This is a genomic window from Niallia yueguangensis (genome assembly GCF_052663115.1).
In genome coordinates, this window is record NZ_JBQTCX010000014.1 from 1 (window position 1) to 113,249 (window position 113,249).

The 113,249-nt window shown below is 36.0% G+C and carries 100 protein-coding genes, 5 pseudogenes and 5 riboswitches; of the genes and pseudogenes, 29 read left to right on the forward strand and 76 right to left on the reverse strand.

What is annotated here, in order from left to right:
* The 10 genes from ACTYA4_RS13700 to ACTYA4_RS13745 all read right to left on the reverse strand — a co-directional run.
* A partial coding sequence (locus tag ACTYA4_RS13700; RefSeq protein WP_443482460.1) for a BMP family ABC transporter substrate-binding protein occupies nucleotides 1-207 on the reverse strand: 207 nt, incomplete at its 3' end.
* Nucleotides 208-280: 73 nt separating this feature from the next.
* Complete coding sequence (locus ACTYA4_RS13705) at nucleotides 281-529, reverse strand: ferredoxin (protein ID WP_443482461.1); 249 nt, start codon at nucleotides 527-529, stop codon at nucleotides 281-283.
* A 521-nt stretch (nucleotides 530-1,050) separates the two neighbouring features.
* Nucleotides 1,051-1,674: a YitT family protein gene (locus ACTYA4_RS13710; RefSeq protein ID WP_445505687.1), complete on the reverse strand. Its 624-nt coding sequence runs from the start codon at nucleotides 1,672-1,674 to the stop codon at nucleotides 1,051-1,053.
* Nucleotides 1,675-1,916: 242 nt separating this feature from the next.
* Nucleotides 1,917-2,363 (reverse strand): Lrp/AsnC family transcriptional regulator, encoded by a 447-nt coding sequence (locus ACTYA4_RS13715; RefSeq protein ID WP_443482463.1) that lies wholly within the window; start codon nucleotides 2,361-2,363, stop codon nucleotides 1,917-1,919.
* Between the two features lie 133 nt (nucleotides 2,364-2,496).
* Nucleotides 2,497-4,092 (reverse strand): ATP-binding protein, encoded by a 1,596-nt coding sequence (locus ACTYA4_RS13720; protein ID WP_445505688.1) that lies wholly within the window; start codon nucleotides 4,090-4,092, stop codon nucleotides 2,497-2,499.
* Nucleotides 4,093-4,336: 244 nt separating this feature from the next.
* Complete coding sequence (locus ACTYA4_RS13725; RefSeq protein ID WP_443482465.1) at nucleotides 4,337-5,653, reverse strand: aminotransferase family protein; 1,317 nt, start codon at nucleotides 5,651-5,653, stop codon at nucleotides 4,337-4,339.
* A gap of 1 nt (nucleotide 5,654) precedes the next feature.
* Nucleotides 5,655-7,250, reverse strand: coding sequence for an amidohydrolase (locus ACTYA4_RS13730; RefSeq protein WP_443482466.1), 1,596 nt, complete (start codon nucleotides 7,248-7,250; stop codon nucleotides 5,655-5,657).
* Nucleotides 7,251-7,793: 543 nt separating this feature from the next.
* Nucleotides 7,794-9,242, reverse strand: coding sequence for an MDR family MFS transporter (locus tag ACTYA4_RS13735; RefSeq protein ID WP_443482467.1), 1,449 nt, complete (start codon nucleotides 9,240-9,242; stop codon nucleotides 7,794-7,796).
* A gap of 316 nt (nucleotides 9,243-9,558) precedes the next feature.
* Nucleotides 9,559-9,957: a winged helix-turn-helix transcriptional regulator gene (locus tag ACTYA4_RS13740; protein ID WP_443482552.1), complete on the reverse strand. Its 399-nt coding sequence runs from the start codon at nucleotides 9,955-9,957 to the stop codon at nucleotides 9,559-9,561.
* A gap of 118 nt (nucleotides 9,958-10,075) precedes the next feature.
* Nucleotides 10,076-10,771, reverse strand: coding sequence for an NAD(P)H-dependent oxidoreductase (locus ACTYA4_RS13745; protein ID WP_443482468.1), 696 nt, complete (start codon nucleotides 10,769-10,771; stop codon nucleotides 10,076-10,078).
* A 392-nt stretch (nucleotides 10,772-11,163) separates the two neighbouring features.
* Here ACTYA4_RS13745 and ACTYA4_RS13750 point away from each other — a divergent pair, with 392 nt between their 5' ends.
* Nucleotides 11,164-13,152: a methyl-accepting chemotaxis protein gene (locus ACTYA4_RS13750; RefSeq protein ID WP_443482469.1), complete on the forward strand. Its 1,989-nt coding sequence runs from the start codon at nucleotides 11,164-11,166 to the stop codon at nucleotides 13,150-13,152.
* 591 nt (nucleotides 13,153-13,743) lie between these two features.
* Here ACTYA4_RS13750 and ACTYA4_RS13755 read toward each other — a convergent pair.
* From ACTYA4_RS13755 to ACTYA4_RS13770, 4 genes are all read right to left on the reverse strand, one after another.
* Nucleotides 13,744-15,180, reverse strand: coding sequence for a sensor histidine kinase (locus ACTYA4_RS13755; protein WP_443482470.1), 1,437 nt, complete (start codon nucleotides 15,178-15,180; stop codon nucleotides 13,744-13,746).
* 12 nt (nucleotides 15,181-15,192) lie between these two features.
* Nucleotides 15,193-16,395, reverse strand: coding sequence for a beta-ketoacyl-[acyl-carrier-protein] synthase family protein (locus ACTYA4_RS13760; RefSeq protein ID WP_445505689.1), 1,203 nt, complete (start codon nucleotides 16,393-16,395; stop codon nucleotides 15,193-15,195).
* Nucleotides 16,396-16,585: 190 nt separating this feature from the next.
* A complete protein-coding gene (locus ACTYA4_RS13765) occupies nucleotides 16,586-19,774 on the reverse strand; it encodes an SNF2 helicase associated domain-containing protein (protein WP_445505690.1) in 3,189 nt (1,062 codons plus the stop codon).
* 548 nt (nucleotides 19,775-20,322) lie between these two features.
* Nucleotides 20,323-21,273 (reverse strand): TRM11 family SAM-dependent methyltransferase, encoded by a 951-nt coding sequence (locus ACTYA4_RS13770; protein WP_443482473.1) that lies wholly within the window; start codon nucleotides 21,271-21,273, stop codon nucleotides 20,323-20,325.
* Nucleotides 21,274-21,508: 235 nt separating this feature from the next.
* Between ACTYA4_RS13770 and ACTYA4_RS13775 the strand changes: the two genes are divergently transcribed.
* A complete protein-coding gene (locus tag ACTYA4_RS13775) occupies nucleotides 21,509-22,051 on the forward strand; it encodes a biotin transporter BioY (protein ID WP_443482474.1) in 543 nt (180 codons plus the stop codon).
* Between the two features lie 287 nt (nucleotides 22,052-22,338).
* On the opposite strand, the gene ACTYA4_RS13780 is transcribed toward ACTYA4_RS13775, so the two are convergent.
* Nucleotides 22,339-23,241, reverse strand: a complete 903-nt coding sequence (locus ACTYA4_RS13780) for a CPBP family intramembrane glutamic endopeptidase (RefSeq protein ID WP_443482475.1) — start codon at nucleotides 23,239-23,241, stop codon at nucleotides 22,339-22,341.
* A 165-nt stretch (nucleotides 23,242-23,406) separates the two neighbouring features.
* Here ACTYA4_RS13780 and ACTYA4_RS13785 point away from each other — a divergent pair, with 165 nt between their 5' ends.
* Entirely contained in the window at nucleotides 23,407-23,853 is a 447-nt protein-coding gene (locus tag ACTYA4_RS13785; RefSeq protein WP_443482476.1) for an aminoacyl-tRNA deacylase, read from the forward strand.
* Between the two features lie 517 nt (nucleotides 23,854-24,370).
* On the opposite strand, the gene ACTYA4_RS13790 is transcribed toward ACTYA4_RS13785, so the two are convergent.
* The 4 genes from ACTYA4_RS13790 to ACTYA4_RS13805 all read right to left on the reverse strand — a co-directional run bounded on the left by ACTYA4_RS13790 (nucleotide 24,371) and on the right by ACTYA4_RS13805 (nucleotide 28,665).
* Complete coding sequence (locus tag ACTYA4_RS13790; RefSeq protein ID WP_443482477.1) at nucleotides 24,371-25,306, reverse strand: metal ABC transporter substrate-binding protein; 936 nt, start codon at nucleotides 25,304-25,306, stop codon at nucleotides 24,371-24,373.
* Between the two features lie 30 nt (nucleotides 25,307-25,336).
* On the reverse strand, nucleotides 25,337-26,200 hold the full coding sequence (locus ACTYA4_RS13795) for an iron chelate uptake ABC transporter family permease subunit (protein WP_443482478.1): 864 nt from the start codon (nucleotides 26,198-26,200) through the stop codon (nucleotides 25,337-25,339).
* 15 nt (nucleotides 26,201-26,215) lie between these two features.
* The gene (locus ACTYA4_RS13800; protein WP_443482479.1) at nucleotides 26,216-26,986 is read right to left on the reverse strand and encodes a metal ABC transporter ATP-binding protein; all 771 of its coding nucleotides are present in this window, start codon (nucleotides 26,984-26,986) and stop codon (nucleotides 26,216-26,218) included.
* Nucleotides 26,987-27,711: 725 nt separating this feature from the next.
* The gene (locus ACTYA4_RS13805; protein ID WP_443482480.1) at nucleotides 27,712-28,665 is read right to left on the reverse strand and encodes an aldolase catalytic domain-containing protein; all 954 of its coding nucleotides are present in this window, start codon (nucleotides 28,663-28,665) and stop codon (nucleotides 27,712-27,714) included.
* 371 nt (nucleotides 28,666-29,036) lie between these two features.
* Between ACTYA4_RS13805 and ACTYA4_RS13810 the strand changes: the two genes are divergently transcribed.
* A complete protein-coding gene (locus ACTYA4_RS13810) occupies nucleotides 29,037-29,756 on the forward strand; it encodes a metallophosphoesterase family protein (protein WP_443482481.1) in 720 nt (239 codons plus the stop codon).
* 98 nt (nucleotides 29,757-29,854) lie between these two features.
* Here the strand turns inward: ACTYA4_RS13810 and ACTYA4_RS13815 are convergent, their stop codons facing one another.
* The 11 genes and pseudogenes from ACTYA4_RS13815 to ACTYA4_RS13865 all read right to left on the reverse strand — a co-directional run bounded on the left by ACTYA4_RS13815 (nucleotide 29,855) and on the right by ACTYA4_RS13865 (nucleotide 40,668).
* On the reverse strand, nucleotides 29,855-30,490 hold the full coding sequence (locus tag ACTYA4_RS13815; RefSeq protein WP_443482482.1) for an HAD hydrolase-like protein: 636 nt from the start codon (nucleotides 30,488-30,490) through the stop codon (nucleotides 29,855-29,857).
* Nucleotides 30,491-30,896: 406 nt separating this feature from the next.
* Entirely contained in the window at nucleotides 30,897-31,907 is a 1,011-nt protein-coding gene (locus ACTYA4_RS13820) for an LLM class flavin-dependent oxidoreductase (RefSeq protein ID WP_445505699.1), read from the reverse strand.
* Entirely contained in the window at nucleotides 31,907-32,209 is a 303-nt protein-coding gene (locus ACTYA4_RS13825; RefSeq protein WP_443482483.1) for a DUF3219 family protein, read from the reverse strand. The genes ACTYA4_RS13820 and ACTYA4_RS13825 overlap by 1 nt, the downstream gene beginning before the upstream one ends.
* Nucleotides 32,210-32,298: 89 nt before the next feature.
* Nucleotides 32,299-33,606 (reverse strand): DPP IV N-terminal domain-containing protein, encoded by a 1,308-nt coding sequence (locus ACTYA4_RS13830; RefSeq protein WP_443482484.1) that lies wholly within the window; start codon nucleotides 33,604-33,606, stop codon nucleotides 32,299-32,301.
* 426 nt (nucleotides 33,607-34,032) lie between these two features.
* Entirely contained in the window at nucleotides 34,033-34,524 is a 492-nt protein-coding gene (locus ACTYA4_RS13835; protein ID WP_445505691.1) for a DoxX family protein, read from the reverse strand.
* Nucleotides 34,525-34,746: 222 nt separating this feature from the next.
* The gene (locus ACTYA4_RS13840) at nucleotides 34,747-35,223 is read right to left on the reverse strand and encodes a MarR family winged helix-turn-helix transcriptional regulator (RefSeq protein ID WP_443482486.1); all 477 of its coding nucleotides are present in this window, start codon (nucleotides 35,221-35,223) and stop codon (nucleotides 34,747-34,749) included.
* A gap of 932 nt (nucleotides 35,224-36,155) precedes the next feature.
* The gene (locus ACTYA4_RS13845; RefSeq protein WP_443482554.1) at nucleotides 36,156-37,076 is read right to left on the reverse strand and encodes an LCP family glycopolymer transferase; all 921 of its coding nucleotides are present in this window, start codon (nucleotides 37,074-37,076) and stop codon (nucleotides 36,156-36,158) included.
* Between the two features lie 41 nt (nucleotides 37,077-37,117).
* Nucleotides 37,118-38,506 carry a DUF4179 domain-containing protein gene (locus ACTYA4_RS13850; protein ID WP_443482487.1) on the reverse strand — a complete coding sequence of 463 codons (1,389 nt, stop codon included), beginning with the start codon at nucleotides 38,504-38,506 and terminating at the stop codon, nucleotides 37,118-37,120.
* 14 nt (nucleotides 38,507-38,520) lie between these two features.
* Nucleotides 38,521-39,063, reverse strand: coding sequence for a sigma-70 family RNA polymerase sigma factor (locus ACTYA4_RS13855; RefSeq protein WP_443482488.1), 543 nt, complete (start codon nucleotides 39,061-39,063; stop codon nucleotides 38,521-38,523).
* Nucleotides 39,064-39,325: 262 nt separating this feature from the next.
* Nucleotides 39,326-40,333, reverse strand: a pseudogene (locus ACTYA4_RS13860) (HAAS signaling domain-containing protein).
* Nucleotides 40,330-40,668 (reverse strand): PadR family transcriptional regulator, encoded by a 339-nt coding sequence (locus ACTYA4_RS13865; RefSeq protein WP_443482489.1) that lies wholly within the window; start codon nucleotides 40,666-40,668, stop codon nucleotides 40,330-40,332. Before ACTYA4_RS13865 ends, ACTYA4_RS13860 begins: the two are co-directional and overlap by 4 nt.
* A 148-nt stretch (nucleotides 40,669-40,816) precedes the next feature.
* On the opposite strand from ACTYA4_RS13865, the gene ACTYA4_RS13870 reads away from it, so the two are divergent.
* The 3 genes from ACTYA4_RS13870 to ACTYA4_RS13880 all read left to right on the forward strand — a co-directional run bounded on the left by ACTYA4_RS13870 (nucleotide 40,817) and on the right by ACTYA4_RS13880 (nucleotide 42,879).
* Nucleotides 40,817-41,719, forward strand: coding sequence for a helix-turn-helix transcriptional regulator (locus ACTYA4_RS13870; RefSeq protein ID WP_443482490.1), 903 nt, complete (start codon nucleotides 40,817-40,819; stop codon nucleotides 41,717-41,719).
* 64 nt (nucleotides 41,720-41,783) lie between these two features.
* Nucleotides 41,784-42,263, forward strand: coding sequence for a GyrI-like domain-containing protein (locus ACTYA4_RS13875; RefSeq protein WP_443482491.1), 480 nt, complete (start codon nucleotides 41,784-41,786; stop codon nucleotides 42,261-42,263).
* On the forward strand, nucleotides 42,256-42,879 hold the full coding sequence (locus ACTYA4_RS13880) for a GyrI-like domain-containing protein (RefSeq protein ID WP_443482492.1): 624 nt from the start codon (nucleotides 42,256-42,258) through the stop codon (nucleotides 42,877-42,879). Before ACTYA4_RS13875 ends, ACTYA4_RS13880 begins: the two co-directional genes overlap by 8 nt.
* Nucleotides 42,880-43,069: 190 nt before the next feature.
* On the opposite strand, the gene ACTYA4_RS13885 is transcribed toward ACTYA4_RS13880, so the two are convergent.
* Entirely contained in the window at nucleotides 43,070-43,492 is a 423-nt protein-coding gene (locus ACTYA4_RS13885) for a DUF1801 domain-containing protein (RefSeq protein WP_443482493.1), read from the reverse strand.
* A 279-nt stretch (nucleotides 43,493-43,771) separates the two neighbouring features.
* On the opposite strand from ACTYA4_RS13885, the gene ACTYA4_RS13890 reads away from it, so the two are divergent.
* On the forward strand, nucleotides 43,772-44,422 hold the full coding sequence (locus tag ACTYA4_RS13890) for a Pr6Pr family membrane protein (RefSeq protein WP_443482494.1): 651 nt from the start codon (nucleotides 43,772-43,774) through the stop codon (nucleotides 44,420-44,422).
* 53 nt (nucleotides 44,423-44,475) lie between these two features.
* Nucleotides 44,476-44,688, forward strand: coding sequence for a hypothetical protein (locus ACTYA4_RS13895; RefSeq protein ID WP_443482495.1), 213 nt, complete (start codon nucleotides 44,476-44,478; stop codon nucleotides 44,686-44,688).
* A gap of 151 nt (nucleotides 44,689-44,839) precedes the next feature.
* Here ACTYA4_RS13895 and ACTYA4_RS13900 read toward each other — a convergent pair whose 3' ends face one another.
* The 9 genes and pseudogenes from ACTYA4_RS13900 to ACTYA4_RS13940 form a co-directional block, all read right to left on the reverse strand.
* Nucleotides 44,840-45,574, reverse strand: coding sequence for a hypothetical protein (locus tag ACTYA4_RS13900; RefSeq protein ID WP_443482496.1), 735 nt, complete (start codon nucleotides 45,572-45,574; stop codon nucleotides 44,840-44,842).
* Nucleotides 45,575-45,778, reverse strand: coding sequence for a hypothetical protein (locus ACTYA4_RS13905; RefSeq protein ID WP_443482497.1), 204 nt, complete (start codon nucleotides 45,776-45,778; stop codon nucleotides 45,575-45,577).
* A gap of 189 nt (nucleotides 45,779-45,967) precedes the next feature.
* Entirely contained in the window at nucleotides 45,968-48,217 is a 2,250-nt protein-coding gene (locus tag ACTYA4_RS13910) for an MMPL family transporter (protein WP_443482498.1), read from the reverse strand.
* Between the two features lie 63 nt (nucleotides 48,218-48,280).
* Nucleotides 48,281-48,874, reverse strand: coding sequence for a TetR/AcrR family transcriptional regulator (locus ACTYA4_RS13915; RefSeq protein ID WP_443482499.1), 594 nt, complete (start codon nucleotides 48,872-48,874; stop codon nucleotides 48,281-48,283).
* A 107-nt stretch (nucleotides 48,875-48,981) separates the two neighbouring features.
* Entirely contained in the window at nucleotides 48,982-49,176 is a 195-nt protein-coding gene (locus ACTYA4_RS13920) for a hypothetical protein (RefSeq protein WP_443482500.1), read from the reverse strand.
* 233 nt (nucleotides 49,177-49,409) lie between these two features.
* Nucleotides 49,410-49,541: a hypothetical protein gene (locus ACTYA4_RS13925; RefSeq protein ID WP_443482559.1), complete on the reverse strand. Its 132-nt coding sequence runs from the start codon at nucleotides 49,539-49,541 to the stop codon at nucleotides 49,410-49,412.
* Nucleotides 49,518-49,935: pseudogene (locus ACTYA4_RS13930) on the reverse strand (orotidine 5'-phosphate decarboxylase / HUMPS family protein); the annotation flags it as partial. The pseudogene ACTYA4_RS13930 and the gene ACTYA4_RS13925, both read right to left, overlap by 24 nt.
* Nucleotides 49,936-50,054: 119 nt before the next feature.
* Entirely contained in the window at nucleotides 50,055-50,423 is a 369-nt protein-coding gene (hxlR, locus tag ACTYA4_RS13935) for a transcriptional activator HxlR (RefSeq protein ID WP_443482501.1), read from the reverse strand.
* A gap of 216 nt (nucleotides 50,424-50,639) precedes the next feature.
* On the reverse strand, nucleotides 50,640-51,527 hold the full coding sequence (locus ACTYA4_RS13940) for a glycine betaine ABC transporter substrate-binding protein (protein ID WP_443482502.1): 888 nt from the start codon (nucleotides 51,525-51,527) through the stop codon (nucleotides 50,640-50,642).
* Nucleotides 51,528-51,945: 418 nt separating this feature from the next.
* Here ACTYA4_RS13940 and betB point away from each other — a divergent pair, with 418 nt between their 5' ends.
* Nucleotides 51,946-53,436, forward strand: coding sequence for a betaine-aldehyde dehydrogenase (gene betB, locus ACTYA4_RS13945; RefSeq protein WP_443482503.1), 1,491 nt, complete (start codon nucleotides 51,946-51,948; stop codon nucleotides 53,434-53,436).
* A gap of 32 nt (nucleotides 53,437-53,468) precedes the next feature.
* Nucleotides 53,469-54,671, forward strand: a complete 1,203-nt coding sequence (gbsB, locus tag ACTYA4_RS13950; protein WP_443482504.1) for a choline dehydrogenase — start codon at nucleotides 53,469-53,471, stop codon at nucleotides 54,669-54,671.
* Between the two features lie 158 nt (nucleotides 54,672-54,829).
* On the opposite strand, the gene cudC is transcribed toward gbsB, so the two are convergent.
* The 6 genes from cudC to glyA all read right to left on the reverse strand — a co-directional run bounded on the left by cudC (nucleotide 54,830) and on the right by glyA (nucleotide 59,751).
* Nucleotides 54,830-55,390 (reverse strand): choline uptake/conversion transcriptional regulator CudC, encoded by a 561-nt coding sequence (cudC, locus tag ACTYA4_RS13955; protein WP_443482505.1) that lies wholly within the window; start codon nucleotides 55,388-55,390, stop codon nucleotides 54,830-54,832.
* 225 nt (nucleotides 55,391-55,615) lie between these two features.
* Nucleotides 55,616-56,047: a EutQ-related cupin domain-containing protein gene (locus ACTYA4_RS13960; RefSeq protein ID WP_443482555.1), complete on the reverse strand. Its 432-nt coding sequence runs from the start codon at nucleotides 56,045-56,047 to the stop codon at nucleotides 55,616-55,618.
* A gap of 45 nt (nucleotides 56,048-56,092) precedes the next feature.
* Nucleotides 56,093-57,112: an NAD(P)/FAD-dependent oxidoreductase gene (locus ACTYA4_RS13965; RefSeq protein ID WP_443482506.1), complete on the reverse strand. Its 1,020-nt coding sequence runs from the start codon at nucleotides 57,110-57,112 to the stop codon at nucleotides 56,093-56,095.
* Nucleotides 57,113-57,526: 414 nt separating this feature from the next.
* Nucleotides 57,527-57,832, reverse strand: a complete 306-nt coding sequence (locus ACTYA4_RS13970) for an iron-sulfur cluster biosynthesis family protein (RefSeq protein WP_443482507.1) — start codon at nucleotides 57,830-57,832, stop codon at nucleotides 57,527-57,529.
* A gap of 141 nt (nucleotides 57,833-57,973) precedes the next feature.
* Nucleotides 57,974-58,369 (reverse strand): glycine cleavage system protein GcvH, encoded by a 396-nt coding sequence (gcvH, locus tag ACTYA4_RS13975; protein ID WP_443482508.1) that lies wholly within the window; start codon nucleotides 58,367-58,369, stop codon nucleotides 57,974-57,976.
* A 131-nt stretch (nucleotides 58,370-58,500) separates the two neighbouring features.
* Nucleotides 58,501-59,751, reverse strand: a complete 1,251-nt coding sequence (gene glyA, locus ACTYA4_RS13980) for a serine hydroxymethyltransferase (RefSeq protein ID WP_443482509.1) — start codon at nucleotides 59,749-59,751, stop codon at nucleotides 58,501-58,503.
* Nucleotides 59,752-59,913: 162 nt separating this feature from the next.
* Nucleotides 59,914-59,997: riboswitch (glycine riboswitch) on the reverse strand.
* Between the two features lie 3 nt (nucleotides 59,998-60,000).
* Nucleotides 60,001-60,106: riboswitch (glycine riboswitch) on the reverse strand.
* A gap of 295 nt (nucleotides 60,107-60,401) precedes the next feature.
* On the opposite strand from glyA, the gene zwf reads away from it, so the two are divergent.
* The 5 genes from zwf to ACTYA4_RS14005 all read left to right on the forward strand — a co-directional run bounded on the left by zwf (nucleotide 60,402) and on the right by ACTYA4_RS14005 (nucleotide 65,362).
* Nucleotides 60,402-61,889, forward strand: a complete 1,488-nt coding sequence (gene zwf, locus ACTYA4_RS13985) for a glucose-6-phosphate dehydrogenase (protein WP_443482556.1) — start codon at nucleotides 60,402-60,404, stop codon at nucleotides 61,887-61,889.
* Nucleotides 61,890-62,005: 116 nt separating this feature from the next.
* Nucleotides 62,006-62,899, forward strand: coding sequence for a phosphogluconate dehydrogenase (NAD(+)-dependent, decarboxylating) (gene gnd, locus ACTYA4_RS13990; RefSeq protein WP_443482510.1), 894 nt, complete (start codon nucleotides 62,006-62,008; stop codon nucleotides 62,897-62,899).
* 191 nt (nucleotides 62,900-63,090) lie between these two features.
* On the forward strand, nucleotides 63,091-63,969 hold the full coding sequence (locus ACTYA4_RS13995) for a carbon-nitrogen hydrolase family protein (protein ID WP_443482511.1): 879 nt from the start codon (nucleotides 63,091-63,093) through the stop codon (nucleotides 63,967-63,969).
* A gap of 26 nt (nucleotides 63,970-63,995) precedes the next feature.
* Nucleotides 63,996-64,664: a GNAT family N-acetyltransferase gene (locus ACTYA4_RS14000; protein WP_443482512.1), complete on the forward strand. Its 669-nt coding sequence runs from the start codon at nucleotides 63,996-63,998 to the stop codon at nucleotides 64,662-64,664.
* 26 nt (nucleotides 64,665-64,690) lie between these two features.
* Nucleotides 64,691-65,362: a GNAT family N-acetyltransferase gene (locus tag ACTYA4_RS14005; RefSeq protein ID WP_443482513.1), complete on the forward strand. Its 672-nt coding sequence runs from the start codon at nucleotides 64,691-64,693 to the stop codon at nucleotides 65,360-65,362.
* 63 nt (nucleotides 65,363-65,425) lie between these two features.
* Here ACTYA4_RS14005 and ACTYA4_RS14010 read toward each other — a convergent pair whose 3' ends face one another.
* The 4 genes from ACTYA4_RS14010 to ACTYA4_RS14025 form a co-directional block, all read right to left on the reverse strand.
* Complete coding sequence (locus ACTYA4_RS14010) at nucleotides 65,426-65,575, reverse strand: hypothetical protein (protein WP_443482514.1); 150 nt, start codon at nucleotides 65,573-65,575, stop codon at nucleotides 65,426-65,428.
* A 38-nt stretch (nucleotides 65,576-65,613) separates the two neighbouring features.
* Entirely contained in the window at nucleotides 65,614-66,492 is an 879-nt protein-coding gene (gene lipA, locus ACTYA4_RS14015) for a lipoyl synthase (protein ID WP_443482515.1), read from the reverse strand.
* 238 nt (nucleotides 66,493-66,730) lie between these two features.
* A complete protein-coding gene (gcvH, locus tag ACTYA4_RS14020; protein WP_443482516.1) occupies nucleotides 66,731-67,126 on the reverse strand; it encodes a glycine cleavage system protein GcvH in 396 nt (131 codons plus the stop codon).
* 62 nt (nucleotides 67,127-67,188) lie between these two features.
* Nucleotides 67,189-67,359 carry a hypothetical protein gene (locus ACTYA4_RS14025; RefSeq protein WP_443482517.1) on the reverse strand — a complete coding sequence of 57 codons (171 nt, stop codon included), beginning with the start codon at nucleotides 67,357-67,359 and terminating at the stop codon, nucleotides 67,189-67,191.
* Nucleotides 67,360-67,624: 265 nt separating this feature from the next.
* Nucleotides 67,625-67,726: riboswitch (glycine riboswitch) on the reverse strand.
* 865 nt (nucleotides 67,727-68,591) lie between these two features.
* Here ACTYA4_RS14025 and ACTYA4_RS14030 point away from each other — a divergent pair.
* Nucleotides 68,592-70,202: an APC family permease gene (locus ACTYA4_RS14030; protein ID WP_443482518.1), complete on the forward strand. Its 1,611-nt coding sequence runs from the start codon at nucleotides 68,592-68,594 to the stop codon at nucleotides 70,200-70,202.
* A 217-nt stretch (nucleotides 70,203-70,419) separates the two neighbouring features.
* On the opposite strand, the pseudogene ACTYA4_RS14035 reads toward ACTYA4_RS14030, so the two are convergent.
* The 11 genes and pseudogenes from ACTYA4_RS14035 to solA all read right to left on the reverse strand — a co-directional run.
* Nucleotides 70,420-70,740, reverse strand: a pseudogene (locus ACTYA4_RS14035) (BCCT family transporter); the annotation flags it as partial.
* 329 nt (nucleotides 70,741-71,069) lie between these two features.
* A complete protein-coding gene (locus ACTYA4_RS14040) occupies nucleotides 71,070-72,569 on the reverse strand; it encodes a BCCT family transporter (RefSeq protein ID WP_443482519.1) in 1,500 nt (499 codons plus the stop codon).
* Between the two features lie 117 nt (nucleotides 72,570-72,686).
* A pseudogene (locus ACTYA4_RS14045) lies at nucleotides 72,687-72,818 on the reverse strand (winged helix-turn-helix transcriptional regulator); the annotation flags it as partial.
* A gap of 59 nt (nucleotides 72,819-72,877) precedes the next feature.
* Nucleotides 72,878-73,756, reverse strand: coding sequence for an L-serine ammonia-lyase, iron-sulfur-dependent, subunit alpha (gene sdaAA / locus ACTYA4_RS14050; protein ID WP_443482520.1), 879 nt, complete (start codon nucleotides 73,754-73,756; stop codon nucleotides 72,878-72,880).
* Nucleotides 73,756-74,271, reverse strand: a complete 516-nt coding sequence (locus ACTYA4_RS14055) for a serine dehydratase beta chain (RefSeq protein ID WP_443482521.1) — start codon at nucleotides 74,269-74,271, stop codon at nucleotides 73,756-73,758. Before ACTYA4_RS14055 ends, sdaAA begins: the two co-directional genes overlap by 1 nt.
* 366 nt (nucleotides 74,272-74,637) lie before the next feature.
* A riboswitch (glycine riboswitch) is annotated at nucleotides 74,638-74,741 on the reverse strand.
* Between the two features lie 83 nt (nucleotides 74,742-74,824).
* A complete protein-coding gene (locus tag ACTYA4_RS14060; protein ID WP_445505692.1) occupies nucleotides 74,825-75,709 on the reverse strand; it encodes a glycine betaine ABC transporter substrate-binding protein in 885 nt (294 codons plus the stop codon).
* A gap of 23 nt (nucleotides 75,710-75,732) precedes the next feature.
* A complete protein-coding gene (locus ACTYA4_RS14065) occupies nucleotides 75,733-76,599 on the reverse strand; it encodes an ABC transporter permease (protein ID WP_443482523.1) in 867 nt (288 codons plus the stop codon).
* Entirely contained in the window at nucleotides 76,596-77,849 is a 1,254-nt protein-coding gene (locus ACTYA4_RS14070) for a quaternary amine ABC transporter ATP-binding protein (RefSeq protein WP_443482524.1), read from the reverse strand. The genes ACTYA4_RS14065 and ACTYA4_RS14070 overlap by 4 nt, the downstream gene beginning before the upstream one ends.
* Nucleotides 77,850-78,493: 644 nt before the next feature.
* Nucleotides 78,494-79,639, reverse strand: coding sequence for an aromatic ring-hydroxylating oxygenase subunit alpha (locus tag ACTYA4_RS14075; RefSeq protein WP_443482525.1), 1,146 nt, complete (start codon nucleotides 79,637-79,639; stop codon nucleotides 78,494-78,496).
* A 45-nt stretch (nucleotides 79,640-79,684) separates the two neighbouring features.
* Complete coding sequence (locus ACTYA4_RS14080; protein WP_443482526.1) at nucleotides 79,685-82,111, reverse strand: FAD-dependent oxidoreductase; 2,427 nt, start codon at nucleotides 82,109-82,111, stop codon at nucleotides 79,685-79,687.
* Between the two features lie 80 nt (nucleotides 82,112-82,191).
* On the reverse strand, nucleotides 82,192-83,361 hold the full coding sequence (gene solA, locus ACTYA4_RS14085; protein WP_443482527.1) for an N-methyl-L-tryptophan oxidase: 1,170 nt from the start codon (nucleotides 83,359-83,361) through the stop codon (nucleotides 82,192-82,194).
* A 633-nt stretch (nucleotides 83,362-83,994) separates the two neighbouring features.
* Here solA and ACTYA4_RS14090 point away from each other — a divergent pair.
* A complete protein-coding gene (locus ACTYA4_RS14090) occupies nucleotides 83,995-84,912 on the forward strand; it encodes a LysR family transcriptional regulator (protein ID WP_443482528.1) in 918 nt (305 codons plus the stop codon).
* A 318-nt stretch (nucleotides 84,913-85,230) separates the two neighbouring features.
* Here ACTYA4_RS14090 and ACTYA4_RS14095 read toward each other — a convergent pair whose 3' ends face one another.
* A complete protein-coding gene (locus tag ACTYA4_RS14095; protein WP_445505693.1) occupies nucleotides 85,231-86,565 on the reverse strand; it encodes an aminotransferase-like domain-containing protein in 1,335 nt (444 codons plus the stop codon).
* A 270-nt stretch (nucleotides 86,566-86,835) separates the two neighbouring features.
* Between ACTYA4_RS14095 and ACTYA4_RS14100 the strand changes: the two genes are divergently transcribed.
* Nucleotides 86,836-87,678: a DMT family transporter gene (locus ACTYA4_RS14100; protein ID WP_445505694.1), complete on the forward strand. Its 843-nt coding sequence runs from the start codon at nucleotides 86,836-86,838 to the stop codon at nucleotides 87,676-87,678.
* A gap of 194 nt (nucleotides 87,679-87,872) precedes the next feature.
* On the opposite strand, the gene ACTYA4_RS14105 is transcribed toward ACTYA4_RS14100, so the two are convergent.
* Nucleotides 87,873-88,079, reverse strand: coding sequence for a TOBE domain-containing protein (locus ACTYA4_RS14105; protein WP_443482531.1), 207 nt, complete (start codon nucleotides 88,077-88,079; stop codon nucleotides 87,873-87,875).
* Nucleotides 88,080-88,647: 568 nt separating this feature from the next.
* Here ACTYA4_RS14105 and ACTYA4_RS14110 point away from each other — a divergent pair.
* On the forward strand, nucleotides 88,648-89,574 hold the full coding sequence (locus ACTYA4_RS14110; protein ID WP_445505695.1) for a cation diffusion facilitator family transporter: 927 nt from the start codon (nucleotides 88,648-88,650) through the stop codon (nucleotides 89,572-89,574).
* A 158-nt stretch (nucleotides 89,575-89,732) separates the two neighbouring features.
* On the opposite strand, the gene ACTYA4_RS14115 is transcribed toward ACTYA4_RS14110, so the two are convergent.
* The 4 genes and pseudogenes from ACTYA4_RS14115 to ACTYA4_RS14130 all read right to left on the reverse strand — a co-directional run bounded on the left by ACTYA4_RS14115 (nucleotide 89,733) and on the right by ACTYA4_RS14130 (nucleotide 93,230).
* Nucleotides 89,733-90,746 carry a 5-oxoprolinase subunit C family protein gene (locus ACTYA4_RS14115; protein ID WP_443482532.1) on the reverse strand — a complete coding sequence of 338 codons (1,014 nt, stop codon included), beginning with the start codon at nucleotides 90,744-90,746 and terminating at the stop codon, nucleotides 89,733-89,735.
* Entirely contained in the window at nucleotides 90,743-91,498 is a 756-nt protein-coding gene (gene pxpB / locus ACTYA4_RS14120; protein WP_443482533.1) for a 5-oxoprolinase subunit PxpB, read from the reverse strand. Before pxpB ends, ACTYA4_RS14115 begins: the two co-directional genes overlap by 4 nt.
* Nucleotides 91,499-91,625: 127 nt before the next feature.
* A complete protein-coding gene (pxpA, locus tag ACTYA4_RS14125; protein ID WP_445505696.1) occupies nucleotides 91,626-92,384 on the reverse strand; it encodes a 5-oxoprolinase subunit PpxA in 759 nt (252 codons plus the stop codon).
* 183 nt (nucleotides 92,385-92,567) lie between these two features.
* Nucleotides 92,568-93,230: pseudogene (locus ACTYA4_RS14130) on the reverse strand (DNA alkylation repair protein).
* A gap of 160 nt (nucleotides 93,231-93,390) precedes the next feature.
* Between ACTYA4_RS14130 and ACTYA4_RS14135 the strand changes: the two are divergent.
* Nucleotides 93,391-93,957, forward strand: a complete 567-nt coding sequence (locus tag ACTYA4_RS14135; protein ID WP_443482536.1) for a TetR/AcrR family transcriptional regulator — start codon at nucleotides 93,391-93,393, stop codon at nucleotides 93,955-93,957.
* Between the two features lie 213 nt (nucleotides 93,958-94,170).
* On the opposite strand, the gene ACTYA4_RS14140 is transcribed toward ACTYA4_RS14135, so the two are convergent.
* Nucleotides 94,171-95,337, reverse strand: coding sequence for an RNA-guided endonuclease InsQ/TnpB family protein (locus ACTYA4_RS14140; protein ID WP_445505697.1), 1,167 nt, complete (start codon nucleotides 95,335-95,337; stop codon nucleotides 94,171-94,173).
* A 344-nt stretch (nucleotides 95,338-95,681) separates the two neighbouring features.
* Here ACTYA4_RS14140 and ACTYA4_RS14145 point away from each other — a divergent pair, with 344 nt between their 5' ends.
* Nucleotides 95,682-96,329, forward strand: coding sequence for a peroxiredoxin-like family protein (locus ACTYA4_RS14145; protein ID WP_443482538.1), 648 nt, complete (start codon nucleotides 95,682-95,684; stop codon nucleotides 96,327-96,329).
* Nucleotides 96,330-96,400: 71 nt separating this feature from the next.
* Here ACTYA4_RS14145 and ACTYA4_RS14150 read toward each other — a convergent pair whose 3' ends face one another.
* On the reverse strand, nucleotides 96,401-97,237 hold the full coding sequence (locus tag ACTYA4_RS14150; protein ID WP_443482539.1) for a helix-turn-helix transcriptional regulator: 837 nt from the start codon (nucleotides 97,235-97,237) through the stop codon (nucleotides 96,401-96,403).
* A 184-nt stretch (nucleotides 97,238-97,421) separates the two neighbouring features.
* Here ACTYA4_RS14150 and ACTYA4_RS14155 point away from each other — a divergent pair, with 184 nt between their 5' ends.
* Together ACTYA4_RS14155 and ACTYA4_RS14160 are read left to right on the forward strand one after the other, a co-directional pair.
* Nucleotides 97,422-98,621 carry an MFS transporter gene (locus tag ACTYA4_RS14155; protein WP_443482540.1) on the forward strand — a complete coding sequence of 400 codons (1,200 nt, stop codon included), beginning with the start codon at nucleotides 97,422-97,424 and terminating at the stop codon, nucleotides 98,619-98,621.
* A complete protein-coding gene (locus ACTYA4_RS14160; protein WP_443482541.1) occupies nucleotides 98,618-99,022 on the forward strand; it encodes a carboxymuconolactone decarboxylase family protein in 405 nt (134 codons plus the stop codon). Before ACTYA4_RS14155 ends, ACTYA4_RS14160 begins: the two co-directional genes overlap by 4 nt.
* Nucleotides 99,023-99,188: 166 nt before the next feature.
* Here the strand turns inward: ACTYA4_RS14160 and ACTYA4_RS14165 are convergent, their stop codons facing one another.
* Nucleotides 99,189-100,139, reverse strand: a complete 951-nt coding sequence (locus ACTYA4_RS14165; protein WP_443482542.1) for a VanW family protein — start codon at nucleotides 100,137-100,139, stop codon at nucleotides 99,189-99,191.
* 479 nt (nucleotides 100,140-100,618) lie between these two features.
* Here ACTYA4_RS14165 and aimA point away from each other — a divergent pair, with 479 nt between their 5' ends.
* The 5 genes from aimA to ACTYA4_RS14190 all read left to right on the forward strand — a co-directional run bounded on the left by aimA (nucleotide 100,619) and on the right by ACTYA4_RS14190 (nucleotide 106,469).
* Nucleotides 100,619-102,226, forward strand: a complete 1,608-nt coding sequence (aimA, locus tag ACTYA4_RS14170) for a glutamate/serine transporter AimA (protein ID WP_443482543.1) — start codon at nucleotides 100,619-100,621, stop codon at nucleotides 102,224-102,226.
* A 321-nt stretch (nucleotides 102,227-102,547) separates the two neighbouring features.
* On the forward strand, nucleotides 102,548-103,942 hold the full coding sequence (locus ACTYA4_RS14175) for a circularly permuted type 2 ATP-grasp protein (RefSeq protein WP_443482557.1): 1,395 nt from the start codon (nucleotides 102,548-102,550) through the stop codon (nucleotides 103,940-103,942).
* Between the two features lie 68 nt (nucleotides 103,943-104,010).
* Nucleotides 104,011-104,982 carry an alpha-E domain-containing protein gene (locus ACTYA4_RS14180; RefSeq protein ID WP_443482544.1) on the forward strand — a complete coding sequence of 324 codons (972 nt, stop codon included), beginning with the start codon at nucleotides 104,011-104,013 and terminating at the stop codon, nucleotides 104,980-104,982.
* Between the two features lie 17 nt (nucleotides 104,983-104,999).
* Entirely contained in the window at nucleotides 105,000-105,848 is an 849-nt protein-coding gene (locus tag ACTYA4_RS14185; RefSeq protein WP_443482545.1) for a transglutaminase family protein, read from the forward strand.
* 123 nt (nucleotides 105,849-105,971) lie between these two features.
* Nucleotides 105,972-106,079, forward strand: a riboswitch (SAM riboswitch).
* A gap of 72 nt (nucleotides 106,080-106,151) precedes the next feature.
* Nucleotides 106,152-106,469 carry a hypothetical protein gene (locus tag ACTYA4_RS14190; protein WP_443482546.1) on the forward strand — a complete coding sequence of 106 codons (318 nt, stop codon included), beginning with the start codon at nucleotides 106,152-106,154 and terminating at the stop codon, nucleotides 106,467-106,469.
* Between the two features lie 178 nt (nucleotides 106,470-106,647).
* On the opposite strand, the gene ACTYA4_RS14195 is transcribed toward ACTYA4_RS14190, so the two are convergent.
* From ACTYA4_RS14195 to nikA, 6 genes are all read right to left on the reverse strand, one after another.
* On the reverse strand, nucleotides 106,648-106,842 hold the full coding sequence (locus ACTYA4_RS14195; protein ID WP_445505698.1) for a hypothetical protein: 195 nt from the start codon (nucleotides 106,840-106,842) through the stop codon (nucleotides 106,648-106,650).
* 540 nt (nucleotides 106,843-107,382) lie between these two features.
* Nucleotides 107,383-108,189 carry a nickel import ATP-binding protein NikE gene (nikE, locus tag ACTYA4_RS14200; protein ID WP_443482548.1) on the reverse strand — a complete coding sequence of 269 codons (807 nt, stop codon included), beginning with the start codon at nucleotides 108,187-108,189 and terminating at the stop codon, nucleotides 107,383-107,385.
* Nucleotides 108,190-108,212: 23 nt separating this feature from the next.
* Nucleotides 108,213-109,040 (reverse strand): nickel import ATP-binding protein NikD, encoded by an 828-nt coding sequence (gene nikD, locus ACTYA4_RS14205; protein ID WP_443482549.1) that lies wholly within the window; start codon nucleotides 109,038-109,040, stop codon nucleotides 108,213-108,215.
* Nucleotides 109,021-109,887: a nickel ABC transporter permease subunit NikC gene (nikC, locus tag ACTYA4_RS14210; protein ID WP_443482558.1), complete on the reverse strand. Its 867-nt coding sequence runs from the start codon at nucleotides 109,885-109,887 to the stop codon at nucleotides 109,021-109,023. Before nikC ends, nikD begins: the two co-directional genes overlap by 20 nt.
* Nucleotides 109,887-110,831, reverse strand: a complete 945-nt coding sequence (nikB, locus tag ACTYA4_RS14215) for a nickel ABC transporter permease subunit NikB (RefSeq protein WP_443482550.1) — start codon at nucleotides 110,829-110,831, stop codon at nucleotides 109,887-109,889. The genes nikC and nikB overlap by 1 nt, the downstream gene beginning before the upstream one ends.
* A gap of 414 nt (nucleotides 110,832-111,245) precedes the next feature.
* Complete coding sequence (gene nikA, locus ACTYA4_RS14220; protein ID WP_443482551.1) at nucleotides 111,246-112,859, reverse strand: nickel ABC transporter substrate-binding protein; 1,614 nt, start codon at nucleotides 112,857-112,859, stop codon at nucleotides 111,246-111,248.
* Between the last annotated feature and the right edge of the window lie 390 nt (nucleotides 112,860-113,249).

The window sequence follows — 113,249 nt, forward strand, 5'->3', positions numbered from 1 at the left end:
GTTTTCTTTACCAAATGCCTGCAGCCCTTCCCATGCAGATTGGTTAAAAGATTTATCATCTATGCCACCAAGATCTGTAACCATAGCAGCTTTAAATGCATCTTTATTAGATGAACCTTCATTATTATCTTTTTTACCACAAGCCCCTAAAACAGTCCCAGCAGCTAGTACTAGAGACAACACTAAACCTAATTTACGCTTTTTCAAGATTTGTACCCCCTAATATTATTGTTATAGCAATTCATTACAAGTTTTGATTTTGACTTTTTACCAAATGAAATTATTCATATTTTGATGCATCCCCATCAAAGGATTCCTCCGCAACTTTAATGGAATCTGTCGGGCATCCTTCTTGAGCATCGATTAAGTCATCATAAAAATCTTCTGAAATTTCCACAGTACCAGTATTGTTATCATTAAATGCTTCGGCTAATCCTTCGTCATCATAGTCGAATAAATCTGGAGCAGCTGCTCCGCATGCACCACAAGCGATGCAAGTATCTTTATCAACTATCGTGTATGTACTCATTTTCATTCACCCCCTTATTTAATAGTCCTTTCCTAATAAAAAAGAGCCATGAAAATAGAAGAATTGAAATTCAAACTCCTATTTCCACGGCTCTTCCTTTCTGTAAACAGAAATTAAGCATCCATCGTTTATTTATAATTAGTTGCAGATAAAAACGATTAACGAGTTTTCTACAATCATTATTAATCCGTTATTACATTTTCAAAACAAATTACAGTACAAGTGGTTCCTTATTTCAGATTCATAATTAACTCACCTTATATCGTTACTTTTATACTACTTGGATAGGAGAAACTAGTCTACTATTATGTTAGATTTCCTAACACACTTTTTTTAGAATTATTAGAATATTAAACTTATTTCACCCTCGATGCATTTGTTTTTTTATAACCTAGAAGCTATGAAAACTAATAACTGAAAAAAGAAAAGAAGTACACTTACTGGATCATGTACTTCGCAAAAATTCCCTTTATAATGTTTTCTAGCCTGCCTATTTTATAATCTAAAAAATTGCTTTTTATTTAATTTGCGATCACTTTTGATTTTACCTTATACATCTCTTTATCTTGTTCAGATTGAATACTGTTTGCAATTTTCTTTTTATAAAAACTGATGATGCTTGATGTAAAGAAAATAGAAAGAATGGATAACATTCCTTTCAAAGCTCCAATGAAATAAATGCCGGAAAGGACAACTAGACAATCAAACACAAAATTTACTTTTCCGGGATTCCAATTACATTTCTTTTGTAAAAATAACGCAAGAATATTTAAACCTCCAAGAGATGCTTTATTTAAAAAGAGAATGGACAATCCAAATCCGTTTATTATTCCACCAATAATAGCACCTGCTAATGGATTCATGTTAAAAGCAGGAATAAATTGATCAACGCTTGTCAGCATCGAAACAATAGTAACTGCCAAAATGGTTGATACAGTAAATTTCCACCCCATTTGAATAAAAGAAAAAATATAAAATGGAATATTTATTATAAAAAACAACAATGTAAACGGAAGATTGAAAATATAAGAAAAACTTAATGAAAGTCCTACTGTTCCACCGGTAACTAGATGGGAATGCCTTAAGATAAGCACACCTATACTTAAAATCAAACAACCTAGCAGTATATTTATTATCTTTTTCATCATGAATGCCCCTTATCTATTATTTCGTCATTTCTGATCACTAATAATAGAATAGAATATATTCCGCTCATAATGCATAATATAATGTACATATTTTCTTCATATTATATACGTTATGTACAAAAATAGAACAAACAATATACGTTATGAATTTTACAGTTTCTCTTCAGGTTGCCCCCTTCTCCACAGAAAAAGCGAGCCTAATCATAGACTCGCTTTTTTAACGATTTACATGCTTCTCATTAAGATTTCTTATCTAATGGCTTGATATTTCTATATTTGACAGCTGAGTGCAGTACAATGGAAGTATTAACATTTCCGAATGGAATCAGTCTGTCAACAAGTAATTGAATTCCTTCCATTCCACCTACTGCAGCTTTTAAAAAATGCGAAACATAGCCTGTCATTCGATGGCATTCTAAAATATCTTCATCGTCCTTTATAAACTGTTCAAATTTTTGTGGCGACGTTTTTAGTTCACTTATTTGAATAAACAACAACGTATCTCTGCCTACTTCTTTCGGAGCAATAATTGCACTAAATCGTTCAATAACGCCCTTTTCTTGCAGACGAGACAGTCTTTCATAAATACTTGGGCGACTTAAAGACAAGTGCTTCGATAAGTCGCTAATAGTCATACGTCCATCTTCTTGAAGCAATTTTATTAGCTGCTGATCTATCGTATCCATAAACAGCTCCTTTCCAATTGCATTTATTTTTCTATATTCATATAGAGTTTGTCCAAAAAGTTAAGGAATCCTAGCTGTCGATTTTCTTCAAGACTTCCACGCCTCAACCTTTTCCTCTCTCATTTCCCTCCTTTTACAATGCTTTTTTCGGGATAATGATTTCTACCGTTGTCCCTTTGTTTAGTTCACTTTGAATTTGCAGCTTTCCTTTATGATGTTCTATTATTTTTTTTATGACCATATAACCAAGACCAGTGCCAGTATCCTTTGTTGTATAAAAAGGGGAACCTAGTTTTTCAATCTGGGATTGCTCCATTCCCCATCCATTATCCTGAATTTGAATAATCGCAGTATTTTCTTGTATACACGTACGAACAGAAATTATCCCACCAAAAGGGATAGCTTCCATACTGTTTTTAAACAAATTCATAAACACTTGCTTTAATTGATTTCCATCACAATAGATGATGATTGCTTCTTGTCCAAAATCTTTTTCGATGACAATATTATTCATATTGGCACTTGCCTGAAACAACGAGATAGTCTCGTCTAAAATTTGCTGTAAATCCTTATACTCATAATTTAAAACATGCGGCTTAGACAAAATAAGAAATTCCCCCACAATAAAATTAATACGGTCTAATTCCGACATAATTAAATGGAAGTGGGATTTGTCCTTAAATTCTTTTTCCAAGTATTGAATAAATCCACGGATTGTCGTAAGTGGATTGCGTATTTCATGGGCAACACTTGCCGCCATTTGACCAACGGCTGACAGCTTCTCTGAATTTAATAAAAGCTGCTCCGTCCGCTTACGCTCGGTAAAATCTCTAAATTGAGCAAATGCTCCGACCAATGTGCCATTCTCCTCAAATATAGGAAAACAATCTAACAGAAAAATAAGCTTTTGTCCATCTTCTTTACGAATGTAGGAAATTTCAATATCCGTAAAGGGGCGTTTATTCGATAAAACATCTTGAAGGTATTCTCCAAAATAGTCTAAACGATTAATATTCGCTCCGATAACATGTTCCTTTTTTATCTTTGTCACTAGCTCTGCATATGGGTTAAAGCCGATTAGCTTGCCATCCTGGTCAGATATCAATATTCCATTTCTCGTTGTATCCATGATCATTTGATTTAATCGATTTAATTGGTGGTTCTGCCTAATTAATGCAATCTCTCTTTCTATTGTTTGATTAACCGTAGAAAGAAGGGTAAGCATTAATGGATTTGCGTTTTTTTTGTCCGTCATAATCGCAATGGTTCCAAGTACCTTATCCGCGTTTCGATCCATAATCGGAACACTATAACAGGCGGTAGAATGGAGATGCTGATGAAAATGCTGTTCCCCAATTATTTCGATTTCTTTTTTATATTTTAACGTTAACGATATCGCATCTATTCCACAATCTTTTTCTGTAAAACGAACGCCTTCTACAACGCCGAGATGGGCAGCCGCAGCTTTGCTTCGTTCATCCCCTTGCATTTTTAATAAATATCCTTCTGCATCACAAACACTTGCAACAATAGAAATATCTTTTAATGATAATAAAAATTTATCTAAAAAATAAATAACAACCTCTAATATATCTGCGTATTGTACATGTTTTTGATGTAATGCATCTTTACTTAATTTTTCCAAAAACAGTGTAAAATCTGTTGGTATTAATCCACTTTGATGGCATGCTTTTTTTAATTCTTCAAAATTTATTCCAACACCGTTCATATCCATATACTCCACAATATTTTTATCCTTTAATTGATTAACAAAAAACATTATTCCCCTGATTTTTCTATAATATTGATATATTATAACATAGAAAAATCAGTATTAATTATGAAAGAACAATTAATCTCAGACTTGCTGCCCGTCAAGGTCCAAACATCAGAACATAGACTAATAGGAGGCATATCTATGTTAGATAGCGTAGATCCCCTCTATACAATAGAAAAAAACGGTAATCTGCTTATTAATCAGCGATTACCGTTTTAATTGATTCTTTTAGAATTTTTATGATTTTTTCTATTTCTGCCTTACTAATAATTAAAGGCGGTGCTAAAACAATCGTGTCACTATCATTATAAGTAACACTTCGACATATCAGGCCATTTTTTGCTGCTTCAGCAACCACTTTAGGTGCTATTTTTTCGGAGAAACGCCGCTTTTCTTTTGCATCGGCATATAGTTCAAATCCACCTAATAATCCAATTGCCCGGCTGTCGCCAACATACTCAAGTTCTTCTTCTAGTTGTTTAAACCCTTTCATTAACTCTAACCCCATAAAGTAACTATTTTCCACCAATTTTTCCGTTTCTATTATATGTAAATTTGTATTTGCAATATGGCAAGCAACAGGATGGCCACTGTAAGTAAATCCATGAAATAATGTTCCCGTCGATTTTTCCTTATATACTTGAAAAATCGCTTCTGAGATCAATACACCGCCAAGTGGAAAATATCCGCTCGTTATCCCTTTTGCAAACGTTAATACATCTGGAACAACATCCCAATTTTCCATCCCAAACATTTTCCCAGTTCTCCCAAACCCTGTTATCACTTCATCTGCAATAAATAAAATATCATATTCATCACAAACAGAACGGACTCCTCTTAAATAGTCATCCGTTGGAATAAACATACCGCCAGCTCCCATTACAGGTTCTGCAATAAACGCTGCGATATTTTCCGGCCCTTCTTCCTCTATTACCTTTTTTAATGCCTCCACTGAATCGGAATCTACATGAAGAAAATCTGGTGCAAGAGAATTTGTAACATGATGAAATTCAGGGATTCCTGTTGCACTAGTCGCTCCTGTAGCAACCCCATGATACGCTTTTTGTCTTGATATAATTTTCTTGCGCTGAGGTTTTCCTTGCAATATCCAATAATAGCGAACTAATTTAAATGCAGAGTCATTTGCTTCTGAACCACCTGACGTAAAAAAAACGGTATTTAGATCCCCTGGTGCTAGATTAGCAAGCTTTTCGGCTAGAAGAATGGCAGGCTCATGGCTAAAGGTCGAAAAGGCGGAACTAAAACTTAATTTATTGATTTGCTCCATTGCAGCCATTCCCAGTTCTGTTCTGCCATATCCAATCGCCACATTCCAAAGGGAGGACATTCCTTCTATATATTCCTTCCCATCTGTATCTTTTACATAGATTCCTTTTCCTTCTTCAAAAATAATCGCAGGTCCTTGGTCTTGTTGCTGCTTCACAGAAGAGGTTGGATGAAGAAAATGTTTTTTATCGAGTGCTACTAGCTGTTCCTTATTAAATCTTGTCATTCTATTCCCTCCTCGCACTATAACGAATTTTCCCGCCAATAATCGTCATCTCGATACAAGTATTTTTTATTTCATTAGGATTATATGCCATAAAATCAGAAGGTAATACCGTCATATCTGCTAATTTTCCGATTTCTAGCGACCCTTTGTTTTCTTCATCGAAGGAAGCTCTGGCAGCATAAATAGTATACATTTTTAACGCTTCTTTTAAACTAACGCTGTTTTCTTGAATAAAATCATTTCCATTAGCCGTTTTGCGACAAATAGCAGCGTATATTCCAAGCATTGGTGAACAAGGAGTAATCGGAAAATCGGAGCTTCCAGCTGGAAGTAGTCCATCGTCCATCATTTCCCTCGTTGCAAATACATTTTTCACCAAAGAAGGATGTAAATTTTCTTTGTAAACATCTCCTGCTTGATAAACCAACGCAGGTTGTGGAACTGGAATAACCTCTAGTTCCTTCATTTTCATTCGCAATCCTTTATTTGTCACCATTGCATGCTCAATCCGATGGCGATGGTCTTTGCGAAAGAATTTTTTTAATGTTTTTTCATATGCATTTATAACTTGTTGTACAGCTCGATCGCCAATGGCGTGTATGGCAATCTGATATCCTTTTTGATGGGCTAGCATCACTTTATCTTCTAATTCTTTATCCGTATACATCAGCATTCCTTCTTGATCGGATGAATGATTATATGGAATAGAAACGGCTGCTGTTTTTCCACTGATGGTTCCATCAGCAAACATTTTAACTGGACCAATTTTCAAATAACTATTGCCTGATAAAGGAGACAACCTCATGTCCACTGCTTCCTGAAAAAACTTTTCCAGTATCATCGCATATACGCGAACAGGAAGATTATTTTCTTCCATCATTTCCTGCAGCACATGATATTCTTCCAATGAATCGGAAAAAAAGCCAAGACCCGCTTCATGTACACTTGTAATACCATAAGAAAGATTATGTTCCATTACAAGCTCAATTGCTTTCTTCATTTGTTTTTTTGTATAGGGAGGCATTACTTTTTTAGCAAGATTAATCGCTTCTTCTTTTAATACGCCTGTTGCGTCGCCATTTTGATTTCGTACAATCTCTCCATTTTTCACTATTGTAGCTGCTGTAATCTTCGCAAGCTGTAATACTTTTTTATTCACAACGGCCGTGTGGGCACAATATCTTGTAATAAAAACTGGATTGTTAATGCCCTGAAAGTCGAAAGCATTCGGCTCTCTTCCCTCTTTTAAGTTTGCTTCATCATAACCCCATCCGATAATCCATTCGTCTGATCCTGCCTCCCTTGCTCTTTGGCTAATTACTTTAACCATCTCTTTAATAGAAGATTGATTACAATGAACATACAGTAAATTAAATCCACTAATAAACAAATGCTGATGCGCATCAATAAACCCTGGGACAACGACTTTCCCACCTAAATTAACAACTTCTGTATATGAACCTGCCCATTTTGTTATTTCTTCATTGGAACTTAAAGCAATAATTCGCTCCTTTTTTACTGCGATAGCTTCATATTGATTGTTGTGTTCATCCATTGACATTATTTGACCATTATAAAAGATAGTATCTGCAATCATATTTTTCTCCTTTTTCATCAGAGACTTATCGATATCAATATACTGTCTATTATACACAATTATCATTATTTTCTAAATTTTCAGCACTCTACATTTTAAAAAAGGCACTGTTAAATTTCAGTGTTGATTTATAATGGTCAGGAAATTCACTCGCTTTCCGCGAACGTGCGATAAGCTTCGGAAAAACCCTTTTAACAGAGCTTATTTTCAGAGTAAACACCCATGCAATAAAATTTGCATCATGGCGCATGGAAAGAAGCAGCCTCCACATTTATAGCGCAGAGCAGCGTGAATACACGAAGACTCCTGCGGGAAAGCGAGACAGACGAGACCCTGCAGGAGCGTAGCGACGAAGCGGCTCGGCGCTCGCCCGTGGAAAGCGTAGTGTATTCACGCTGCGGAACTTCTTTTCAGAGTAGCCTATTAAGAAATGCGCAGGCGCCGGAGCTAGACACTAAACTAGGTTCGAAATTTTATATTTTCTTATCATTTAAAAAAAGCAGAACCTTCTCCTTAATAGAAGAAAGTTCTGCTTTTATCTGTTTAATTAGACTGAACTTCACTTTTCTGTTCATTAACTTCAGCTGCTATCGCTTTTTTAATAAAGAGTGCAAGAATAAAAGCAATAATGCTTATGCTTAACGCAAACCAATACGCATGATGCACACCGTATGTCATCGCATCATGTAGAACGTTTTCCGTCGGCTGACCGTTATATTCTTGTACATATTGCTTGCTTTTTCCTGTTAAAATACTTACAAAGATAGAAACACCAAGTGCACCAGAAATAGGCTGCAACGTATTCGCAATCGCTGTTCCATGTGGATATAAATGTGGCGGCAGCTCATTTAAAGCATTTGTTTGTGACGGCATCATTATCGCTGAAATAGAGAACATCAGCAATATATAGACAATGATAAATGCCCAGATAGGAACGGACTCATTAATATTACTATAAAAAATCATGACACCGACTAATACAAATGCACCAGGAATAATTAATTTTCTTGGTCCAAATTTATCAAACAGCATCCCCATCACCGGTGACAAAAGCCCATTCAGCAATGCACCAGGCAAAAGAATCAAACCAGCAAGCCTTGCCGTATATCCAAGAGGCCCTTGGAGATACATTGGCATCACAATTTCAGAAGCAAACATTGCCATAATAACAATGACAAACACGATAACACCAAATGCATAATTTTTATATTTAAATACGCGGACATCTAATAAAGGCTCGTCCAGCTTTAATTGGCGCAGTACAAAGAAAACAAGGCTTATTGCACCAACAAAAATATAAGTTAAAATTTCTGCAGACAGCAACCCATTAGCCGTTTCACCGGCACTGCTGAATCCATACACTAAACCACCTATTCCAATTGTAGAAAGGAATATAGATAAAATATCCACTTTTGGTTTCGTAATTTCCCCAACATTTTGCAAATATTTTAACGCAAATAAAATAGAAAATAACACAAAAGGAATAACAGCAAGGAACAGCCAGCGCCAACCTAAACTATCTACAATTACTCCTGATAATGTCGGACCAATCGCAGGTGCAAACATAATAACTAAACCAAACATCCCCATAATTTTTCCGCGAACTTCAGGTGGGTACAACAATAACAAAGCATTCATAATAACTGGTATTAAAAGGCCTGTTCCAACTGCTTGAATCATTCTGCCAGTTAAAAGCATTGGGAAATTCACCGCACAGCCAGCTATAATGGTTCCAATTAAAAAAATCGTCATAATACCAATAAACATGCGTCTAGTTGTAAACGACTGAATCAATAACGCAGAGATCGGCATTAAAACACCCATCACCAGCATAAAACCAGTTGCCAACCACTGAATGGTTGGAGCATCTACTTTAAATACATTCATTAACTCCGTAAGGGCGATATTAAGTAGTGTTTCATTCAAAATAGCAAAAAACGCACCAATCATAAACGTGATTAAAATTGCTTTCGAATTAATCTTGGATTCCATTCTTATCCTCCAAAAGGTAATTTATTTTCTATCCCTTTCGCTAAATAAACTGCTCTCCATTTATTTACATGAAAGTTCATTCGAATATTTGCTATTTTACCAAACAAGAGTTCTCATTTCAATTCAACTAACGAAAAAAGAACATAATTTTTACAAACATAAGGGAAAAAGTATGTATTATTAGAAAAAAGATAAAAACATAACTATTGCTTATTCTTTTTCTCGAAAAAAAAACTCCAATTTTTGAAAAGATTTACCTTCTCAAAAACCCGAGCTTTTCTTCAGAAACGATCTTTCACATATGTTTTTTCCTGCTTTAGTTACCCGATGAATCAGAAATTTGTTTCTCCTCAACTATATTTTGCTGTTGAAGGAGGAGATTCCGATATTCTTCTCCCCAATCTTTCATTAGCAAAATGATGGGTACAATACTTTTACCAAAATCGGTTAATGAATATTCAACTTTAGGTGGTACTTGATGATATACTTCCCTATGAATAATTCCATCCTTTTCTAATTCTCTAAGCTGCAATGTTAACATACGCTGTGTAATATTGGGGCATATACGTCGAAGCTCATTAAATCTTTTCTCCCCATTAATGAGATGATAAAGAATGACCCCTTTCCATTTACCGCCAATAACGCTTAATGTCAATTCCACAGGACATCCTTCAATCGTCGTACAAGTGCCATGAATTTCTTTACCGTCTTTCATCAAAGCAAGCGGCCTCCTATCTATCCTTTTCTTTTTACTTTATATTATTATGTTAAGAATAGAAATTTTCTAGAGGCTTTTCAACAAAATGAAAGTATATTTTATTAAACGTTATTTTCTACTCTATCCACTGAATCACTTGTTCTTTTGATTGTCTTGTTTTATCTCGAGGTTCTTTTACTCGGAAACCAAATGCAACCATACAGGATATGCCAAACTGTTCCGTATTTATTACTCCTTCTTCAGCTAAAATCTGTTCAACTTTATCTTTATCAAACCCTTCAATTGGACAAGAGTCTATGCCGATTTGTGCTGCGGCAGTCATCATATTGCCTAGTGCAATATAAGTTTGTCTGCATCCCCATTCAAACATTGCTCGTTCATTGCTTAGCAGATCAAAATCTTCTTCTAAAAACTTATGATACAAACTGCCTTTTCCTTTTACGACCTCTTCTGGCAGCTGTTGAATAGATCTCATCATATTCATGATATGCTCTGAGTCAGCTACCATTTCTTTCGGTGTTCTTGATAAAATAATGACAAAATGGCTAGATGTTGGCAATTGCTTTTGCCCTCCCCAAGTTACCGGTAATAACTTTTCTCTTAATTGCTCATTTTGCACGACAACAAACTTCCATGGCTCAAATCCAAAAGAGCTTGGCGACAATCTGCCAGTTTCTAAAATAAAGTCAAAATCCTCTTTGCTAATCTTTTTTTCTGGATCAAATTCTTTTGTAGCGTGTCTGTATTCGTATGCTTGCAATACCTCTTCTTTTTTAGTAGTCGTTAGTACACTTTCATTTTTTGTAGTCATTAAAATACAACTCCTTTTATTTAGGTTAGTTGAAAAACAACTTAATCAAAGTATAATTCATGGACAACAAACTTGTAAGTACGCACATTCTTTATAGGTAGTATCGTTTTTTATACTATGAACTTATATTAACTACATACTAAACTGCTATTCTCATCTTTTTTATTATTTGTGCATTGTTTATCAAGCATTCATTACACACTTCAATCATTAGCAACTATATAAAGATAATAAATAAATAAATAAATAAATAAATATAAAAGGATTTAACTTTATTTCATAAAAGAACTTCACTTTTTAAAAAATTTGTCGAAAATAATAATAAATACAATTTATTATTGCTATTTTAGAATAACCATAAATTTTACAGCAATAAAAAAGGGGATATGTTAATGGAAAAATCAAAAAAAAAGAAGTTCACTTTCAACTTAAGCACTAAACTGTATATTACGTTTGCTCTCATCCTTCTTATTCCAACCATTACGGTTGGGCTTCTATCCTATGATAGCGCAAAAAAAGAATTGGGTGATAATTTACTAAAAACGGCAGAAGAGAACGTAAACTTATTAAATTCCAATATTAATACTACGATTTCACCTAAAATTCATGATATTCAATATTTCGCCGAACAAATTACGGCAGAATCTTTAAAGGATGGCAAATCTTCTTCCCAAGTTGTGACAAGTTTCAAACAGTATATTAATCTTCATCCCGAAATTCAATCGATTTATATTGGCACACCAAAGGGAGAAACAATTATGTATCCGATTTCGGATATGCCTGATGGCTACGATCCAAGACAACGCCCTTGGTATCAAGATGCCATGCAAAAAAAAGGAGAAGTTGTCGTAACAAGCCCTTACGTGGATGCAGGAACGGAAGAAATGGTGGTTACGATTACAAAAGTATTAAATGATGGGGCCGGAGTAATTGCAGTCGATATTAATATTAAAAATCTTAAAAAGACAGCAGAAGAAGTAAACATCGGAAAAAGCGGCTATGCTGTTTTACTCGATTCGCAGCAAAACTATATTGTAAGTCCAAGTGAAAAAGCTGGCACTAAAGCAAAAGAAGATTTCTTTCAAAAGCTTTATGCAGAAAAATCTGGTGAACTTTATTACGATTACAAAGGATCAGAAAAAATCATGTACTTTTCCACCAATGAACAAACTGGTTGGAAGATTGCAGGTACATTGTTAATTTCTGAAATTGCTGATGACTCAAAACCTATTTTGAAGACTACATTAATCGTTATTGCTGTTGCTATTATTATTAGTGCATGTATTATTATGTGGATTGTACACTCTATCGTATCAAGATTAAAAGCTTTACAACAAAAAGCACAAACGGTTAGTAAGGGTGATTTAACAGAAACGATTGAAATCAAACGACATGATGAAATCGGCAACTTGGCACAAGCCTTTCAAGAGATGCAAGAAAGCTTGAGACATACATTACAAACAATCGAAGACCATGCCCTGCAAGTAAGCTCTTCTGCTGAAGAACTAAATGCAAGCTCTTCACAGACAAGTGAAGCAACAGAACAAGTGGCAGCTGCCATACAAGACGTTGCAAGCAGTGCGGAAAAACAAACAATGGAAATTGATAAAAATAATGCTTCCATAGAAAAAATTTCAAAGGGAAGCTCATATATTTCAGACAGTACTTTAGAAGTTGCTGAATTAACAAAAGATACAACAAAAATGGCGGAAGAGGGCGAAAAAGCTGTCTTAGAAACAGTTGATCAGATGAGTTTGATTCACAATTCTGTAATAGAGTCGAATGATATGATCCGTTCTTTATCAGACCGTTCGAAAGAAATTGGTTCCATATTGGGTGTTATCACTAGCATCTCCGAACAAACGAATCTATTGGCTCTTAATGCAGCCATTGAAGCGGCTAGAGCTGGAGAAGCAGGCAAAGGATTTGCTATTGTAGCTGATGAAGTGAGAAAATTAGCAGAGCAGTCCCAACTGTCCGCTAAAAAAATAGCAGAATTAATTCAAGCCATTCAAAAAGATACAGAAAACACTGTACAAAAAATGTCTACAGTAGTAGATAACGTAAAAGATGGCTTAATAGTTTCAGAAGATGCGATAAAAAAATTCACGGAAATATTATCTAGCATGCAAGAAATCACGCCTAAAATAGAAACTGTATCAAGCACCATTCAGCAAATGGCTGGCGGCATTCAAGAAGTAGAAGCAACTTCATTTACAATATCGGATATTGCCAAAAACAATGCAGCAGCATCAGAAGAAGTGGCAGCATCAACAGAAGAGCAGCTTGCAACAATGGAAGAAATATCCTCTTCAGCAAGCACTCTTTCTTCTATGGCTGAGGAATTAAATGACTTATTAGCAAAATTTAGATTTAAATAATCTGCCATTCTATTTAAAAATCTACGGAAATTTTGAACTGCACCCTAATTGTTAGACACAACTAACAATTAGCGGTGTAGTTTTTTTAAGGCTGTTTTCGTATAGATTGTTGCTTTTAAACTCGCAGCCCGAATACAATTCGTCCGTTTAGCGAGCGTCGAGCCTCCTCACTCGTACCTCGAGGCCACTGAAAAAGTGAATGCTATAAAATATAGGTAGTGACAATCCAAGCAACGCAGAGCAGAGGTTTTCGTTCGGTTTGCCGAGGCTTACCACACGCTTTCCGCGGGGCGAGCGCCGAGCCGCTTCGTCGCTACGCTCCTGCAGGGTCTCGCCTGTCTCGCTAATCCCGCAGGAGTCGTGCGGACGCCTCTCCTAACCAAAATGATGGTCGTTTTCAAACTCTCTATACCATTTTTACCCTAATAAATTTGAATGAGCCATTCTATAATAGAAATATAGAATGGCTCTGACGTTTAGGAACAAAAACTAAACCAAAGAAATTTTCATACATGCACTACAATAGCCTTTACATACATATTTTGGGTTATAAACAATTTAATTTTGTTAGGTATGGCAAACTATTATATCTTATATTTTGAAGTCACTAAATATAAATTGTGGTAAAATAATTAGGAGGTTTGTTCCATTTGAACTACTATCTACTACCTTTATATCTCCACGATGTTCAAACATAATTTTTTTTACAAATGGTAAGCCTAAACCAAATCCTTCTTTTTTATCGGTAATAAATGGATCAAAAATAGTTTCCCAGTTTTCTATAGGTATCCCTTTTCCCGTATCGATAATGTTTAAAAGAATCATGTCAGCTTCAACATTTGTAGAAATCGTTATTTTTCTTAAACCTCTATCTTTCGGAATTGCTTCCACACTATTTTTGATTAGATTAATCAACACTTGCTTTAAATAAGTCTGATTTACATAAGCTTTTAAAGTTTTATATTTTCTAACAAAAGATACTTCTACTGAATTTTCTTTTGTTAATTCTTTCGTTAGTTTAATGGCATCATCTATTATTTCATTTAAATCAACCATTTTGTAGTCAATTGAATTATTTTTTATATACTTCATATAATTTTGTATTAATTCATCAATTTGTTGTGTTGCAGTATGAATCATTGAATTCATTCTATAACCCTGTTTAGGTAATGCCTCTAATTCACTCAACAATTTTGAATAACCATTTATAACGACTAGTGAATTTTTCACTTCATGAACTAAACTAGCTGTTAAATTCCCTGTATAATCTAATTTTTTTTGACGCTCAATCAAACGATTATAATTTACTGTCATCATCGTATTTATTCTCAGAAAAGAAAAAATAATGATAACAGAAAATATAATTACTCCTAAACTACTATATAGCGCCCCTGTTCCGGGAGTAAAATTAAGCGACCCGAATACAATTAATAAAAAAGAGCATAAGAAAAAAGTACTTAAAAAATCCTTATAGTAATTATTTTGAAGATTTTTAGCAATGATATAGGAAAAAGCTAACAACATAACAAAACCAACGATATGAATAAAATACAAAAAGTGAAGTGGTCCGTATTGCGGGAAATAATAATACGTATTAGTTTGTAGAATCTCTAAATCTTTTAATCCCCTTACCCCGAGTTCGGTCATATTTAGAATATAAATGATTGTGCTCCAAATAAACAACAACACTAACACTTTCTTATTAAACATAAATAATAGAAACCGATTAAAAAAAGTATTTTTAAGATTAACTGCATGCTTCGTTAAAGAAATATATGCGACATAAAAAACCAAAGGCACCAAAAATGTTGGTCCAGCTCTAAAAATCCTAAAAACCCATAATATAAGCGATTCTGAAAAAATACCTTTTAAATATAAAACGGCAATATCCAACTGCCATAAACTAATGGCAAGCATATAAAATAATAAAGGAATTGCCAATTTTGAACCTTTATACAATTTTAATACAGAAACCGCTAATACTGTTGGAATAATTCCTATAATAGCGGTTAAAAACGAAATGATCAAAATTTCCACCTACTAGTATTGATAACTTTTTACATAACAGCATGCATTATTGCCCCCAAGACCATGATTCGTTACTGCTACTTCATTAACCTCTTGATAAATAGTTTTCGTAATAATATTCATCTCTTCAAAACCATCTTTTTTCGTGCGAATGGTTGGAGGTATAAACCCACAGTTAATACTTATCAGGGAGGATATGACTTGCAATACCCCGCAAGCACCATAAGGATTTCCAATCATGCTCTTAATGGACGTATAAGGGACCTTGTGATTATATAAAACCTTGGAAGCATACTCTTCAATTCTATCGTTTATATTTATTCCCAACGCCTGACTGTTTATATAATCGGGGTTTCTGTCTTTGCTAACTTCTTTAAGAGCCCGAACCATTTGTTCACCAGTTTCATCTATGGAATAAATATAAGCTCCATCATTATACGATACAACATTCTCTATTTCACCTAGTATATCAACATTTCTTTTTAATGCATCTGCTTCTCTTTCTAGAATAATAATTCCAGAGCCCTCAGCTATTGCAAATCCACTGCTTTGTTGACTAAATGGGACAGCCCCTACATCTAAATCCTGATTTATCGATATGGACTTGGTCTTAGCAAATCCATAGGTACCAATTTTACTAATAAGGCTATCCGAACCCCCAACTACAGCTATATCAATACTGCCGCTTTTTAGATACATCATCGCATCCTGTATAGCCTCTAAACTAGAGGTGCATCCAGTGGTTATTGTTTTGGTTATTCCTTTTATGCCTAAGTAGTGAGCGATAGCAGAAGTAATACTATGATAATTAGCAAAGTGAGAAAAAATAATAGGTACTTTTCTAAGATTATCTTGATTAATATTCATTAAAGATTCCTGGTATACCTTTTCACCAATTGCTCCCACTGATACACCTAAAAAAATTCCAACCTTTTTATCGGATAAATTAGATAGTTTAGCATGTTTTATTGCTTCCATTCCAGCCATCATACCAAGAAGAGTAACCCTTGGTAATCTTTTGAATTTTTTATTAGACTCAAATTCCTCTAATCCTTCTTTTATCTGCCCAATAATAGTAGTTTCTCTATTGGGTAAAAGAGTTGATACAGATTCTAAACAACAGACTCCAATTTTTAAATTAGATATAAATTCTGCAGCGTTATTTGTACGCGGGGCTTTTACTCCATAACCGGTTACAACTATTTTATCTTTCAATATTTTCACCCTTTTATATTTAATTTAAAGTTCCTTTAAATAATTATACAAAAGGCAGTATGATTGTCATAGATATATATATCTAGAAAACACTAAATATTTTCATTTACTAACCATTTATTTTATGCTCCCAAGAATGCAACAAAATTCTCTGTTTCTTCATGTATCCAACTAATCAAAAAACGGGAAGTTAATCGATCCCTAATAAATCTTTTACATCCGCTTCTGTTAAGGTAGATAGCAGCTGCTCTTCTGAATCGATGATTTCGTTAATAAGATGCCTTTTTTTCTCTTGCAGTTCATTTATTTTTTCTTCGATTGTGCCTCTAGCAACTAATTTAATTACTTGTACAGTATTTTTTTGTCCGATCCGGTGGGCACGATCGGCAGCTTGTTCTTCCACTGCTGGATTCCACCATGAATCATACAAAATAACCGTATCTGCAGTCATTAAGTTTAAACCAGTACCTCCAGCTTTTAAGGAAATAAGGAAAAAATCACATTCCCCTATATTAAAGCGACGGCATAATTCCACCCGTTCTTCTGAAGGAGTCCGCCCATCTAAATAAAAGAATCGCACTTCCCTTATTGCTAGCTCTCTTCCAATCAACTCAAGCATTTTCGTAAATTGGGAAAAAATCAATACCCTTCTTTTCGATTGTTTCGCTTCTTCTACCATGGTCATTAACTGTTCAAATTTTGCAGAGCTGCCTTGATAACCGTCCACAAACAGTCGCGGATGACAACATATTTGCCGCAATCTTGTTAATCCTGCCAAAATTCTAATCTTATTTTTCCGTAATGTATCCTTGTCAAGATGCTTTAATGTATCATGACGCAGTTTTGCCAAATACGCTCCATATAATTTTTTCTGTTCAAGAAGCATATCCGTTGATTCCTGCCATTCGATTTTTTCTGGAAGCTCCGTGAGGACATCTTCCTTTAGACGACGGAGCATAAATGGACGAATTCGTTTTGCAATATTTTTTCTTGTTAAATGGCTGTACTCTTTTAACCCTGAAAAAAGGGAAGGAAAAACAACGTGAAAAATAGACCAAAGCTCTTCTGAAGCATTCTCCACAGGTGTCCCCGTTAAAGCAAATCGGTAATCTGCCTTGATTTTTTTTACTGTTTTTGCTGTCTGAGTGAACGGATTTTTAAAATATTGCGCTTCATCAAAAATAACCGAATGAAAGTTTTGTTTTTCAAACCAAGTGCTGTCTTTTCGTAATAATGGATAGGAAGTAATCACTACATCTATTTCCCTTAAATCCTTCTGTAGCTTCATCCGTTCGGTTTTATTGCCGTCCATCACAACTACTTGTGTTTCAGGAGCAAATTTCATCCATTCATTCAACCAGTTATATGTCAATGATGATGGGCAAACAATTAATGCTGGAAGATTTTCTCTCCTAATCGTCTTAAGCTCTGATAAAATAAATGCAATGCTCTGCAATGTTTTCCCAAGTCCCATATCATCCGCAAGAATGCCGCCAAATCCGTAATAAGCCAATGTCTTCATCCAGTTAAATCCTATTTTTTGATAGTCCTTAAGGATAGGTTCTATATTTTTTGGCACATCAAAGTTCATACTGCCTGGCTTCTGCAAAATTGCTGCAAATTCGCGGAAAGACTCCGTTTTCTCCAACAAATGATTCTCTTCCAAAAACGCAGCAAGTGGAAAACTTTGATGGATGGATAAATCTACACCATTGATAAGATCCTCTTGCTGAATTTGCGGCGATTGCAAAAATCGCTGTATCTCTTCCATTTCTCTTGTTTCCAAGGAGAGAAGTGATCCATTTCTTAAACGGTAGTATTTTCGTTTTTCTTCCAGTGCAGTTAAAATATCCCGTATCTCTTTTTCTGGGAAATCCATATTAAATTTAAACTCGAGCCAATTGGTCCGCTCTTTTTTTATGCTTACCTTAATCATCGGTTTGGCATTTTCCCGAAAAATTCTGTTTCTGACTGCAGTTGTAGCATACACTTGAACTATTTTTTTTAGTGTGGGAAGAGTGTGATATAAAAAAGCATATTCTAAACCTTCATTTTGCAAGATATAGCCGCTGTCTGTTTTGGAAAAAGAGCTGTTCTCCATTAATTTGAGGATTTCCATTTCTTTTTCAACATCCCGCAATAAAAATCCATTTTCCAAAACCTCTTTCTTTTCCAATGGATTCAATACAATATGGCCATAGTGAAATTCTAATGCAGCAAGCAAACGGTTGTTTACCCGGTCCAAATATAATTTAGCAATCAGCTGATCTGTTTGAAACTGCTTCGCTGCTGCACTGCCTACCTCCACAGCTCCCAACTTTTTTAAACCTGGAGCTACTTTTTCTAGAAAAAAATCAACCTGTTTTTTTTCAAATGGTATACTATTTGTTCCAGCTTTGTAGAGCATTTCTTGTAAATGTACAAGCCTCTGACAATCTTGATTTTCGAGCTGCGTTAATTTTCCCTCTGTAAAGACAGATTGGTAAGCAGGCAAAATGATTATTTTATGAAACCCAGATATGTTTAGCCGATAGTTTTTCCCTGCTGTTTCAACAAACTCAAATGTCAATGGAAGCCGCTCAATTGATACATGGAAACCAGCATAGCGGCATCCGCCATACTCTACCGTTACATTTGGGAGATTTTTAAGGGAAGGAACAAGTCGATCAAAAGAGGATGGCGGCAAAAGAAAGATTTCACTGCTTATCCCTTCAATCTCTTTCATTTTATCTATAAACAACTTTTCATCCTCTCTCATAGAAACAAGCTGTCCAATAACGGCATCTATTTCTGCTGGAAAGCAATGAAGCTGCTGATCAAATGTAAAACCTGGGGAAAGTTTGTACGGCTTTCCTTCTTTTATATGGCTTAAAAAAGAAGAAATATTCATCACTTTCGTTGATCCAATCTTTATGTCTATTCCAAGCAGCTGCGGCTCCTTTTCTTTACCAATCAATCGGCAAGTAAAATCCACCTCAAGTACTTCTCTGTTTTCAAAATGGCTTTGATGACCGCTTGAACGTATAGGTTTTTCATCAAATAATTGCAATAATCCTTCTGTTAATGGATGCTGATGTATAATTGGAACGGTGCCATTTCGTTCATGTTCCAGCACAGCAAGCAGTACTGCGGCAATATGCTGACATTCCCGATCAAAAGAAGCTAATTTTGGACAGCTGCATTCCGATTGCATCCCTCCATCACCATCCGTTTTAATTGTGATATAAAAATCATCGCCTCCTTTTACGATTGCTTTACAACCGTTTGCTTGATATTCCGTAAATTCGACTTTATTATTTTGATAAAAAGAATCCCCTCTTTTGAAGGAGACGGTGCCACATAATTCTTTAATGATTTTTTGATTTAGCTTTATGTTCAAAAACGGTTCTCCTCCTGTAGAAATTCTATTTCTATTTGAAAAGCTCTGTTAAACTTGCCTGTTGATTTCCACTGCAGGCATTCGCTTTCCGCGGGCGGTCCGGGAGCCTCCTCGGCGCTGTGCGGAGGCCACTGAAAAAGTGAATGCTATAATATATAGGTAGTGACAATCCAAGCAACGCAGAGGTTTTCGTTCGGTTTTCCGAGGCTTACCACACGCTTTCCACGGGGCGAGCGCCGAGCCTCCTCGTCGCCTTGCTCCTGTGGGGTCTCGCCTGTCTCGCTAATCCCGCAGGAGTCGTGCGGACGCCTCTCCTAACCAACATGATGGTCGTTTCCAAACTATCTATTCCATTTTTATCCTAATAAATTTAAGTGTTTCACCTATAATTATATCTAATAAAACACTTTTTCAGTGCCGTCGCTGTGCGCCTGTGGGGTCTCCCTTTGACTCGCTTTTCCCGCAGGAGTCTCACGCCTTCCGCTCCAATCAACAAAGTTTTAAAATCAACAATTAGCTTTAACACAGCCATTTGAAAAAAACAATGTTTACTCACAAACCAACACTTGTCTGATAAAATTTCCTTTTTTTGCAACTGCACGATCCTTAATTATAAATCCTGCTTCTTTTATAAAAAAATCGATCTCTTCTACCGTAATAATAACGGCTTTGTCTGCAAAACGGCGGGCGTATTGCAGCATTTCCAATTTCGTTTCAGAAGGCAAAACAGAACAAAGATTATATGGCATATCGATTATAGCAACATCATAATGAGTTTCTATATCCCGTATATCCATTAACCTTACTTCGCCTTCTAGTCCAAAAAAAGCGATATTTTCCCGTGCTCCTCCCGTTACAAGAGGGTTTCTGTCACTGCCGACAATGTCTATCCCCATCGATAATGCTTCTATTAAAACAGTTCCAATTCCGCAGCAAGGGTCAATCACTTTTTTTCCTTTTGGATTCGGGACAGCAATATTCACTACCGCTCTTGCCACACGTGTGCTAAGAGCAGTTGAATATTGTTGTGGTTTTGATTGATGCTTCAGCCAAATCGACTCGCTTTTATGATAATTTCCAAATACCAAGCCATCCTTTACAGGCATCACTGCAAACAAATGTTCAGGGTCTACTAAATTGACCGTTCCTTTTATCTCCATTCCTATCATTCTTGCCATTTCTCGTCTTTTTTCAAACGGAAATTCCCCTCGAAAATCAGGATTTTCGATAAAAATAACTTTAAAGGTAGTATCTTTAATGTGCAAGTCCCTGACCTGACATATTATTTCCTCCACACTTTTTCCTTTATATAAAAGATCTATTCTGTCTTTTATAAATGGACTGCGACTTGGATCTATCCGCAACGGACTTTCTATTAACAAGGTTTCACTATCAACATGGAACAATGACCGCATTTCCAATCTGCATAATGATATTTCATCCTCATGACACGCATATGTATATAAATAATTTAATGGTCGTTCATTATGATCGATCAATCTTTTCCCGCCTAACATGCTGTTTATTTTCTTATTATAATGGAAAAAATCAAGAATTGTTTAGTTTATTGATTTTTTACTACCTTCTATCTGTGGATTTAAAGAAAGAATTTAATACAACTTATTTCGTTAAAATTATTTTTTATACCAAAAAAATTTTTACTTAACATAATACTAATTATATGTTAACCTTTCATATGTAATAGTTTACATTTTAAAAGTGAGGTAAAAAATAATGAAATTAAAAAATTTAATATTATGCAGCTTTTTTGCTGCGATAACAGCCATTTTAGCTCAAATGGAAATTCCATTGCCGTATGTTCCGATTAGCGGTCAAACATTAGCAGTTGGATTAACAGCTACTATCCTTGGAAGCAGATACGGAGCAATCTCCATGATTTGCTACTTATTGCTAGGAGCCATTGGATTACCTGTATTCGCAGGAGCAAGCGCTGGGTTTGGCGTATTAATTGGGCCCACTGGCGGATATATCTTTGCCTTTATTATTTCTGCATTTGTTACAGGTTATATTTTAGAAAAAACAACGTATTCGATTCCAATGGCCTTTGCTGCTAATACAATTGGCATGATCATTACATTAATTCTAGGAACCATTCAATTAAAGTTTGTACTTGATATGAGCTGGAGTGCTGCACTAGATGCTGGAGCTTATCCTTTTATTGTGGTTGGCTTAATTAAAGCATTTTTAGCGAGCTGGATCGGCATTATCGTACGAAATCGACTAGTTCATGCAAACCTTTTACAAAAAATATCTTAATAGGGTAAGAGTGAATTATTCGTGAGTAGAAAAAGAGTATAGTCAGAGAATGAAGACCCATAGAAGGCTGCTGCCACTATGGGTCTTCATTCTTTTTTATGGAAAAGGGGCCGGAGCTACGCCAATTTTAATAGAACAATACGAGTGATGGTGCTCCATAGTTTGTTTTTTATCCTTATGATGGATGAAGTAGCTCCGCTCACGCCACCTTTATTAGGTTTGCATCTGCCTTTCCCTTGTTAGATGGCGGAGACGAAGGACGAGACTTCATAGGAGTTTTATATCGCTTAACTGCGTTCTTTATTTACTTTTTTCCTGCTTAATAAATAAAAAACAATAAAAATAACAATGGACCAGATTAGAGAAATGCCCGGAGAGTCATTAACAGTTTTAAATAAGCTTGGAATATCTCCTGCTACCGAATCATCAGTAGTTAAAAACCAAAAAAGGAACATATTATTGGCAGCATGTGCCCCAATGGATAGTTCCAAGCTGCCTGTTTTAACAGAAATATAGGTTAATGCAAATCCTGTTACAATATAATCCAAACCTACGAAAACAAATGATTTACCCATTTCTGGATTAGCAAAATGCATGGATCCAAAAATAAGTCCAATAATAAGAGAAAGTAGAATCGGCTGTTTTAATCTTTTTCCTATCCACTGCAGAAGCATTCCTCTAAAGAACAATTCTTCTGACGTTGTTTGGATTGGCACCAAAATTAAAACAATTAAAAATAAAATGATATATTCTTTCACATGTACATTATTCCAGCTATACTCAGATGAATTAAATAGAAAATCAATAAGTGTCGTGAGTATCAGCAATCCGCCAAATACAGCAAATCCCCACAATACTCTACCCCAATGGATTGTTTTATTGGGCGTAATAAGTGTTATGAAACGTCTTTTATGTATAAAACGAACCCCTATCCAAATGCCAATCACCCATAAAATATTGACTATATGTGTTAACAATAAATTAAGATTGGGGTTAATACCAACAGGCATTGCTGTATCAAAATCAATATACGTACTTTCATCACCATCGAAGTAAACCATTATTGCTTCAATTACACCGTATATTATCGAACCAACAAACATAAATGCAATGGCTATAAGAACGGAACTTAAATAACGCTTCCAACTGTTTTTCCCCTCTGTAACATTCAAATAACTTTTTATCGTCATCCTCTCCTTTTGTCCTTCAGACTTTTTCTTTAATAGTATACCTTGGCATAATAAGGAAATCTATATATTTCTAATCAGCTTTAAATAAGGCAATTTTGCAACAAGTAAATGAAAAAGCGCAATGAAAACAACGAATTTAGTAAAATGAATAAGGAGGTGTTTCTAATGGAAAAATTACAGATGATATTATCGAAAAGCAATTATAAGTATGAATTGATCCACCATGAAAAACCGATCCGTTCAGCAAAGGATGGCTCCAGCTATTTCGGTATTCGCATCGGCCAAACAGCTCCATCATTAATACTTAAAACCGATAGAGGATATTTTTATCTCGTTGTTTCTGGTGAACGAAAAAAGGTTTGTTTCGAAAAAATAGCGGAATTAATAAACTGCTACAAAGTAAACTTAGCTTCACCTGATGAAGTTGAAAAAATGACCGGATTCCATGTAGGAAGTGTGGCAATGATTGGCATTGACTTGCCTTGCATCGTTGACAAACAGCTTTTCCAATATGATTTTATTTACGGAGGCACTGGTGAACCAACGACGACATTAAAAATAGAACCACATGCATTACACGAATTGAATGATGTTGTAGCCTTATATGAATGATATGGTTCCTTCTAATCGTTTGAAATATATTGCTTTAACTTTTTTCACCATTAATTAACAGATGATGATAGACCTTAAAATACAAAGGCTGTTTTCTAAAAGTTTGTTGTTTTTGAATAAAACAATAAACATGGTTAAACACTGAGCAGCCTGAATACACGTAGACTCCTGCTTAGAAAAGCGAGAAAGACGAGACCCCACAGGAGCATAGCGACGGCACTGAAAAAGTGTTTTATTAGATAATTTGTAGGTGAAACACTTAAATTTATTAGGGTAAAAATGGTATAGAGAGTTTGAAAACGACCATCATTTTGGTTAGGAGAGGCGTCCGCACGACTCCTGTGGGATTAGCGAGACAGGCGAGACCCTGCAGGAGCGTAGCGACGAAGCGGCTCGGCGCTCGCCCCGCGGAAAGCGAAGTGTATGCAGGCTGAGGGTTAAATAACAATAATCTATACAAAAAGAGCCAATACAAAAAACGAGCACTCTTATTTTTTGAGATACTCGTTTTGTTCTATTATTCTGCTAAGCCCTTATGAATAGTATCTAGGTTCCATTTCACCATCTTAAGATAACTATCTCCTTCAGAACCTGGTTTTCCGATAGAATCAGTGAAAACTTTTCCTTTAATCTCAACACCTGAATCTTGAGAAACCATTTCCATACTTCTTGGATCAACACTTGATTCAACAAATAATGCAGGTATATGACCTTCTCTTATAATGTCGACAATTCGTTTTACTTGTGCACTTGTTCCTTGACTTTCTGTATTGATTTCCCAAATGTATTCTGCTTTTAATCCGTAAGCAGCAGAGAAATATTTAAATGCACCTTCACTCGTTACCAATACACGTCGTTCCTCTGGAATATCAGCAAACTTTGCTTTCGCTTCATTGTGCAAGTCACTTAATGTTTTAATATATTCAGCAGCATTTTTTTCATAATCTTCTTTATGTTTTGGATCTTTTTTAATTAAAGCATCGCGTACATTTTCCGCATATTTAATACCATTATTTAAATCAAGCCATGCATGCGGATCCTGTTCTGATTCTTTCCCTTTTGACGTTAAATATTTTGGAGCAACCCCTTTGCTAATACAAAAAACTTCCTCATCTTCTTTATCTTTTTTACCTGCAGTCTCTAACATTTTGTTAAACCAGCCATTTGCTGTCTCTAAATTCAAACCATTATAAAAAATCATATCTGCATCTGTACTTGCACGAATATCTCCTGGCAGTGGATCATATTCATGTGGGTCTTTACCTACTGGTACAATGGAGTGAATAGATACATGCTCCCCACCGACATTTTTTATGATGTCAGCAAGTATAGAATAAGTAGCCACTATCTTCACTTTACCATCTGATTCACCATTATCACTAGATTTACCACAGCCAGCAACGCCGAATATAATTAATATGGACATTAACCCAATTATAAAAATTTTCTTCATTAAAGTAGCTCCCTCTTATTTATTCTTATCTTATATTTCACGTGAACGAACACGTTGTTTATATGATCTAATTTTATTCCATAAAATGCCTTGCTTTGGTGAAAATATAAAAGCGATTAAAAAGAATATCGTTGAAACAACAACAATAGATGCTCCTGATGCTAAATTATAGATATAACTATAATAAAGGCCAATTACCGAAGCCAGTGTTCCAAAAGTCACAGCCAACCAAATCATCACTGAAAGTCTATTCGTTAATAAATACGCCGTTGATGCAGGTGTAATTAACATAGCAACTACAAGTACAATCCCAACTGTTTGTAAGGATGCAACAGTCACAAGTGTTAGCAATGTCATTAGCAAATAATGAATTACTTTATTTGGAAGACCATACGCAGCTGACATAGTAGGATCAAATGAACTAACTAATAATTCTTTAAAAAATACAAATACGACTATTAAAATAAATAATCCGATAAAAAAAGTAATCCACATATCGGATGTACGAACAGCTAGCACATTTCCAAATAAAATATGGTAAAGGTCACTTGAACTTTTTAACATCGTAATTAATATAATTCCTAGTGCAAAAAATGTACTAAACATAATACCAATCGCTGCATCATTTTTAATGCGGCTATTCTGACTTACATATCCAATGCCAAGCGCCGCTATTAACCCACTGACTGCGGCACCAAAAAAGAAATTAAAACCAAAAATATAAGAAATTGCAACTCCCGGCAAAACAGCGTGAGAAATCGCATCCCCCATTAATGACATCCCTCTTAAAATAATAAAGCTTCCAATTACACCGCAAATAACACCAACCATTACAGAAGTCAACAATGCTTTCTGTAAAAATCCATAATTCATTACCGCCTGAATAAAATCCATTTTTCCTCCTCCTTTCTATACATGTTCAGCATTTGCAGAATGTTGAACAGAATGATCTTGCAAAAATGATTGAAATTGAAAATCTGCTTCATATGCTCGAATAATATGTTGTCTTGTAAACACTTCACGAACAGGGCCTACTTTAATAACGGTTTTATTTAACAAAATAAGGTCATCAAAATATTTCTCTACTTTACTTAAGTCATGATGAACTACCACTACCGTTTTGCCTTCTGCTTTTAATTCCTTTAATATTTGGACAATAACTTCCTCACTAGCCATATCAATTCCGACAAAAGGTTCATCTAAAAGAAAAAGTTCAGATTTTTGAGCAAGTGCTCTCGCCATGAAAACACGCTGCTGCTGTCCTCCAGATAACTCTCCGATTTGCCTTTTTGCGAAACCTTCCATCCCCACTCTTTGCAAACATTTATATGCCCATGCTATTTCTCGTTTACCTGGGCGACGAAAAAGACCGAGTGTCGGATATGTTCCTAACACTACTGTATCTAATACAGTAATTGGAAATGTCCAATCAATATTGCTTCGTTGCGGTACATAAGCAATTCTTTTTTTATTTTTCTTTACTGGTTCATTGAAAATTTCAACCTTTCCTCCATCTTTCGGTGTTAATTCCAGTAATGCTTTGATAAAAGTTGATTTTCCTGCACCATTTGGACCTACCACACCAATTAATCTTCCACTTTCTAAATCAACATTCACTTGATATAAAGCAGGATTCCCATTATATGAAACGGCTAAATCTTTCACTGAAATAATTTTCATAATATCCTCCCTTGCGTTAGGACAAATTATTTAAACCGATAAAAATATGTTTACCTAATGCAACTTTTAATAAAATTCTAACAGATAGTTATTCTCATGTACAGAATTTTTGTGTATTTTTAAAATGTTTTTTATAGGAAAATAATATTATTATAAATTAGCTGTTGATATATAGCTTCTTTTATTAAAGCTACCCTGAAAAGTAGTTCCGCAGCGTGAATACACTACGCTTTCCGCGGGCGAGCGCCGAGCCGCTTCGTCGCTACGCTCCTGCAGGGTCTCGTCTGTCTCGCTTTCCCGCAGGAGTCTTCGTGTATTCACGCTGCTCTGCGCTATAAATGTGGAGACTGCTTCTTTCCATGCGCCATGGTGCAAATTTTCTTGCATGGGTGTCTACCCTGAAAATAAGCTCTGTTAAAAGGGGTTTTCTGAAGCTTATCGCTCGATTTCCGCGGAAGGCAAGTGGATTCCCTGACTATTCATAAATCAACAATAGAATTTAACAGAGCCTTTAATAAAAAAACTGCTGAAACCAAATTGATTTCAGCAGTTTTTTTATTTATCACTTCCTATTTACACTAAGCGGGAGTTTCTTTTAGGTAGAGTTCGGTCATTTGCATCCCAATTTTTGTTACTATTCTCCTTGATTCAGTATTCATATTATTTTTCATCATACAAAAAATGAGGAATACTACAAAGAGTACTCCTCACTTATTTTTATCTTCTTATTTTACAGTCGTTTCTACTGTTGTTAATTGGTCATAAAATGCCTTGTAACGATCTTTATTTTCACCATTTCTTAACGCCATAGCCGAACGTGGATGTTCGTTTAATTGACCAGTGATCGTATACGGGATAATATAGCCCCATTCCACTTCTTTTCGCAGTGGAATCATTAAGTTTTCAATAGCTTCATATATCGGTTTAACATTATACTGAGGATCCTTTAAATAACCTAATAGTAGCTCAGTTGGACAATTTCCTGCTGCTCGTCCCATTCCAAAAACAGAACTATCAAGATATTGAACACCGTTTTCGATGGCAGTCAATGTATTCGAAAAAGCAAGCTGCATGTTATTGTGTGCATGAATGCCGAATTTTTTATTTGGGCATTGTCGGCTGAATTTATCCGCTAAATAAGCGATATCTCTTGGATATAAGCTACCATATGAATCAACGATATAAGCAACATCGACGCTGCTCTCATTTAGTTTAATAAGTGCTTCTGATAAATCATGCTCCATCGCATTTGAAACAGCCATAATATTGACAGCTGTTTCATAGCCTCGGCCTTTAAAGATATTATTTAAGTCAATCGCTTTATCAACATCTTTTAAATAACAAGCTATACGAATCATATCAAGATGACTTTCTTCACAAGGCAATATATCATTTTCATCCACTCTACCAATATCAACAAGAGCAGAAAGCTTTGTATGCTGTTTATTTGGAATGACTTCTTTTAAAAAGTTTTCATCGAGAAAACGCCATGGGCCAACCCCTTCTGTTGATACAAGGTTTGGTGAATTTTTATAGCCAATTTCCATAAAATCCACACCAGCAGCGTTTAAATATTTATATAAATCACGGACAAAATCAACGCTAAAGTCCCAATTATTAACAAGTCCACCATCACGAATCGTGCAGTCAATTACTTGACTTTTTTTTGAATTAAACATATAAACCTCCAGAAAAGCAAGATAGATTTATTCTACCCTATTTCATTTTTTATTTAAACTAAAATTTAAAGAAACATTGGAATTTATTCAATAATTTCTTTGATTAATGTGTTTAAAATAAATTAAGGAGAGAAGATTCCCACTTCTAGTTATCAACTATGTGGTACACGACTGCAATGATAGGTTGCATTACTAGAGAATATCTTAGTTAACTTCTTCCAAAAGAAATGATAATATTAGAGTATGTTTATATGTTCAAAAAGGGAACAAATTAGAAGTAAGCCAACTGAGAAATTAAAGGCTTTAGTTTGATGACTTTTTGAACATCCTCAATGATGTCAAAAGTTTATTTAAAAGGAGCTTTGGTTGCCATGAAAATTGCGTTCATTTCAGACATACATGGAAATGCAGTTGCACTTGAATCCGTACTAGAAGATATAAATAAGAAAAATGTTGATAATATTTATGTCCTTGGCGATCTTTGTTATCGAGGACCAGAGCCTAGACGTTCCCTTGATTTAGTTCGCAGCTTAAATACAAGTATTATTAAGGGAAATGCCGATGAATGGGTTATACGAGGCGTTCAAAAAGGGGAGGTTCCTGATAAAGTATTGGAATTAATGAATCTTGAACGAGAATGGATAGTCTCCAAATTACAGCAAAGTGATATTGACTACTTGGAAAGCTTGCCTACTGAACTCCATTTTGAAGCAGAAGGCGCATCTATTCATGCTTTTCATGCAACACCAACTAGTCTATTTGATGTCGTTCTTCCAAATACGGATGATACAGTTATCCAAGAAACATTAATGTCGAGGACAGATTCTGAAGTCTACATATATGCGCATATACATAAACCGTATATTAGATATATTAACGGTAAAATAATCATGAATATTGGCAGTGTTGGGCTGCCTTTTGATGGATTAACAAAAGCTTCATATGGCTTAGTTGAAATCAAAGAAGGAAGTATCAGCACCTCGATTGAACGTGTTGATTTTGATCAAGAAAAAGTGATTCACCAATATACAGAAGCGAACTATCCGAATGCAGAAATGATGATAAATGTTATAAAAAATGCTCGAATATAGGCCATTGAATATGTTTGGAATCACAATTATATTAAAACGATAGATAAAGAGGATGAGTTAAAATCCAAAAAAGATCTTGATCTCATCCTTTTTATGCATTATGAAGGAGTATACCCAATAATCTCCGCTATTTCATCAGGCTTATTAACGGAATAATCAGGATTCTCTACATGAGCAATTTCAGCAGCATCATAGCCCCAACCTACCCAAATAACTTTCACCCCTACCTTTTTGCAGGCGACAATATCACGGCATTCATCCCCAACATAAATCACTTCCGATGGTTGAAGCCCATGAGATTTTAAAAACTTGCTGATTATTTTATCCTTTCCGAAAATACGGCTTGAACATAATACTTCTTTAATACTGTTCAATTTATTGTTCACTAAAAATTCACGAATATTTTTTTCTGCATTTGAAGAAATAATTGCTGCTTGATAGCCCGACTCTTCTAAATTTATCAGCAATTCTTTCATTCCATCAAACAACTTAATCTCTGTGATTGATTCTCTATACAATTTTAAAAGCTCAGGCATAAATACAGGCAGTTTATACATAGGAAACTGAACTAATTTGCTTCTTTCTTTTATCGAAAGCCTTCTTATCATCTCATAGTCTTCGATTTTTAGCTTCTTGTATTTATATTTCTCTGAAAGTTGATTCCATGCATGTAAAAAAGCCAATTTAGAATCGGCAATTGTTCCATCAAAATCAAAAATAATATATTTTATCACGTTTATCTCCTTTTTCACTCTGCATTTTAAAAATAATTCCCGTTTTTAACTAGGCTGTTTTCGTATAGATTGTTGCTTTTAAACGCGCAGCCTGCATACACTTCGTCCGTTTAGCGAGCGTCGAGCCTCCTCGTCGCATACGCTCCTGCGGGGTCTCGTCTTTCTCGCATTCCCACAGATGTCTACGTGTATGCAGGCTGCTAAGAAACGCTTTTCCATATGATATATATATGTAAAAAACAACAAACTTTGAGAAAACAGCCTTTATCTATTAGAAAATAATATAAGAGTTTCCTCCATTTGTAAATAAAAGAACTCTAGTAAGGAACAGTGCTTCTGTTTTTAGGGAAACGAAAGAAAGTAAAGTATTTCTGACTATTTGTTAGGCCCCTGCAGATAGGACCTCTTATGTATCATCTTTCATTAACCTTTCTTTTGCAATCAATTGATAGGACTGAATTCGGTCTTCTGGATCATGAGTAATGGTTACAATCATAATCTCATCTGCATGATATATTGCTTTTAAGTGACGCAGTTTCTCGTTTACTTCTTTTGGATTGCCTATGATCATTTTTTGTTTCATTTTTTCGATTCTTTCTTTTTCTTGATTGTTTCGCATATATTCGATTGCTTCTTCTCTGGAAGGAACACCTTTTTCTCCTTTTCCCTCTCCTCTTTGTAAGGACCAGACAAGGGAACTGAAAGCAATTTCTTCTGCTTTTTCCATTGTTTCTGCACAAACAGCGGAAACTGTTAAGATAACTTGTGGCATATCCCCATGTTTTTTTGGTATAAATGCATCTCTATACTGTTGAATAATTTCAGCACCATCTTTATCACTCATAAATTGCCCGAATGCGTAGGCAATCCCTTTTTGTCCGGCAAGCAGCGCACTTTTTTTGCTTGTGCCTAGAAACCATGGCATTGGCGGGGCTTTCGGTAAAGGGGAAGCTGTCACCTTTGCAAACATATGGTCAGATGGAAAATCATTTTCTAAAAAACGCAGCAAATCTTCTACTAAATTTGGCAGTGCCCATACTTGCTGCAAAAAATTGTCTGTTAACGCATTGGTTGCTTCTGCTGATCCACCAGGAGCTCTTCCAATCCCAATGTCTATGCGGCCAGGAAACAAGGTAGACAAAATATTATATGTTTCAGCTACTTTATATGGGCGATAATATGGCAGCAAAACCGCCCCTGCGCCGATACGAATCTTTTCCGTATTTGCTCCAATATAACTCAACATCACTTCTGGAGCTGAACATGCAAGTCCAGGTAAATTATGATGCTCGGCAATCCAATAGCGAGTATAACCAAATGATTCTCCAGCTTGTGCTAATCTCATCGATTGCTGAAGAGCCTCTTCTGCTGTTTGATTGGAGGAAATAGGTGATTGATCCAATATGCTTAGCTTCATCACGATTGTCTTCCTTCTTCATGTTTCATTTCACGAATACTTAATGAAAATTCACCAACTTTTCCTTTTTTATACAAATTAGTTATAGACGTAGAATATTGATGAATCGCCCCCCGAAATACGAGGTCTTTTTCAGGAACAGAAACATGAAACATTCCTTTATACAGCAGTGTCGTTATATCATGATAGTCCTCACTTGTTACAGAAAAAACAACAGAAATTTGATGTAATCCATTTATTTTTTCTTCCTGATAACTGTTTACATCAATTGATGTATGATCTAAAACGATTGCTTTTACCATATTCAGTTCCTCCTTTTTTATTAATTATACAATTAAAAAAGGCGCTTCCTATATAGAAAGCACCTCTCTTATATTACAAAAATATTAAACTACTTTTTTCTTTTCCCAAAAAATCTCAAAGCAAAAGCATAAATAAACACAATCAGTGTACAGCCTAATAATGATGCTGAGATCATGGCAACCGCAATTCCGTACCAAGGATCGATGAGTACGGTCACAACGAAACTAGCGATAAAGGCTGTAACGCTTAGACAAAAGCTGATGATAACAGGTAAATAGCTTTTTTTGCTCTGTATATATTGATAAGTGGACCATAATCCTACTAAAACAGTATACAAAATAGCTATCGTTATGCCATTAACAAGTTGATTTACCATTTGAATCAATCGGTGGCTATCATTAGGCTTTGCTATATCGAAGGAAATGGTTTGTAATTTTTTCGTTCCTAAATCCACCGTAATGAAATCAAATTTAGACGGTTCGTTTGGCCAATTCGTATTTTTCAAAATAGCTGCTTTATTCGTTTTATGAAAAAATCGAGGGGATGCGACTGATGCTTTCAAGTTTGTCAGCCTTTGTGTTTCCCCATTTCTCGTATCCATTAAAAACAGTTCATACTCAAAGAGAGATTTGTTTTCTGATTCTTTCGAAACTGCTGTATAAAGCATATTTTCGCCATTCGTAGATAATTGAGGAGAGTAGCTGTCCTTTGGCAAATGTTTCGTTAGTATAGATTCCTTCGCTTTTCCTTCTTCTAATGAATAGGAATAGAATTTTTCTTTTCCGTCAAAAGAGCTAAAATATATTTCTTTGCCATCTAATGATACCGAAAGAGAATTCATGCTGAAGTAATCTGCATTTGTTAATTGTTTTTCGTCTTCTCCATTTGTGTCAATAGAATATAACTCATAGCCCTCTTTCGTTTCTTCTTCTGATTTTTTAAATTCATCAGCAGGCATTGCTATATAATAAATCGTGTCATCAGCAGGAGAATAAGTCGCTTCGGAAACATGCATTTTGTTCGATACTAGTTTCGTAGGATTGCTTCCATCACTATTTATCGTATAAAGGGAATTAATTCCGTCTGCATCTTTTGATAAAAATACTATTTTTGTGCTATCATGGGAAAATCTTGGGTTATGATGCCTTTCTGTTTCCCCTTCTGTTAATTGCTTTACGTTTGTACCATCTGCATTTGCTAAATAAATTGCTTCTTTCCCATCCTTATAATAAGAAAACACATATGTTGCATCATCTGCAGAAATATCAAAACTATCTCCTAATCCAGTAAAATACTGATATGGATCATCGTCACGCAAAAAACTATACACAATGGATGTGATAAGAAAAATGGAGATGATTGCTATTGTCCAAAGTAGAAATTTCTTTTTTTTCAAATTTCCAGTCCCCCTTTCACAGTTGGTTCTTTTTATGTACTTACTACATCATTTCCTTTTATACACGGTAACCCAATTCTTATTTCGAAATAAATTTTCACCATTAGGGAAAATTTACTCTTATCGATATAATATAACTTCTTCCTTTAATCGTCAATTTTTCACAAAAAAAAGAATTGTTTTTTTCTCTCAAACCTCTTTTATATCGCTGGTTGAAATTTAAACTTAACTAGTGCCAATACAGTAGGTTCTAATTCTTTTACTGCCTCAAGAGAAACGATTGAAGTAAGATTTTTCCCAAAATATTCTAGCTACTTGTTTCCAACTCTTGTTTCTTCAAAAGCTGCAGCAATGGCAATAAAGTCTTTTAATTTTAATTCTTTAACACATCAAACACCGTTCGAAAATGGAACGGTGTTAAAAAAGTTATTTGATTTTCCTGTCCTGTGCTGTCGGTGGTTGCTGACTAGACCGACGACGCATGTCGGATGCAAGGACTGCAATGGTCGCTGTCAGGAATACAAGCTGCATTATGGTGCGAGGGACCAGAGCATCTGCAGGATTGGTTGTGAGACCTTCGAGTGCTATATAGATATTGGCTGGGAACATCACAATAAGCAGGACAGTGAGCCCGCCTGCTGCCCAAAGGACTGTCGGCCGCCACAGCAATCCAACAGCGCCGGCCAGTTCCAGTATACCAGTGATGGTCACAATTAAGCCAGGGTATGGCAGTGCTGGTGGGACCATGCTGATAAGATCTTCCCGCATCCAGACGAAATGAACCACCCCGGTCAGCACGAACATTGCTGCTAGTCCGCCCCGAAGTGCGACCGGCCATGACCGTAGACGGCTTACCCCTGCGGCTCCTGCTCCGAGAATCGCCAGTGTGACAACGACAAGTACAATAAGTGGTTCCATTGTATTTCCTCCTATAATTCGTAATTTTTACATTTCAAAGTTAAATCCAGAAGTATCACGAGTTGTAAATTCTTTAAACCCGCAGTTCACTGGACCTAAATTGTTTAGATACTCTACTCTTTCAGCTAGACTTCTGTATTCTGATTCTTATTCAATCAATGTCCATCAAAGCGTATAGATACTATACACTTTTTTCAAAAAAAATTCCCTGTGGGGCTTCGGTTATATTTGACTCAATTTTTCTTCTATTTTCACTAAAAAGTCTTTTGCAAAGGCTACCTTTTCAGCAGGAACATCCTGTAAAATTTCGACGACCATTTTCTTAAATTTTTTATGATGCTCCAAATGATGAGCATAGGCAACTTCACCTTTAGTCGTTAATTTCAGAATAATCCTCGACTGATTGCGAATATCCCTCTCTTTTATGATCAGCCCCTTCTGCTCAAGTTTTTTAAGTACTTGGGATACCGCTCCCTTGGTCACCCCACAATACTCAGCTAGTGCTGTAATATGGACACCTTCATGTTCCTTTATTTCTTTAAGTGTATAAATCTCCGAATGATATAAAGGTTCACCCACTCCATAGTCCTTATTTTTCCGATCTACTTTAGAGAACGTATTAATCAAATCCAAAAGGACATCACTAATCTTCTCTTTAGAAATTTCATCTTTATTCATCATATAAAAAGTGTAAAGCATCTATACACTTTTGTCAATCAATTCCTATCCCATCAGAAATCATGGCAAGTTTTGCAAATTCCTTATACACAAGAAGAAGTCTATGAAAAACTCTATTTTATTCATAAACCAAAAATTCAGGATAATAAAAATGATAATTGTAACAAGTGCAAAGCCAATAATTCACCAAATAGAACGCTTCTGCAATACAAGAATTCATGAATAATGTCAGAACACTAATTATTCGATTCTTTATGTAACTATGTTTTATGTAATTTAATCTCTATTACTCTGATACAGCGTTAAGTGTTATAAGTTTAAAGTACCACTTTCGCCATCTTGCACTTGTCGAACTTTTATCACAAGAAACTACAACCTTCGGATTATACAGGCACCTAATTAAATAATTAATTTTTGTAAAACATCCTTGACACCAAAAGGCTTCAAATTTTCACATGGGGATCAGATAAAAAGGTACAGAAAGATAAAATGGGAAAAAAGATTACTACTGCAAGCGCTAAAACAAGCTACTATATATTAACGAGCAGCTTATTCCTACTTTGGATAGTAGATAAAATAATTTTTGTTAGAAAAAATGAATTTGGAAATGTGTCTTTATTTGCAGCTTTATGCCTCTCCTTAATTATTTTTCCTATCGTTCAATTTTTTTCAGCAAAACAGTACAGATAATGGCATTAAAGAGAGCAGCACAAATAAAATGCTGCTCTCTTATTATATATGGAAAAAATCAAACTAATTCCTGCACTGCAGATGTAATGTCTTTTGCTGTTAATTTATAGTATGCTTTTAGATATGTTGAACAGGATATATCCAAGTTTTAGTTTCTTCACAATATTCTAGCGATTTCATTAAGATTCCTATCTTCAATTGTTTTAAACACCTGGGAACAGGGAACCTTCTTAGTTAACGAGCATTTAATATAGTTTGTTTCATTAATTGATAAGACTGTCACCAATCATTTTGTGTACTTTCTCCTTTTCTTCATCAGACACAATGAAAAAATATTTTCCACCTTTTGAATCTTCCCCAATTACTTCATATTGTTCAACATTATTGCGTGTATTTTTATAATTTTTTTCGATATTTATCATTTCTTCCAAAGAAATATTTGTTTTCACATTTTCCCCCAAAGAATCTAGAATATCGTCAAATTTAGAAACAGATGATATACTCATTCCTTTATCAATAATGGCTGTTATTACTTTTCTTTGCCGCTCATTTCTTCCAAAATCATTATCTGGATCTAATTTTCTCATGCGGACATATCCTAACGCTTGGGGACCATCTAATTCAATGTTTCCAAGTTGATAATGATACCCCTTTTTATAATATCCTTCATCATACCATTCCATTTCATTGTTAACGATTATTCCACCTAAAGCATCCACCATTCCACTTAACGCTTCCATATTTACTTTTATATAGTAGTCCATTTTTATTCCAGCAAATTCTTCCACTGTATCAATCGCCATTTTTACTCCCCCTAACGCATAGGCAGAGTTGATTCTGTCTAGAGTACCGTTTCCAACTATTTCAGTTCTCGTGTCTCTTGGAATACTAACCATTTGCAATTTTTCTATTGAAGGATTCAACGTCATGACAATTAAGGCATCCGTCCTGCCAACGTCATTTTTCCGCTCATCTACTCCCATCAATAAAATGCTTATTGGCTTTTTTCCTTTAATATTTTCTTCTCTTTGTTTTCCTACTGTTTTCCCTTCTCCATCAATAGGTTCATAAATTTTATCAGCCGTTTTTTCAACACTTGTATATAAATATGCAATATATGCAACTAGCCCAATTACGATAACTCCAATCATACTTGATAAAGTAAGTATAATTTTTTTCTTCATAGCCATCTCACTTTCTCCTCTAATCTTTTAATAAATCTCTATTACTCTATATTCACATTTATTTCATGATCATAATAATAACGATTAGGACTTATTATTGTAAGATCTTTCTCAAGAAGATTTCCATCGTCAAAAACTAATACAGCCTCTTTATTTTGTTGTGAACCTATACTTTCACTTAGGTTTCTAATATATTCTCTTCCTTCTTTGTCTTTTAAAATAAACGGAAGATACTCATCTACTGGAAACTTCGAATGATAATAAAAATAGGTTTTTCCGTCCTTCTCAACTACTTTTGTTATTGTCAAAAATTTATGATCATCTATAGGAACATTCGTTTCTCCAGCTTTATTTAAAGTGACTCCACTATTATTTCTCCAGCCCTGATCTGTTTTGTTTAAAGAGTAAGGAATAATAGAAATAGAATGTAGTGCTGGATCATTATTTTCAAAGTAACTTATAATCCGTTCTTTCCCTCTATAATGTCCTGCCACAGATGCACCAAGCCATTTTTTTGTATTTCCTTTATTATCTACAATGATATAATCTAAGAATGCATCTTTATCGCTCATCGTACCTTGAACATACATTCTAATTGGTGTAATAACTACTTTTTCTATTACTATATTCGGACCAATGTCATTAAGATTAGCATTTACTACTTCTTCTTTCACATTCTCTTTTGCTTTTTTACTTTCAATTGGTAGCATAAAATTCCATCTTCCGAATATGTTCTCTCCTTCCTCCTCACCTAATTTGTCAATCTTAAAATTCAATTCAAACTTATCCGGTAGATTCTCTATTTCCACTCTTTGTCCCTGAAGTTGATTTTCTTCAAATGGATTTTGGTTCTCATTGGTTGTTATAGAATTATTGTGGTTAAAGCTTCCTTTATTAATAGAAAATACAACTACCCCAGTATATTTCTTCTTATTTTTATCCAGAAACTCTCCATACTCTGTATCGAATGATCCATTTGTTCGAAAACCTTTGCTTTTGATATATACGTTATCCGGCAACATAGCAGGTGCACCTTTAAAGGTTTTATCACTTTCCACTTTGTATGATACTAATAATTGATATCCATCAAATATAGTTCGAGTAATTGTGATCTTTATACCGTTGCTAATTTGTGAAACTACTTCTTCATCTGCCACCTTTTCGTAATTATTCCCTAATGACAAATACTGTTGAATAGAAGAAATCATCGGTATATTTTGAGCAAACGAAGTAGGATTACTACTTAGAAGAAAGATTGGTAGACAGATAGCAGCTAATGATGAAACGATCATCACATTTATTTTTTTCCAATTTCTTCTCACCGGAAGGCTCTGTAATATATCTTGAATTTTATTGTCAATTCTTTCAGGCATTATCACTCGTTCTTTTTTAAATTTTTCTTTTATTTTATTATCCAGATCATGATTCATTTACAATCCCCCTATTACTCATCAAGCTTTAATAATTTTTGTAATAATCTTCTTGCTTTTGAAAGACGTGATCTTACTGTTCCTTCTGGTATTTTTAATAGTTTAGCTATTTCTTTTGTTGATAAATCTTCATAATAAAAAAGAACCGTTACTACTCGGAATTCTTCTTTCATTGAATACACTGCACTATGTAAATCAATATTTAAATATGTATCTTCACATATGGCGTTATTTTCATATAAGGTATCAATCGATATTATTTTCTTTCTAGCTTTTAGTATCGAGTTACATTCATTTATGAGTATTCTAATTAGCCAAGTTTTAAAATATCTATTTTTCTTCAATTTTTTAATATTTTCAAAAGCTTTTAAAATAGTAATTTGAATAACATCCTCTATATCAGATTCATTATGTAACATTGCTTTTGCTACTCGATACACATTGATTTTATTTTGTTGAATCAAAGATATAAATGCTTCTTTGTCTCCTTTCTTTGCTATAGAAACCAAATCATCCTGTTTTTTTATTTTCATATCCTTTAAAACCATTAATCTCAAAAAAATTTCCTCCTTCCTGGTATAATATTAGATAGTTTAAAAGCATAATTTGTTCATTTTTTTTATAAATAATTCACCAGAATTCTCATTTAAACGTTGACCCTCAAATGTTTCAATTAAACTACAAAATTCATAATTAGACTAAACTTTCGATATTGAATAAATGAAAAGTTTCAGATACCCTTTCATTTCTCATTTAATAGGTTCAAATAGTTTTCATATAAAAACAACCACCTTCTTTTAAGAAGATAGCTGGAGTTCCTCATTTTGTAAAATGCTTAATCCTTGCTTTTCGAAAGCCTTGATAAGAGTCATTTATTGCAATAACTACTACGATAATTCCAGTTATTATTAAAAATATTTTTGACCAATTATCGTGAAAAGCAAACAAATCATTCATATAAGTAATAAACGATTGATTAAATAAATCTGCATTACTGATCATGATAAGAAAAACACTTGCTGCAATAATTTGATAAAAAGCATTAAAAAGAGCTAATTTTTTCGTCCATTGACGTGCTATCATTTTATAAATAGCCATGACAACCTCTAAGACGATTACGATTCCTACGTTTATCCAGTAGGAATGCAAAACATCTTGATTAAAAGTAGGTGTTATAGACTTAAGCACTCCGTATTTCTTTTCATAAACACCGACTAAATTCCCCGCATTAAAATAGGCAGTCGCCCAAATGGCCGTCCATAATAATCCGCCAAACACTTCTATTTTGGAAATTCCTTTTCCCTTTGGTAGATGATGAAGGCTTTTTAAGTACTCTGGAGTCTATTCTTTTAAATGAGCAGATAACGGATGTTGATTTTTTGTTCTATCCGTTCGTTCTAAAATGGCAAACACGATTGTCAGCCAAAAGAACACTTGCATTCCCGTTCCAATAATATTTTCAATCCCGTCTGCAATGATTAGGTGAATAAGATTAATTACACCTTTCTCCCAGCTATAAGAAACAAGATTTTCTACAAGCAGCGTAATGAAAGAAATCGCTAAAGCAATTGGCAAAATCATTTTTAATAAATTCATATACACATCAAAATAACGTAGTCCAATTAAATGCATTGGTCGGTCTAAATAGCCACTTGCAAGAACAGCAGGATTTCCCAACTCAGAAAGAACGGCCTTCACCTCTTCTTCTGAATAGTCATCTGGCAGCATATCTTCAATTGTTGAATGAAGTTCCATCGCAATATCCTCGCGCTGCTTTTCAGGAAGCCTACGTATTACTTCCTGAATATATAGCTCTATTAAACTCATGATTCATCCTCACCTTTTAATAAAATGGATAACTCTTTCGTCATCTTTTCCCATTCCTGCCTTAACTGCTCCAATATTTCCAATCCATATTCACTCAACACATAATACCTCCGTGGTCTGTTTTCCGAAGTATCCCAACTACTAGTTACCAACTCTTGTTTCTCCAAACGCCGAAGCAATGGATATAAAGTACTCTGTTCGATCGTTATTCCACTCTTCTCTAATAATTGGACAAGCGAATAACCATATTGTGGTGTTCTCAACTGACTTAATACTGCCAATGTTAAGGTTCCTCTTCTTAACTCTGTTGTTAAAGATTGCAGCAAGCTACTCATCATTCACCTCCTGTTGTATACTGTGTATCATACACTATTTATATATACTATGCATCATACACTATTATTGTTTCTATAACAATTAAAATTTTTAAATAAATCGAAAATATAGGAAAGTATGCTATATACTATTTTTAGGTGATGTCATATGCAAATTAATAGATTATTTGAAATCGTTTATTTGCTGCTAAATAAAAAAACAATAACAGCAAAACAACTAGCAGAGCATTTTGAAGTGTCTGTGCGGACGATTTATCGTGATATTGATACCCTTTCAGCTGCTGGAATACCGATTTACACCAATAGAGGAAAGGGCGGCGGCATCCGTCTTATCGATGATTTTGTGCTGAATAAATCATTGGTTTCTGATCAGGAGCAAAATGAAATATTAATGGGCCTTCAAAGCCTTAATGCTGTAAAAATTCCTGAAGCTGCTTCTGTACTTAACAAACTAAAAACTCTTTTCAACAAGCAAGCAATGAATTGGATTGAAGTTGATTTTTCTGATTGGGGCAGTGACAACACAGATCGAGTAAAGTTTAACACGCTTAAAACAGTAATTTTGGAAAAGACGATTATTTCGTTTGATTATTTTAGCTCTTATGGGGAAAAAACAGAAAGAATCGTCGAACCATTAAAGCTGCTTTTTAAAGGCCGTGGTTGGTATTTTTATGGTTTTTGCCGAGTGAAAAATGATTTTAGGCTTTTTAAAATAACCCGAATGAAAAATCTAAGTCGACTTAACGAAACTTTTGACAGAGAACTTCCTGAAAATATTAGAGAAGAACAAGAATCTAATAGTACTAATATAGTAACCATCGTTTTAAAATTTGATGAATGTGTTGCCTATCGTCTTTATGACGAGATGGATCCCGCGTGTATTCATAAAAAGGAAGACGGAAGCTTTACGGCAACCATTACTTTCCCCGAGAACGAGTGGCTGTACGGCTATATATTATCGTACGGTCAAAATGCGGAGGTTTTAGAGCCAAAACATGTAAAGGAAATAATAAAAAGCAAATATGAAAAAGGCTTAAAAAAATATTTATAATATGACATATAGTTGTCAAGTTATCGTTGTTATACTCCTTTTATAAATGAAAGGAGTTTTAACTATGGATTATGAAATCGTATATATTGAAGAGAAATCAGTAGCAGGCATAAAAATTCGCACGAACAACAATCGTCCTACTATGGGAATGGAAATTGGTGAACTATGGAGAGAATTCTTTGAAAAGGGTGTTTATCAGTCAATACCCTACAAACAAAATGATAAAACGATTGGTTTATATACCAATTATGAGAGTGATGCGAGTGGCAATTATGATATGGTAGTTTGTTGTGAAATTCAGCAGACTTCGGATTTACCTTTAAGTATTCATAAACAGACAATTCCTGCTGGAAAATATGCAAAATTTATTGTACACGGTGATGTACAGACAGCAGTAGGAGCGTTTTGGCAAAAACTTTGGACGATGGATTTAGATCGTAAATATAGTGCTGATTTTGAAGAATATCAAAGTGGCAGCGACGAGAAAGATTCGGAAATACATATATATATTTCCTTAAATGAATCAGAGGGTAATAATGAATAAGATAGATTACAAAAAAGACTATAAAGAATTATATGTACCAAAAGTAAAACCAATCATTGTCACAGTCCCTGCTATACCTTTTATAATGATTAATGGTTCAGGCGACCCAAATGGCGAGGAATTTGCTCTTGCAACTGCTGCACTTTACAGTCTTAGTTATGCAGTGAAAATGTCTTATAAAAGCAATCACGTTCCTGATAATTATTATCCCTACACCGTTTTCCCGCTTGAGGGTGTCTGGGATCTCATCGATAAAACATTGCCCCCTACCATTAAAAGTAATTTTAAATACAAATTAATGATTCGGCAGCCTGATTTTTTAACGGATGATTTATTCGAGCAGTTTTTATTTAAAACGAAAAAGAAGAAGCCAAATCCTTTTTTAGAAAAAGTGGAATTTGGATTAATAACAGAGGGACTATGTTGTCAAATGCTTCACATCGGAAGCTACGATAACGAGCCTGAAAGCTTTGCAATGATGCATACTTTTTGTGAGGAGAACGGATATAAGAGAACTTCTTATACACATAGGGAAATATACCTTTCAGACCCTCGCAAAACAGAGCCTCATAAGCTTAAAACCGTTTTACGGTTTCAAGTGAAAGCGAATGCATGAAAAGAAGTTGGAAGGAGTCACCAGTTTCGTGGAATTCCATTTTTTTCGCGGAAATATCAATAATTTCGCGGGATTCCATTTTTTTTCGCGAAAATATCAATAATTTCGCGGGATTGGTTCTCCGTTTTGTAAAAAAATGATTAAGGCAGTCTAAAACTTAATTTCCATGTTCCTGACTGCCTCTTCGATTTTATTGATCTGGATAGGTTTCCTGCAAAAAACGTATCGACTGCTTAATAAGCGCTTTTAACACATCGACATCAATGTCTGCAACCTTATTAATATACACGCAGGCTTTGCCTGTCGTATGTTTTCCAAAGTCCTTCAACAATTCCTCCCGTGCTGTATCACCTGTCGCAAAATACAAACTGATTTTTGCTTTGCGAGGGGAAAAACCAACGAGCGGTGCATCGCCTTCATGACCAGTTTTATATTTATAATGATAAGAACCAAAGCCAATAATGCTTGGGCCCCACAACTTTGCTGGATACCCGGATGTTTCTGTAAAAATATCTAATAATCGATAGGCATCCTCCCGCTTTTTAGGACTGTCGACATTTTCAATAAATTCAATGACACTGTTATCGTTTTCTTTAGTTTTCAGCTCGTACACATCTTCACTCCTTTAAATAATTGAAGTTATAGGCTATCATACCTCTATTACAACTTCTACGCTGCAAATTATTTTCCTTCTATTATTTCGGTTATTTAAATGCAGTTGTATGGATTCTTTTTATACCAAGACTTTTTATCTGGTTAATCGGTGCCGCTAGTTTACTAGCTATCAAAATATATATACATAGAATCGCTAAAAAAGTTTACGATGAAAAGAATAGTACTATATAATTTTGATTAAACGGTTAGTAAACTGATGATAACGAAAGGAGAGTTTATGAATAAACGAACTGCAATTGTTATTTACAGACTTATTTTATGTGCGTTGACATTCAGTGCTGTCATTACGCAATTTATTACACGGGCGCAAACAAAGCCTTTTAACCCCGTTAACTTTTTTAGCTATTTTACGATTGAAAGCAACATCTTAGTTGCCACGATCCTCGGCTTAAGCTGTTTCTTTCATACAAAATACGGTCGATTTGAGCAGCTAGGGGTTCTTCGCGGAGCAGCAACCGTCTATATTGTGACAACTGGCTTCATCTATTTTTTATTGTTAAGGGGGCTTGAAGAATCACTGCAAACACCTATACCGTGGGTTAATGTTGTGCTGCATTACATCATGCCTATTGGAGCACTTTTGGATTGGATAATGAACCCGCCAATAAAGCGTATAACATGGGCAAATACTTTAAGCTGGCTTCTTTTCCCACTAGTATATGTTTTGTACAGTTTAGTGCGCGGACCATTTGTTGATTGGTATCCATACCCTTTCCTCGACCCAAGAGTTGGCGGCTACGGAAAAGTTGCCGTATATAGTCTAGGTATTGCAGTAGCTATCGGATTAATTTGCACCTTTGTAAGAATACTTGGCAACACAAATCGGAGAATGCGAAAAGCAAATGAAACTAGGAGTACAAATTTTTAATATTATAGGTGATTTAGTAATACTTGAGGTGAAACAAGATGGGGAAATTTTCGATGAAAATAATAAAATATTGGCTCTCTATTCCAAGATGGTTCAGAATTTTCACTTTAAGTGCGATTACTATTTATGTGATATGGTCATTTTTTATTGCAGGTGTAAAAAGCTTATATGACTTTCATCTTGATTTACCTGATGTGATAATAAGTTTAATTGCTGCAGCGTTTATATTGTTTATCTTCAATATTTTCGGTTCGGAAAATAAGTGAATTTTAAAAATACCGAATCATAAACGATTAATTCTATAGTTTTTATATTAAATAATAAAGTGAATAAATGAAGAATTAACCGGTTATAAAGGCTGTCGAAGGTTTTTTCGACAGCCTGAGGATTGTGTAGCACTACCTTTTTTAAAAAGTATTATGCAATTTTTAATATCTTGAGTAAACCAATTGTATCTTCTGTGTAGTATGTATGTATAAAATCGCTATCAAGAGTTGCAAAGTAATGACATCCATGAGAACTAGAATAAGCAATATGAAATGCATCGTATACATCTAGCTGCTGTATTCTCATAATATTTAAGGCTAATTCTTGAATATCGTGTTCTTCAAATGATGGCGTGCTTATTTTGAGCCCTAACTCATTTGATAAGTCCCTTATGGAACCCTGGAATGTAGACACTGCATGATTATAATAGGTATGTAATCCTTCTCTATTACGAGAATTATTTGTTTTAAAATCTTTAAGAATACTCTCAATACTATGATAAAGTTCCCCACTTCTAACTAACTTGTCCAATTTCTGTTCTGGTACGTATCCTGCAAGGTTTCTGGCTGTTTTCAAGTCTCCTAATAATTCCAGCTCTTCATCTGAAGGTTTATACCTATTTTTGTTCATCTTATGAACTAAAAATAATATTTCCCTTATAATATTTTTAAATAAATTATGTACTACTTCAGCTGCAACTTTATTAGTAATCACTAACTCAGAAATTTCTTCTTCTGCCCATTTAGCTAGCAGTTCAGAAACTTTGTCTCCTCTTTGATCATCAACATCTAAATAAGCCAAAAGAAAACAAGCATCCACAGCAATCGATGCTTGATTAAAGTTAACGTACTGTACTTCAGTATAGTCAATTATGTAGTCAGACATTTACTTACCTTCCTTACACAGTTCAACTAAACGTTTTCCTGAAGATGTACGAACTCCATAATTTTTCCGAATTTCCATTGCTGTTTTACGTGTTGAGTGACTTTGTTTTACCTCATGCTTTAAAGGTTTCGCAACTGGTACCAATCTAATCACTCCTCTTATACTTTTAAGATTATTATATCTATTACTACCAATATTGTCCATAATCCAACTACCTTTTCCCATAAAACAGGCGTATTTTCTATCATTATTTCCAACTATTCAAAAAAGAACCCTTTTTATTTTAAAAAAAACAATATCTTCACGGTACTCAACCGATAAACAAGTATAGCCTACTTCTGTTTGTAAAAAACAAAAGTAGGCTATACTTTTCAAAAAGAATTCTGCAATCTCCTACTCCGTCTCACTTAAATTAAAAATTTCATACAATCGTTTTAATGGTTTTGGAACCCACCAGTTTGCATTTCCGGCCAACTTCATTAATGCAGGTGCTAATATTGCTCTTATCAATGTTGCATCGACAATAACGGCAAGTGCCATTCCGATTCCAAGCATTTTTAAAAAGACGACCTCGCCGGTTGCGTATGCAGCAAAGGACAATGCCATGATGGCTGCTGCTGCTGATGCAAGCGGGGCGCTGCGTTGAATGCCGGCTGCTACTGCCTTTGTATTGTCGCCTGTTCGATCATATTCTTCCTTGATCCTAGACATGATAAATACTTCATAATCCATCGATAACCCATATGCGATACAGAACATAAGAATCGGAATGCTTGGTTCAATACTGTCTAATGGTGTAAATCCGAGTATATTGGACAAATTCCCTTCCTGAAAAATCCATACAAGTGCTCCAAACATGACGGACAAACTAAGAATATTTAGAATGGTTGCCTTTAAAGGAATAAGCAAGCTTCCATTCATCAAAAATAAGATGACAAACGTAACAACAATAATAAATGCTATCACTAACGGCAGCCTATTAAGAAGCGAGTCTCTAAAATCGGTAATTTCTACTGGACTTCCTCCATAGACGACATCAAAAGGAGCTTGCTCCGCTTTTATTTCACCAACAAGATGCGCCACCTCACCATTTAAGCTAGATTCATCCGGGATTACACTTAACCATGTTCCCGTTTCGCTGCCATATCTTTTCGAATAATAACCTGGCTCCATTATTTTCTGGCCGTCAGCAAACGATCCTGCTAAAGAATCTACTTGAAAAATGCCAGGTATTTTTGAAAGAGCAACGCTGTATTGTTCAATATCTTCGAATCGATCGCTAGTATTTTCAATGGAAGGAGCAACAATTCGAACGGCATCGTCCTCTTCAGCTGGGAAATTGCTGCGAATCTTCTCCTCCACAATCCGACTGGATGCCGTATCTGGGAGCACGCGTTCATCAGGAAGACCGAAACGAATATCAAGAAACGGTGATCCGATAATCATAAGAATGACTAAGATGCCCAATATGGAGAAAACAGGTCTTTTCATTACCCTCATCGTTAATCGATACCAAAATCTATACTCTTGCAACTCTTTAACTGCATTTCCAGATTTGTGCTTCCGATCAATCCATTTGCCAAAAACGGCGAGCGCCGCTGGTAAAATTACGGTAGCTCCAATTGCTGCAGTTATGACCACTAATAGACCAGCATAAGCAAAGGAACGGAGAAAAGGAAACGAAAACATCAGTAATGCTGACAAAGATACTGCAACGGTAATACCGCTAAACCAAATCGTTCGCCCAGCTGTCGCAACCGACTTCACAACAGCTTCGTGAACCGATTTGCCGCGCTGACGCTCCTCCCTATATCGAATAATCATAAAGAGACTATAGTCAATGCCGAGAGCCAATCCCATCACCAAGGTAAGATTCGTTGCAAATGTAGATACCATAATAAATTCGGTTAGACCTCGAAGAACAGCAAATGTGCCAAGTATGGAAAATAAACCGATGCCTATCGTTAATAATGCTGGCAGTATTCGACGATAAACGAAAATCAACAGTAAAAGAACGGCTGGCAGGATCACTATCTCTGCTCTAAGGAAATCTTGACGAGCCTGCTCTCCAACTTGTCTAAACAATTCATCAGGTCCCCCTGCTTCCATCTTTATTGTTTCATTTTCACGGAAAAATTGAGGCGACCAGTCAGCCAGCTTATTACGGATTTCTGTCACACTTCCTTTCATGCTGGCAAAAATAATCGCCTGCTGATGGTCGTTGCTGCGAAGTGCCGGGCTGTTTCCATGAGTCCAATACGATTGAACCTCGCTTATCCCTTCTTTAGCAGCTAGCTCTTTCTCTAATGCTTTAGCTGCCATGGTGACTTCTTGACTATCGACATCCCCTTGCTTTGCCGTAACGAGCAAAATTAAGCTAGGAGTTGCCGTATTAAATTGTTCTTGTAAGTATTTAGCTGTAAGATCTGACTCTGATCCAGGCGCATCAAACCGAGAAAGGGACAAAGCGTTTAAGGTTCCTGACCCAATGACTCCAAATACTAACGTTGCAAATATACTTAAAATTAGGAGCATTCTTCTTTTATTTACTACAAAGTGTCCGAGACGACTCATTTTAGTGTCTTTACTTATTTTTGAATCTTTTATTTTTTGATTTTTTTGTGTACGAATGATTTTATTCATGACAACCCTCCATTTTTTGTTTGAACGTTCATTCAATACTTTTCAAAAAAAAAAACAGATTCATTACTCTGTTTTTTTTGAAACATTTTTTAAATAAGAACATAGCAGCATCGCTAATGTATCATAAGCAGCATCGTAGTCGAACTCTGGATCAGACAGCCTCTGTAAACCGAGCCCATCAAAAACGGCAAGGAGAATAGAACCTAATGGCCTCGCTTGCTCCTCTGGCAAATGAGTAACTTCTTCAATAAGTTTAAAAAGATGTTCTCTTTTCCCTGCAAGCGTTTTTTTCATACTTTCTGAAACGGTTGGGTTTCGAAGCCCAATTGCATATAGCTCATATCTTAGTTTGATCCATGCAGGATCGTTTAGCACTCTTTTTTTCGGTACGTCCAGTACTTCTTTTAACGACTGAATGGATAACTCTTTTTCGCCATAGCTTTTAATATAAGACAACGACTTGCAATATTTTTCAGATTCATTTTGAAATACTTCGGCAAATAATAAATCCTTGCTGGAAAAATAATAATTAATTAACCCTTGCGCAACACCGGCAACACGAGCAATTTCTTTTGTAGATGCTTTATCATACCCTTTTTCAGCTAAGACCTCATAAGCTGCTTGAATTATTTTTTCCTTTTTATCCTTTTCCGTCATGAAGGCCTCCAATCTTGAATGAACGTTCAAACAAATTGTATCATGATAAAATGGGATATACAACTCCAACCTATTTTATCATTTTCATATTTTTTATTTTTACTCATTTAAATAGAAACCTTTTGTCCCACTCCAAGCTCAATGGCTCTATTGTAAATCTTCTTTGCAACTATAACATCCATCGCTGCTATTCCCACTGATATAAATATTGTTAATTCTTGATCATTTTCACGGCCAGCTTTCATTCCTTTAATTATGTCGCCTAGTTCTGTATAAAGTAGATTTCGAGTGAAAAATCCCATCTTTTTTTATGTATTAATTGAGGATTGAATGAATCAAATACATAATGGCGGAAAATGTGCTTTATTAAATAGGATAGTGAAAACAAAAAGAACCGAGGAAAAGTCTCAACTACGCTTCCCTCGATCTTAATATTTTCTATTATTTTATTGTAATCTTGGTTGGATGCTCGCTTCACTCAGGATTAGCATGTCTCATAAACATCGTTTCTGAGTCTAATTTTTCTCCAAGAGTCTTATTCTTCATTTGCCAATAAATCGGCGGTACGGCTTAACTCTTTAATAATTTCTGTTACATATTGAGTTGTTTGCATGGCTGCTGTTCCTTTTCTTATGAAATACGTTCCTTGTTTAATTAATTTTTCCATTTGCGCTGCGACTGATTTTTTATCTTCTTGACCAGTAATTCCACCGCCAAAGAATAACAAGATCAGGCTGGGACTGAACAACATCTGGCAGAGTGTCTAATTTTATGCCTCCTGCTACGGCTGTCTTCGCATTTTTTACGACACGCTTAATCGTTTGAAGCTGTTCAAAAGGTGTTTCCCCTTCTGCTTGCAGGTCATAGCCTGTATGTACGCAAATATAGTCTGCACCAAGTGCATCCACTTCCTTCACACGCTGCTCTAGATCCTTTACATTGATCATATCAACAAGAATTTTTGTTACTTGTTTTTTAGCTTCTTCGACTGCACCCTTAATCGTAGCATCATCTGTTACTCCTAATACGGTAATAATATCAGCACCATCTTCTGATGCTTTCGTAAAAAAGGGTTACGACTGTACAAACCTTCCTATCTAAAAAATGCTCATAACTTTTTCAAAGTTTAACACATGGTTTTTAATAGATTGCTATCGTTTTTATCCAACAAAGAGAAATGTTATGATATCGTCGAATCATTGATAATGACTTGATCCTTCATCACCGTGTTCATGTAATTTTTTCCCCATTCGTACATAGACTCAAGAATCGGCATCAAGCTTGTTCCTTGTTCTGTCAATGAGTATTCCACTTTAGGTGGAACAATGGGATACACTTCACGGTGAATAATATGATCTTGCTCTAATTCTCTCAATTGATTCACAAGCGTTTTTTGAGTAATTCCCGGCATAAGAGACCTTAATTCATTAAAACGTTTAGTTCCTTCTTTGCCTAAATGCCATAAAATAAGCATTTTCCATTTACCGCCTATGATAGCAAGTGTTAATTCTTTTTCGCAGTTATACAGCTTGTTGCAAACATGTCCCATTATGTTCCCCTCCATATTAAGAAATGCGTAAGCGGCTTGGCACTATCCGCTAAAGGGCATAGGTCCTTCAGTTGCATCGGCACTCTTAGATCCTGTACGTTGAAGTATACTTTTCTTAATTTTTAGAATAGTAGTATCTTTTAGATACTACTATACCATAAAAAAGCTGAAACTAACAGGAATATGGGGGTTCACATGATTAAAACACAGACATGATTATTTTGTCCAAGCTTCTACGACGCTTTTATTCTCAGACATCCATTTCTCCACAGCTTTTGTTTCATCTTTCAGTTCATTAATGTACGATTCCAACTTCGCTAATTGTTCTTCCGTCATTTTAAAATCTTGAAGCCAGCTTGCCACTTCAGGGTAATCTGCTTTAAATTTTTTGCTGCTGATAATTTGAATTTTTTCTGGACCAGTTGGATTCATGAAACTTTTTGGATCTTCTAAATAGCGAAGATTGTACTTTTCAAATGCCCAATGAGGCCGCCATAATGTCACAACGATCGGCTGCTTATTTGAAACAGCTTTCCCTAACTCTGATAACATAGCAGGAGTACTGCTTTCTACTAGCTGCCAATCTTTTAAACCATAGCCAGGCATTGCTCCTTGTTTTGTAAGATCATTAATGCCAGATCCAGGCTCGATGCTAATAATTTTTCCACCATAATCTTTTTTGTAGTTCTTTAAATCTTCAATTGTTTTAGCATCTACATAGTCTGGAACAGCAAGTCCACTATCTGCTTGATTATACCAAGTACTAAGCACTTCTAATTTATCCCCAAACCTTTTCATATACGATTTATGGGTAGTTGGCATCCATACATCTAAAAATAGATCAATATTTCCTTGAGCAACACCTGAAAAAATAGGTGCTACATCTGCTTGAACAATTTTTACTTTATACCCCTTATCTTCTAGCATTTTTTTCCACAAATTCGTTACAGCAACATCTTCATCCCATGGGATATATCCAATCGTTATTTCTTTATCATTTGATTTTTCACTAAGGTTTCCACTTGTTGAGCTGTTACTTCCACATGCCGTTAATCCTAAGGTTAATGCGATAACAATAAATAAAAAACATTTCGTTCGTTTCAATCTATTCATCTCCTTATATAAATTTTTTCTGCTGCAAAATGTATTATGTAATATTACAGAAAGACTGTTTCCCTCCTTCCAATTTATATCTTTATTTAACTTTTCACTATCCAGACAGTGAAAATCCAACAGTGTGAACTTATTATATCCATAAATATTTTGAATGTTCAATATATTATAAGAATTTTTAACAAACTTTTTTATTTTAAAGAAAATAGCAATCTAATTATTTTCTATCTCTATTCTTAATTTTTTTGCCATAAACTTGTTTAAATCCGTGTATATATTGAGATGAATACCGTTCTAAATATTTAAAAAAATCAGAAATTTTAGTTGACCTTTTTTTATTTGCAGTGCTATAATTCAAATTGTTAAAAATATTCTTAACAAACTTAACAAAAAATACATTTGGAGGAGGATGCTCTTGGAAAAGGTAATGCTTTTAGAAAAAATGTATATCAATGGTGAATGGGTAGAATCTCATTCTGGACAAAAAAGAGAAATAATTAATCCTTTTAATCAAGAAGTGATTGCTGTTGTAGCAGAGGGAGATCGTTCAGATACGATTAAAGCTATAAAAGCAGCTCGACATGCCTTTGACCAAGGGGATTGGAACAAGTTAACCGCCTTTGAAAGAGGGACCTTATTGTTTAAAACAGCCGAAAAAATTCGTGAGCATAAAGAAGTGCTCGCTGAGCTTGAAACCTTAAATACAGGAAAAACCCTTGTAGAAAGCTTAGCCGATATGGATGGAATCGCTGACGTGTTCCAATATTATGCAGGGTTGGCTGATAAAGATGGTGGACAAATGATTGAATCCCCCAACCCAGACTCTGTCAGCCGTCTCGTTCGTGAACCTGTCGGTGTATGTGCTCAAATTACACCTTGGAACTATCCTTTGCTGCAAGCATCATGGAAACTAGCCCCTGCTTTAGCTGCTGGGAATACTGTCGTAATCAAACCTAGTGAGATTACTCCATTAACAACGATTCGAATGGCCAAAATTTTTGAAGAAGTTGGCTTCCCTGCAGGTGTTGTTAATGTTGTCCTTGGCACTGGCGCAACTGTTGGGCAAACGATGTCAGAAAGCCACCTTGTTGATCTCGTCTCCTTTACTGGCGGAGGTGTATCCGGACGAAAAGTTATGCAGGCTGCAGCAGGAAACTTTAAAAAAATCTCTCTTGAATTAGGTGGAAAAAATCCAAACATCGTATTTGCAGACGCGGATTTTGAAACTGCTGTTGATTATGCCTTAAATGCAGTATTTTTTCACGCAGGACAAGTTTGTTCAGCAGGAGCCAGGTTATTAGTTCAAGAAGAGGTTCATGATGAATTCGTCAAAGCTGTTGCTGAACAAGCAAAAAAAATACGCATGGGAAATGGCATGATGGAAGAAACACAAATGGGGCCGGTTATTTCTGCTCAGCATCTTTCAAAAATCGAGAAATATATCAAAATGGGATTAGAAGAAGGAGCGACGTTAGCCTTAGGAGGAAAGCGTCCCGATCATCCCGAATTGCAAAAAGGTTTCTTTATTGAACCAACCATCTTTACGAATTGTCATTCAGGCATGAAGATTGTTAAGGAAGAATCTTTTGGTCCTGTGATGACGATAGAATCCTTTAACACCGAAGAGGAAGCTATTCGTCTCGCTAATGATACAGTGTATGGCTTAGCTGGAGCTGTTTGGACTCAGGATATGAATCGTGCAGAGCGTGTCGTACAAAAGCTTCGCATGGGCACAACTTGGATTAATGACTACCATCCCTACTTTCCTCAAGCTCCATGGGGAGGCTATAAGCAATCTGGAATTGGAAGAGAATTAAGCCAGGTAGGATTAGAAGAATATACAGAAATCAAACACATTTATATGAATACAAACCCACAGCCTATGGGTTGGTTTAAATAAAATTATAATAATTTGTGAGGAGGAAATACAATATGTTTATGCGTTTTGAAAGAATGGAAAGATTAAAAAGCTTTGAAATGCCTACTGTATTAAAACATGGAATTGGTGTAGTGAAATATACAGGAGAAGAAGTAAAAAATTTAGGAGTTTCAAAAGTACTTCTAGTAACAGATCCTGGAATTCAAAATGCTGGCTTAGCAGACCCTGTTATAGCTAGTTTAAAAGAAGCAGACATAGAAGTAGTTGTATTTAACAAAGTTGAACCGAACCCATCTATTCATGTTGTCGCACAAGGAACATCTCTTTACCTTGAAAATGACTGTAATGGATTAGTAGCTGTTGGCGGCGGAAGTTCTATGGATACAGCAAAAGCGATTGGAGTGGAGGTAGTTCACGGGGAGCCTGTATTAGAATATGAAGCAGCTGAAGGAAAAAAACCTTTAACGAAGCGAATCCCTCCATTAACGACTATACCTACAACAGCAGGTACTGGAAGTGAAGTAACTCAATGGGCTGTTATAACAGATCCGGTCCGTCAATTTAAGTTTAATACTGGAGGTCCTTTAATTGCTGCTCATTTAACTATTATTGATCCAACTTTGCATGTATCGATGCCAGCTCATATAACAGCTGGAACTGGAATTGACGCACTCTCCCATGCAATCGAATGCTATACTTGCCACTTTGCTCAACCAATGACAGATGCTGTCGCACTTTTAGCTATTGAATATGTAGGAAAATATTTACGCCGTGCAGTAGCAAATGGCCAAGATATTGAAGCGCGCTATGGGATGGCTAAAGCTGCAATGCTGGCTGGACTTTCTTATGGAAGCGAGTCTGCAGGGGCAGCACACGCAATGGCACAAACATTAGGAGGAATTTACCCAGTTGCACATGGTCCTTGTGTGGCAGCTATGATGGGACCTGTTATGGAATATAACTGGATGGGTGAGCCTGAGAAATTTGCTCGTATCGCGCAAGCTTTAGGCGTAAATGTTCACGGTTTAAGCTTAGAGGAAGCTGCTAAAGCAGCAGTTCGTGAAGTATACCAATTAGTTCAGGATGTGAAAATTCCAACATTAGCAGAACAAGGAGTGCCAGCTGAAGAAATTCCTAAATTAGCGCTAGAAGCATTCGGTGATCCACAAACAGTCGGAAATCCTCGTGATCTTAATGTTGCAGCATATGAATGGATTTACCGCCGCTGCTATGATTTAGAGCCTTGTACAGTATAAAATAATGAAAATCCCTTTCTGATCAATAAACACTATAGCAACCATGTTTATAGGGTGTTCTAATGTATTTAACTTTAGAACACCCTTTTTTACGGAATATCTTATTAAAGTACTTATTTTTTATTTCTATTTAATTAGATTAAGACGTTTGTACTTTTTTAGTCCTCGTTATGAATTTCATCATTAATCATTTTAAGTATTTCCTTATTTTCAAATACTTTTACAAGTTTTTTCAAAAAATAATAATAATTTTTAGACTCTTCTAACTGTTTTAGATTCATTTTTGTTTTTTCATAAATCCCGACAGGAACATTTTCATCATTTACAAGTAATGTTAATTTTTCTTCAGCAAGTTTAATCGCCTCTAAATTTACTGAAATTTCTCTTTCCCATTTCTTACAAAAAAATGAGAAGAATGATTTAAAGAAATCTTTTTCGGCATTATATAAATCCTTTCGAACCCCTGTTTTCCAAACTTTTTGAACCATATCTATTTGCTGCAGAGACCGAATAGACGTGCTCATACTCGGTTTGCTCATTCCTAATTCTTGGCTCATTTGATCAAGTGTAACGGGTTCATTCATAAAATATAAATAACCGTAAAGTCTTCCTATAGAAGGGGTAACCCCGTATAAGTCCATCGTAGATGCAATTGCACTAATCACTAATTCTTCCGCTTCTTTAAGTAAATCCTCATAATTTTGGTTGATGTCACTCATTTCGCTTCCCCTTTTATTAAATACATTAAATTTTTTCTTAATATATTTAATAATACCAATGCATCAGTCAATGTCAATCATATTGTAAAATCAATAAGAAAATAAAAGAAGCCAAGTCTTTTATTGAAAAAAAGTACTTGGCTTCCTCTAATATTAAATCATGGATCTTTTATTTTTACAGCTCTTTCGGAAAATCTGTTCTATTGCTTGTATGTTTATAATATATTATAAATATGAAGGATTAGCTTCTGTATTCTTAAAATAAACAGCTTCTCCATCACTCTCACCATCGAAAATGACAGTTGTCTTAGGAGAGAAGATTAAAACATCACCAACTTCTGCAACATATTTATTCCCTTGAATATCACGCACAATCATTTTCCCTTTTGTAACCACTTTTATCTCGATAAAATTAAATTCTGCTGAATAGTCAACTGACGGTTGCAATGCAAAATATCCCATTGTTAATACTTCTTTTTTTTCAGTGATAGGTACATCAACAATTTGTCCCTTTAGTTCAGGTGTCCCTCTCAACACGCTCAGCTCATTTAATTGATATAACCCCGCTTTTATTAACTGAATACCTGGCTTTTCATCTAAAAATTTTAATTCGTTTTGTGTTATCGTTTTTTCACTCATTTTTGCACCTCTAATTATTTTATTTGTTCTCTTTTTCCTTTTATGGAAAAAAGCCTAATCTATTTATCTAGTAGCAGTTAAACTCTTCTTCTCCAAATCCATTGACGAACTGTGGCCTGGCTGTAATTTAGCTTTAGGATCAATGTAAGCTTTTGCATTATTGACAGCAGTCGGTGCTTCACCAAATCCACTCGCAATAAGCTTTACCTTGCCATCGTATGTACAAATATCTCCAGCAGCATAAATACCTTCAATATTTGTTTCCATTTTCGAATTCACAGCAATTGAGTTTTTCTCTATTTCAAGGCCCCAGTTCTTAATTGGTCCAAGAGAAGAAACAAAGCCGAAATTGACAATTAAATCATCAATATCTAGAATTTCTTTACGATCACCCTTTACTTCCTCTAATACAATTTGATTAATTTTTTCTTTGCCAACTAACTTGCTAGGGACAAAAGGAGTCAAAATCTCAACTCTTGAATTCTTTAAAAGTTCAATACTATGTTCATGTGCGCGGAACTTATCGCGGCGATGAATAAGTGTTACTTTTTCTGCAATAGGCTCAAGCATTAAGGCCCAATCGACAGCTGAATCACCTCCTCCAAGCAAAGCAACCCGCTTACCCGCAAATTTATTTAAATCATCTACAAAGTAATGTAAATTAGTATTCTCATATTTAACAGCATCTTCTAACTCTAGTTTACGAGGCTGGAAAGCTCCGTTCCCGGCTGTTATGACAATTGTTTTCGAATAATGAACCCCATTATTTGTTGTTAACTTAAATGTACCGTCTACTAGCTTTTCAACTTCTTCTACAGCCTGTTCAAGTACAATTGTTTGTTCAAATTTTGACATTTGTTCCTTTAAATTGTTAACTAATTCCTGAGCTGGAATTTTGGGAAATCCAGCCACATCGTATATATACTTTTCAGGATATAAAGCTGAAAGCTGCCCTCCTAGCTGTGGAAGACTCTCTATTAATTTCACACGACATTGTCGCATCCCCCCATAAAAAGCGGTAAATAACCCTATAGGACCACCTCCAATAATCGTAATATCGTAAACTTGATCATTTTCGAACATATGATTCCCTCCTTGTAAGTTGCTCAATCTTATCATTAAAAGTGGCATTTTAGTGATTCAATAAGAAAAGAGTGGTATTCTTCATTTATTTCACTTCCTAGAATGAAGTTAAGACGAGTTCTGCCTTTATCGTTACTTTGAGCTTTTTCCTCGACCTGAAATAGTATTAATTAATCAAATGTTTTCAACTATTAAATACTTGATATAGTGAAAAAGGTAATAAAACAAATGCACATATGAAGAAAAAGACATGAACAAAATTTAAAGTACCATTTCTCTTTTTTTGAATGAAAATTAATATCCAAAGAATGCTTAAGCCAATTTTTGAGATAACTATTACAAGCTCATCTCCTGTCAATAACATCACCGCCCAAATAACCTAACTATTATGCATAAAATTAACGCTTCGAGGTTTTAATCGAATTCAATTGAACATGCACTTGATGCATAGCTTTCTCCAATCAAAAAACCAACATCATCTTTATAATCAATTTGCGTCTCTCCATCCAAATAACGTTTTGTAAAATGATCTATTTGAATCTGAATACTGTCATACTCAATTACCGTATCGTTTCGTCGTGATTCATCAAAAATAAGTGAAAACTTGACAGACATGCCACATCCTCCAGCAACATTAGCGTCAATTCGAGGAAGTTGTTCTTCCTTCAACACCATTTTTTTCAACTCGTTCAATGCCGAGTCTGTTAGCCTTAAAATCAATTTGTCTTCTTCCCCCTTTCCCATGAAATTTAAAAGTTTCAACATACAATTGTTGCTACAATTTCCTGTTTATCGAATTGTATTACATTGTAAAGCAGTCGGGTTTTTGAACATACTCGCTAAAAATAAGCCGCTGTCATCTTAGTCCTGTTCTTCACTTACAAATGCTTGGTATTCTTCTTCATTCAAGAGTGCTTCTAACTCATCTGGACTTGACATTTCTACTTCCACAAGCCACCCTTCATCATAAGGATGCTCATTAATGATTTCCGGAGAATCTTCCAGCATCTCATTTACACTAACAATGGTACCTGTTACAGGGGCGTAAAGTTCAGAAACAGCTTTTACAGACTCAATTGTCCCCATTGAATCATTAGCTGTCACCTCATTATCAATTTCTGGAGTTTCAACAAAAACGATATCACCTAACAGCTTTTGTGCATACTCAGAAATTCCGATTCGGACTCGATTTCCGCCTAATTGTAATACCCACTCGTGTTCCTTGCTATATAATAAGTTTGCTGTTACATTTGTCATTTTTTTACTTCCTTCCACTTAAAATTTTATAATATTTTTATAGTTCTGAATTTTTACAAAATTATCCTATTAATATGATTTGCTTCTTTATAAATCAAAACAACTTTGAACTCCATTATAGTGCTTCCTTCTTAAACAGTTATAGGCTGTTGAAACAACGGATACTGACCACAAATTGCTTTTATTGTTTCTCTTGACTTCACTAAAACTGCTAATTCTCCTTTGCTCTTCAGAACAGATGCAATTACTTTAGCGATTTGCATCATTTCTTCCCTTTTCATTCCACGTGTCGTTAATGCCGCTGTCCCAATGCGGATTCCACTTGTAACAAACGGGCTTTGAGGATCATAAGGTATGGTGTTTTTATTAACCGTAATACCAGCCTCTTCAAGCAGCTTCTCTGCTTCTTTTCCTGTTAAATCCCAAGGTCGTACATCAAGCAGTACAATATGATTATCTGTTCCGTCTGACACAAGGGCAGCCCCTTCTTTCTTTAATGCTTCACCAAGTGTGGCAGCATTTTCGATCGTTTGTTTGGCATATTCTTTAAAGCTTGGCTGTAATGCTTCTTGGAAAGCAACCGCCTTAGCCGCAATAATGTGCATGAGAGGTCCGCCTTGTATTCCTGGAAATACCGCTTTATTAATTTGTTTCATGATCTCTTCATCGTTTGTTAAAATAATTCCACCTCGAGGTCCGCGCAATGTTTTATGAGTAGTGCTTGTCACAACATCAGCATGCGGTACAGGAGAAGGATGCACCCCTGCTGCGACAAGTCCGGCAATATGTGCCATATCCACCATTAGTTTTGCCCCAACTTGATCAGCAATTGCTTTAAACTTTGAAAAATCAATCGTTCTTGGATATGCGCTTGTACCTGCGATAATTAACTTTGGCTTTTCTCTTTTCGCCACTTCTTCAAGTTCATCGTAATCAATTAGATGTGTATCTTCCCTCACCCCGTAGGATACGACATCAAACCATTTTCCAGACATGCTTACTGGACTGCCATGTGTGAGATGTCCACCGTGCGATAAATTCATACCCATCACTTTATCACCTGGATTAAGCAAAGCAAAAAAAACCGCTGTATTTGCTTGTGCACCTGAGTGTGGTTGTACATTTGCAAATCGAGCATCAAACAACTTGGTTAAACGTTCAATCGCTGCTTGTTCCGCTACATCGACATATTCACATCCACCGTAGTAACGTTTTCCCGGATAACCTTCAGCATATTTATTCGTCATCACGCTTCCCATAGCTTCCAATACGTCCTGACTTACAAAGTTTTCTGATGCAATTAACTCTAACGTATGAAGCTGGCGATGTTTCTCTTTCTCAATGGCTTCAAAAATCGTTGTATCATTTTTTTGCAAACTCAATCGTTCCACCCCTAAAAATTTTATTTTTGACGGACTGTGGGAATGTATTCCTATTTCCCTTCCAGAAAAACCTTTCATTTTTGGAAAAATTTAGGCAACGAACATACCCCCTATTAACTTTTTTGAACGCAAAAAAGGACAGAAGAAGGGTAATGTTCCCTTCTCTGTCCTTTTACCTGAGAGTTTAACTCCATTTATTTTTGGAATCTTCCCCTTTGGTGGCGTTTTTAAACGCTCTCTCCAGAGTTGCGTCCTGTTGTAGTCCATTTACCTGAGAGATTTGTTCCAAGGGTATTTTTGGAGTTTGCTCCTTCGGTGGTATGCACTTACGTTTACACTCTCCTACAACTATCATCCGCACTGTATTAATTTTTCGTATTTTCAGAATAATTGACATAAAATTGATTGTCAAGTGAATTTTTTCAATAGAACTTTGCTTCCGGTACATCAGCTTTTATCTACTTCTAATTTTTCTTACGGTTACTTCTTTGACACTAAATGAGATAAAAGTGCGTACTTACATGTTGAGATTTATACATATTATACTGAATCTCAACAGAGAAAAACACTTAACGAAAAAGTACAGGAGGATCAAAATGAATGAATTAACTATACCTCACAATAATAGTTTAGCAGAGAATTCTTTGGATATGTCAGAGATACTAGGATTAGACGCCATGACTTTTGTCTTATTTGGAGCCACCGGAGATCTAGCTAAGAGAAAAATCTATCCTGCCCTTTATAATTTATTTCTCGATGGTAAAATGCCTGAATCGTTTTCGATTATTGGTGTAGGAAGAAGAGCATGGTTCGATGATCAATTTCAAGCTAATATTGAAGACTCTATTAAAGCTTTCTCTAGGCGACCGATTGACGATAGTTCCAAAACAAAGAAATTTCTAGAAGTATTTCGGTTTATTTCCTTAGATGTAATGGAAGAACAAGCATACGAAGGGTATCAAAAGTTAGGTGAATTAGTTAAAAGACGCGAAGAACAATTAAACATTCCTGAAAATCGACTATTTTATTTATCGGTTGCACCAGAATTCTTTGATACCATTGCTTTAGGCATCAAAGAAAGTGGATTAGCTTCCGGAAAAGGAAGGAAGCGTCTAATCATTGAAAAACCCTTTGGGAATGATTTAAAGTCTGCACAAGAGTTAAATAAAAAATTAAGTCGTGCATTTGAAGAAGAAGAAATTTATCGTATTGACCATTATCTTGGAAAGCCAATGGTACAAAACCTTGAAACGTTAGGTTTTGCAAATCCTGTTCTTAAAACTTTGTGGAACAACCAGTATATTGCCAACGTACAAATTACTGCTAGTGAGACGGTAGGTGTAGAAGAAAGGGCAGAATATTATGACCAATCAGGAGCGGTAAAAGATATGTTTCAAAATCACTTGTTGCAACTGCTCATGATGACTGCGATGCAGCCTCCGCAAAATATCAACGCGAAAGAAGTTAGCAAGGAAAAGAAAAAAATAATGAAATTTCTTCGCCCGCTACAGAAAGAAAATGTAGCCACAGATGTTCTTCGAGGCCAATACACGGCAGGAGAAATAGATGGAAAATCAGTCGTTGGATATAAAGAAGAGCCTGGAATTAATAATTCGTCAACAAATGATACATTTATAGCAGCGCGTTTATGGATCGATAATGAATTTTGGAGTGGGGTCCCATTTTATATCCGTACAGGAAAAAGAATGAAAGAAAAATTGACAAGCATAGTAATTGAATTTAAAAATTCATTAAAAGATTTGACTATGCCTCAGTTTGGATCAATGACACCTAATGCTTTAATAATCCAAATCAGCCCGCAAGAAGGAATTTCACTGCAACTAAATATGAAGAATCCATTAACGAATCAAATCGAGCCTGTCAATATAAACTTTTTTAATAGTGTAAAAGATGTACCGGAAGCATACGAACTCCTCCTGTTTGATGCAATGCGAGGTGATTCCACCTTTTTTGCACATTGGGAAGAAGTCGAGTTATCGTGGGCTTGGGTTCAACCGGTACTGGAGGCATTTAAGGAAAATCTTCTTCCGCTTCATTACTATCGTTCCGGTTCAATGGGACCGGATGCTTCAGACGAATTACTTCAGGAGGATGGTTTTAAGTGGTGGGAATTTTAAGTTTTTGAGTGAAGCTACTAGTAAGAAAAAAGTCTACAAATTCGATTGCGTATTAGTAGAGATACATGCAAAGAGCAAATAATCTTTTGGAAAACTATTTTTAGGAGGAGATTAATATGAAGATTGGACTAATTGGTCTAGGGAAAATGGGATCTAACTTAACAAAAAATATTATAGAACATAATCATGAAGTAGTCGTTTACGATGTAAATCGTCAATTAGTAGGAGAGATGGAAACATATGGGGCTGCGGGTACTTCAAGTTTGTTGGAACTTGTTCAATCATTAGAGCAACCGAGGATATTATGGATAATGGTTCCTCATCCAGTTGTGGATTCAGTGCTTAGCGAAATTACTCCTTTTTTGGATAACGGTGACATCGTCATTGAAGCAGGAAACTCCCACTATAAACAATCCATTGAACGGTATAATCATCTAAAGAAATTTGGTATTAGCTTTATGGATGCAGGAACTTCCGGAGGAATGGAGGGAGCCCGTCATGGAGCTTGCTACATGGTTGGGGGTGATAGAGAAGCCTGGGAAATAGTTGAACCTATTTTTCGTGATACAGCTGTAGCAAATGGATACTTATATGCAGGGAAAGCAGGAAGTGGGCACTTTTTAAAAATGGTCCATAATGGTATTGAATATGGAATGATGGCTGCTATTGGTGAAGGGTTTGAAATATTAGAGAAAAGCGAATTCGAATATGATTATGAAAAAGTTGCTAGCGTATGGAATAACGGTTCAGTTATACGTTCATGGCTTATGGAGTTAACAGAAAATGCTTTTTCAAAAGATGCAAAACTTAACGAAATTAAAGGGACCATGCATTCTTCTGGTGAAGGAAAGTGGACGTTAGAAACAGCTTTGGATCTTCAAACTGCCACGCCAGTTATCGCCATGTCCCTATTGATGCGTTATCGTTCATTAGAAGAGGATACCTTTACAGGAAAAGTAGTAGCTGCATTACGAAATGAATTTGGAGGACATGCTATCGAAAAAAAATGAAATTTTCTCCATAATGGAACTAAAAACATTTTAAATATCAATGAAAAAAAATAAACAATTCTTTGTAACTAAATAAAACAAAAGTGTGTACTTGTTAGAGAGAACCATTTCTAATACTATCAATATAAATTCATTAATAAAATAAATACTCTGAATTTTCACTATATAAATTGAATAACAAGGAGGATCCTATGAAACTAAGAGTCTCGGCAGTTCAATATCATCTTCATACTATACAAAGTTTTGATGAATTTGCAAATCAAGTGGAGCACTATGTTAAAACGGCAGAAGAATTTGGAGCGGATTTTGTTTTATTCCCAGAATTTCTCACAACGCAGCTTATGTCCATTGGCAACCAACAAGGTCAAGCTTTGACCATCCAAGATCTTCCCTCTTTTACCGATGAGTATCGATCTTTATTTATAAATTTAGCGATTAAAAACCAGATTCATATTATTGGAGGAACACACGTTATTAATAAAGAGGGTCGTTTATACAATGTTGCCCATTTATTCTATCCAGATGGAAGAATAGCAGAACAAGCAAAGCTTCATATTACTCCAACAGAAGTGAATGAATGGAATATGACTCCTGGTGATGGCCTTGAAGTGTTTGATACTGAAAAAGGAAGAATCGCTATTTTAACCTGCTATGATATTGAGTTTCCGGAAATTGTTCGAATGGCAAAGGCGAAGGGGGCGGATATTATTTTCAGTCCTTCATGTACAGATGATCGTCATGGATTCTATCGTGTCCGCTACACGAGTCATGCGAGGGCAGTCGAAAACCAAGTTTACGTCGTTTCCACTGGTACAGTAGGTTCACTTCCTACAGTTGATTTTATGAGAGCGAATTTCGGACAAGCAGCTGTTATTACACCAAATGATATTCCTTTTCCTCCCCGCGGCATTTTGGTAGAAGGAGAGATTAATGGGGATATGATTGTGACAGCAGACCTTGATTTAGAACTGTTATATCAGGTTCGAAAAAATGGCTCGGTTACCACATGGCGTGATCGGCGTACTGACCTTTATCCAGATTGGGAACCTAAAAAAGAACTTAGTACTTAAGGTCTATAAGCATAAGGAGCGATTATATGGCGTATTACAAAGAGTTTTTTGTCTTTGACGGGAATCAACCCATCCCTGCAGTCATTCGAAATTATAAAGAAAAAGACTTTCCTGCTTTAATACTAATTCAGAAAGAAAGTTTTCCGCCACCGTTCCCATCTGAATTATGGTGGAATACGGAACAGTTGGAGAACCATGTTACTTTATTTCCAGAAGGAGCCTTATGTATAGAAATTAATGGAGAAATTGCCGGTTCCATGACCAGTTTGCTGGTTGATTTTGATCCAACCCATCCTGAACATACATGGGAAGAAATAACTGATAATGGATATATTCGAAACCATAATCCTAATGGCAAGACGCTCTATGTTGTTGATATTGGAGTACGCCCCTCCTATCGAAAATTAGGTTTGGGAAAAGAGCTGATGTCTTCTATGTATGACGTTGTTATTCATAAGAAACTGGAGCGGTTATTAGGTGGTGGGAGAATGCCAGGCTATTATAAAAAAGCAAAAGAAATGACACCTGATCAATATTTGGAGGCTGTTGTAAAAGGGGAATTAAGGGACCCGGTTATTACTTTTCTTCTTCGTTGTGGCCGCACCCCAATTCAAGTGGTGGCAAATTATATAGAGGATAAAGAATCATGCAATTACGCAACACTGATGGAGTGGAAAAATCCTTTTTATTCATAAATATTTTGATAAGGAGATAAACGAATATGGAATATAAAAGAATTACGAGCATACAAGATCCTTTATTCAAACAAATGCACGAATTAATGCAAGAGATTTTCCCCCCTGAAGAGGTTTTGGAATTCGATCTTTGGAAAGAGCCTCTTGAAGACCCAGGGATTCGTGTCTTTGTCGCTGTTCATAATGAGAAGGTAGTCGGTGCAACAGAGTATCGTTATTATAATGACTTTAATGTGGCGATGACAGATTTTACAATCATTGGCCAAGCAGGACTCGGCATTGGTCCATTTTTATCCCAAAGGAGGTCGAAGGATTTACATTCTCTAGCAGCAGAAAATGACAAGCAACTATTCGGAATGTTTGCCGAGATTTATGATCCTTATCAGGTAGATCATCATGAATTTGGCGGAGTGAAGCCAATGGATCCATATGTGCGCCGTGAAGTATTGGCACATCTTGGTTATAAGCGTCTTGACTTTTCTTATGTGCATCCTTCCTGGAATAATGATGGAGAGGCGGTTCATGGGCTTGACCTTTGTTTCCTTCCTACTGTCAATTTCGTAGAAAATATAAAAACGGATCTAATTGTAAGGTTTTTGACACGCTATTATTCAGTCTTAACAAATAAACCAAAGTCTTGGTATGAGATGATTGAGAAGTTGGAAGCCAAAGATACTGTACCGCTTTTAAATATTTGATATCAGAAAATAAAAAATTTGAACTTAAAAACACAATAATAAGATTATTATTGTGTTTTTGTTTTATTTAACTAGTGGATATTTCGGATTTCTCGCAAACTTAACTGTTATCCCGCATCCGCCTGCTACTTCGGCATCAACCCGTGGGATTCCATCTTCATTCACAGCCAATTCTTTTAGCCGGTTTAATGCTGCTTCTGTCATTTTTAACATCTTAGGACTTCACTTCTCCTAACGCCTAATTTCCTTGATTATGCATTCGCTTTTGCTGCATTAACCTGTTCATCTGCATGATAAGAGGAGCGAACAAGCGGTCCGGCTTCGCAATGACTAAATCTTTTTGACATGGCAATGATTTTTAGTTCTTCAAACTCTTGTGGACTCCAATATTTTTGGACTTTTAAATGATGTTTTGTAGGCTGTAAATATTGTCCAATTGTCATAATATCTACATTGTTCGTACGAAGATCATCCATCGTTTCGATAATTTCTTCTTTTGTTTCTCCAAGACCGATCATAATGCTTGATTTTGTTGGAATAGCAGGATTCATATCTTTTGCTCGGCGCAAAAACTCAAGGGAACGTTCGTAAGTTGCCCGGGCACGAATTTTTGGTGATAAACTTTTTACCGTCTCAATATTGTGATTTAAAATGTCGGGCTTCGCATCCATTAATGTTTTTAAGTTTTCATATTTCCCGTTCATATCAGACGGAAGAACTTCAATACTACAAAATGGATTACGGCGTCTTACGGCTCTGACCGTTTCTGCAAAAACCCCGGCTCCACCATCCTTTAAATCGTCGCGGGCAACAGCAGTAATCACGACATGCTTTAGTCCCATTTGCTCCACTGATTCTGCCACCCGCTCTGGTTCTCCCCAATCAAGCTCTGTCGGCAGCCCTGTTTGCACGGCACAGAATCTACATGCACGTGTGCACACACTTCCTAAAATCATAAAGGTTGCCGTTTTTCTCGATGCCCAGCATTCATGAATATTCGGGCATTTTGCTTCTTCACAGACAGTATGAAGCTTTTTTTCACGCATCATCGTTTTCAAGCCCGTATACTGTTCATTCGTATTTAATTTTATCTTGAGCCAATCTGGTTTTCGAACATGCTCAGTTGCCATCTCATTCACTCCTATGAACAGAACATATATTCTGTCAGACTTGAAAGTCAACTTTACAGGATAACCCCCGTACATATGACTATTTAATTTATACATTTACTGTTTCTTTTTCTTTTACTGCATTTTCTTCCTTTTTATATTTAAGCTTGAATATCTTCAAACAACTCATCGATTGAAGATATATTTAAAAAAGCGAGCTGTTCCTCTTGATCTTGTTTCTATCAGGGGGGATATCATTCTATTCCTCTCCTTCATTCACAAATACTTGGTACTCATCCTCATTTAATAGGGATTCCAGCTCTTCTGGACAAGACATTTCCACCTCTACTAACCAGCCTTTGCTAAATGGATATTCGTTAATTGTCTCAGGAGCATCTTCTAACTCCTCATTGATTAGCACAACTGTACCTGATACTGAAGCAAAAATTTCAGAAACTGCTTTAACCGATTCGATTGTTCCCATTGATTCATCAGCTGATACTTTAGCATCTACTTGCGGATTCTCCACAAATACGATATCTCCTAGCTGTTTTTGTGCATAATCAGAAATCCCAATTCGCACCCTATTTCCATCTAATTGTAAAACCCACTCATGTTCCTTGCTATATAGTAAGCTAGCAGTTGCTTTTTTCATTATTATTCCCATTCCTTTCAACTGTTAAAATAAATTTGATCATTTCAAATAATTATTGTAAGTTAGCCGCCGAGTGATATACCGCCAACTTTAATAACATGATCACGGCCTTTTGTAGTTACGATTGTAATATTTGGATATTCATAATACTCACAACATTCTTCAAAAAACTGGTACTGCATACCATATTCTTTCCCCCACTTTAATGAAAGCTTGGCTGCAATAATGTGCATAAGCGGTCGCCTTGTATTCTGAAGTATCGTTTACACTACCCCTTTATGTTTCAAAGATAGAAGATATATCTCTTAATCACTACAGATATCATTTCTAAGAAAAATGATAGAAACACTGCTCTTTTTGCACACAAAAAAGGACAGAGAAGGGTAGCTAAAGCCTGCTTTTACCCTTCTCTGTCCTTTTACCTGAGAGTTTAGTTCCGTTTATCATTTAGAATGTTCCCCTTTGGTGGCATATATAGATATGCTCTCTCCAGAGCTACGTCTTGTATTGGTTCCTTTTACCTGAGAGATTTATTCCAAGGATTTTATGGAATTTGCTCCTTCGGCGGCAATATTCATTACTCTCTCCCAATACAATCAACCGTAAAATATTCAATTGTTTATAATGTACTTTAAAACACTCTTTACATGTCAGACTAAAATAAAATCTCATTATTCTTATTATGTACAATCACTGCTGTAATTTAAAAATTAATTATTAAAAAATTAAGAGTGGATTCAATTTTTAGTATTCTTATAAACTAGTACCGATATAAATCTATCGTAGAGGTTAGCTCTATTAATATTATCCGCTAATATTTAATTACATAATATTCTATAGAAAACATGTTGTCAATCTAACATTCAGAATTTATTAACTATTTTTAATTTAAATCAACGAGATTTTGTCACATGCTCGTTAAGCTATGTTAAAACCAGTTCAATGTTCCTCAAATCAGCATATCGTCAATTGAAATAAGACGAAGAAACCAATTTAAAGAGTGCTGCCTTGGAAATAGAATTTTTTGGTTATTAAATTTGGTAATGGTTTCATTAAATTTCTCCATCGATTTTGTCAAATAAGCAACCGCCTAGGGAATTTCAGTTTTAGCTGTTAAACTTCATCTTTAAGAATATGGATTTGCCAATCTAAGTGTCTTGTTTTTCTGTTTAACTATCATTCATTGTGATTAATCCTATCATTTTAAATCATTTCACAAGATATGTTTACAAGTTTAATATGTTAATAAACGTAATATATCAAATTATTTAAAACATTTTGATTTTTATGCCAGAAAGAGTGACAAAGGATTTATCCATCATGTATACGGGGAAGGGAGGAAATGTGTTCCGCTTGCACTTAGAACACAAACATTATGGGAATTAACTGAGAAAAAAGCAAATCAAGCATTAAGATACAAAAACATCTCTTGAAAAATAAAAATAATTTAAAAGGGGGAATTTTAATGTCAAATCAAGGGAAACTTAAAGGGAATTTGTCCTTATGGGATCTTACTTTTATTGGTTTAGGTTCAATGTTTGGTTCAGGTTGGCTGTTTGCCGCTAGCCATGTTGTTTCGTTGGCAGGGCCAGCAGGGTGGATTTCATGGATAGTTGGAGGCATTGCTGTCCTGCTGTTAGGTCTCGTTTATGCCGAGCTTGGCGCTTCAATCCCACGTGCTGGGGGTATTGTTCGTTATCCAGCTTATTCCCATGGTCCACTTATGGGGTATCTTATAGGATTTATTACACTAATCGCGTATTCAAGTTTTATTGCTATAGAAGTGGTGGCAGCACGCCAGTATGCAGCATCTTGGTGGCCTTCTTTGACGCAAAATGGTTCTGATTTGCCGACAACGCTCGGATGGTTTCTGCAATTTGGGCTACTTTGTTTATTTTTTCTACTCAACTATTTCGGTGTAAAAGTATTTGCTCGGTCAAATATGATTATTACGGCTATAAAATTCATTGTACCAACAGTTACAATTATAGTACTACTCACATATTTGAAAAAAGCTAACTTCACCGCACATGGTTTCGCCCCTTTTGGGATTTCGGGCATCCAGTCTGCTATCACTACTGGCGGAGTCATGTTTGCCTATCTTGGCCTTCAGCCAATTGTCTCAGTTGCAAGTGAAGCGAGAAAACCCCAACGAACAATACCAATTACTTTGATCCTAACCGTTGTTCTATCTGCAGCAGTCTATTTTCTGTTACAAATTGCATTTACTGGGAGTATTCCATCAAATATGTTATCTGGAGGATGGGGAAATGTTGATAAGCAATTCAGTCTCCCGTTTGAAGATATCGCTGTTATTCTTGGTTTAGGCTGGCTGGCTTCCTTTATCGTCATTGATGCTATTATTTCCCCTAGTGGTGCGGGTAACATCTATATGTCTACAACCGCTCGTACTGTCTACGGTTGGGCTCGTAATGGGACATTTTTAAAGATATTTTCAAAGATTGATAATAAAACAGGGATCCCGCGTCCAGCACTTTGGCTAACCTTTATTATGTCTATTTTCTGGACACTTCCATTCCCATCTTGGAGTGCTTTGGTCGGTGTTGTCTCCGCAGCACTGATATTGTCATATGCTATCGCTCCAATTGCAGCCGGAGCTTTTAGAAGAAATGCAAAGGATCTTCCAAGGCCATTTTATCTCAAAGGGATGAATGTAATTGGACCTCTATCTTTTATCATCGCTTCGTTTATTGTATATTGGTCAGGATGGAATACCATTTCTTGGCTGCTCGGATCTCAGATCGTCTTGTTTTTCGCCTACTTACTTTTTAAAAATTTTGTACCTACAAAAGCAGTAAGTCTCAGACAGCAGGTTAAATCGACATGGTGGCTTGTATTTTATTATATGGTGATGATGGTTATTTCGTATCTTGGCTCATTTGGTGGCATTGGTATACTCCGTAATCCGATAGATCTCGCCATTATAACTATTGCCTCATTAATTACCTACTATTGGGGTGTCTATACCTGCTTACCAAAAGCAGTATTTGATGATGATGAGGTAGAAACAGATGAAGAAGCTCTCCCGAATGAAACAATTTCAAGTACGATGTAAATTCTTAGCTTACAAAAATTGAATTTTATAACATCATTAAAGATAGAAGTTAAAAATTCTAATTAAACGTAAGTGTAAAATAATCCCCACCTACAATTAAGAGGGCACTGATAAACTTTCGTTTTATCAAAGAAACTAATAATTTCTATCAAAAAAGACGACTCTAACATTCACAAAGTAAATGTTGAGTCGTCTTTTTTCATCAATTTGGCGGCTACTATCCCTTTATTTTAACTAGATTAGTTTCCATTTTCTTAAATTCTTTAGAGAGATTTTGATTATTTTTTACTTTTTCTTCTCTTAACGATTTAACTAATGAGAAGACCATTAGAATCATAATAATTTCAAATGGGAATGCAGCTACAATTGATGCCATTTGAAGGGCACCTAATCCACCTGACCAAAGCAATATAACAGCTGTTGCAGATTGAATTATTCCCCATATAAACTTAATTCTATTTGGCGGATTAAGCGAACCATTTGTTGTTTGCATACCTAATACAAATGTTGCTGAATCTGCTGATATTAACTGGTAAGTAAAATGTTTAAAACTGAATTCGTAGTGCTATAATTATTACTAGCAGATTAATTTTAAATTAATTAAATCGTGAATTTGTATTAACTTCGGGACTGTTACTTTATTTTCGGAATGTAGTGTAACGGGGGCAATTGTAAGTTTTTGTTGCGACATAGGAAAAGCACCTCTTTAAATTGATACGTTCATCGTACCAGGAGGTGCTGCATGTTCATATACGTTGTTTGATTGGGGGCTTACACTTAATATTTAATTATTAAAATTGATAATTTGTATCTTAATCTTCTTTATATTAAATCTATTAATTTTGCTAGTTCTGTATTACACTCTACTTATGAAATTCTTTCTTTTGGGTTCGGAATTTTATTTTCCTTTGCTTCATTCTTTAATTCTTTAAAGAAAGACCAACACATGATAACCATAATAATCGCAAAAGGGAGCGAGGCTGTGATGGAGGCAGTTTGTAGTACCTGCAAACCTCCTGCCAAAAGTAACACTGCAGCAACCATTGACTGGATGACTCCCCATGTAATTTTAACTTTATTCGATGGATTTAAATTCCCTCTTTCACTGAGCATACCCAACACAAAAGTTGATGTATCAGCTACAGTTATATAATAAATTATCATAATCGCAAAGCCTACAACACTTAGAATTGAACTTGCTGGAAGATAATCAAAAAAAGTAAAAATTGATAAATCTACATTTGATGTGATTTTTTCAACTAAATCCTTGTAACCTAAGTTATGGATAAGATGGAGAACTTGTCCTCCAAAGATAGATAACCAAGCAAATGTACCAAGTGAAGGGGCGATTAATACCCCAAGGACAAACTCCTTTATTGTTCTTCCTTTGGAAATTCGGGCAATAAACATACCAACAAAAGGAGCCCATGCAATCCACCATGCCCAATAGTACACAGTCCAGTTTCCTATCCACAAGTTGTCTCCAAAGGGTCTTAATCTTAGACTCATTTCCATAAAATTACCTAAATAGCCCCCCAGTGTATTACAAAAGACCTTAAAAATCTCAGAAGTCGATCCCACGATTAAGACTAAAGATAACATCAAAATTGATAGGAACAAGGCGGTGTTAGATAAGTATTGAATCCCTTTTTCTAATCCAGTGGATATAGAGATCAAGAGCAGGACGGTTGAAATGAAGATAACGATAATTTGAACATTAACTGTATTTGGAATATTAAAAAAGTAATTAAGTCCACCTGAGATTTGCATAGCTCCTAAACCCAGAGATGTAGCTATACCAAAAACGGTGGCAATTACAGAAAAGATATCAATTGTTTTTCCAATTGGGCCATAAATTTTTTCTTTTAAAAGGGGATAAAAAGCAGAACTCACAGATGCAGGCAAATTTTTATTAAATTGAAAAAAGGAGAGGGCTAAGCCAATGACTGTGTAGATAGCCCATGGGTGAATACCCCAATGAAAAAACGTGTACTCCATCGATAAATTAGCTGCTGCTTCTGTAAAACCTTTTCCAGAAGGTGGATTTGAATAATGGGTCACAGGTTCTGCAATACTCCAAAAGATAATTCCAATCCCCATACCTGCACCAAATAACATAGACAACCAGGAAATAGTCTTAAATTCTGGTTTGTCCCTTTCTTTGCCTAATCTAATATCACCGTATTTAGACACTAACAAGTAAAATGAAAATATTATAAAAATTAAGGTTGAACTGATATAAACCCATCCGAAGTTGCCAACACTACCTTTAAAAAGGGTATTGACCATAGACGATAAGCTATCTGTAAAAAAAATCCCCCAAATAATAAAAACTCCCGTCAACAAGATCGAAACATAAAAAACCATATTTTCATTTCTCCTTTTTTAATCAAATGATCTACTCCTTTACCTTAAAAAAGTGGATTCTGATTATTTAGTTGTACACCGTAACTAGTTTGCTATAGTTTTCGATAAATAAAAATATTAATTTATATTAACTTGATCCTTCATCACAGTGTTCATGTAATTTTTCCCCCATTCGTACATAGACTCAAGAATCGGCATCAAGCTTTTTCCTTGTTCCATCAATGAGTATTCTACTTTAGGTGGAACAAGCCTTTTATTGAGAAAAAGTACTTAACTTCCTCTAATATTAAATCATGGATTTTTCATTTTTACATCTTTCGGAAAATCTGTTCTTTTACTTTCTTCCCTGTATCAGTCATGGCAAGACCTCCTAGTGCTGTTTCTCTAAGAGTCCTTGGCATTTCACTTCCAATTTTGTACATAGCCTCAATGACTTCATCACATGGAATTCGGCTTTCTACACCTGCAAGAGATAAATCAGCAGCTGAGAAGGCTATAGATGTTCCGATCACATTTCTCTTAATACAAGGAACTTCCACAAGCCCAGCGACTGGATCACAAACTAATCCTAATAATGATTTCAAAGCGATTGCTGTTGCGTTAATAGCTTGTTTTGGTGTACCTCCTTTTAACTCAACAATCGTCCCTGCTGCCATAGCTGTTGCAGAACCAACCTCTGCTTGACATCCTCCTGCTGCTCCTGAAATAAAAGAACGGTTAGCAATAACATAACCAAGGGCACTTGCCGTAAACAGTCCCATGACTAAATCGTTATAGCAGGTACCGTCATTTTTTTGTAGAGAAAAAAGCACTCCAGGTAAAATACCGGCTGCTCCAGCTGTCGGGGTAGCTACAATAACCCCCATACGGGCATTGGTTTCAGATGTCGCCAGTGAAAATGTCATCGAGTCTCGTATGTAATCACCTGAAAGTGCTTTCCCTTGATTAGCATAGTGACTCATTTTGACCGCATCTCCACCTGAAATACCGCTCGGCGCTGTTGACCCATCTTTTAATCCGGTATCAATCGCATCCTTCATTTTGATAAGCCGTTCTTTCATCATATTGATAATCGTCTCTTTATCTCTACGTGACTTCTCAGCCTCCATCATTAGCATGACTTCACCAATCGTTTTCTGTTCATTCAGACAAATTTCAATCAGCTCATGCATCGATCGAATTTCCATCAAATCCCCTCCAGTACTTCCTTCATTATATATGGTCGGCATTGTGCTGCGAGTATCGAATAATTTTCATTTGTACTTAAACGAATATCAAGCTTTTCTTCATTTATCAAAAAGATTTTGGATAAACCGCCGCCCAGTGATGCTCCGCCAACTTTCACTATATCTTCTCCCCGTACTGCCTTAACAACTACTGTATTCGGATGATCAAAATAAGAACAATGTTCTTCAAGCTTAAGTTCATAATGCAGTCCATTCCGTTTCGTTAACTCGATGGCATATTTAATTCGAGAATCATCTGTATCCATTCCAAGCAGCCCGCCAAGTATAGCCTTATCTGTTCCATGACCTTGATAGGTTTCAGAAAAGGAACCGTAGAATGTAATTTCCGCACTTTCCGGACATCCGCCTAACAATTCATAAATAAACTTTCCAATCGAAACAACACCAGCTGTATGGGAACTCGATGGTCCCACCATAACCGGCCCAATAATGTCAAAACAGCTTTGAAATTCCATAGAATACTCCTTCCTTAAACAGATATAAACTGTCTGTTAAAATAGCAGGCTCACCTTTTCTGTATAAAAAAAGACAAAGAAAGGTAGAGCAAGCTACCCTTCTCTGTCCTTTTACCTGAGAGTTTCACTCTATAATAAATAGTGCCAGGCTGTCGAGAAACGCTCGATTTCTTCGTTGTTCTCCTTGCTCGGATGCTCATTACCCAAACACGGTAACTCCGCTCCTCCCAAGGCTTCACACCTCGAAATACAAACGTTTTCGATCAGCCTAAAGTTTCTGCAATTATTACTTTTTCTACACCTTGACTTAGAGCTTTCCCCTTTGGTGGCGTATTTGAACTTAAAATACAGCTCTCTCCAGAGATCCGTCCTATTGTGGTTCTATTTACCTGAGAGATTAATCCCAAGGGGGTTTATGGGACTTGCTCCTTCGGTGGCATTTTTTCTTCACTCTCTCCCACAATCATCATCCGTCATTATAATTTTGTAAGAAATACGAAATTTGTTTTGTTTATCATCGGTTTGAATATTCTGATTTTTTAATAGCTTAAATCTATTTTAACCAATCCTCTTTTAGACTTTCATTTTTTGAAAGCCAATTTTCCACTCCTTTCGCTTCATCCTTGCTTTTCATAATTTCGGCCTCTAATTGGGCAATTTGCGTTAAATCCATTTTAAATGATTCCATCCATTTAGCAACTTCGGGAAACTTAGTGGAAAAATCTTTTGGACCGATAATTTGAAGTTTTTCTGCTCCACTCGGATTCATCGCGTTTTTCGGATCTTCTAAATATCTTAAATTATATTCTTCAAACGCCCAATGAGGACGCCAAAGAGTAACGACAATTGGCTTCTTGCTTGATACTGCTTTTTCTAACGCTGCAAGCATCGCAGGGGTGCTGCTTTCTACTAGCGTCATGCTATTTAATCCATAATCAGGAATCGCATTCTCTCTTGTCAGCCGCATTAAACCAGCTCCAGGTTCAATGCCAATAATTTTCCCGCCAATTTCCTCTGCTTTATTTTTTAAATCTTCTATTGATTGAATATCCATATAGTCTGGTACAGCTAGTCCACTATCCGCTTCATGATACCAAGTGCCAAGCACTGAAATTTTATCGTTGTATTTTTCCATATAAGCAGAATGAGTTGTCGGCATCCATGTATCTAAAAATAAATCGATGCTTCCCTTTGCAACACCGGAAAATATTGGTGCAACATCAGCTTGAACTAGTTTCACTTTATACCCTTTCTCCTCTAATAAAGACTTCCACAAATAAGAAACGGCAACATCTTCATCCCAAGGTATATATCCAATCGTAATTTCCTTCGTCCCTTTATCCTCTTGATCACTCGACTTTGAAGTTGAGGTACTTCCACACGCAGTCAAATTTAAGATTAATAGAAATAATATAAACAGATAGCAGCCTCGCTTCATTTTCTCTCCATCCTCTCCAACTATCAATGATTTGGTTGATTTGATGTTTTATTTTTATCGGTGCCAAGGATGGTCATTCGATCCAAGATAATGGCAATAATGACAATAGAAATTCCTCCTATAAAACCTAAACCAACATCCAACATGCTTATACTTCTTAATATCTCTGCTCCTAAACCTCCAGCTCCAACCATAGATGAGATGACAACCATAGAAAGAGACAGCATAATTACTTGGTTGACACCTGACATAATCATTGGCAGCGCTAATGGAAGCTGAACTTTAATCAGCTTTTGCCACTCACTTGCTCCAAATGCTTCAGCAGCTTCTATAGTGGCTTCAGGAACTTGTTGAAGCCCCAATAAAGTTAAACGAACAGCAGGCGGCATTGCAAAAACAAATGTAGCTAATAGAGCCGTTACATTCCCTAAACCAAAAATCAGTACTGCTGGTATTAAATAAACAAAAGCAGGCATCGTTTGCATAATATCTAGTACAGGTTGAACAATGGATCTTACTCTTTTAAAACGGTAGGATAGTACGCCTAAAGGAACACCAATGATAAGGGAAATAATGGTTGAAGTAAGAACAAGGGCTAAAGTAAGCATAGATGCTTCCCATAAATTTAAACTAACAATTAAAAGCAGACCAAAGCATGTGAAGGAAGCAACTTTCCAATTCGCCAACCACCAAGCAAGTCCAACTATAATCGCTACCATGACTAAGGAAGGTGGGGTAGTCAACAGCCATTCTAATCCATCAATTAAACTAGTCATAAAAGAATTAATTAAGTCAAACACCCCAGAAAAATTGGCTGTGATAAAATCAACAAATGAATTTGCCCACTTATCAAGAGGCAGTGTTGGAAGGAAATCGTTTTTATTGCTCATTTTTGCACCACCTCTTTTAATTCAATATCTTTTTTTTCTGTGGTTGTTACTTTCTCTGTTAAACTTGCAATTAGTGAGCTAGATAAAATTTCCCCTTTTAATCGATTGTGGTCGTCGACAACTGCTACAGGAAGAATTTCTTTAGCAAATAAAGGAAGGATTTCTCGTAAAGTTTGATTAATATGAACTTTATAAAAATGATCACTAACTGCTTGAGACAAATCTTGCTTTCGCTTTTCAACTTGTTCTAAAACTTGATATAGGCTTAACACCCCTTTTAAGCAGTGATTTTCATTTACGACATAAATGGAAGAGAGCTGGTTGATTTTCATTCTTCTTAAAATAACTTGCGGCAATTCTTTCTCATAAGCAAAAACTTGAACAGGCTTCATTGCGCTTTTGGCTAGACGAATTTTGCTGTAGTCTACGCCTTGAACAAGCTGTTCTACATATTCAGTCGCAGGTGTACTAAGAATATCCTCGGCTGTGCCAAGCTGGACAATCTCTCCATCTTTCATCACTGCTGCACGGTGTCCTAAAGTTAATGCTTCATCTAAGTCATGTGTGACAAAAATAACAGTCTTTTGAATCTCATCTTGTATATCAAGAAATAATTTTTGCATCTCTCGTCTAATCAATGGATCTAAAGCCGAAAAAGGTTCATCCATTAATAATATCTCCTGATCCGATGCAAGCGCCCTAGCTAAGCCAACTCTCTGCTGCATTCCTCCTGATAGTTGAAAAATACGTTTATAAGCCTGACCATTTAAGCCAACATATTCAAGGGCATCTTTCCCTCTTTTTTCCCTTTCCTGTGCAGACACCCCTTTTAATTCTAAGCCGAAAGTAATGTTATCAAGGACAGTTCGGTTTGGTAAAAGTCCGACATTTTGAAAGACCATCCCGATTTTATTTCTGCGTATTTGCTGAAGATTTTTTTTCGACAGCTGAGCTATATCATCATTTTCCAATAAGATTTTCCCTTCTGATGGTTGAACTAAACCATTTAAACACCTTAATAAAGTTGATTTCCCACTACCAGAAAGCCCAATTAAGGCAAACGTTTCTCCTTTTTTCACTTCAAAATTAGCATTATGGATAGCAACATTTGTTTTTGTCGCCTGTTCTACTTCATATTTACTTTTTCCTTCACCTCTTAGCTTTAAAGCAAGCTCTTTTTGGCGTCCGAAAACTTTAGAAACATTGGCTACATGAATAATAGGGGTGGTTATTTTTGAAGGCATCTCCATTTTATTTCCTCCTCGTATCGAAAGTTTAGAATCCTTTTTTAAGGTAATTTCCAGTTTGTTAATTGCTCTTTGATAACATCATAGAAGTTAGTTCAGATAGTGGAGGGCTAGCCTCCCACTATCTGAACAATTTTCAAATTATAGAATTGGACTTTTAGAGATGTCCCTAGATAATGGCCTCAGAAGCGTTTGGGGAATTTCTTTTCACTCCTGTAGCTTTGACTACTAACAAAGTTCTGTCTCCTCCGCTCTTGTTTGAACTTTTAACCCGCAGGCTGTTCCTCCTAACAACCCATGGGAAGTTGGAGCTTCCAGGCAGCTCATGGACTAGAGTGAGTTCTAATATGTGAGGGTGATTAATCAACAAGTGCGCTCTTGGTATCCTGAAGATTCCTTCCCCTGATCAAAAATGAAAGGAGGTTATCCCATAAAATTATTGGAATAGAAAATAGCTCCCAAGAAATGAAAGCTTGTGTGTTTGGTTGATACACTGTTGCGTACCAACCAAATTTACACACTTTAGAAGGAAGGTGGATAAATAGGAATTTTAACTATTCCATTCTCTTCTATTAAATACTTAGAAAGATTTAGTATGTTAGTGAGTTTCTATTACATTAAGCATGCTACATATTCTTTAACATCCTTTATTCATTGTCCTCACTCAACTGAATGGAATCAAGAACATATTCATAGAATTTTGTTACATGTTGTTCAATCGGCACTAATATGCCGCCATTTTTATAAGCTTTCGATCCCATATTTTCTTGACACCATTGGCATGCCTCAAAATCTTGTAAATTCACTCGATGAAATAACCCGACTGCATCCATTGGATCAAAATCTGGCTTTGCCATTTCTTCCGGATCGAATAACCAATCACAAATAACTTTTGTTTTATCTGCACTAATTGGTATACAGCGATGAATAATGACATGATCTGGCGTTAAATTTATGAATACAAGAGGCAAAATCGTCATTCCAAAATAAGTTCGATCGTCTTCAGGAAGCAATCCTTTTAATGGAGGACGATTTCCTTTTCCGCTTAATGAAAAAGCTTCATGGTTTTCACTAAATGTCGCTCCAGTACCAACTCCATTTTGCGTTCCAATTCCTGACTTGAATTCAGGAAAAGTGTCAGTTAGTTCTGGATGAATGGATGAACAGTGATAACATTCTTGAAAATTTTCAATAATGATTTTCCAGTTTGAATCTACCTCATACTCTTCTCGGTGAGCAACTTTTAAATCTCCAATGCCATATCTAGCAATCGTATCAAGTTCACCAAATCGATCCATAATCTGTTTATCTAATTGTTCCTCAACTGGTTTTGGATTTTCCGATAAGTTGACCCAAATCATTCCATGCCATGTTTGAAGGTGTACAGACTCTAAACCAAACTGTTCATTTTTTACTAGCTCTTCACGACATTCACTAGTATTCGGTACGCCTAACAGCGTACCATCCAGCCCATAGCTCCAAGAGTGATAAGGACAGCGAATGACGCCCGTTTTCCCACAAGGATCACTGCAAAGAGTCGCTCCTCGATGTCGGCAAACATTTAGGAAAGCCCGCAATACATTATCCTTTCCTCTAACAACAACAATATTTTCATTCTCCACTTTTGTTGTCATATATTGCCCCGACTCTGCTACTTCATATTCGTAGCCAATAAAAGTCCAAGTCTCTGAAAAAATATGTTTCTTTTCTAATTCAAAAACAGCTGGATCTGTATATAGTCCTCCTTTAAGAGTAGCCTTCAATTTCTCTGACAGATTTGCAACAACCATCATTATTCCTCCCAATCAATTAAATAATATAATTTTATCTAAAATAACTTAATGAGTAATAAAAGCCGACTGTGATATGATTTTTGCTGTGTATTTCTCTCCAAAATATTCAATACTTAGAGAATTTCCTTCTTTTACTATTTCAGGAGAAAGAATTGCAAATGCTACACCTGTTTTCCTTTCATAAGAATAACCAAAGCTTGTAACAAACCCTACTGATTTCTCTTTATCATACACTGGTTCATATCCCATTATCACAACGGATGGATCATCTAATACCAATGTAGCAAGCAAGTGTCTAGGTCCAGTCAACTTATGATCAAGAACTGCATCCTTTCCAATAAACGCATGTTTATCAAGGTCGACCTTTTGCATGGATTCTATTTCATATGGAGTCATTTCACTCCAAAAATCTTTTCCTGGCTTAGGAATAAGAGACTCCATTCTAAGTCCATCTAGAGCACGTTCACCTGCTGCAATTAGCTGGTAAGGCTGGCCTTCTTTATATAAAACGTCCCATAATCCTAACCCTTGATCAGAAGTAGTGAATAACTCCCAGCTCTCTGAACCATTTATAGATTGATAGAATGAAAGGACCGGTATATGGTCAATATATAGCTTCCTTACTTGTCCAACTTCTAATGATTCCTCGAAATTCTTGTTAAGAACTGATTGCATAAATTCTTTTGTTTTCGAACCTTTAATCAAAAGACTGCACATTCCAGCAGTAAGATCATTTATGACAACATTGCTGCTCGGTGAAACATGCTTTTTAATCCAGCTTGCTTCTACTGCCCCAGAACAAAGAACGATAAATGTTGACTCGATTGTACGAATCACTGTTATCTCATCCTTTATTCCTGCTGATTCATGCAGCATAAACGTTTTCGTAAATGTTCCAATTGAAATATCAATATTACTAGTCGTTAATTGCTGCAGCAACTCTATTGTTCCTTCTCCACTAACCTCTAAATATTTTCTTGATGCCGTAGCATCAAAAAGTCCTGCAAATTTTTGAGCATGGATTTGTTCTGCTTCAATAATTGGCGACCAAAATTGTGCAGCCCAGTTATCCTTTTGCCTGATTTCATTTTCATAAGTTGAAACAAGCGATGCATTTTCTTTATACCATTGCGGCTGCTCCCAACCAGACTTTTCATTATATACTGCACCTAACGCTTCTTGACGAATATAATATGGACTTACCCTTACGTTTCGACCTGTATCATGAGGCATGTATGGATGATGAATATCATACACTTTTAAATAATTTTCAATTGAGCGCGCTTTATAGAAAGATGGGCTCTGTGCATAGTCGTCAAAACGGTTAATATCACATAATTCTAAATCAAGTGTAGGGACGCCATTTACAATCCATTCCGCCATTTCTTTCGCAACACCGGCAGAATGTGTAACCCAAATCGCTTCTGCCACCCAAAATCCTTTTACCTTATGAGATTCTCCCAGCAACGGCATCTCATCTGGCGTAAAGGAAAAGATTCCATTGATTCCCTTCGTAATACTTGTATCTTTTAATGATGGCATTAAACGGGTAGCATCTTGCCAAGGCTTTTCAAAATCCTCAGGAGTGAATGGTTTTACAGAAGGCATTTCTTTTGATTCGCCATATTTTGTAATTTCATCTACTTCAACCGGCAGCGCACGATGTTGATAAGAACCTACACCTAGTCGGTTAAACACTTGACGGTAATACATCGCACTATCTTGATGGCGAATAAGCGGCATTGTTACTTCTTCTGACTCCTCAGCAAATTCTTTTAAATCTTCTGTCCATACAAATTGATGCGCCATCGGCTGCAGCGGAATCGTCACTCCAACCATTTCACCAATTCGCGGCCCCCAAAAACCTGCACAGCAAACAATTAAATCAGCATCAAATTCTCCTGAACTTGTTATTACTTTTTTCACATGACCATCTTGAACATCGATGTCAATGACCTCTGTTTCACCGTAAAACTTTACGCCACATGATTTAGCAAATTCCATCATTTCTTGTACTGCATTTAATGGCTTCGCAATCCCATCAGATGGGGTAAACAAACCTCCATAAATATTATTAGAATCTATTAATGAAGATTTTTCGCTGCATTCTTCAGGAGTAAGAATGGATGCTTCCATCCCCCAAGATGCTGCTACTCCAGCTTTTCGTTTTAAATCTTCTAGCCGCTCTGGAGTATTCGCTACTTCAACACTTCCTACTGAATAAAATGATGGACGTTCATTTGTGCTTAACTCTTTAAAGGTGCTCACTGTACTATTAGCTAATTTGGTCAATACTTTTGAAAAGCTTAATTGAAATACAAGTCCTGGAGCATGGGAGGTTGATCCTCCAGTTTCCACAAGTGGTCCTTGTTCAATAACTGTAATATTTTGCTGTCCCATTTTGCTTAAAAAGTAAGCAAGACTGCTGCCTACAACCCCTGCTCCGATAATGACAATCTTTTTTTGCTCCATCACTCGATTACACCCTCTCTTTCACTTTAAAAATAACTATATTTTTAAAATTTTCTGATATTTACAGCAAAAAGTCTATACTATTTTTGAAGATTTTTTTGCAACACAGGCCGGTTAATGGAAAAAAGGGAAATATCATGTTCTGTTTTTCCAGTTGTGACTAATTGGCTTAATGTTTCCCCAACTACACTTGAAAATTTAAATCCATGGCCAGAGAAACCTGCAGCAAGCGCTACATTTGAGTACTCAGGATGTAAATCGATAACAAAATGCTCGTCTGGTGTTTTTGTATACATGCAGACAGCTCCTTTTTTTAATTCTCCATTTGCTCCAGGCATGTATTTATCCAAGAATAGACGGAGATTCTCTTCATCCTCCTGATATACACCAAATTCACGATTGATAGTATCTGGATCAACTTCTTGACCATATGTATGGTAGCCAATTTTTAATCCGCATCCACCAAAGCTTGGGAATCCGTAATAAATTCCATTTGAAACTTCCACCATGAATGCTGGAAAATCAACATTATTGCTATATTGTGCTTCATTAGATTCAAAGAAACCAACAACTTGACGATATGGCTGTAATGGAATATCAAGGTTTAGTTTTGAAAGAAGTTTGCTATTCCAAGCTCCCATACTAACAATCAATTTACCAGCTGTATAGGATCCATTTGCTGTATGGATCGTTACTAAATCTTCTGTAATTTCAAAATCCTCAACCGGTGTATTGGTTAACATTTTAGCACCATTCGCTTCAGCTAGTTCACGATAGGCTCGGACACAGTTATCACTGAATAAAACTCCAGAATTTGGTTCATAAATTGCATTATAATTTTCAGGAACAGTTATACCAGGCCAACGCTGATTTAGTTCATTGCCTTCAAGTAAATCAGCAGTTAATGAATGGATCTCTGCAGCTTCCATCGTTTCTGCTACGAAATCAGATTCACCTTTAGGACCGAAAACCAGCACACCAGTTTTTGTGAAAATTTTGTGGTGAGTTTTATTTTCCAGCTCATACCATAGTTCTTGTGCTCTTAGGGCAAACGGCACATATTCTCTTCCTTCACCATAAGCATGACGAATAATACGTGTTTCACCATGATGGCTGCCGTTTGTATGCGGAGGATCAAATGCATCAACTAATAATGTGCTAACTCCTTGCTTTGCTAAATAGTAGCCAGCTGCCATTCCCATAGATCCTGCTCCAACAATGATTACGTCATAATTTTTTTCAGTTGTCATTCTCTATTCCCAACCTTCCTCGCAAGATGTTATTTTTGTTCATTTCAAAATTCCCCCTTTTTTGTCCCCCTCCTGATTATTTATCTAAATTTTAAAATAATTCGAATTATTCTTATTACTAACATTCTAATGTTGGAAATATATATTGTAAAATGATTAAAAATGATACATTATATCACTAATAGTGATAGGTTGTAGTAAAAAACCGAAACTTAGTACAAAACCTCGATTTATTTATCTAATTTTTTAAACAATTCGAATTATTCTGTTACCAATATTCTAATGTTGGAAATATATATTGTAAAATGATTAAAAATGATACAATATATTACTAATAGTGATAGATTGTAGTTAAAAAAACGAAACTTAGTACAAAACCTTGATTTATTTATCTAATTTTTTTAAATAATTCGAATTATTCTGTTACCAGTCTTCTAATGTTGGAAATATATATTGTAAAATGATTAAAAATAATACAATATATTACTAATAGTGGTAGATTGTAATTAAAAAAACGACATGACTTTGTCAGGTTCATATAAAAATCTTGATTTGTAGTAAAATGAAGTTATCTAAAAGAAAATTTGCCAGGATTTTTTTCTGAAATATCAGAAAAAAGAAGGAGGGATTCAAGTGGAAATCAAAGATATGCGGATTTTTCAAGCTGTTGCTTACCACGGAAGTGTTAGTAAAGCGGCCAAAGAGTTAAACTATGTGCAATCACATATAACGACAAGAATTAATTTGATCGAAAAAGCATTACAAACACGATTGTTTCATCGATATAGCCGTGGAATGATTTTAAATTCAGACGGAAAAAAATTATTATCTTACACCCAAAACATTCTATCAATGGTAGACGAAATGGTAAAAGTAGTTCAAGATTCAGATAATCCTACTGGCTCACTCGAGTTTGGAACGGTAGAGACGGTCATGAAACTTCCTATCGTATTATCTACCTTTCATAAAAAATACCCAAATGTTGATTTATCCCTTGTAACGGGTGTAACAGAGCAGCTTGTGAAGGATGTTGTTAACTTCAAATTAGACGGTGCATTTGTAACAGCATTTGACCAGCAGCCACATATTATTCAACACGAACTTTTTCAAGAAGACTTGGTTTTAATTACAAATAAAAAGAAAATGGCTATTGAGGACTTAAAAAATGAACCCCTTTTAGTATTTCATACAGGATGCACCTACCGTGAAAAACTAAGAAACTGGCTAAAGGATGAAGGAATTACAACACCAAAAATCATGGAATTTGGCACTTTGGAAACGATATTAGGTGGAGTAGTATCAGGATTAGGCGTTAGCCTTGTACCAAAATCTGCTGTCAGTCACTTAGAAACAGATGGACTTATTCAATGTCATTCGATACCTGAAAAGTACAGTAAAATATCAACTGTATTTATACATCGTGCAGATACCTACATGACAAAAGCAGTGGAGAAATTTATCGAGACTGTTAGAAACTTCAATAAATTAAATAAAAACACAATAACTGATTCACAGCCCTTCAATCTTATTACAACTTATTCATTGAAATAAATTATATATATGGTCTTATGGGTGACATTTTTATAAACCAGAGAACGTCACCCAACATTAACAATTCCATACCCAAAAACCAAGGATTTTATCTGAATCTTCAATGCGTGCTGTAAGAAAGTGAATCAGACAATCCACTCGTTCCATTTTCTCCTATTATTACTTCATATCCTTCTCTCTCAAAGTAATCCTTTATAAACAAACAATCCCTTGCTCGTCTTCAGCTATTAAAATTCTTCCTTTCATTTTGCTAATATAATGGTCTACAAAGCTACACAAACGATAATGTAAACTTTTTCAAATTGTAAAAAGAGCTCATCATCTACACTTTTCTATCTCCTCAAAGATAATTCGTATGCCCGCTTTGATTTGTTCGTTTGTTAGATTTGAAATACATAGTCTGAAAGCATGATTATTGCGATGGTGACTAATAAAATAATGGTTAGCAGGAGAGACATAGACATCTTTTTCTTCCAACTGTTTAATCAGCCTATTCATTCTTATGTCATTAGGAAGTTTTATCCAAGCAAAAAATCCTGTTTTCGGGATCATCATTTCTATTCCTGCCGAATTAAAACGTTCGACACATTCTTTTAAACAATCCATTTTCTTTCGGTAAGCTAATTGGGTTTTCCTAATATGATTTTTATACATCCCACTGTTAATAAAAATTTCTAATGCGCCTTGGGCTAATACGGATGTATTTAAATCATCACATCGTTTGTGCTTTGAAAATACCTCCCTCAATGTTTCAGGTAATACAGCGGCTCCTATTCTAATGCCAGGCATAAATGCTTTTGAAAAGCTTTTTATATAAACCGTTCGTTGAGATATATCATAATAATGGGCAGGCAACACCTTTTTATTCGAATCAATATCTACAAGATAATCATCTTCAACGATATAAACATCATACTTTTCTGCCAATCTAGTTATCACTTTTTTTTCTTTCTCAGAATAACTTGTCCCTAAAGGATTGTGAAATCTTGGAATGGTATAGAAAAACTTGATGTCTTGTTTTTTAAAAATGATTTCTAATTCATCTAAGTTAATGCCCTGATCATTCCGGTCGATTCCAATTAGGTTGATACCATTTTGCTCGACCATTTCCTGCATTAATCCGTAAGTAGGCTGTTCAACTAAGATAGCACTCTTATGATTTGGAAAACGCATTTTTGTCAATATGTTTAATGCTTGCTGCGCACCTGAAGTGATAAAAATATGGTCTTTGGAAGTAAATACTTGATGTTCACTGAAATGATAGACTAATACCTTTCTTAAAGATTCCAAACCCTGCATATTTCCATACGTAAACAAACTATCTTTATATAATTCTACTGCTCTGTTTATGCAATGATTAAATTCTTTATATGGCAACAACTTAGGATCTGGCAAGACTTCTGAAAAATCTATTTTTTCAAATTTTTTATCATTTATAAGATGCTTTTCTACTAAATAAAATCCCCCCTTAGGGATGGAATAAATCTTGTGATTGAATTCAAGTTCCTGATATGCACGGATAACAGTTGATTTATTGCACTTATATTTTTCAGCCATTGCACGTATCGAAGGAAGTCGTTCCCCCTGTTTTAGCTGATTTATTTTGATAAGTTCTTCAATATTGTCGATAATCTGTTCATATTTCTTTTTCACATTTCTCACCTCTATTGCCGAAATGTTCAATCCATTTTCACCTTATTATAGGATTCTCTATACCGGTACAGAACCCTTTTTTTAATATTGTACCGTATTATTTTCGTATTTATAATTTAATTAATGAAGGTGATGTAAATAACTAGGAGGCAAATAAATGATTTATTAAAAATGGTTTTATATCTGGATATGATGTACAAATTTACGAAGCGACCACTTGCAAAGTTCTTAAAGTAGTATGAAGAGAAATGCTAGTTAGGGGAGTTGGACATGAATCGAAAAAAAGCCATCCTATATATGGTCATTGCAGCTGCTTTATGGAGTATTGGAGGTCTGTTCATTAAACTTGTAGACTGGAATCCCATGGCAATTGCCGGTGCCCGCAGCGGCATTGGCGCAATCGTTATGCTTTGTTACATAAAGAAACCTGTCATCCATTTTAAAGAGAAATCGACATTATTGGGTGCCTGTGCTTATGCAAGTCTTTTGGTTTTGTTTGTATCTGCCAATAAACTAACAACATCAGCTAATGCCATTCTCTTACAATTTACTGCCCCAATATGGGTTGCCTTATTTTCAGGTTGGTTTTTAAAAGAGAAGGTTTCAAAATCAGATTGGGCGACTATTGTCTTTGTCATGGTAGGAATGGTTCTTTTTTTTGTTGGCGATTTACAAACGAGTCACACGATGGGGAATTTTGTTGCGCTCTTAAGCGGCGTTGCGATGGCAAGCATGATTATTTTTATAATGCTTCAGAAGAAGGGTTCCGCTGTAGAGGTAACATTTCTAGGCAATATTTTTACCTTTATCATTTGCTCTCCTTTTTTCTTCTTATCTATGCCAAGTTTGAGTAGTCTTTTCGCACTCCTAATACTAGGTATCTTTCAGCTAGGAATTCCCTATATTTTTTATGCAAAAGCGATTCGGCACGTAACAGTGATTGAAGCCATTCTAATCCCAATCATTGAGCCCTTACTCAATCCTGTTTGGGTGTTTTTGGTTACAAGAGAAGCGCCTGGCAGTTCTGCAGTTGTAGGAGGTATACTTGTGATGCTTGCCATCATCTCTAGAGGAGTTTATCATGCAAAGAAAGTCAATTTATATCAAGAATAGTAAAAGATAAAAGGAAAAATTACCAAAATCTATTTTTCTCTATTCGTCAGCAGCTTTTATTCAGTTACTTTTTTATTTAAAAATTCAAGGAAATAAAAAGGCATCTGTGTATCTACTATATTGATTAAACAGCTATCAACATAAGGGATATACAGATGCACTTTTAGCTAAATCAAATCTTTACTAAGATATAATTAAGCCATTAATAATACGTTAGAAGCTTTAATTAATGTTGTCACTTCTGAACCAACAGTAAGTTCTAATTCTTTTACAGCATCAAGAGAAACGATAGAAGTAATGATCTTTCCTTCACCTAATTCTACGTCAACTTTTGCATTAACTGCACCTTCGTTAACTGCTACTACTTTTCCTGTTAATTGATTTCTTGCACTGATTTTCATCGTTTTTCCCCCTTATTTCTTTTCTTTATAAAATAAATCGCTCTTTTCTCTTGAAAATTATTAATCTACATAATTCCTTAAAAAAGAAGCAAAATATTTCTCAACTAGTTAGCAACCTTTAAACCCCGACTTATATCGACATAATTCTTCATAAGCCTACAATAATAGTTTACAATATACGACTTCTCCAAAACTTCCAAAATAGTTACAATATTGCGACACATTTACATTAATTGAATAAACATCCCATTCATAACACCTTTTGTAATGGAAATTCTTCACTCACTAGCCATAAAATCTACTGAAAAATCACAAAAATGCAACAAAAAATGACAAATATATATTGAACGATGTCTCAAAATATACCATGCTATATGAATATATACTCATATACAAGAAAAGCGGAAGCGCCTTGTTTAGCCCTGAAGAAAAATGTTCATTTGACTCGGGAAAGTGTTTTTTACTTATAGAGGCAAAGGGTTATTTTTCACAAGGGCTAGGCGCTGGAGCTAGATAGCTATCTAACTTAAGATATAAATTCTAGAATACAAAGAAAGCAGGGATAAACATGGGACACAACCATGGTCATCATCATCACGGACATGAGCATCATCATTCGCATACAGAGAATAAAAAAGCACTATTTTTATCTTTTATCCTAATTACATCTTTTATGATTGTGGAGGTTGTCGGAGGTATCCTTACTAATAGCTTGGCTCTGCTTTCAGATGCTGGGCATATGTTAAGCGATGCTTTTGCACTAGGATTAAGTTTTTTTGCAATGAAGCTTGGGGAGAGAAAGGCTACAGAAAGAAAAACATATGGATATAAGCGCTTTGAAATTATTGCTGCAGCGTTAAATGGATTAACATTGATGGCAATCTCCGTTTATATTTTTGTGGAAGCTTATCAAAGATTTTTTCATCCTCAAGAAGTGCAAAGCAAAGGAATGCTTATGATCTCCATTACAGGATTACTCATTAATATTGCCGCTGCCTTTCTATTAATGAAAGGAGACAAAAACGAAAATTTAAATGTAAGAAGTGCTTTTCTCCATGTAATTGGCGATATGCTTGGTTCAGTGGGAGCAATCGCTGCTGCATTATTCATTCTTTTCTTTGGATGGGAAATTGCCGACCCAATTGCCAGCATTGTTGTAGCTATCCTGATCTTAATCAGTGGTTTTCGAATTACAAAAGAATCCTTTCATATTTTGATGGAAGGAACTCCTAATCAAATCAATTTAGGGAATGTGAAAGCTTCACTATTAAACATCCCTAACGTTCAATCAGTCCATGATCTTCACCTCTGGTCCATCACTTCTGACATGTCATTATTCAGCTGTCATATTGTGTTGGCTAAAGACGGTGTACATGATCACGTTTTATCCGAAGCACAAATTATTCTTCATGATCAGTATGGAATTGAACACTCTACTGTACAAGTTGAAAGTGCAAAAAATGGCTGTCCAAATCATCATGGATGCTGCAATTAATGGGACTCTCCTGTTATTTGGTGCGTTGTCTCATGTATGAGTGCCTGTCCCTTTATGCTACTATTTTGGGACAGCACTCATTTTGTGGCTACTTCACTCAGTCTTCAACTTTTATAAAGGCTCTTTTCCTTCATTATGGAAATCATGTAGATTTACCATCATTCAAACACCTTTACATTTAATGAAATAGCGGCTTTTAAAGCCTTCAACTTTCTTTCTCTTTCCAAATACAATTGCTCTGCTTCTGCAAGTGTAATTCTAGAAAAATAAATTTTCTCACCGGGCTTCGTTTGTGCAATCAATGGCAGGTCTACAGTTGAGACTTGGCCGATTTTTGGATATCCTCCGGTAGTTTGCCGGTCTGCTAGTAAAATGATTGGGTTGCCATCAGGCGGAATTTGGATGGTTCCATGCGTAACCGCTTCTGATATCATCTCCACCTTTTCTTTCATCTCCATTTTTGGTCCAGAAATTCGGTAACCCATTCGATTAGATTGACTTGAAACCTTAAAGGGGAGCGAAAAAAATTCAGATCTGCTTGATTGTGTAAATAGATCGAATTGGCCTCCATTCATTACTCTGACGACAGAAGCTTTTTGAAACGGAAAAAACTCCGTTCTGTCCACAAACCAGCTTGTTGTCGCTAAAGGAAATCCTTTTTGCTTTAGCTTAAGTTGATCAAACAACCTTTTTGATTTTTCAGACATAGGTTTACAAGTTAACTGATCTAAAGCTTTTAATGGTCTTCCATGATAGCCGCCAATGCCCCCAAGTATGTATGTACTTTTACTATTCATGGCTGTTGGAATATCATAGCCGCCAGCTACAGCAAGATAAGCTCTGCATCCGTCTTTGCACGATCCGAAGGTAAGAACACTTCCCTTTTTGATAAAAATAGGTCTCCAGCCTGAAACCAGATTTCCATCAATCGATGGTGATAAATCCCCCCCAGTAATAGCAATTAAGCAATCCTTATTAAACGTTAACGAAGGACCAACCAAGGTAATTTCTAAGACTGCTTCCTTTTCATCATTTCCTACAAGCAGATTGGCGATTCTTAATGAAAGTGCATCCATCGTGCCGCTTACGATGACACCATGCTGCTGAAAACCGTATCTTCCTAAATCTTGAATACTCGTAAGCAATCCCGGACGATTTACTTTTATACTCATTCCTTTCTCCCCCTATTAAGCTTTTCTAAAAACTCTTCTTGAGAGATGGATCGAAACTTTACTCGGTCTCCTGCCTGTAGAAGACTTGGCGGATTTTCATTTGGCAAAAATAGAGGTGTTGGTGATTGACCAATTAGCTGCCACCCTCCTGGAGTGGATAACGGATAGATGCCTGTCTGCTTGCCTGCAATTCCCACTGAACCTGCTGGAATTGATGTACGTGGAGTAGAACGTCTAGGTGTAGCTATTTTGTCCGACATCCCCCCCATAAAGGGAAATCCAGGGGCAAAGCCAATCATATAAACAAGGTATTCACCAGCTGAATGAATCGCAATAACCTCATCTGCTGATATGCCATTATACTTAGCGACCTCCTCTAAATCTGGTCCATATTCTCCACCATAGCAAACAGGAATTTCGATAGAACGATAATCAAGGTCTTCTGATTCACTCATATGTTTTAATTCTTCTTCAATAATGGAACGAACTATTTGAAAAGGAGAACTTATTTTCACAGTATGTTTATATTGGTTATAAATCATCACTGGATCATAGTAGAGTGTAACATTTGTAAAAGATGGCACACATTCTATAAAACCGCTGCTTAAATTTTTCTCAAGATGTGTTTTTACCATCATGACTTTGCGATGTACTTCATTACTGATTTCATTCCCTAATTGAATAACTATAGCAGAGTCGCCAAGTGCTGTTAGTTGTATATTTGATCGTTTATTTTTACTCACTTGAGACATCAAATCCCCTCTATTTCTTTTAAAAATTGAAAAGCAGCACTTAATAATAAAGACCAGTTTATGTTTAACTTACTTGAAGGTCTCTTCTAAATTTGCTCCAATGTTTCAATTCCTTCATAAAAACTAATTATTTAAATGCTTTTATGCTGATGCCAGCAGCTTCAAGAGATTCTTTGATTGATTTTGCATATTGTAGGGCATGCGCTCCATCTCCATGAATGCAAACTGTATCTGCTTTTAAGGAAATGTCTACCCCTTGCTGTGACTTGACTTTCCCTTCTTTTACTATTCGCTTTACATGCGAGATTGCTTGTTTATTTGTTTGAATGAGTGCATCAGGCTGATTTCTTGATGTTAAAGATCCATCCAGCTGGTAAGTTCGATCCGCAAATACTTCATGAGCGGTTTGCAGCCCAATTCTCTCTCCCACATAAACAAGCTCACTGCCAGATAAACCAAACAACACTAGCTCCGGGTCCACTTTATAAACAGCTTCAGCAATGGCTTCTGACAGCTCTTTGCTTTTTGCTGCCATATTATATAAAGCACCGTGCGGCTTTACGTGCTGCATTTTTGCACCTTCTGATTTGACAAACCCATAAAGAGCACCAATTTGATAAACAACCATATCATAAGCTTCTTGAGCAGAAATATTCATATTACGGCGCCCAAAGCCTATTAAATCTGGCAAACCAGGATGTGCTCCAATTGCCACCCCATTTTCCAGTGCAAGCTTAACTGTTTTTTTCATAACACTAGGATCTCCAGCATGAAAGCCACAGGCAATGTTTGCAGATGTGACAAATGAAAGAATCTCTTCGTCTAACCCTACCTTATAAGCACCAAAACTTTCTCCTAAATCACAGTTTAAATCTATTCTAAACATATATTGCCTTTCTCCTTTCTCTCAATTAAAATATTCTGAAATGAAACAAGAAAAAGTAAATCTATTTTTCTTTTAAAATTGAATTATTTATTCGAAACAAACAGTTTTACCGAGTTTCAAGTTTCGGTATTGAATTCCCGTTTATTGTGATAGTTGTGCCTCATCATTTTTTTCTGTATTTCCCTAAATATATTTGCTGCCTTCTCTTACACTCAATTTCGGCAAAGAATGTTCATCTATAAATGCACGAACGGACTGGGGATTTGTTTTGGAATACTCTCGCAATGCCCAACCAATTGCTTTTTGGATAAAAAACTCCTTACTGTCTGCATGTTGAATCATATAGCGATATAAAAGCTCTTCATTTGTTGCTGTTTTATACTTTAGCTGAAAAATAATAGATGCCCTTTGCAGCCAAAGATGGTCTCCATAAGCCCAACCTTCAATTGTTTCTGAAATAACCTTTGGAAATTGTGCAGCGATTTTGCCAACTGCATTGGATGCAATCCCATCTACTGTATCCCACCACGATTTTGTCATGATAAGCTTCTCCATTAAAGGCAAATCACTTGGCTCTAATTGCTTTAAAAACTTCCCAATATAGTCAAGTGCTGTGTAATGATATTCCCGTTCTGGTTCCTGCCATAATGCTCACACAAACTCCTGTTGAAAATCATCTTTTAATATCTCGCTTTTCTGAAAAAATTGTTTAACAAGCTGACTTCTTTCCGGTTTTTTTATTCCTAAAAAAGGAAAGTGATCTTTCATATACTTTTGCATTGGAATGGCTTGTTCTTCATTTCGATTCGGTTCGAAGATTTTTTTTAGTAAATCGATATGGTTCATTTATTATTCTCCTCGGCTTTTTTATGTATTATATTTCAACTATTTTTCCTATACAATCTTAAGTTAAACATTTTATTCAGCTAACTTAATGGCTGGGGTGACAGGCACACAGACATTCAACTATAATAGAAAGTACTATTTATGTGAGGGTGTTTGAGCAATGTCAAAGAAACAAGAAATTATTTTATCAGCACAGCATATTATCCATTCGAAAGGCTATCAAGCCACATCTATTAGTGATATTCTCTCCGCTGCCAATATTGGAAAAGGACAATTTTATCATTACTTTTCTTCCAAGCATGACCTTGGTTTAGCCGTAATTGACCAACTCATTCAAGAACGAGATCTTAAATTAATCGAAAAGATTTTAAAAACAGCTGAAGATCCTAAAGCAAAGCTAAATAAAATGCTTGATTGGATATTTGAATGCCATACAGAAAAAGAGAACAAGCCTGGATGTCCTATCGGCAATTTAGCTATTGAAATGAGTGAACATGACGAAAGCTATCGTTTAAAAATTCAACAATATTTTGATCGTTGGGCAGAAGCCATTGCAGAAAATTTAGAGGAGATAAATAATCTTGATCCCACTTTCCATGCAAAAAAAGATGCTGAAACCATGATTGCCATGATTGAAGGCGGCATTCTGTTGATGAAGAATCAATTAAATACAGATGTGTTAAAAAATATTCTTGACTCAGTTCGTAAACAGTATCATCTTGTTTGACATCCTCCCCCACCTAAAATGTTAACGTTTTTTGAGGAAGGGGATTCCAAAGGGATTTCACTGCGTTACAAACCGTCAGTGCCTTTGGTGTTACCCTTACTTCCTCCCATTCCGCACGTTATTTCCAATAACAAAGAACGGTAGGGAATCATCAGTTAGGTGTACAGCTCAGTCAGGAGCCTTGTGAAGGACATTGAATCCTTTACAGCGGTTTTAAGCCGCAGTTATATCTTTTGATGGTCGTGTAGATATAACAAAACTTGCATTGACATCTGCATTTTGTTTATGTCCACACGAACATGTATACAAAGACCCTCGACGGTTCTTTTTTTGTGTATGTCCACATATGGAGCATTCTTGACTCGTTTTGTACGGATCTACTTTTTGCACTTCCAGCTCGGCTAATTGTGCTTTGTATATAAGTTTTGTTTCTAAGTCAAAGAAAGCCCAGGAATGAATATTTCTGTCGCTTTTTTTCCAATATTTTTTCATAGAGCGAATAGAAGAAAGGTCTTCGATTTTAATGATAGAAGCACCACAATCTTTAGCAAACTGAACCATTTTCTTTGAGATGACATGATTCCAGTATTGAATGATACGTTGTTCTTTATTTTCTAATCGTTTCAACGCTTTCGTATTTTTCGCTTTTTGAATTTTTCTGCGAAGTTTAAAAAATTTTCTACGAATATGACCAATCTGTTTTCCGTTAAAATGAATATACTTGCCTATTTCCCTATCTCCAGCTACCGCAATATATTTTAGTCCTCTATCAACCCCAATAGATTTTGTACCTGTAGACTTTTTCTCTAATTCAAACGAAAGCGCAAAAGAAAAATACCATTTTCCTTTCTTATAGAACAATTGCCCGTTCCCTTTTTTTAATTTGGAAATATTGTCATAGGATGCTTGAAAGAATGAAGAGGTTTTGTCTATTTCCCCCGTCAAAAGAAAATCAATCCAAAAAAGAGTATACGCATTGGTCTTTAAAGGAACGTATTTATCTATTGTAAGATTCCCCTTCTCAATGGTAGGAATCCCCAACTTAAGATAACCATTATCCTGTCTTAGTCTCCAATTTTGGTTATTAAATAGAATGGATATTCTTCTGCGAAAAGAAGGAAAACCTTTCGTTTTCTGATTCTTTTTCCAGTCTTCATAACGACTTAGCGCTAGTTTTCTAGCTTCTTGAATGAGGGTAGAAGGCAGTTCAATAGGAGCTAAGCTTTTATCCAATTCCGACTTTGTTACTGCAGGATTTTCTTTTTTGTATTGAATAGCTATATTACAAGCTTCTGAAAAGTTTTGTTGCATCGTTTCGTACATCGTTTCTTTCACTTTTGTTGGTTGGAACAAGGGCAGTTTAATCGTAATGGTTGGCATTTGTTTCACCTCCTTCTTTTAATAAGAATATTTTACCAAAACAAGAACAAACGTTCCAGTTATATCTTCTTTTAAACAAAAAAAAGAAGGCGATTCATCTCCCACCTACTCTCTTTGTTCCTTGAGGAAGGAGTCTTCTCGCTCAACTATGATAAAAAAAAGCAGTGTAAGCGGAGCTAAACCATTCTTTAACTAGAAAAAGTGAAATACCCTGAGTACTTATTTATATCGGTACTTTTATATTTAGCGCAGTTCCGCCCCTTTTTTCCCCTTGTGAAATGCAAGAACATTTGTTATTCTAAAAACTGTACCAACCGGTAGGTAAAAAGAATGGGGGAATAAACTTGTCAACTCTACAAGAAGAAATAAATCAGTATAAAGAAAGCTTCAAAAAAAAGGCTCCTCTTAAAAAACAAAATATGATGGAGCAAGCTACGAAGGAATTAGCAGACTCAGGAATCGCAAAAGGATTAAAAGTGAATGACCAAGCACCTAATTTTACACTTAAAGATGCAACTGGCGCTGACATTACATTATATGAAGAATTGGAAAAAGGACCAGTTATCTTAACATTTTATCGTGGAGCATGGTGTCCATATTGCAACCTTGAATTAAAAGCATATCAACGTGTCCTTCCTGCAATTAAAGAAGCAGGAGCTCAATTAATTGCAATTAGTCCACAAACTCCTGACGCATCTCTTACGACGAAAGAAAAGAATGAATTAGAATTTTTTGTGCTAAGTGATCCTAATGGAAGCACTGCTGAAAACTACAACTTATTATTTAAAATGCCTGATTTTCTTATTGAAATATACAAGCAGTCCGGCCTTGACGTACCAGCTCATAATGGGAATGATGCTTGGAAGCTTCCAGTGCCAGCAACCTTCCTTATTGATCAAAACGGAAACATTCAATTCGCAAATGTCGATCCAGATTATCGAAATAGAGTAGAACCTGCTGAGATGGTAGCGTTGTTAACAGCAGTAAAGTAGTAACAATAATTTTAATAAGGGTGATTGTCCCCCATTGCTTAATAGCATTTAGGGGCAGGCACCCTTAGTCTTTAACCGTTTAACAACCGCTTTAATTTCTGTTCTGTCTCTCTTTCTTGGCAAGGTTGATAGATGGTTAATTTTAGTTCAGGGGCATCGTATACTTGAAGTGTAATATGGTTCATGACCATCTCTCCGACTAAAGGATGCACGATTGTTTTTTTGCCAAATGGATTGCCTAACACTTCATGTTTAGGCCACCATGCACGAAACTCAGCACTCTTCTCAGTAAGTTCTTCGATCATATCCTTAAACCATTCATCGCCAATAAAACGTGTATAAACTAAACGAAATTGGGCGATTAGCCTTTGGGCATGATCCTCCCAATTAAGAAATAGCGCTCGGTATTCTTTTGATATAAAGCAGCGATAGACAGCATTACGATCTTTGTTATCCATTTTGTTAAAGTCACCAAACACCACAGCAGCCGCTTTATTCCAGTTTACGATGTTCAGCTTTTCATCTGTTACATATGTAGGGCAGAACTCTAATTGACTCAACAAATTTTCCACAGCGCTATTTACACTGTCAACGAGCGGTTTTCCCGCTTTCGAAAACAATGGCTGATTTGCCAATAAAAATAGATGCTCTTTTTCCTCTTCATTTAACCTGAAAACACGAGAAATAGACTCCAATACCTCTGATGATACTTGAATATCACGCCCTTGCTCTAACCATGTATACCAAGTGATTCCTATCCCTGCAAGTTGCGCTACTTCTTCTCGGCGCAGCCCTTTTATTTTCCTGCGCGGCCCAATTGGCAAACCAACATCTTGCGGAGATAAACGCGCCCGCCTCGTTTTTAAAAAACCCCCTAATTCTTTTCTTCTTTCTTTATCACCCAACATGGAATCCCCCCCATTAGTGTGTGTTCAAAAATCGGAAAAGCAAGCCAACGAAGAGATTTTTGGCTTATCATTTGGTGCCTTTTTGAACAACCTCTATTAGTGGTAGTTTTACTAATAGTATGAATACACTCCTATTCCTATTATAACTCCTCCTCTATTCTGAAAGAGGAAGGAGGTGAAAATCATGGAAGATTTTCCTGTACTTACAAAAAAATTAGTTCTTGTAATGACAATAGCTTGCGGTTTTACTGTTGCTAATGTGTATGTAAATCAAACGCTCTTAGTTAGTATGGCAAATACATTTCGTGTTTCTGAAGCAAGTATTGGAATTGTCGCCACATTAACGCAAGTAGGCTACGCTTTAGGAAATCTTTTTTTAGTCCCACTAGGCGACATATTTGAACGAAAAAAATTAATTTTAAGCCTGTTAACTATTGTATCAATCATTCTAGCCGCAGCTGCTTTGTCCATGAACGTTTTGTGGCTGATTGTGGCAAACTTAATACTTGGGTTTGTAACCATTATTCCACAAATTATTGTTCCACTTGCTGCAAATTTAGCTTTAGAAAGCAACAGAGGAAAAGTGTTGGGAAATGTAGCGATTGGCCTAGTATGTGGAATTTTGGGAGCAAGATTTATTAGTGGTTTTGTAGATTCCCATTTTGGATGGAGATCAATGTATTGGATATCTTTTACAGGCACTATCATTATGATTGGTTTAATTGCCTTGTATCTTCCAAGAAGCAAAGGAAATCAGTCCATGCATTATAAAAAACTACTCACTTCTTTAGGACCTTTATTTATAAAAGAAAAAGTTTTGCAAAAAGCTTGCCTTAGCCAAGGAATGATGTTTGGAGCATTTAGTGTCTTTTGGACCACGCTAATATTTTTAATAAGCAGTCCTCCCTATTCATATGGAAGTAATATAGCAGGGTTAATCGGCTTAGTGGGAATAGCAGGAGCATTCGCCACACCTATCATTGGTAAAATTATTGATCAAAAAGGGGCAGCATTTGCCAATACTTTATGTATGTCAATATCTCTAATCTCCTTTTTCATCTTTACATTTTTAGGTTTTTGGCTGCCTGGATTAATTATTGGTGCGCTATTCATTACGATTGGGACACAGGCAAATCAAGTGGCTTGCCAAGCGATTATTTTTCAATTATCTCCTGAAAAAAGAAGCCGATTAAATGGCTTATACATGGTATCTACATTTTTAGGCGGAGCTTTAGGGTCATACTTAGGCGTGTTTGCTTGGAGCAAATGGCATTGGTATGGAGTATGTTCTGTCGGAATTCTTATGATAGGCATTGCTTTTTGCTCCTTAATTAATTTTACTAAAGAACAAAAAATCGTTGAGAAAGGAAGTAATGTTCAATGACTACTGAAAATTATCAAAAAGGGTTGGAAATACTAGCAAAAATTGATCCGGACAATTATGAAAAAATTGTAGAATCATTTAAAGATTCCGTATCCCCTGATTTAGGAACTTTAGCAGTCGAATTTAATTATGGACAAATCTTTTCCAGACCAGGATTAGATTTAAAATCCCGCCTTTTAGCAACAGTTGCTGGCCTAACTGCTTTAGGAAATACAGAACAATTAAAGTTTTATATTAACGGAGCGCTAAATGTCGGATGGACAGAAGAAGAAATTGTCGAAGCGATGATGCAAATGCTTATTTATGCAGGCTTTCCAGTCGCATTAAATACGATTTTAACAGTAGCTACCGAAGTTTTTGCTGCTAGACGAAATCAGGCAAGGGAAGAGAACGCAAAATAATGAAGCTTTTTATAATAGAGTGATGATTTAATTTTCAGGAGTAAAAGAGCCGTTATTTCTAAAGCGGCTCTCTTTATTTGAATCATAAAAATAGATACAAAATTAACGATATCTAAGTATTAAAACAGGCTCTTTCATAAAATCTTAATCCAATGCCATTATGGATTTATGATTTATCATTACTTGGTGAACTAGAAATATGCATGTCCAATTCTGCATTGGTTTCTTTTGGCAACCGAGATGATACCTTGGGGACTTTTCGAGGTTCATAATTAATCACTTCAGACGAGTAAAGTGTAACAACCATACTTCCTCTATTTCCTTTAGCCCGAATCAATATCGGCTGGTTAAATTTGTTTTGAAAGCGAAAGTCGGGTCCGTACCAGCTTACCGTAGCATCACGTCCAGATGGAACGTAAGGTACTCGCCTGCTATGGGAATAACGCTGCACGATTCTTAACCCGGCGTGATCTACAGCATTAAACAATGTTGATGATACTTGACAAATTCCCCCTCCAACTCCTTCAGAAAACTCCCCTCTAACAATTATAGGAGCTCGCATATATCCCTTGTCTGGTGTTCTCATTCCTACAACTTGATTAAACGAAAACGTTTCATTAGGAAAAACAACATGATTGTCAATTGCTTTTGCGGCAAGTGAGATATTATGTGAACGACTTTTATTGTTAGAATTAAAATATGTCACGTACTGACCAATTTGTTTTACCCGGATATGAGCAAGAATCTCGCTGTCAACTTTCGGATAAATGTCCATTTCCGGCACTTCTACCTTAAAGGATCCTTTCCCAAAGAAATAAGTATAAAATTGCTCCTTAAACCGCTGCCTATCAAGTCTGTAGCCTACCTGTTCTGGGACGATGCTTCCCTGCTCGTTGATCGTGGCATTTATAGGAGCATGATAAATTTGCTGATCAAGTTTATTGATGAATTGATCGTATTTTTCGCCATTAACTATTGGAGTACCTGGAAAGGGCATTGTAAAGTTTTCACGGTTAATAATGGTAATCGTCTGCCCTTGCTGAGTCACTGTTAAGCTGTTAGGAAGCTCTACAGGTTGAGCTAATAACAAAAAACCTGCCATCCATATTTGTAACATAAAAAGTATACCTCCCCATATTAGTATGAACAGGAGCTTACCTTTTAATGTATATCGTAAAGTTGTTCACAAAGAATCCCTCTTTCGATTAAGCTTCAGCATGGTTTCCCTTCCTCTCCATGTTAACATTTCTGACCTGACTTTATCTCTCTTCTCTTTTTTAAGAATCCACCCTCTTGATTTTTTAAAATTTTCAGAATATTATTAAATATTTTTTGATTACTCATGTCTTTTTTTGTTATTTTTTGTATGTTACATAATAGAATAAAAAAGAATTTTTTCATAAATTTAACAAACATTACATCATAAGTAATCATTCTTAACGAACGTTAAATTTATCCATCTGGAGGTGAGTTTTGTAATAACATTTATTAGTGGTACTGCCCAAACACTAATATTGCTTTGGTAAAACTTAATCCAACTTAGATAGGAACAGAATGTTTTAACATGACTAGAACTATTTGGAAGGGGTTTAACACGTGAATCAATTACACAGAAAGATGGGAATATTCTCTTTAATGATGGTCGGAATTGGTTCGATCATTGGATCAGGTTGGTTATTCGGGGCTTGGAGAGCTGCTCAAATTGCTGGACCTGCTGCAATTTTTTCATGGATTATCGGAATGGTTGTCATTCTATTTATCGCACTATCTTATAGTGAATTAGGTGCTATGTTTCCTGAAGCAGGCGGAATGGTGAAGTATACCCAATACTCTCACGGCTCTTTTATGGGATTTATTGCTGCTTGGGCAAACTGGATTGCCATTGTATCTGTTGTACCTGTTGAAGCAATCGCTTCTGTTCAATATATGAGTTCATGGCCTTGGGAATGGGCACAATGGACGCATGGTTTAGTAGAAAAAGGAAGTCTTACTGCAGGTGGCTTAGCTATTGCTTCAGTCTTGCTTCTTATCTATTTTTTCTTAAATTACTGGACAGTCAACTTGTTTTCAAAAGCGAACTCTCTTATTACCATTTTTAAAATAATCATTCCTGGGCTTACCATTGGATCCCTCTTATTTGTTGGATTTCATGGAAGTAACTTTACATATGAACATAGTGTCGCTCCCAATGGATGGGCGAGTGTGTTTACAGCCGTTGCCACCTCTGGAATTGTGTTTGCATTTAATGGTTTTCAAAGTCCGATCAATATGGCAGGAGAAGCAAAGAACCCTGGACGCTCCATTCCAATTGCCGTTGTCGGTTCGGTATTAATTGCAACTGTCATTTATGTGCTGCTTCAAGTTGCTTTCATCGGTGCTGTTGATCCTAGTATGCTCTTAAATGGATGGAGTCATTTAAACTTTAACTCTCCGTTTGCCGACTTGGCTATTGCTCTTAATATTAATTTCCTTGTCATACTATTATATGCAGATGCTTTTATATCTCCATCTGGGACAGGAATCACTTATACAGCTACTACTGCACGAATGGTATACGGTATGCAAAAGAACGAATATTTACCAAAAGGATTAGGAAGCATTCATCCGATTTATGGGATTCCTCGTCCTGCCATGTTATTAAATTTAGGAGTATCGTTTTTGTTTTTGTATTTATTTAGGGGATGGGGTGTTTTAGCAGAAGTAATATCCGTTGCTACTCTTATTTCCTATGTTACGGGTCCAGTTACTGCAATGACACTCAGAAGAACGGGAAAGGATTTATACAGACCATTGCGTTTAAAAGGCTTGAGCATCATTGCACCGCTAGGATTTGTTTTTGCTTCCTTAACATTATATTGGGCACGCTGGCCGCTTACCGGAGAAGTTTTATTCATTATTCTGATTGGCCTCCCTATCTATTTCTATTATCAAGCAAAAATAAAATGGGCAGGATTTAAAAGGAATTTTTCAGCAGGAATTTGGATGGTTTGCTACTTATTATGTATGATCCTCATTTCTTATTTAGGCAGTGAAAAATTTGGCGGATTAAATATCATTCCATATGGCTGGGATATGCTTCTCATCGCTTGTCTATCCTTTGGTTTTTATCTTTGGGCTATAAAGAGCGGGTTTGAGACCGAATATCTTCAAGCAGGCAAGCAAGTAAATAAAGAGATGGAGAACCAAGAAAAAACCATTGCTTGATAAGAAAAGCGCAGGCGTCTTGATCAGCCCGAAGAAAAATGTTCTCTTGGCTCAAAAAGTGCTCTTTACTTTTAGAGACAAGAGGTTATCTTTCACAGGGGCTAGGCGCCGGAGCTAGACACCAAGATGCCTAAAAAAAAATTTTCTTATATCTAAAAAAAAACCTTTCCTTAACACTGTCAGCATAGTAAAATAACGACATAAATGGTCGCAATTTTCAGAAAACATTAACAAAACTTTCTTTTTCAGGGGGAATGAACAGTGAATTTAACAGAAAAACAACTATTCTCAGAGTATAACGTTGCATCATTTTATGATGAGATGTTCTCACCAACTAATGAAGTAAGAGAATATTACAAGCAAGTTTATCATCAGCTGCAAGAAATGGGCTCTGAGGAATTAATCAAACGGCAGCTGTCCACTGAAGCTCTAATGGTGAAGCAAGGAATCACCTTCACGTTGTATCAAGAACAGTATGGCGATCCCCTTGAACGCACAATTCCATTTGATACCATTCCCCGTATTTTAACGGCAGAAGAATGGAGCTTCCTTGAAAAAGGTTTGAAACAAAGAGTAGCTGCATTAAATCAATTTATTTACGATATTTATCATGAACAAAACATCGTACGCGATAATATTATTCCTAGAAAGCTAATTGTCACAAACTGTTATTTCCGCCCAGAAATGATGAATGTCCAAGTTCCTGAAAATACGTATATAACGTTATCCGGCATTGATTTAATTCGAGATGAAAATGGGGAGTTCTTTGTTTTAGAAGATAATTTACGGACTCCTTCTGGCATCTCTTACTTATACAAGAATCGTCAGCTTATGAGCCAATGTTTACCTGAATTATTGTTTCATAATCAAGTTCGCTGTATGGATCATGGATTAAACCATCTATTATCCGGTCTAAGAAGTATGGCTCAAGGCAGTAAGAGGAATCCTAAAGTGGTCCTATTGACACCAGGCCGCTACAATTCAGCTTATTATGAACATTGCTTCCTTGCTCAAGAGATGGGGATTGAACTAGTAGAGGGCCCAGATCTTGTCGTAATTGATCATAAAGTATATATGAAAAGTTTTCATGGTCTAGAACAAGTAGATGTCATATACCGGAGATTGGATGATGATTATTTAGATCCTCTTGCTTTTCTGCCGGATTCCTTGCTAGGAGTTGCAGGACTCATGAATGCTTACCGAGCAGGAAATGTTACCATCACCAATGCACCTGGTACGGGTGTAGCTGATGATAAAGCTATATACGCTTATGTACCAGATATGATTCGCTATTACTTAAATGAAGAACCGATTTTAAAAAATGTTCCTACTTATATTCTCTCTCGTCAAGATGAACGAGAATATGTTTTGAATCATTTATCGGAGCTTGTTGTAAAAGAAACCTCTCTTTCAGGCGGATACGGGATGTTAATCGGACCTAAAGCAACGGAAGAAGAGATTGCTTTGTTCGCTGAGAATATTAGGCAGGATCCAAGCCGATACATTGCACAGCCAACGATTAAACTTTCCACAGCTCCCTCTCTTATTGGAGAAAAAATTAAACCGCGGCACATTGACTTACGTGCATTTGTGATCGCAGGAAAAGAAATCAGCGTAGTTCCTGGCGGGTTAACAAGGGTTGCTTTGAAGGAAGGATCCTTAGTTGTAAACTCCTCTCAAGGTGGTGGAAGCAAGGATACTTGGGTTTTAGAATAATGGTGTTAGCTTGCGGAGTAAAACACCCCTCACACTTGATTTTTGTAGAAGAAAGGTAGGAATACATAATGCTTAATCGTGCAGCAGAACAATTATTTTGGATCGGTCGATACATGGAAAGAATTCAAAATCATACACGTTTAATTCAAGTTAGTTATCATATGCGCCATGATGTAAATACAAATACTGCCCAAGCTGAATTTGCTTGGGAAAGACTTTTAGAAAGCTTTCATTGTCAAAAGGATTTTTATCTGAATTATTCAGAAGCGAATGAAGAAACGGTTTTACACTATATCACCTTTGACTCGTTAAATATCAATTCAATTTACGCTTGTATCAAACAAGCTAGAACGAATGCTCATGCCGTCAGAGATAAACTTCCGAGCGAATCGTGGGAGGCCTTAAATGCTCTCTATCTTTGGATGCAGGAAAAAGATATTGGCGATTGTCTGTTGGAAACACCCTTCTTATTTTATCAAAAATTAAAGGAATGGCTCACTTTATTCCATAACAGCCTTGAATGCTCCATGCTTCGCCAAAGTGAGTGGCATGTACTGCAGATGGGAATCTTTTTGGAGCGAACCGAGAATACGGTAAGAATGCTCCAATCTATTCATCAAGAATTTCTCTATGATTCCGATTTTGTGCACAGCAATGATCAATATCACAAAATGTGTGCCTTTTTAAAATCCTTAAATGCCTATGAAGGGTTTCGCACCATGTGTGCAGATAATCTGCAAATGGGAAAAATTGTAGAGTTTTTAATAAGTTGTTCTGTGTTCCCAAGGTCGTATTATGCTTCATTAATCGCTTTGGAAAATCATTTAAAGGCGTTCCAGCATATATTGCCTCATACTTCTTTATATTACAAAGCGGCGGGGAAGGTGGAAAAATTAATTTCTCATGTATCTTATTTAGAATGGCGCCAGATTTCGACTAATTCTTTGCAAAAACTGCTCGATGACTTGCAATTGTCTTCGAATGAAATAGGAGCCCTTATTTCAAGAGCATTTTCACAACAGGAGATGGTAAGAGTATGAAAATCCAAATTTCTCATATGACCCGTTATCGGTATGAAGAACCGGTCTTTAATAGTGTAAATGAAGTTCGATTAACACCTCGTACAAATGATCGCCAATCTTGTCATCACCATTCGGTCTTCATTAATCCAACGGTGCCTTTGTTTACATACGAGGACTATTTTGGCAACCGAGTGTACAGTTTTTCTATTGCAGATCCGCATGATGAAATTGTGATCGAAACACACTCGATTGTTGCCACTTATGACGAGCAGATTAAGAATGTGCAGGAATATCCGTTAGATGAGGAGCTGAAAATCCTAGCAAGTGAACAGTTCCAAAACGATTTTGCTGAATACTTAACAAATACGACCTATACATTTCTGACTCCAAAAATACAAGCATTCACTGAAGATACAAAAAACAGTTCAGAAGCTACGAGTGTGTACCAAATTATTGAAAACATCTCTAGAGCCATCTATACACAGTTTAAGTATGATCCTGAAGCAACAGATGTTCAAACTACTGTCGCAGACACATTTAAACTAAAACGAGGAGTATGCCAGGATTTCGCTCACTTAATGATTTCCATGTGCAAAAGCCTCGGCATCCCCGCTCGATACGTGAGTGGCTACCATTTCGTCGGTGATCTTCAAGGTGGACATGCTGACTTTGAGCAGGCTTCCCACGCATGGATAGAAGCGTATGTACCGGGAATTGGCTGGTTGGGCTTTGACCCAACCAACAACGGAAAAGTCAACTGGCGCTACGTAAAAATCGGCCACGGCCGCGACTACAAAGACATCGTCCCGATAAAAGGCAGCTACCTTGGAGTGGCCAACCAAACTCTTGAAATAGCCGTCGACGTACAAAAGCTAGAAAACTAAGAAAAGCTCAGGGTGTCTTTCTTCTATTTTGTTTCTTTTTTGATCACTTAAATAATAGGATATTGACAGTTCCGAGTATTTTAGTTAGAATAATAAAAAATATAAATAATAACACACGAAAATCTCTTATCCAGAGAGGTGGAGGGACTGGCCCAATGAAACCTCAGCAACCACAATCTTTTGAATTGTATGGTGCTAATTCCAACAAAGCTTAGCTTTGGACGATAAGAAGAGGTGCCTTTTTTATACAAAAAAACCCTCTTCTTAGGAAGAGGGTTTTTGTATATTGAGAGGAGAATTTTTATGCATATTAGCAAGACACACGTTGAAGTAAATGATTATTTAGATTTGTACCTTTATGCGGGAAGTATCGGGGATGATTCATGGCAGCATGAAATTATCGAAAAACTAAAAAATGTCCATAACAACACATTATCACAAAACGAATCTCTAATTATCGATAACCTTTGGGAGAAATACAAACATATTAATGAAGAGATTCTTACTGCTTATCACCAATTACGAAATCAGTCTTCTAATAAAGATTTACAAGATAAACTTTGGGAGCTAAAGCAGCAGCGTGTTTCATTAAGCCAACAGATTCGCTTAGCAAAGAATTAGTCTCCAAAGATAACGTAGTTTTCCTAGCTTAAATATTATTAATTTAAAAAGTCTGTTTTCGTATAGGTTGTTGCTTTTAAACGCTTTTCTAAATGTTTTATGTAAAAAATAACAAACCTTGAGAAAACAGCATTTAAAAGAATCACCTTATCTTAGATAAGGTGATTCTTCCTATGTACTAGATTTTTTCTTTCATTTTAGCCATCATGTTCATCATAGATGTCATCATTTCATCGCACTCTTGCATCTTTGACATCATTTCATCCATTTCCATATCAGACATCTTGTCCATCATCATTTTCATACAATTCATTTCACACATCATTCTTTCCATACATACCATCATTGTCATATCCATGCACATTTTTTCCATTTTCCATTCCTCCAATTAAATAATTTTTTGAATAAAAAAGAAATAAAAAAGCGCATAAAAATATCCTCACAAGCATTTGATAATTGAGTTACTGAAAAAACGGGGATTACCGAATCGTAAACTTTACATCATCATACTTAGAGGCTTTTTAGCGCTTCATGTTGTTTATTTTTTCCTTTTTTATACATTCATAATTATATAACTAAAGTATTTAACCGTCAATTTATTACTATTAGAATTTACATATTTTTATCTTTTTTTAATATTTTAGTAATCTATTCTTCTATTTAAGAAAGGCTCTTTTCGTATAGATTATTGTTATTTAACCCCAGCCTGAATACACTTCGCTTTCCGCCGCCGAGCCACTTCGTCGTTTCACTCCTGTAGGGTCTCGCCTGTCTCGCTAATCCTGTAAGAGTCTACGTGTATTCAAGCTGCTCCGTATTCAAAACGGTTTTTCAACTTATTAAAAAGCAACAAACTTTTAGAAAACAGCCTTAAGAAAAAATCGCTATGCATTCGTACACTTCTTTTTGCCTATCACTTCCCTCTTGTACGGTAGCGGGGATGCTCTGGAAGCATGGACGAAACGAGCGTTTTCACAGCGGGGTGAGAAGAATAAAAAAATTGATCTTTATAATCGCAATGCTCGACCACTTCCCCTTTCTCCATTACAGCCAAAGAGTCGGAAATAGAATAGGCCGCTTTCAAGTCGTGTGTAATAAAAAGATAAGAGAGACCAAATACCGATTTCAACTCGTTTAACAACTCTAATATGTTTGTTTGATTGACCATATCTAAACTGCTTACCGCCTCATCCAATACAATTAATTTCGGTTTTAAGGCAATCGCTCTTGCAATATTAATTCTTTGCAGCTGTCCTCCACTAAATTGATGAGGATACTTCCGCATATCCCCACTATTCAACCCGACTTTTTCTAACAATTCTCCAATGGTTTGTTTTTGTTCATCCACAGACATTCTTTCGTAGTTTTGCAGCGGTTCACCGATAATTTGTTCTGCTGTCATTCGTGGATTGACGGAAGAATAGCAATCTTGAAACACGACTTGAAGATCGCGGCGAAGTCGTTTTCGCGTATTCCGATCCGTGTGATAAAAATCATGCCCTTGAAAAAGAACTTGACCCTTTTGAGGCTTTTCTAATCCAAGAATCACTTTGCCTAGTGTACTTTTCCCTGCTCCACTCATTCCGAGAAGCCCGAGACACATTCCTTGTTCTATGGAAATAGAAACGTTTGAAAGCACCTTTTTTCCTTGATCTTTTTTTCCAAATAAACGAAAAGAACTATAAGTATGCGTTACTTCCTTCACCTGCAGTAAACTCATTTTTCCACCCCCTATTCAAAAAACTAATCTAGTAATCTAACTTGCTTATTTAAGTTTAACGAAGGTCTAGCATGAAGTAACTTTTTCGTATACTCATGCTGTGGGTTATCAAACAGCTCGTAAACATCCGCTTTTTCTACAATTCTTCCCTTGTGCATAACCGCAACATCGTCAGCCATTTCAGCAATAACACCGAGGTCGTGAGAAATTAATAAAATGGACGCATCATATTTTGAACGAATAGAATCCAACAGACGCAAAACCTGTAATTGGTTCGTTACATCGAGTGCGGTTGTTGGCTCATCGGCAATGATGACGGATGGCTTTAAAGATAGTGACATCGCAATCATTACCCGCTGCAACATGCCACCACTTAATTGAAAAGGATATCGTCGCATCAGCTCAGAAGGATTTGGTAAATTCACATCATGCAAAGAAGCGACAGCAAGTTCCCATGCTTCCTTCTTTGTTAAAGCAGTATGGGTGCGAATTGTTTCTATAAATTGATTTCCGATGGTACGGACGGGAGTAAAGGCGTTCATTGGATTTTGCATAATAAGCGCCATTTCTTTACCACGAATCCGTTTCATCTCCTTATTTCCCAACATATTTAATTCTTTTCCATGTAATCGTATACTTCCTTCTACACTAGTGGTCTTATAGTCAAGAAGCTTAAGAAGAGACAAACAAGTAATCGTTTTGCCACTGCCGCTTTCTCCTACAAGACCTAGCACACGCCCGGGCTGCAATTCAAAATGGATGTCTTGCACTAATGGAACTGTTCCATTTAAAGTCTTTGCCGTCACATTTAGGCCGCTCACTTGCAAAACATTATGCTGTTTCTCTATCAATAGTCTCATTCCTTCTTAAAAAACGTCGTTTTACCCCAAACCGTTCTGACAATGCTTCTCCTAACACATTAAATGTGATAACAACAAGCATAATCATTATACCTGGATACAGCATTAACTCAGGATTACTTCGTATATATGCTTTTCCTTCATGAATCATTGCCCCCCATTCTGGTGTAGGCGGCTGAATACCGAATCCGAGAAAGGACAGAGCAGAAATATCCATGATTGCCCAGCCCATTTCCAGCGTTCCCATTACAACAATTGGCGGAAGTACATTTGGCATAATATGCTTCCTGATAATTTTCCATTGTGAAGTTCCATTTATTTTAGCAGCGGCAATAAAATCCTTTTCTTTAAAGCTAAGCACGATGCCGCGAAACATCCGAGCGTAATACACCCACTGTACAAGCATCATCGCTAAAATTACTTGTGTCAGACCAGGACCGAATATCCCTACTAAACCTAGGATAAGAACAAGGTTTGGAAACGCCATTACGCCCTCACAAAATCTCATCAGCACAAGGTCGATCCATCCCCCCTTGTAACCTGCAAATGTTCCAACAAGCAAACCGATTCCTAATGAAGAAAGGAAAATCAGAGACGCAAAACCTAATGAAATGCGAGCACCATATAAAAGTCGTGAGAGATTGCATCTTCCTAAATAATCGGTACCCAATGGATATTCAAGTGATGGAGGCTGCAGTTTGAGCGTCAAATTCACTTGAATCGGGTCGTGCGGAGAGATCCATGGAGCCAAGATTGTCAGCATAAAAAGAATAAATAACGTAATCGAGCATACAATAATAGTCTTTGGACTCTTAAGAATGTTCTTTATTCTCACCATCATTGGTCCGTTCCTCCTTTCCTAGAAATCCGTGGGTCCATATACATTTGCACCATATCTACGACCAGATTGCACAAAATAAACAAACAAGCTGCAAAAAACACATAACATTGGATTACTGGTATATCTCGATTAAAAATTGCCTCAATAAAATAGCGTCCAAATCCAGGCCATGAAAAAACGGACTCGACAATAATCGTACCGGTAAGCAATTTGCCAACATTCATCCCAATTCCTGTAATCATTGGTGAAATCGCAATTTTTAATACATGTTTTACCATAATGACTCTCTCGTTGATGCCTCTCGTTCTAGCATATAACACATAAGGCTCCTGCAAATTTTCCAAAACACTGATGCGAAGCAGACGGGTATAAATAGCAATCAGCGGCAAAGCCAACGTTAGCGACGGAAGAATAAGATGCTGCCATGTTCCTATTCCTTCCACAGGAAGCAAATCAAGTTTTACAGCAAACAAAACAATCAATAAATATCCTAGCCAAAACTGCGGTATGGAAGCACCGAAAAAGGCAAGAATTCGGCTGAAATGATCAATCGCACTATTTTTTTTGACTGCAGCTAAAAATCCAAGCGGGACGCTGACAAATATAGCTAAACAAATGCTGCTTATAGCTAATTGGACTGTTGCAGGCATTCGCTCCATCACCTCTTGCAAAACAGGTTCATTTGAAAGATAAGATATGCCAAAATCAAGTTGGCATATCTTTATTACAGATTGAATATATTGAACGAGCAGCGGCTGATCTAGACCGAACTCCTGTCTTTTCTGCTCCAAAATCTCCTCAGTCGGCTGAATATGGGCACCAGTCAAATAAGCTTCCGCAGGATCGACTGGTGAAAGATGAATCATTAAGAAGGTGAGAAGTGTGGCAAACAGAAAAATAGGGATAATAGCAAAAATTCGTTTCATAATGTAGCTGCCCATGATATTCCTCCTGCTGTTTAATTTTTAATACTAATGTCTGTGAATGGATGTTCATCACGATTAGCTGGAATGTAAAGCCATTAATATCTTTCTGATACACAGCTGTTTTCTTAATATCCTTGCTTTAGCATTAGTACATCATTTCTTCCTGAATGAAATAATAACAATAATTGATAATAATTATCACTAGAATTATCATAGTTATCAAGATTCCTATTGTCAATGATTATTTCTGTGATATAAAGGTCGTTTTGGGATGATTTGCTGCATTAGAGGATAGTAATTGAAATGTTATGGTAAAAAACTAGCAAAGAGAATATGAATTTTTCTTTGCTAGTTTTTTTAATTTTCATGGAAATATCGTTCTTAATTCTTCATTAATACCTTACAATCTATATATTTTCCTTCATCTGTTTAATTACCAATGCCAACACCTAAGAATGGATTTTCATCCCGATTGGCTGGGAACGTAAAGCCATTTACATCTTTTTGATACACAGCTGTTTTCTTAATATAAGAGATTGGCAAGATGGCTCCCTGCTCCTGTAATGTCTTCAGTATAGAGCTGTATAATTCTTGTCGTTTTTTCTCATCAGTCGACCTTAGTACATCCTGTATTTGCTGATTTAGCTCTTGTTTCATCGGCAAGTTTGCTATCGCTTCAGAGAATCCAAATCCTTCCTTCGAAACAACGTTAACGAAAGTATGTGGATCATATGGTGCTCCATAATTGCTAAAGAAATTCAAATCAAAGTTGTTTTCTTTGAACCTTTTTATTTGAACCGTTAATTCAACACCTGTAATATTTAACTTGATGCCGATTGTTGCCCATTCAGCTTGCAGTGTTTCTGCCATTGCTTTTTGAATTGGATCCGACTTTTCATACATCAATTCTAGCTCAAGCGTTTTACCATCTTTCTCACGGATCGTTTTTCCGGATGGCAGCTTCCAGCCTGCTTCATCTAAATATGCTTCTGCTTTTTTCAAATCGTAATGAATAGGCGCTGCATCAATGTCAGTATATGGGAAGTTTTCAGGTAGAATATTGTCCGCCTTCTCTTCCAGTCCGGAAGTAACTCCATCCACCATTGCTTGTTTATTAAAACCATGTTGAAGTGCTACTCGCACTTTTACGTCTGAAAGCTGCTCTTTAGTTGTATTCATTACTAACTGTCTTGTTGCAACAGGGTCAGAAATGCTCGTTTCATATTTTCCTGAATCTTTCAATTGATTAAAGGCATCTAGGCTAATTGCACCTTCGCCATAAATTAAATCTAAATCCCCTTTTTCAAAGGCAAGTACTCTTGTCTCTGCATCAGGAATTATTTTCACGACTATTTTTTTAGCTTTCGGCTTTTCTCCCCAATAATTTGGATTATGAGTAAATGTCGCATATTCATCTTTTTTATAATCCTCTAGCACCCATGGACCGGTTCCAATTGGTTTTTCCACACCTTTAGATGTATCCCCATCTTTAGGGAATCCAGCTTCTCCTAGGAAACGCACTGGACGAACTACCGCTAGTTCCTGCAATGTTGGATAATATGGCTCTGTTAACGTGATTTTGAACGTATTCTCGTCCACTGCCTCAGTCTTATCAATAACAGTAATTAACCTTAACCAGCTATGTAAGGCAGAATTTTTCATGATCGCATCAAAATTCTTTTTTACAATATTAGCATTAAAGCTGCTTCCATCAGAAAACTTTACATTTTGGCGGAGATGAAAAGTGTACTCCTTCCCATCCTCAGATATATTCCATGATTCAGCTAAAGCAGGTTGAAGCTCTCCCCCCTCTTTATAACTGATTAATGGCTCGTAAATCATCGATTGGGCAAACATTTGCGAAGGATTGTAAACATGTGGATTCATTTCTCCTATATCCCTCGGCCATGAAAAGGTGAGTTCATTTTTTTCTTTCTTAGATGTCTGCTTGCTTTCCTGCTTTGTACAACCTAAAAGGGAAATCGATAAAAGCAGAATCATAGCTGAGATCAATACAACGAATTTCCTTTTTTTCTTAAACATCTGTAAATAATTCCTCCCTAAAATGATTAAAACAAAAAATATAATTGATAACAATTATCATTATCATAGTTAGGAAGATGCCTCTTGTCAATGGTTTTTTCTGTAACATCAAAGTAGTTATTGAACTCCTCCATTCTTTAAAATAAAGGCTCTGTTAAACGATAATGTTGATTTTGGAAGGAAATTTGCGAGACTCCTGCGGAAAAGCGGTCTGGCAAGACCCCGCAAGACGGGTACGAGCAAAGGGACTTGCCAGTTCGTCCGCGGAAAGCGAGCGATAAGCTTCGGAAAACCCTTTTTAACAGAGCTTATTTTCAGGGTAGACACTCATGCAACAAAAATTTGCACCATGGCGCATGAAAAGAAGCAGTATCCCTATTTTTTAGAGCA

Excerpts from the sequence above, each read along its gene's own strand:
- gbsB (WP_443482504.1), top strand. The coding sequence starts at position 53,469 with ATGTTTATGCGTTTTGAAAGAATGGAAAGATTAAAAAGCTTTGAAATG.
- hxlR (WP_443482501.1), bottom strand. The coding sequence starts at position 50,423 with ATGGGACATGTTTGCAACAAGCTGTATAACTGCGAAAAAGAATTAACA.
- ACTYA4_RS14000 (WP_443482512.1), top strand. The coding sequence starts at position 63,996 with ATGGCGTATTACAAAGAGTTTTTTGTCTTTGACGGGAATCAACCCATC.
- ACTYA4_RS14190 (WP_443482546.1), top strand. The coding sequence starts at position 106,152 with ATGCATATTAGCAAGACACACGTTGAAGTAAATGATTATTTAGATTTG.
- cudC (WP_443482505.1), bottom strand. The coding sequence starts at position 55,390 with ATGAGTGACATCAACCAAAATTATGAGGATTTACTTAAAGAAGCGGAA.
- gcvH (WP_443482508.1), bottom strand. The coding sequence starts at position 58,369 with ATGACAAATGTAACAGCAAACTTATTATATAGCAAGGAACACGAGTGG.
- ACTYA4_RS13880 (WP_443482492.1), top strand. The coding sequence starts at position 42,256 with ATGAATAAGATAGATTACAAAAAAGACTATAAAGAATTATATGTACCA.
- ACTYA4_RS14175 (WP_443482557.1), top strand. The coding sequence starts at position 102,548 with ATGTTCTCACCAACTAATGAAGTAAGAGAATATTACAAGCAAGTTTAT.
- ACTYA4_RS14165 (WP_443482542.1), bottom strand. The coding sequence starts at position 100,139 with ATGTTACAAATATGGATGGCAGGTTTTTTGTTATTAGCTCAACCTGTA.
- ACTYA4_RS14065 (WP_443482523.1), bottom strand. The coding sequence starts at position 76,599 with ATGAGCAATAAAAACGATTTCCTTCCAACACTGCCTCTTGATAAGTGG.
- ACTYA4_RS13730 (WP_443482466.1), bottom strand. The coding sequence starts at position 7,250 with ATGATTGCAGATACTATCTTTTATAATGGTCAAATAATGTCAATGGAT.
- ACTYA4_RS13995 (WP_443482511.1), top strand. The coding sequence starts at position 63,091 with ATGAAACTAAGAGTCTCGGCAGTTCAATATCATCTTCATACTATACAA.
- ACTYA4_RS13915 (WP_443482499.1), bottom strand. The coding sequence starts at position 48,874 with ATGACGGAAAAGGATAAAAAGGAAAAAATAATTCAAGCAGCTTATGAG.
- ACTYA4_RS13775 (WP_443482474.1), top strand. The coding sequence starts at position 21,509 with ATGAAATTAAAAAATTTAATATTATGCAGCTTTTTTGCTGCGATAACA.
- ACTYA4_RS14180 (WP_443482544.1), top strand. The coding sequence starts at position 104,011 with ATGCTTAATCGTGCAGCAGAACAATTATTTTGGATCGGTCGATACATG.
- sdaAA (WP_443482520.1), bottom strand. The coding sequence starts at position 73,756 with ATGGAAATTCGATCGATGCATGAGCTGATTGAAATTTGTCTGAATGAA.
- ACTYA4_RS14030 (WP_443482518.1), top strand. The coding sequence starts at position 68,592 with ATGTCAAATCAAGGGAAACTTAAAGGGAATTTGTCCTTATGGGATCTT.
- pxpB (WP_443482533.1), bottom strand. The coding sequence starts at position 91,498 with ATGTCTCAAGTGAGTAAAAATAAACGATCAAATATACAACTAACAGCA.
- nikE (WP_443482548.1), bottom strand. The coding sequence starts at position 108,189 with ATGAGTTTACTGCAGGTGAAGGAAGTAACGCATACTTATAGTTCTTTT.
- ACTYA4_RS13810 (WP_443482481.1), top strand. The coding sequence starts at position 29,037 with ATGAAAATTGCGTTCATTTCAGACATACATGGAAATGCAGTTGCACTT.
- ACTYA4_RS13900 (WP_443482496.1), bottom strand. The coding sequence starts at position 45,574 with ATGTCTGACTACATAATTGACTATACTGAAGTACAGTACGTTAACTTT.
- ACTYA4_RS14135 (WP_443482536.1), top strand. The coding sequence starts at position 93,391 with ATGTCAAAGAAACAAGAAATTATTTTATCAGCACAGCATATTATCCAT.
- ACTYA4_RS14155 (WP_443482540.1), top strand. The coding sequence starts at position 97,422 with ATGGAAGATTTTCCTGTACTTACAAAAAAATTAGTTCTTGTAATGACA.
- ACTYA4_RS13965 (WP_443482506.1), bottom strand. The coding sequence starts at position 57,112 with ATGTTCGAAAATGATCAAGTTTACGATATTACGATTATTGGAGGTGGT.
- ACTYA4_RS13835 (WP_445505691.1), bottom strand. The coding sequence starts at position 34,524 with ATGGAACCACTTATTGTACTTGTCGTTGTCACACTGGCGATTCTCGGA.
- zwf (WP_443482556.1), top strand. The coding sequence starts at position 60,402 with ATGTCAGAGATACTAGGATTAGACGCCATGACTTTTGTCTTATTTGGA.
- nikA (WP_443482551.1), bottom strand. The coding sequence starts at position 112,859 with ATGTTTAAGAAAAAAAGGAAATTCGTTGTATTGATCTCAGCTATGATT.
- gnd (WP_443482510.1), top strand. The coding sequence starts at position 62,006 with ATGAAGATTGGACTAATTGGTCTAGGGAAAATGGGATCTAACTTAACA.
- ACTYA4_RS13705 (WP_443482461.1), bottom strand. The coding sequence starts at position 529 with ATGAGTACATACACGATAGTTGATAAAGATACTTGCATCGCTTGTGGT.
- ACTYA4_RS14005 (WP_443482513.1), top strand. The coding sequence starts at position 64,691 with ATGGAATATAAAAGAATTACGAGCATACAAGATCCTTTATTCAAACAA.
- lipA (WP_443482515.1), bottom strand. The coding sequence starts at position 66,492 with ATGGCAACTGAGCATGTTCGAAAACCAGATTGGCTCAAGATAAAATTA.
- ACTYA4_RS14060 (WP_445505692.1), bottom strand. The coding sequence starts at position 75,709 with ATGAAGCGAGGCTGCTATCTGTTTATATTATTTCTATTAATCTTAAAT.
- ACTYA4_RS13735 (WP_443482467.1), bottom strand. The coding sequence starts at position 9,242 with ATGGAATCCAAGATTAATTCGAAAGCAATTTTAATCACGTTTATGATT.
- ACTYA4_RS13875 (WP_443482491.1), top strand. The coding sequence starts at position 41,784 with ATGGATTATGAAATCGTATATATTGAAGAGAAATCAGTAGCAGGCATA.
- ACTYA4_RS14115 (WP_443482532.1), bottom strand. The coding sequence starts at position 90,746 with ATGAGTATAAAAGTAAATCGTCCGGGATTGCTTACGAGTATTCAAGAT.
- nikB (WP_443482550.1), bottom strand. The coding sequence starts at position 110,831 with ATGGGCAGCTACATTATGAAACGAATTTTTGCTATTATCCCTATTTTT.
- ACTYA4_RS13850 (WP_443482487.1), bottom strand. The coding sequence starts at position 38,506 with ATGAATCATGATCTGGATAATAAAATAAAAGAAAAATTTAAAAAAGAA.
- ACTYA4_RS14185 (WP_443482545.1), top strand. The coding sequence starts at position 105,000 with ATGACCCGTTATCGGTATGAAGAACCGGTCTTTAATAGTGTAAATGAA.
- ACTYA4_RS14105 (WP_443482531.1), bottom strand. The coding sequence starts at position 88,079 with ATGAAAATCAGTGCAAGAAATCAATTAACAGGAAAAGTAGTAGCAGTT.
- ACTYA4_RS13740 (WP_443482552.1), bottom strand. The coding sequence starts at position 9,957 with ATGAAAGACGGTAAAGAAATTCATGGCACTTGTACGACGATTGAAGGA.
- ACTYA4_RS13925 (WP_443482559.1), bottom strand. The coding sequence starts at position 49,541 with ATGGAAAAATTAATTAAACAAGGAACGTATTTCATAAGAAAAGGAACA.
- gcvH (WP_443482516.1), bottom strand. The coding sequence starts at position 67,126 with ATGAAAAAAGCAACTGCTAGCTTACTATATAGCAAGGAACATGAGTGG.
- ACTYA4_RS13820 (WP_445505699.1), bottom strand. The coding sequence starts at position 31,907 with ATGAAGCTAAGCATATTGGATCAATCACCTATTTCCTCCAATCAAACA.
- ACTYA4_RS13715 (WP_443482463.1), bottom strand. The coding sequence starts at position 2,363 with ATGGATACGATAGATCAGCAGCTAATAAAATTGCTTCAAGAAGATGGA.
- ACTYA4_RS13720 (WP_445505688.1), bottom strand. The coding sequence starts at position 4,092 with ATGAACGGTGTTGGAATAAATTTTGAAGAATTAAAAAAAGCATGCCAT.
- ACTYA4_RS14140 (WP_445505697.1), bottom strand. The coding sequence starts at position 95,337 with ATGCCAACCATTACGATTAAACTGCCCTTGTTCCAACCAACAAAAGTG.
- ACTYA4_RS13750 (WP_443482469.1), top strand. The coding sequence starts at position 11,164 with ATGGAAAAATCAAAAAAAAAGAAGTTCACTTTCAACTTAAGCACTAAA.
- ACTYA4_RS13785 (WP_443482476.1), top strand. The coding sequence starts at position 23,407 with ATGGAAAAATTACAGATGATATTATCGAAAAGCAATTATAAGTATGAA.
- ACTYA4_RS13905 (WP_443482497.1), bottom strand. The coding sequence starts at position 45,778 with ATGGACAATATTGGTAGTAATAGATATAATAATCTTAAAAGTATAAGA.
- ACTYA4_RS14010 (WP_443482514.1), bottom strand. The coding sequence starts at position 65,575 with ATGTTAAAAATGACAGAAGCAGCATTAAACCGGCTAAAAGAATTGGCT.
- ACTYA4_RS13745 (WP_443482468.1), bottom strand. The coding sequence starts at position 10,771 with ATGACTACAAAAAATGAAAGTGTACTAACGACTACTAAAAAAGAAGAG.
- ACTYA4_RS14075 (WP_443482525.1), bottom strand. The coding sequence starts at position 79,639 with ATGATGGTTGTTGCAAATCTGTCAGAGAAATTGAAGGCTACTCTTAAA.
- ACTYA4_RS13840 (WP_443482486.1), bottom strand. The coding sequence starts at position 35,223 with ATGCTTTACACTTTTTATATGATGAATAAAGATGAAATTTCTAAAGAG.
- ACTYA4_RS14025 (WP_443482517.1), bottom strand. The coding sequence starts at position 67,359 with ATGCACATTATTGCAGCCAAGCTTTCATTAAAGTGGGGGAAAGAATAT.
- ACTYA4_RS14080 (WP_443482526.1), bottom strand. The coding sequence starts at position 82,111 with ATGGAGCAAAAAAAGATTGTCATTATCGGAGCAGGGGTTGTAGGCAGC.
- ACTYA4_RS13795 (WP_443482478.1), bottom strand. The coding sequence starts at position 26,200 with ATGGATTTTATTCAGGCGGTAATGAATTATGGATTTTTACAGAAAGCA.
- ACTYA4_RS14110 (WP_445505695.1), top strand. The coding sequence starts at position 88,648 with ATGGGACACAACCATGGTCATCATCATCACGGACATGAGCATCATCAT.
- ACTYA4_RS13825 (WP_443482483.1), bottom strand. The coding sequence starts at position 32,209 with ATGGTAAAAGCAATCGTTTTAGATCATACATCAATTGATGTAAACAGT.
- ACTYA4_RS14195 (WP_445505698.1), bottom strand. The coding sequence starts at position 106,842 with ATGGAAAAAATGTGCATGGATATGACAATGATGGTATGTATGGAAAGA.
- ACTYA4_RS14055 (WP_443482521.1), bottom strand. The coding sequence starts at position 74,271 with ATGGAATTTCAAAGCTGTTTTGACATTATTGGGCCGGTTATGGTGGGA.
- pxpA (WP_445505696.1), bottom strand. The coding sequence starts at position 92,384 with ATGTTTAGAATAGATTTAAACTGTGATTTAGGAGAAAGTTTTGGTGCT.
- ACTYA4_RS13800 (WP_443482479.1), bottom strand. The coding sequence starts at position 26,986 with ATGAAAATTATTTCAGTGAAAGATTTAGCCGTTTCATATAATGGGAAT.
- ACTYA4_RS13710 (WP_445505687.1), bottom strand. The coding sequence starts at position 1,674 with ATGAAAAAGATAATAAATATACTGCTAGGTTGTTTGATTTTAAGTATA.
- ACTYA4_RS14100 (WP_445505694.1), top strand. The coding sequence starts at position 86,836 with ATGAATCGAAAAAAAGCCATCCTATATATGGTCATTGCAGCTGCTTTA.
- ACTYA4_RS13910 (WP_443482498.1), bottom strand. The coding sequence starts at position 48,217 with ATGAATAAAATCATTCGTACACAAAAAAATCAAAAAATAAAAGATTCA.
- betB (WP_443482503.1), top strand. The coding sequence starts at position 51,946 with ATGCTCTTGGAAAAGGTAATGCTTTTAGAAAAAATGTATATCAATGGT.
- nikC (WP_443482558.1), bottom strand. The coding sequence starts at position 109,887 with ATGGTGAGAATAAAGAACATTCTTAAGAGTCCAAAGACTATTATTGTA.
- ACTYA4_RS14040 (WP_443482519.1), bottom strand. The coding sequence starts at position 72,569 with ATGGTTTTTTATGTTTCGATCTTGTTGACGGGAGTTTTTATTATTTGG.
- ACTYA4_RS13895 (WP_443482495.1), top strand. The coding sequence starts at position 44,476 with ATGAAAATAATAAAATATTGGCTCTCTATTCCAAGATGGTTCAGAATT.
- solA (WP_443482527.1), bottom strand. The coding sequence starts at position 83,361 with ATGACAACTGAAAAAAATTATGACGTAATCATTGTTGGAGCAGGATCT.
- ACTYA4_RS13790 (WP_443482477.1), bottom strand. The coding sequence starts at position 25,306 with ATGAAGAAAATTTTTATAATTGGGTTAATGTCCATATTAATTATATTC.
- ACTYA4_RS13725 (WP_443482465.1), bottom strand. The coding sequence starts at position 5,653 with ATGACAAGATTTAATAAGGAACAGCTAGTAGCACTCGATAAAAAACAT.
- ACTYA4_RS14160 (WP_443482541.1), top strand. The coding sequence starts at position 98,618 with ATGACTACTGAAAATTATCAAAAAGGGTTGGAAATACTAGCAAAAATT.
- ACTYA4_RS13805 (WP_443482480.1), bottom strand. The coding sequence starts at position 28,665 with ATGTTTAATTCAAAAAAAAGTCAAGTAATTGACTGCACGATTCGTGAT.
- ACTYA4_RS13780 (WP_443482475.1), bottom strand. The coding sequence starts at position 23,241 with ATGACGATAAAAAGTTATTTGAATGTTACAGAGGGGAAAAACAGTTGG.
- ACTYA4_RS13865 (WP_443482489.1), bottom strand. The coding sequence starts at position 40,668 with ATGAGTAGCTTGCTGCAATCTTTAACAACAGAGTTAAGAAGAGGAACC.
- ACTYA4_RS13920 (WP_443482500.1), bottom strand. The coding sequence starts at position 49,176 with ATGGGATTTTTCACTCGAAATCTACTTTATACAGAACTAGGCGACATA.
- ACTYA4_RS13870 (WP_443482490.1), top strand. The coding sequence starts at position 40,817 with ATGCAAATTAATAGATTATTTGAAATCGTTTATTTGCTGCTAAATAAA.
- ACTYA4_RS14070 (WP_443482524.1), bottom strand. The coding sequence starts at position 77,849 with ATGGAGATGCCTTCAAAAATAACCACCCCTATTATTCATGTAGCCAAT.
- ACTYA4_RS13890 (WP_443482494.1), top strand. The coding sequence starts at position 43,772 with ATGAATAAACGAACTGCAATTGTTATTTACAGACTTATTTTATGTGCG.
- ACTYA4_RS14150 (WP_443482539.1), bottom strand. The coding sequence starts at position 97,237 with ATGTTGGGTGATAAAGAAAGAAGAAAAGAATTAGGGGGTTTTTTAAAA.
- ACTYA4_RS13845 (WP_443482554.1), bottom strand. The coding sequence starts at position 37,076 with ATGAAGAAAAAAATTATACTTACTTTATCAAGTATGATTGGAGTTATC.